This window comes from Micromonospora sp. WMMA1363, assembly GCF_030345795.1.
Taxonomy (GTDB): Bacteria; Actinomycetota; Actinomycetes; order Mycobacteriales; family Micromonosporaceae; genus Micromonospora.
Genome location: NZ_JAUALB010000004.1, coordinates 1 through 115,343 on the forward strand (window position 1 = coordinate 1; position 115,343 = coordinate 115,343).

The 115,343-nt window shown below is 69.3% G+C and carries 104 protein-coding genes and 4 pseudogenes; 53 read left to right on the top strand and 55 right to left on the bottom strand.

Annotation, left to right across the window (positions count from 1 at the left end):
- The 4 genes and pseudogenes from QTQ03_RS28095 to QTQ03_RS28110 all read right to left on the bottom strand — a co-directional run.
- Positions 1-398: pseudogene (locus QTQ03_RS28095) on the bottom strand (hypothetical protein); the annotation flags it as partial.
- Positions 399-493: 95 nt separating this feature from the next.
- Complete coding sequence (locus tag QTQ03_RS28100; RefSeq protein WP_289281143.1) at positions 494-754, bottom strand: hypothetical protein; 261 nt, start codon at positions 752-754, stop codon at positions 494-496.
- 390 nt (positions 755-1,144) lie between these two features.
- Positions 1,145-1,347: pseudogene (locus QTQ03_RS28105) on the bottom strand (methyltransferase domain-containing protein); the annotation flags it as partial.
- A 325-nt stretch (positions 1,348-1,672) separates the two neighbouring features.
- The gene (locus QTQ03_RS28110; RefSeq protein WP_289281046.1) at positions 1,673-2,608 is read right to left on the bottom strand and encodes an MvdC/MvdD family ATP grasp protein; all 936 of its coding nucleotides are present in this window, start codon (positions 2,606-2,608) and stop codon (positions 1,673-1,675) included.
- A gap of 538 nt (positions 2,609-3,146) precedes the next feature.
- On the opposite strand from QTQ03_RS28110, the gene QTQ03_RS28115 reads away from it, so the two are divergent.
- Positions 3,147-3,809 (top strand): GNAT family N-acetyltransferase, encoded by a 663-nt coding sequence (locus QTQ03_RS28115; RefSeq protein ID WP_289281047.1) that lies wholly within the window; start codon positions 3,147-3,149, stop codon positions 3,807-3,809.
- Between the two features lie 517 nt (positions 3,810-4,326).
- Here QTQ03_RS28115 and QTQ03_RS28120 read toward each other — a convergent pair.
- Together QTQ03_RS28120 and QTQ03_RS28125 are read right to left on the bottom strand one after the other, a co-directional pair.
- Positions 4,327-5,280, bottom strand: a complete 954-nt coding sequence (locus QTQ03_RS28120) for a protein kinase family protein (protein ID WP_289281048.1) — start codon at positions 5,278-5,280, stop codon at positions 4,327-4,329.
- The gene (locus tag QTQ03_RS28125) at positions 5,277-5,858 is read right to left on the bottom strand and encodes an HD domain-containing protein (RefSeq protein WP_289281049.1); all 582 of its coding nucleotides are present in this window, start codon (positions 5,856-5,858) and stop codon (positions 5,277-5,279) included. The genes QTQ03_RS28120 and QTQ03_RS28125 overlap by 4 nt, the downstream gene beginning before the upstream one ends.
- 30 nt (positions 5,859-5,888) lie before the next feature.
- On the opposite strand from QTQ03_RS28125, the gene QTQ03_RS28130 reads away from it, so the two are divergent.
- Complete coding sequence (locus QTQ03_RS28130) at positions 5,889-6,347, top strand: hypothetical protein (RefSeq protein ID WP_289281050.1); 459 nt, start codon at positions 5,889-5,891, stop codon at positions 6,345-6,347.
- Here the strand turns inward: QTQ03_RS28130 and QTQ03_RS28135 are convergent.
- On the bottom strand, positions 6,344-6,946 hold the full coding sequence (locus QTQ03_RS28135; protein WP_289281051.1) for a hypothetical protein: 603 nt from the start codon (positions 6,944-6,946) through the stop codon (positions 6,344-6,346). The two genes, QTQ03_RS28130 and QTQ03_RS28135, sit on opposite strands and share 4 nt — an antisense overlap.
- Before the next feature lie 133 nt (positions 6,947-7,079).
- Positions 7,080-7,271: a hypothetical protein gene (locus QTQ03_RS28140; protein ID WP_289281052.1), complete on the bottom strand. Its 192-nt coding sequence runs from the start codon at positions 7,269-7,271 to the stop codon at positions 7,080-7,082.
- A 187-nt stretch (positions 7,272-7,458) separates the two neighbouring features.
- On the opposite strand from QTQ03_RS28140, the gene QTQ03_RS28145 reads away from it, so the two are divergent.
- Positions 7,459-8,661 carry a helix-turn-helix domain-containing protein gene (locus QTQ03_RS28145; RefSeq protein ID WP_289281053.1) on the top strand — a complete coding sequence of 401 codons (1,203 nt, stop codon included), beginning with the start codon at positions 7,459-7,461 and terminating at the stop codon, positions 8,659-8,661.
- 32 nt (positions 8,662-8,693) lie between these two features.
- Positions 8,694-9,668, top strand: a complete 975-nt coding sequence (locus QTQ03_RS28150) for a hypothetical protein (RefSeq protein ID WP_289281054.1) — start codon at positions 8,694-8,696, stop codon at positions 9,666-9,668.
- 211 nt (positions 9,669-9,879) lie between these two features.
- Here QTQ03_RS28150 and QTQ03_RS28155 read toward each other — a convergent pair whose 3' ends face one another.
- The 3 genes and pseudogenes from QTQ03_RS28155 to QTQ03_RS28165 all read right to left on the bottom strand — a co-directional run.
- Positions 9,880-10,101 carry a DUF397 domain-containing protein gene (locus tag QTQ03_RS28155; RefSeq protein WP_289281055.1) on the bottom strand — a complete coding sequence of 74 codons (222 nt, stop codon included), beginning with the start codon at positions 10,099-10,101 and terminating at the stop codon, positions 9,880-9,882.
- A gap of 105 nt (positions 10,102-10,206) precedes the next feature.
- Positions 10,207-11,154, bottom strand: a complete 948-nt coding sequence (locus QTQ03_RS28160) for a helix-turn-helix domain-containing protein (protein ID WP_289281056.1) — start codon at positions 11,152-11,154, stop codon at positions 10,207-10,209.
- A gap of 448 nt (positions 11,155-11,602) precedes the next feature.
- Positions 11,603-11,929: pseudogene (locus QTQ03_RS28165) on the bottom strand (ISKra4 family transposase); the annotation flags it as partial.
- A gap of 120 nt (positions 11,930-12,049) precedes the next feature.
- On the opposite strand from QTQ03_RS28165, the gene QTQ03_RS28170 reads away from it, so the two are divergent.
- Entirely contained in the window at positions 12,050-12,628 is a 579-nt protein-coding gene (locus QTQ03_RS28170) for a transposase (protein ID WP_289281138.1), read from the top strand.
- 100 nt (positions 12,629-12,728) lie between these two features.
- The gene (locus QTQ03_RS28175) at positions 12,729-13,772 is read left to right on the top strand and encodes a transposase (RefSeq protein WP_289277557.1); all 1,044 of its coding nucleotides are present in this window, start codon (positions 12,729-12,731) and stop codon (positions 13,770-13,772) included.
- Here the strand turns inward: QTQ03_RS28175 and QTQ03_RS28180 are convergent.
- The 3 genes from QTQ03_RS28180 to QTQ03_RS28190 all read right to left on the bottom strand — a co-directional run bounded on the left by QTQ03_RS28180 (position 13,716) and on the right by QTQ03_RS28190 (position 16,575).
- A complete protein-coding gene (locus QTQ03_RS28180) occupies positions 13,716-14,267 on the bottom strand; it encodes a hypothetical protein (protein WP_289281057.1) in 552 nt (183 codons plus the stop codon). The two genes, QTQ03_RS28175 and QTQ03_RS28180, sit on opposite strands and share 57 nt — an antisense overlap.
- A 121-nt stretch (positions 14,268-14,388) precedes the next feature.
- Positions 14,389-15,666 (bottom strand): IS256 family transposase, encoded by a 1,278-nt coding sequence (locus tag QTQ03_RS28185; RefSeq protein WP_502889892.1) that lies wholly within the window; start codon positions 15,664-15,666, stop codon positions 14,389-14,391.
- 246 nt (positions 15,667-15,912) lie between these two features.
- Positions 15,913-16,575: a hypothetical protein gene (locus QTQ03_RS28190; protein WP_289281058.1), complete on the bottom strand. Its 663-nt coding sequence runs from the start codon at positions 16,573-16,575 to the stop codon at positions 15,913-15,915.
- A gap of 132 nt (positions 16,576-16,707) precedes the next feature.
- Here QTQ03_RS28190 and QTQ03_RS28195 point away from each other — a divergent pair.
- Positions 16,708-17,001 (top strand): annotated as a pseudogene (locus tag QTQ03_RS28195) (IS1634 family transposase); the annotation flags it as partial.
- Positions 17,002-17,266: 265 nt separating this feature from the next.
- Complete coding sequence (locus tag QTQ03_RS28200; protein WP_289281060.1) at positions 17,267-18,967, top strand: IS1634 family transposase; 1,701 nt, start codon at positions 17,267-17,269, stop codon at positions 18,965-18,967.
- A gap of 180 nt (positions 18,968-19,147) precedes the next feature.
- Here QTQ03_RS28200 and QTQ03_RS28205 read toward each other — a convergent pair whose 3' ends face one another.
- Positions 19,148-19,480 (bottom strand): hypothetical protein, encoded by a 333-nt coding sequence (locus tag QTQ03_RS28205; RefSeq protein WP_289281061.1) that lies wholly within the window; start codon positions 19,478-19,480, stop codon positions 19,148-19,150.
- 438 nt (positions 19,481-19,918) lie between these two features.
- On the opposite strand from QTQ03_RS28205, the gene QTQ03_RS28210 reads away from it, so the two are divergent.
- Together QTQ03_RS28210 and QTQ03_RS28215 are read left to right on the top strand one after the other, a co-directional pair.
- Entirely contained in the window at positions 19,919-20,293 is a 375-nt protein-coding gene (locus QTQ03_RS28210; RefSeq protein WP_289281062.1) for a hypothetical protein, read from the top strand.
- Between the two features lie 65 nt (positions 20,294-20,358).
- Positions 20,359-20,691, top strand: a complete 333-nt coding sequence (locus QTQ03_RS28215; protein WP_289281063.1) for a hypothetical protein — start codon at positions 20,359-20,361, stop codon at positions 20,689-20,691.
- A 621-nt stretch (positions 20,692-21,312) separates the two neighbouring features.
- Here QTQ03_RS28215 and QTQ03_RS28220 read toward each other — a convergent pair.
- Positions 21,313-22,026 carry a hypothetical protein gene (locus QTQ03_RS28220; protein ID WP_289281064.1) on the bottom strand — a complete coding sequence of 238 codons (714 nt, stop codon included), beginning with the start codon at positions 22,024-22,026 and terminating at the stop codon, positions 21,313-21,315.
- Positions 22,027-22,858: 832 nt separating this feature from the next.
- Between QTQ03_RS28220 and QTQ03_RS28225 the strand changes: the two genes are divergently transcribed.
- The 10 genes from QTQ03_RS28225 (at position 22,859) to QTQ03_RS28270 (ending at position 35,651) form a co-directional block, all read left to right on the top strand.
- A complete protein-coding gene (locus QTQ03_RS28225; protein WP_289281065.1) occupies positions 22,859-23,263 on the top strand; it encodes a phage terminase small subunit in 405 nt (134 codons plus the stop codon).
- 108 nt (positions 23,264-23,371) lie between these two features.
- Positions 23,372-24,577, top strand: a complete 1,206-nt coding sequence (locus QTQ03_RS28230) for an IS256 family transposase (RefSeq protein ID WP_289280776.1) — start codon at positions 23,372-23,374, stop codon at positions 24,575-24,577.
- 102 nt (positions 24,578-24,679) lie between these two features.
- On the top strand, positions 24,680-25,387 hold the full coding sequence (locus QTQ03_RS28235) for a GOLPH3/VPS74 family protein (RefSeq protein WP_289281066.1): 708 nt from the start codon (positions 24,680-24,682) through the stop codon (positions 25,385-25,387).
- Between the two features lie 562 nt (positions 25,388-25,949).
- Positions 25,950-27,185 (top strand): helix-turn-helix domain-containing protein, encoded by a 1,236-nt coding sequence (locus QTQ03_RS28240; RefSeq protein WP_289281067.1) that lies wholly within the window; start codon positions 25,950-25,952, stop codon positions 27,183-27,185.
- Positions 27,186-27,655: 470 nt separating this feature from the next.
- Entirely contained in the window at positions 27,656-28,864 is a 1,209-nt protein-coding gene (fxlM, locus tag QTQ03_RS28245) for a methyltransferase, FxLD system (RefSeq protein ID WP_289281068.1), read from the top strand.
- 62 nt (positions 28,865-28,926) lie between these two features.
- Positions 28,927-29,127, top strand: coding sequence for an FxLD family lanthipeptide (locus QTQ03_RS28250; RefSeq protein WP_289281069.1), 201 nt, complete (start codon positions 28,927-28,929; stop codon positions 29,125-29,127).
- An 84-nt stretch (positions 29,128-29,211) separates the two neighbouring features.
- A complete protein-coding gene (locus tag QTQ03_RS28255; protein ID WP_289281070.1) occupies positions 29,212-32,286 on the top strand; it encodes a lantibiotic dehydratase in 3,075 nt (1,024 codons plus the stop codon).
- Positions 32,283-33,530 carry a lanthionine synthetase C family protein gene (locus QTQ03_RS28260; RefSeq protein WP_289281071.1) on the top strand — a complete coding sequence of 416 codons (1,248 nt, stop codon included), beginning with the start codon at positions 32,283-32,285 and terminating at the stop codon, positions 33,528-33,530. The genes QTQ03_RS28255 and QTQ03_RS28260 overlap by 4 nt, the downstream gene beginning before the upstream one ends.
- Positions 33,531-33,543: 13 nt before the next feature.
- On the top strand, positions 33,544-34,416 hold the full coding sequence (locus tag QTQ03_RS28265; protein WP_289281072.1) for a thiopeptide-type bacteriocin biosynthesis protein: 873 nt from the start codon (positions 33,544-33,546) through the stop codon (positions 34,414-34,416).
- Positions 34,413-35,651, top strand: coding sequence for a hypothetical protein (locus QTQ03_RS28270; protein WP_289281073.1), 1,239 nt, complete (start codon positions 34,413-34,415; stop codon positions 35,649-35,651). Before QTQ03_RS28265 ends, QTQ03_RS28270 begins: the two co-directional genes overlap by 4 nt.
- A 277-nt stretch (positions 35,652-35,928) precedes the next feature.
- Here the strand turns inward: QTQ03_RS28270 and QTQ03_RS28275 are convergent, their stop codons facing one another.
- From QTQ03_RS28275 to QTQ03_RS28315, 9 genes are all read right to left on the bottom strand, one after another.
- Positions 35,929-36,396 carry a helix-turn-helix domain-containing protein gene (locus QTQ03_RS28275; protein ID WP_289281140.1) on the bottom strand — a complete coding sequence of 156 codons (468 nt, stop codon included), beginning with the start codon at positions 36,394-36,396 and terminating at the stop codon, positions 35,929-35,931.
- A gap of 724 nt (positions 36,397-37,120) precedes the next feature.
- Positions 37,121-38,311: a cytochrome P450 family protein gene (locus QTQ03_RS28280; protein ID WP_289281074.1), complete on the bottom strand. Its 1,191-nt coding sequence runs from the start codon at positions 38,309-38,311 to the stop codon at positions 37,121-37,123.
- Positions 38,308-39,567, bottom strand: coding sequence for an MAB_1171c family putative transporter (locus QTQ03_RS28285; RefSeq protein ID WP_289281075.1), 1,260 nt, complete (start codon positions 39,565-39,567; stop codon positions 38,308-38,310). The genes QTQ03_RS28280 and QTQ03_RS28285 overlap by 4 nt, the downstream gene beginning before the upstream one ends.
- Complete coding sequence (locus QTQ03_RS28290) at positions 39,564-40,088, bottom strand: hypothetical protein (RefSeq protein ID WP_289281076.1); 525 nt, start codon at positions 40,086-40,088, stop codon at positions 39,564-39,566. The genes QTQ03_RS28285 and QTQ03_RS28290 overlap by 4 nt, the downstream gene beginning before the upstream one ends.
- Positions 40,089-40,488: 400 nt before the next feature.
- Entirely contained in the window at positions 40,489-41,817 is a 1,329-nt protein-coding gene (locus tag QTQ03_RS28295; protein WP_289281077.1) for an MFS transporter, read from the bottom strand.
- Positions 41,814-43,046 (bottom strand): tryptophan 2,3-dioxygenase family protein, encoded by a 1,233-nt coding sequence (locus QTQ03_RS28300; RefSeq protein ID WP_289281078.1) that lies wholly within the window; start codon positions 43,044-43,046, stop codon positions 41,814-41,816. Before QTQ03_RS28300 ends, QTQ03_RS28295 begins: the two co-directional genes overlap by 4 nt.
- Positions 43,043-44,203 carry an aminotransferase class V-fold PLP-dependent enzyme gene (locus QTQ03_RS28305; protein ID WP_289281079.1) on the bottom strand — a complete coding sequence of 387 codons (1,161 nt, stop codon included), beginning with the start codon at positions 44,201-44,203 and terminating at the stop codon, positions 43,043-43,045. Before QTQ03_RS28305 ends, QTQ03_RS28300 begins: the two co-directional genes overlap by 4 nt.
- Positions 44,200-44,838 carry a tryptophan 2,3-dioxygenase family protein gene (locus tag QTQ03_RS28310; RefSeq protein ID WP_289281080.1) on the bottom strand — a complete coding sequence of 213 codons (639 nt, stop codon included), beginning with the start codon at positions 44,836-44,838 and terminating at the stop codon, positions 44,200-44,202. Before QTQ03_RS28310 ends, QTQ03_RS28305 begins: the two co-directional genes overlap by 4 nt.
- A 47-nt stretch (positions 44,839-44,885) precedes the next feature.
- Positions 44,886-45,380 carry a hypothetical protein gene (locus tag QTQ03_RS28315; protein WP_289281081.1) on the bottom strand — a complete coding sequence of 165 codons (495 nt, stop codon included), beginning with the start codon at positions 45,378-45,380 and terminating at the stop codon, positions 44,886-44,888.
- A 616-nt stretch (positions 45,381-45,996) separates the two neighbouring features.
- Between QTQ03_RS28315 and QTQ03_RS28320 the strand changes: the two genes are divergently transcribed.
- Entirely contained in the window at positions 45,997-46,440 is a 444-nt protein-coding gene (locus QTQ03_RS28320; protein WP_289281082.1) for a hypothetical protein, read from the top strand.
- A 131-nt stretch (positions 46,441-46,571) separates the two neighbouring features.
- Here QTQ03_RS28320 and QTQ03_RS28325 read toward each other — a convergent pair whose 3' ends face one another.
- The 10 genes from QTQ03_RS28325 to QTQ03_RS28370 all read right to left on the bottom strand — a co-directional run bounded on the left by QTQ03_RS28325 (position 46,572) and on the right by QTQ03_RS28370 (position 57,100).
- On the bottom strand, positions 46,572-47,216 hold the full coding sequence (locus tag QTQ03_RS28325) for a hypothetical protein (RefSeq protein WP_289281083.1): 645 nt from the start codon (positions 47,214-47,216) through the stop codon (positions 46,572-46,574).
- Complete coding sequence (locus tag QTQ03_RS28330; RefSeq protein ID WP_289281084.1) at positions 47,213-47,815, bottom strand: hypothetical protein; 603 nt, start codon at positions 47,813-47,815, stop codon at positions 47,213-47,215. The genes QTQ03_RS28325 and QTQ03_RS28330 overlap by 4 nt, the downstream gene beginning before the upstream one ends.
- Positions 47,812-49,143, bottom strand: coding sequence for a type IV secretory system conjugative DNA transfer family protein (locus tag QTQ03_RS28335; protein ID WP_289281085.1), 1,332 nt, complete (start codon positions 49,141-49,143; stop codon positions 47,812-47,814). Before QTQ03_RS28335 ends, QTQ03_RS28330 begins: the two co-directional genes overlap by 4 nt.
- A gap of 425 nt (positions 49,144-49,568) precedes the next feature.
- Positions 49,569-50,849: a putative type IV secretion/conjugal transfer ATPase gene (locus tag QTQ03_RS28340; RefSeq protein ID WP_289281086.1), complete on the bottom strand. Its 1,281-nt coding sequence runs from the start codon at positions 50,847-50,849 to the stop codon at positions 49,569-49,571.
- A gap of 305 nt (positions 50,850-51,154) precedes the next feature.
- On the bottom strand, positions 51,155-52,696 hold the full coding sequence (locus QTQ03_RS28345; protein WP_289281087.1) for an SCO6880 family protein: 1,542 nt from the start codon (positions 52,694-52,696) through the stop codon (positions 51,155-51,157).
- On the bottom strand, positions 52,697-54,409 hold the full coding sequence (locus QTQ03_RS28350) for a hypothetical protein (RefSeq protein ID WP_289281088.1): 1,713 nt from the start codon (positions 54,407-54,409) through the stop codon (positions 52,697-52,699). It lies immediately after the preceding gene.
- Positions 54,399-55,139: a hypothetical protein gene (locus QTQ03_RS28355; protein WP_289281089.1), complete on the bottom strand. Its 741-nt coding sequence runs from the start codon at positions 55,137-55,139 to the stop codon at positions 54,399-54,401. Before QTQ03_RS28355 ends, QTQ03_RS28350 begins: the two co-directional genes overlap by 11 nt.
- 14 nt (positions 55,140-55,153) lie before the next feature.
- Positions 55,154-55,933 carry a hypothetical protein gene (locus QTQ03_RS28360; protein ID WP_289281090.1) on the bottom strand — a complete coding sequence of 260 codons (780 nt, stop codon included), beginning with the start codon at positions 55,931-55,933 and terminating at the stop codon, positions 55,154-55,156.
- Positions 55,930-56,271 carry a hypothetical protein gene (locus QTQ03_RS28365; RefSeq protein ID WP_289281091.1) on the bottom strand — a complete coding sequence of 114 codons (342 nt, stop codon included), beginning with the start codon at positions 56,269-56,271 and terminating at the stop codon, positions 55,930-55,932. Before QTQ03_RS28365 ends, QTQ03_RS28360 begins: the two co-directional genes overlap by 4 nt.
- On the bottom strand, positions 56,255-57,100 hold the full coding sequence (locus QTQ03_RS28370; protein WP_289281092.1) for a MinD/ParA family ATP-binding protein: 846 nt from the start codon (positions 57,098-57,100) through the stop codon (positions 56,255-56,257). The genes QTQ03_RS28365 and QTQ03_RS28370 overlap by 17 nt, the downstream gene beginning before the upstream one ends.
- 587 nt (positions 57,101-57,687) lie before the next feature.
- On the opposite strand from QTQ03_RS28370, the gene QTQ03_RS28375 reads away from it, so the two are divergent.
- The 4 genes from QTQ03_RS28375 to QTQ03_RS28390 all read left to right on the top strand — a co-directional run bounded on the left by QTQ03_RS28375 (position 57,688) and on the right by QTQ03_RS28390 (position 63,072).
- Positions 57,688-58,653 (top strand): VldE C-terminal domain-containing protein, encoded by a 966-nt coding sequence (locus tag QTQ03_RS28375; protein WP_289281093.1) that lies wholly within the window; start codon positions 57,688-57,690, stop codon positions 58,651-58,653.
- A 99-nt stretch (positions 58,654-58,752) separates the two neighbouring features.
- Positions 58,753-59,031: a hypothetical protein gene (locus QTQ03_RS28380; RefSeq protein WP_289281094.1), complete on the top strand. Its 279-nt coding sequence runs from the start codon at positions 58,753-58,755 to the stop codon at positions 59,029-59,031.
- A gap of 448 nt (positions 59,032-59,479) precedes the next feature.
- Entirely contained in the window at positions 59,480-61,444 is a 1,965-nt protein-coding gene (locus QTQ03_RS28385) for a hypothetical protein (RefSeq protein WP_289281095.1), read from the top strand.
- 71 nt (positions 61,445-61,515) lie between these two features.
- Positions 61,516-63,072: a coiled-coil domain-containing protein gene (locus QTQ03_RS28390; protein ID WP_289281096.1), complete on the top strand. Its 1,557-nt coding sequence runs from the start codon at positions 61,516-61,518 to the stop codon at positions 63,070-63,072.
- A 62-nt stretch (positions 63,073-63,134) separates the two neighbouring features.
- On the opposite strand, the gene QTQ03_RS28395 is transcribed toward QTQ03_RS28390, so the two are convergent.
- A complete protein-coding gene (locus QTQ03_RS28395) occupies positions 63,135-63,752 on the bottom strand; it encodes a recombinase family protein (RefSeq protein ID WP_289281097.1) in 618 nt (205 codons plus the stop codon).
- A gap of 219 nt (positions 63,753-63,971) precedes the next feature.
- Here QTQ03_RS28395 and QTQ03_RS28400 point away from each other — a divergent pair, with 219 nt between their 5' ends.
- Both QTQ03_RS28400 and QTQ03_RS28405 read left to right on the top strand, forming a co-directional pair.
- A complete protein-coding gene (locus QTQ03_RS28400) occupies positions 63,972-64,595 on the top strand; it encodes a superoxide dismutase (RefSeq protein WP_289281098.1) in 624 nt (207 codons plus the stop codon).
- Positions 64,595-64,873: a superoxide dismutase gene (locus tag QTQ03_RS28405; RefSeq protein ID WP_289281099.1), complete on the top strand. Its 279-nt coding sequence runs from the start codon at positions 64,595-64,597 to the stop codon at positions 64,871-64,873. The genes QTQ03_RS28400 and QTQ03_RS28405 overlap by 1 nt, the downstream gene beginning before the upstream one ends.
- A gap of 53 nt (positions 64,874-64,926) precedes the next feature.
- Here QTQ03_RS28405 and QTQ03_RS28410 read toward each other — a convergent pair whose 3' ends face one another.
- The 3 genes from QTQ03_RS28410 to QTQ03_RS28420 all read right to left on the bottom strand — a co-directional run bounded on the left by QTQ03_RS28410 (position 64,927) and on the right by QTQ03_RS28420 (position 70,065).
- Positions 64,927-67,959, bottom strand: coding sequence for a Tn3 family transposase (locus QTQ03_RS28410; RefSeq protein WP_289281100.1), 3,033 nt, complete (start codon positions 67,957-67,959; stop codon positions 64,927-64,929).
- Between the two features lie 351 nt (positions 67,960-68,310).
- Positions 68,311-69,540 (bottom strand): MAB_1171c family putative transporter, encoded by a 1,230-nt coding sequence (locus QTQ03_RS28415; protein WP_289281101.1) that lies wholly within the window; start codon positions 69,538-69,540, stop codon positions 68,311-68,313.
- A 15-nt stretch (positions 69,541-69,555) separates the two neighbouring features.
- A complete protein-coding gene (locus tag QTQ03_RS28420) occupies positions 69,556-70,065 on the bottom strand; it encodes a M78 family metallopeptidase domain-containing protein (RefSeq protein WP_289281102.1) in 510 nt (169 codons plus the stop codon).
- A gap of 233 nt (positions 70,066-70,298) precedes the next feature.
- On the opposite strand from QTQ03_RS28420, the gene QTQ03_RS28425 reads away from it, so the two are divergent.
- From QTQ03_RS28425 to QTQ03_RS28435, 3 genes are all read left to right on the top strand, one after another.
- The gene (locus tag QTQ03_RS28425; protein WP_502889683.1) at positions 70,299-70,619 is read left to right on the top strand and encodes a transposase; all 321 of its coding nucleotides are present in this window, start codon (positions 70,299-70,301) and stop codon (positions 70,617-70,619) included.
- Entirely contained in the window at positions 70,616-71,512 is an 897-nt protein-coding gene (locus QTQ03_RS28430) for an IS3 family transposase (protein ID WP_169600148.1), read from the top strand. The genes QTQ03_RS28425 and QTQ03_RS28430 overlap by 4 nt, the downstream gene beginning before the upstream one ends.
- A 255-nt stretch (positions 71,513-71,767) precedes the next feature.
- On the top strand, positions 71,768-72,379 hold the full coding sequence (locus QTQ03_RS28435) for a phosphatase PAP2 family protein (RefSeq protein WP_289281103.1): 612 nt from the start codon (positions 71,768-71,770) through the stop codon (positions 72,377-72,379).
- An 8-nt stretch (positions 72,380-72,387) separates the two neighbouring features.
- Here the strand turns inward: QTQ03_RS28435 and QTQ03_RS28440 are convergent, their stop codons facing one another.
- A complete protein-coding gene (locus QTQ03_RS28440; protein ID WP_289281104.1) occupies positions 72,388-72,807 on the bottom strand; it encodes a helix-turn-helix domain-containing protein in 420 nt (139 codons plus the stop codon).
- A 438-nt stretch (positions 72,808-73,245) separates the two neighbouring features.
- Here QTQ03_RS28440 and QTQ03_RS28445 point away from each other — a divergent pair, with 438 nt between their 5' ends.
- The 14 genes from QTQ03_RS28445 to QTQ03_RS28510 all read left to right on the top strand — a co-directional run bounded on the left by QTQ03_RS28445 (position 73,246) and on the right by QTQ03_RS28510 (position 86,856).
- Positions 73,246-73,734 carry a hypothetical protein gene (locus QTQ03_RS28445; RefSeq protein ID WP_289281105.1) on the top strand — a complete coding sequence of 163 codons (489 nt, stop codon included), beginning with the start codon at positions 73,246-73,248 and terminating at the stop codon, positions 73,732-73,734.
- Between the two features lie 626 nt (positions 73,735-74,360).
- A complete protein-coding gene (locus QTQ03_RS28450; protein WP_289281106.1) occupies positions 74,361-75,053 on the top strand; it encodes a GGDEF domain-containing protein in 693 nt (230 codons plus the stop codon).
- Between the two features lie 101 nt (positions 75,054-75,154).
- Positions 75,155-75,607, top strand: a complete 453-nt coding sequence (locus QTQ03_RS28455; RefSeq protein WP_289281107.1) for a hypothetical protein — start codon at positions 75,155-75,157, stop codon at positions 75,605-75,607.
- 122 nt (positions 75,608-75,729) lie between these two features.
- The gene (locus QTQ03_RS28460) at positions 75,730-76,233 is read left to right on the top strand and encodes a hypothetical protein (protein WP_289281108.1); all 504 of its coding nucleotides are present in this window, start codon (positions 75,730-75,732) and stop codon (positions 76,231-76,233) included.
- 72 nt (positions 76,234-76,305) lie between these two features.
- Entirely contained in the window at positions 76,306-77,205 is a 900-nt protein-coding gene (locus tag QTQ03_RS28465) for an ArdC family protein (RefSeq protein WP_289281109.1), read from the top strand.
- Between the two features lie 64 nt (positions 77,206-77,269).
- Positions 77,270-77,998: a DUF2786 domain-containing protein gene (locus QTQ03_RS28470; RefSeq protein ID WP_289281110.1), complete on the top strand. Its 729-nt coding sequence runs from the start codon at positions 77,270-77,272 to the stop codon at positions 77,996-77,998.
- 138 nt (positions 77,999-78,136) lie between these two features.
- Complete coding sequence (locus tag QTQ03_RS28475; protein WP_289281111.1) at positions 78,137-78,664, top strand: hypothetical protein; 528 nt, start codon at positions 78,137-78,139, stop codon at positions 78,662-78,664.
- A gap of 143 nt (positions 78,665-78,807) precedes the next feature.
- Positions 78,808-79,401, top strand: coding sequence for a hypothetical protein (locus QTQ03_RS28480; protein WP_289281112.1), 594 nt, complete (start codon positions 78,808-78,810; stop codon positions 79,399-79,401).
- A 49-nt stretch (positions 79,402-79,450) separates the two neighbouring features.
- Entirely contained in the window at positions 79,451-80,284 is an 834-nt protein-coding gene (locus QTQ03_RS28485) for a hypothetical protein (RefSeq protein ID WP_289281113.1), read from the top strand.
- Positions 80,281-80,829 carry a hypothetical protein gene (locus QTQ03_RS28490; RefSeq protein WP_289281114.1) on the top strand — a complete coding sequence of 183 codons (549 nt, stop codon included), beginning with the start codon at positions 80,281-80,283 and terminating at the stop codon, positions 80,827-80,829. Before QTQ03_RS28485 ends, QTQ03_RS28490 begins: the two co-directional genes overlap by 4 nt.
- Before the next feature lie 773 nt (positions 80,830-81,602).
- Positions 81,603-83,105, top strand: coding sequence for an AcrVA2 family anti-CRISPR protein (locus QTQ03_RS28495; RefSeq protein ID WP_289281115.1), 1,503 nt, complete (start codon positions 81,603-81,605; stop codon positions 83,103-83,105).
- 714 nt (positions 83,106-83,819) lie between these two features.
- On the top strand, positions 83,820-85,538 hold the full coding sequence (locus tag QTQ03_RS28500; RefSeq protein ID WP_289281116.1) for a ParB/RepB/Spo0J family partition protein: 1,719 nt from the start codon (positions 83,820-83,822) through the stop codon (positions 85,536-85,538).
- Between the two features lie 90 nt (positions 85,539-85,628).
- Positions 85,629-86,552 (top strand): ParA family protein, encoded by a 924-nt coding sequence (locus tag QTQ03_RS28505; protein ID WP_289281117.1) that lies wholly within the window; start codon positions 85,629-85,631, stop codon positions 86,550-86,552.
- Positions 86,545-86,856, top strand: a complete 312-nt coding sequence (locus tag QTQ03_RS28510) for a hypothetical protein (RefSeq protein ID WP_289281118.1) — start codon at positions 86,545-86,547, stop codon at positions 86,854-86,856. The genes QTQ03_RS28505 and QTQ03_RS28510 overlap by 8 nt, the downstream gene beginning before the upstream one ends.
- 338 nt (positions 86,857-87,194) lie before the next feature.
- Here the strand turns inward: QTQ03_RS28510 and QTQ03_RS28515 are convergent, their stop codons facing one another.
- Together QTQ03_RS28515 and QTQ03_RS28520 are read right to left on the bottom strand one after the other, a co-directional pair.
- Positions 87,195-87,779, bottom strand: a complete 585-nt coding sequence (locus tag QTQ03_RS28515; RefSeq protein ID WP_289281119.1) for a hypothetical protein — start codon at positions 87,777-87,779, stop codon at positions 87,195-87,197.
- A 7-nt stretch (positions 87,780-87,786) separates the two neighbouring features.
- The gene (locus tag QTQ03_RS28520; protein WP_502889893.1) at positions 87,787-88,122 is read right to left on the bottom strand and encodes a hypothetical protein; all 336 of its coding nucleotides are present in this window, start codon (positions 88,120-88,122) and stop codon (positions 87,787-87,789) included.
- 336 nt (positions 88,123-88,458) lie between these two features.
- On the opposite strand from QTQ03_RS28520, the gene mobF reads away from it, so the two are divergent.
- The 5 genes from mobF (at position 88,459) to QTQ03_RS28545 (ending at position 99,034) form a co-directional block, all read left to right on the top strand.
- A complete protein-coding gene (gene mobF, locus QTQ03_RS28525) occupies positions 88,459-93,024 on the top strand; it encodes a MobF family relaxase (protein WP_289281121.1) in 4,566 nt (1,521 codons plus the stop codon).
- Positions 93,025-93,436: 412 nt separating this feature from the next.
- Positions 93,437-94,183 carry an Abi family protein gene (locus QTQ03_RS28530; protein WP_289281122.1) on the top strand — a complete coding sequence of 249 codons (747 nt, stop codon included), beginning with the start codon at positions 93,437-93,439 and terminating at the stop codon, positions 94,181-94,183.
- A 528-nt stretch (positions 94,184-94,711) separates the two neighbouring features.
- A complete protein-coding gene (locus QTQ03_RS28535; RefSeq protein ID WP_289281123.1) occupies positions 94,712-95,971 on the top strand; it encodes an IS110 family RNA-guided transposase in 1,260 nt (419 codons plus the stop codon).
- 815 nt (positions 95,972-96,786) lie between these two features.
- On the top strand, positions 96,787-97,194 hold the full coding sequence (locus QTQ03_RS28540) for a LexA family protein (protein WP_289281124.1): 408 nt from the start codon (positions 96,787-96,789) through the stop codon (positions 97,192-97,194).
- A gap of 442 nt (positions 97,195-97,636) precedes the next feature.
- Positions 97,637-99,034 (top strand): hypothetical protein, encoded by a 1,398-nt coding sequence (locus QTQ03_RS28545; RefSeq protein WP_289281125.1) that lies wholly within the window; start codon positions 97,637-97,639, stop codon positions 99,032-99,034.
- A 262-nt stretch (positions 99,035-99,296) separates the two neighbouring features.
- On the opposite strand, the gene QTQ03_RS28550 is transcribed toward QTQ03_RS28545, so the two are convergent.
- From QTQ03_RS28550 to tgmB, 9 genes are all read right to left on the bottom strand, one after another.
- On the bottom strand, positions 99,297-100,439 hold the full coding sequence (locus tag QTQ03_RS28550; protein ID WP_289279559.1) for an IS701 family transposase: 1,143 nt from the start codon (positions 100,437-100,439) through the stop codon (positions 99,297-99,299).
- 565 nt (positions 100,440-101,004) lie between these two features.
- On the bottom strand, positions 101,005-101,400 hold the full coding sequence (locus QTQ03_RS28555) for a DUF805 domain-containing protein (protein ID WP_289281126.1): 396 nt from the start codon (positions 101,398-101,400) through the stop codon (positions 101,005-101,007).
- A gap of 31 nt (positions 101,401-101,431) precedes the next feature.
- Positions 101,432-102,709, bottom strand: coding sequence for a site-specific integrase (locus QTQ03_RS28560; protein WP_289281127.1), 1,278 nt, complete (start codon positions 102,707-102,709; stop codon positions 101,432-101,434).
- Complete coding sequence (locus QTQ03_RS28565) at positions 102,706-103,626, bottom strand: hypothetical protein (protein WP_289281128.1); 921 nt, start codon at positions 103,624-103,626, stop codon at positions 102,706-102,708. Before QTQ03_RS28565 ends, QTQ03_RS28560 begins: the two co-directional genes overlap by 4 nt.
- 635 nt (positions 103,627-104,261) lie before the next feature.
- On the bottom strand, positions 104,262-104,471 hold the full coding sequence (locus QTQ03_RS28570; RefSeq protein WP_289281129.1) for a hypothetical protein: 210 nt from the start codon (positions 104,469-104,471) through the stop codon (positions 104,262-104,264).
- Positions 104,472-104,483: 12 nt separating this feature from the next.
- Complete coding sequence (locus QTQ03_RS28575; protein ID WP_289281130.1) at positions 104,484-105,080, bottom strand: hypothetical protein; 597 nt, start codon at positions 105,078-105,080, stop codon at positions 104,484-104,486.
- Between the two features lie 160 nt (positions 105,081-105,240).
- On the bottom strand, positions 105,241-105,981 hold the full coding sequence (locus tag QTQ03_RS28580; protein WP_289281131.1) for a hypothetical protein: 741 nt from the start codon (positions 105,979-105,981) through the stop codon (positions 105,241-105,243).
- Positions 105,935-107,197, bottom strand: a complete 1,263-nt coding sequence (locus QTQ03_RS28585; protein ID WP_289281132.1) for a methyltransferase domain-containing protein — start codon at positions 107,195-107,197, stop codon at positions 105,935-105,937. Before QTQ03_RS28585 ends, QTQ03_RS28580 begins: the two co-directional genes overlap by 47 nt.
- Positions 107,194-108,171 (bottom strand): ATP-grasp ribosomal peptide maturase, encoded by a 978-nt coding sequence (gene tgmB, locus QTQ03_RS28590; protein ID WP_289281133.1) that lies wholly within the window; start codon positions 108,169-108,171, stop codon positions 107,194-107,196. Before tgmB ends, QTQ03_RS28585 begins: the two co-directional genes overlap by 4 nt.
- Positions 108,172-108,709: 538 nt before the next feature.
- Here tgmB and QTQ03_RS28595 point away from each other — a divergent pair.
- A complete protein-coding gene (locus QTQ03_RS28595) occupies positions 108,710-109,372 on the top strand; it encodes a GNAT family N-acetyltransferase (protein WP_289281047.1) in 663 nt (220 codons plus the stop codon).
- A gap of 517 nt (positions 109,373-109,889) precedes the next feature.
- Here QTQ03_RS28595 and QTQ03_RS28600 read toward each other — a convergent pair.
- Together QTQ03_RS28600 and QTQ03_RS28605 are read right to left on the bottom strand one after the other, a co-directional pair.
- Positions 109,890-110,843 carry a protein kinase family protein gene (locus tag QTQ03_RS28600; protein WP_289281048.1) on the bottom strand — a complete coding sequence of 318 codons (954 nt, stop codon included), beginning with the start codon at positions 110,841-110,843 and terminating at the stop codon, positions 109,890-109,892.
- Positions 110,840-111,421: an HD domain-containing protein gene (locus QTQ03_RS28605; protein ID WP_289281049.1), complete on the bottom strand. Its 582-nt coding sequence runs from the start codon at positions 111,419-111,421 to the stop codon at positions 110,840-110,842. Before QTQ03_RS28605 ends, QTQ03_RS28600 begins: the two co-directional genes overlap by 4 nt.
- A 30-nt stretch (positions 111,422-111,451) precedes the next feature.
- Between QTQ03_RS28605 and QTQ03_RS28610 the strand changes: the two genes are divergently transcribed.
- Positions 111,452-111,910 carry a hypothetical protein gene (locus QTQ03_RS28610; RefSeq protein ID WP_289281050.1) on the top strand — a complete coding sequence of 153 codons (459 nt, stop codon included), beginning with the start codon at positions 111,452-111,454 and terminating at the stop codon, positions 111,908-111,910.
- Here QTQ03_RS28610 and QTQ03_RS28615 read toward each other — a convergent pair.
- Complete coding sequence (locus tag QTQ03_RS28615; RefSeq protein WP_289281051.1) at positions 111,907-112,509, bottom strand: hypothetical protein; 603 nt, start codon at positions 112,507-112,509, stop codon at positions 111,907-111,909. The genes QTQ03_RS28610 and QTQ03_RS28615 overlap by 4 nt on opposite strands.
- Before the next feature lie 133 nt (positions 112,510-112,642).
- On the bottom strand, positions 112,643-112,834 hold the full coding sequence (locus tag QTQ03_RS28620; RefSeq protein ID WP_289281052.1) for a hypothetical protein: 192 nt from the start codon (positions 112,832-112,834) through the stop codon (positions 112,643-112,645).
- 187 nt (positions 112,835-113,021) lie between these two features.
- Here QTQ03_RS28620 and QTQ03_RS28625 point away from each other — a divergent pair, with 187 nt between their 5' ends.
- Both QTQ03_RS28625 and QTQ03_RS28630 read left to right on the top strand, forming a co-directional pair.
- Positions 113,022-114,224, top strand: coding sequence for a helix-turn-helix domain-containing protein (locus QTQ03_RS28625; protein ID WP_289281053.1), 1,203 nt, complete (start codon positions 113,022-113,024; stop codon positions 114,222-114,224).
- 32 nt (positions 114,225-114,256) lie between these two features.
- A complete protein-coding gene (locus tag QTQ03_RS28630; RefSeq protein WP_289281054.1) occupies positions 114,257-115,231 on the top strand; it encodes a hypothetical protein in 975 nt (324 codons plus the stop codon).
- Positions 115,232-115,343 lie beyond the last annotated feature (112 nt).

Consider the following 115,343-nt stretch of genomic DNA (forward strand, 5'->3'; position numbering starts at 1 on the left):
GACCATGTGGGCTTCGCGGTCGATGATGAGCGTGGTCAGGCGTTCGCCGTCGGGCAGCGCAAGTGGGCGTAGGTGTGGTACTTCCAGTGCTCGTGCTTGCCGGTGACAGTTCGTAGTGTGTACGGCGACGGGCAGCCAGGTGCCGGGGGCGGAACGTCTGCCAGCACACGCATCCGTCCGCGATCGCAGACGGTGAATCGGGGTCGTCGTAACGCAGGGATGCCACAGTTTTGGCGCGTCGTCTGGGGTGACGAGGGAACGTGCAGGCGTCGGGGCGCATAGGGTGAGCCTGTCGCGCCATTCGGCCGCGTAGCGGCTGCGAGGCGTCGAGCTGCTGGGCGCGTTGCGCTGCCGGTGTGTCCCGGTGGCTCGATGTAGAGCATGAAGTGCCAGTAGCCCGCTCAGCTGTAGGTGAGATGCAGTCCTGGTTGGTTGGTAGGTCATTGGTGGTCTCCTGTCCTGACCTGGCGGCGATTAGGTGATGCCGCCGGCATCACGTGCGCTGGCGCCGGCTGGTCCGGTGGCCGGGTGGTGACGATGGTCGTGCTGGTGTGGTCGTGGTCGAGCCAGATGTGGTGACGGCCGTCGTCGGGGCGGTGATGCCGTACCGGTCGATGCTGGGCGGTGCCAGCGGTGCCAGCGGTGCCAGTGTCGTGACGGTCCACAGCGGTCGGGGGCCGCCGTAGGTGACGGTGGCGGTGTCCCGGCCGGGCCGGTACTGGATCCAGGAGCAGTCCTCGGCGTGGAGGAACACGCCGTCGCCGCCGTCTGGTAGGTGCCACTGATGGGGCCGAGGTTGGGCAGGGCGGTCTGGAGCAGGAACCCGAAGCTGCGGTCGGTGAACGCGTCGACGGGATGTCGGTGTGGCGTGTTCCGGGTCGGTGAAGTCGAACACGGTGGTCGGGTCGGTGCCGTTGCGGAGGGGTGCTCGGCGCGGGCGCGCAGCCACATGAAGTGCCCGGTGTGTCGTGGAACCGGCCGCGTACCTGGTGGGGCCGTTTTGTCGGCGATGATCACGCGGAGGCCAGTTCGCCGCGGATGTCGGCCACGATCCTGCCGCGGTCGGTGAGTTGGGTGATCCACGTCGGGGGATGGCGGTGACCGCCGCGGTGGCGATGATCCTGTCGAACGGGGCGTGGGCGGGCACGCCGCCTGCGCCGTCTCCTGCTGTTAGGTGCGGGTGGTAGCCGAGGCTGGCCAGCCGTGTGCGTGCGGTCTCGACGAGCAGGGGTCGATGTCGATGCTGGCTACCTGCCGGTCGCCGAGGCGGTGGCATAGCAGGGCGGTGTTGTAGCCGGTGCCGGTGCCGATCTCCAGGACCGTCGTGTTGTCGGTGACGTCGAGCATGTCGCATCCGCGCCATCAGCTCGGCCGAGTCGACGAGCTGGTGGGGACCGTGAAGCCGCCCCCGGGGTGCGGGGCGACCTGCGTGACCAGCGACTCGTCGGCGTAGACCGCGGCGAGCCCGGCCGGGGTGTCCGCGTCGACGCGGCTGTTGCTGTCGTCTTCGAGGTAGAAGTGGGGGACGAAGATGTGTCGGGGATTGGGTGAACGCCGCTCGCCAGCCAGGGGTCAGGGCCCCGGCGCGGGTCAGGGCCGCGGCCAGTTCGTCCGCGTGCCGCTGCCACGTGCTCATCCCCGTGTTCCTTGCAGCAGCAGCTCCGCGATGGCGTCAGCGATGGGGGCGCCGGTCTCGTGTTCCAGCCACAACCAGTGGCCGACCGGGTTGCACTCCAGGAAGATCCACTGCTCGGATGGGGTGACGGCGAAGTCGAACGCGCCGTAGGCCAGGCCCATCTGGGTCAGGAATCGGTCGATGCCCGACGCCACCGCCTCGGGCACGGAGACCCGCCGTAGTGAGCGAGTCGTAGTCGGCGCGCCAGTCCACCCGGCCGGCCGGCGAGGACGAGCGGATCGACACGGCGAGCAGCGTCTTCCCGGCCGCCGTGACCCGGACCTCGTAGGCCTTGTTGATGTACTCCTGCACCAGGTGCGCGGTCATCGCGAACGCGTCCGGGTCGACCGACGCGGGGTCGATGATCGTGGTGTAGGTCTTGGTCGGCTCCTCGCCGTTCTCGGCGAACACCAGTGAGGACAACGGTTTACACACCACCGGGCCCCCGATCTGGCGGGCGAAGTCGACTACATCGGTGTGCACGTTGCTCACCAGCGTGCGCGGCACCGCGAGCCCGCACCGCGCGGCCACCGACAGCTGCAACGGCTTGTACTCGGCGGCGGCACTGCGGACCGGATCGTTGACCCACCGCGCATCCAGGCTCGCCAGGAGACCGCCCCAGCCGTGGCGGGCCTCGACAGCCGCCCACACCTCATCGGCCGGTGACATCCCCGACGGCAGCCGGAAACTGGTCGGACGCCAGTAGAACACCGATCGAACCCGCTCCAGGTCCAGCACGCCCCAGGCGCCGGTCACCGACCCGGCCCAGCCGCCCGCCGCCGCGGTTGTCGCCGACAACCCCAACCCGAGTGGGAAGTCACCCGTGTCGAACCGGGCGATGGTGGCCCCGGCCCGCGCCAACGCGCAGACCACCGCCTCCGCTGTCGGATCCCCCGCGCTGGTCAAGACCAGGACCGTGTCCCTGGACGTCACGTCCCGACGGCCCACCCGCTAGCTGTCCGAGCCCGTGTCGGCCTGACTGTCACGGCGCACCGTGCCGTCAGACGACGTCTCCGTCGCCATGTTCGTGCGCGGAGAGGTGGCGGTGGTGTGGTGCTTACCCTGCACCGGCATCGGCACCGCCAGACTCGCCCCATACGGGCGACGCCGACCCGGCGCATGCGCCATCGGATAGCTCACCCCGCCAGGCTCCCCCATCGGCAGCAGCGCCGCGGGCGAGAACAACGGGGCAACCACCCTGGGCAACGATCGCGTCATACCGCACAGTCCCTTCCCGCATCAGATCGCAGGCGTACCCGGCCTGCACCATGTGGCGCCGATGGGTGCGCTGCCTCAGCACCGTAGGACGAAACGGGTAACCGCGCCACCACCCCGCCCGGCCACCCACGACCGGCTCGCGCGGCGAGGGGCGCCGGTACCCCGATTGAGGTTGTGGATGATGAGTCCATCGGCCGGGTAGCGTCCTCGGCTGCACAACTTCCAGGCAGCCGAGGACGAACGGTAGGCGACAGTGGAGCACGATGACGGGTGGCGTTTCCACACCGGCATTCCCCGCGCCGACCAAGCGCGGCTACTGCACTTCATGATCCGTCGATGGCGCTGGGGAACCCTGCGGCACGGATGGCGCGGCCCCTTGGGCATCGCCGCCGTGGTCGGTGCTGCCGGCGCCGGCATCGCCGGGATCATCGCCACGATGCTGATGCCATGGGCCCCGGAACTGCTGGTGCTGCCGCTGGCCGTGATACCAGCCGTGATCATCGCAGTCGCGACGGGACAGGTGGCGATCCGACGAGTCTGGCAGCGACGGCTCCAACACCCCGAACGTGGGTGGGTGCCGCACTGGTGCGAAGGCCCCCACGGTGAACTCGCCATCCGGTGGACCCAGCCGCTGTCGGCCGATCACCGCCCGGAACGCTGGTACGGCATGGACCTCTACGGCAGCGGCGGAGCCGGTCGACGCCTCCTGCACTGGCTGCAACGGCGCGCTGACGCCCGCGGCGCTGTCCTCGTCATCCGGACCACCCGGCCACCGCTGGTCACCTACTACCAGAGCTGCGGCTTCATGATCAGCAAGGAAACACCGGTACGCCTGGGCCGATGGACGCAGATCGGCGCCACCGTGCTGTACTACCCCGCCACCAGCACGTGGCGCCCCGGACGCAAGGCCAGGTAACCACCGCGCTACACCTCCTTGACCACACCCCCACCCGACAACCGCAGTAGCTCGATGCCGCCGGCATCACCGGTACGGCCACGCCGGCAACGATCGCGCCCGATGGGCAAATCGGCTGATGGATGAGCCCCCGAAGCTCGCGCCGAGCTGGCCCGCCCGCCACGGGGGGTGCACGCGTACCGCACCAAGCGCGAGAGTCGCGGCGGGCGTCCCGACGAATTTGTCGTCGCCGGGTAGGCACCCCGGTGCCTCAGGTATCTGGTGCCTGATGCCGGCGGCATCACCCGGACCGGCCTATCACCCCAACCACCACGGTGATGCCGGCGGCATCACTCTCCTCGACATCACCTCTGCCACCAGACGATCTGCATGCAATCCCTCAACGTCGGCCACCGTATACACGATCCCCTGTCCGCACTTCGAGTCCAACCGCTGCGCCTTGCCCGACACTGGAGTAGGGAGTACGCCCGGAAAACCGGCAGTGAAAGCCACCGAGCTGGCCGAATACCGCCGGGTATCAAGGCCACCAAGTCCGGTGGCAACGGCGACAGCTACGTAGCAGCCCGGCCGCGCTGGTGACCTGTCGGCGGATGATCTGTTCCACGCGAACGTCGTCGGCGTCATCGGCGGCGGATGCGGCCTGGCGTAGGAACCAGGCGGCGCTCCAGAGGCGATGCCAGCCCAGTGCCCACACGTCGGCGGGTTGGCCGCCGCGAGGGTCGAGCACGCGTGGGTCGCCGCCTGCGTGGATGTACGCGTGAAGTTGGGTGTCGATGCGGGCGGTGTCGGGTGGCTGCCGGGTGCCTTGCCAGGTCGCGAGGTCGAAGATGCCTGGTCCGACATAGGCCATGGCGAAGTCGATCATGTGTACGCCGTGGCGCCCGATGTGTAGCGCGGTCGGGTGGAACTCGCCGTGCACGACGCCGAACGGCGGGGTTTCGGCACCGGAAACCAGGCGCCGGGCATCCCGGGCGAGCAGGTCAAGGGGCCGCAGGAGGTCCGCAGCGCCGGGGAGCCGGCCATCGGCCCGTAACCCGGTCAGCAGCGCGATCGCGCTGGACGGGATGTCTGCGAGCTGGGCTTCGCCCCACACGTGCAGGCCACCAGGCTCGATCGTGGCCTGGTGCAAGGCCGCAGCAGCCGCCGCACCGTCGATGTCATCGGGCTCGCGTACGGGATCCCCGAGATCATCCATGACCATGACCAGCCTGTTGTCGTGGATTGTGGCGGCGAGGACGGCGGGCACGGGTACCCCGGCGTCGGCGGCGGCCCGCAGTACCCGGGCCTCTCCGGTGAACGGCGCCATGGCGTATTTGACGATCACGGTGTGGCCGTCGGCCAGGGTGAGCCGTTGCACTCCGGACAGTTCCCACACCCGGATGGCCTCACGCCTGGTTGGGGCGGCGAGGCCCGCGCGCTGGCACAGCTCCTCGCAGACCGCGTTGAGCTGGGGCACATCGAGTGGGCTCATGATCTGGAGACCGCCGCTGTGGCCTCGGCGAGGTCGACCAAAACGGTGTCGAGAGCCGCGCTGAGGCTTGCGGGTACGGCGTCGACGCTCGTGCGCTGGAAGGTGCGGAAGAAGGCGAGCAGGTCAAGCAGCGGACGGCGGCGGGCGAAGAACGCAGTGACGTCGCCGGACAGGCCCGCCCGGCGCAGCAGCGACCGCAGGGCGACGACCTTGTCCGCCGTTGACAGCAGCATGAGGTGGCCGTCGGCGGGGTCGGGGATGACCGGCTCCTGGCGGTCGATGGCATCGTGCTCGGACTGCATGCCCCGGATCAGCCGGCGGACCTCCGCGCCGAACCGATCGTCGAGGAACCCGTCGAGGTCCAGGGTGGCGGGCGCGAACTCGGGCGCGTCGTGCAGCAGCGCGGCGGCCACGACGTCGGCGTCCACGTCAGGCTGGTGTTCGCCGACGGTGACGGCGACGCGGGCGGCGTGGGTGAGCGCGGGCCGGTCGTCGATCGTGCGCCCCGCGCACCATTGCTTAGCCACCGCCAGGGCGTCCTCGACGACCGGCGCCCGGGGCGGCGCGAAAATCGTCATCGCCAATACCTCCTGTTCAGCCCCTACGATGTGAGGGTGGAAGGTCCGCTGGAGCGCTGGTGCGAAGAGACGTGCGGGATCTGCCCCGCGCAGCTGCTCGCGCCCGGCCGGTTCGACGTCGTCGCCCGGCCCGCCCGTGAACTGGCGTTCAACCAGCGGCTCGGCTGGCGGGCGACCCCTTCGGGGACCCCGGTGTGCGTGCACCCGTACCGGGTGGGGATGCCGCCCGGGGCGTACGCATCGGCTCGTGAGCCGTTGCCGGACCTGGCGCATCTCCAAGTCCTTGAGCCACCGCAGGAAGCGCTCGTGCTGCCCGACTCGCTGGATGATCTGAGCGCGTGGATGGTGGCGCATCTGCGGACCACCGGCCCGGACCGGATCTTCACCGTGGTGGCTCGGCTGGAACGGATCGCCGGGGAGAGGTTCGCACCCGGCGAGGTCGTGAAGATCCTGCGCCGGGTGCTGTCGGTCGAGATGGCCAGGGTTTAGACGGCCACCCGCTCGGCGTCGTCGCCGAACATGGCGTCGAAGTCGATGTCATGCGACCGGCCGCCCGCCGTGATGCCGACGGTGCCGTACAGCTCGTTGAGGTGGGCGATGCGCCGGTTGACCTCGCGGGAGTCGAGCCAGTAGCGCACCGGCTGCTCGCCCCAGCCGGCCGCGGCGTAGTACACGTCGGTGACGCACCCGCGGGTGTAGGTGAAGTCCTCCAAGTCGGTGTCGTGCGGGAACAGCACCCCGAGGTCACGCTCGATCCACGACATGACGGTGTGCTGGGCCAGGACGGCGTGAACCATGTCGTCGACGGGCAACGACAGCAGCAGCTCGGCGACCTTCTCGTCGCCGCCCGACAGTTCGAACACGGCAGCCTTGAGCGCGAGCGCCCGCATCGCCTCGACCAACAGCGGCTGCCCATCCGAGTCCAGGTTGAACCGGCTGATGGAGGGCATGCCGGTGTAGGTCGCCCAACACGGGCTGTACTTCATGCTGCTGGTCGTGAACCGCTCCCAGAGCTTGTGAGCCTGCATCTGGCTCAGGATCTCGGCGGCGCGGGCGCCAACGGCCGCGGGATCGAGTGTGGTTTCCATGATCGCTCCTTCGCTATCGCCAGCAGGGACGGGACACCCCTGCTTCTGGGCCCCGGTGCAGGTCCGTTGAGGCGGGGGCACGCCGGGCCCGGTCCGGGGTGCGGTCGGCGCCGTACCCGGGCGTGCCCCCGGCTCAGGACCGCATGGCGAGCAGGCGTCGCCAGGCAGACGACAGCAGCGGCGCGACGCCGGCGCGGTCGCCGATCAGCGAATGCAGCTGCTGGGTCGGGGCGGCCAGGGCAGCGGCCGGGCACGGCAGGTCACCGCCGCAGGAGCACACCTCACGCCCCCGCTCGTACGACCACGTGACGCGGTGCTGGCCCATAGTCCACCTCCGACTCCGGCAGGGTCCGGGTGCAGCGGCCCGGAGGCTCGTGTCACGGACCACCACGTCCCGTGGGCCGACCGTAGTCCCATCGACGGACATGACTGGTGCCAAGTGGCACCGCAACGTCTACCCTGGTGGCAGGCGATGACCAGACAAGTCGATCGTCCACAAGGGAAGGAAAGTGATGCGGCCACCGCGCCTGATCTCCGACGAACCGATCGGCGATCGCATCAAACTGCTGCGCCAGCAGCGCGGCTGGTCGATCCGCTACGCCGCCAGCGTCGCCCGGATAAGCCACACCACGTGGTCGCGCATCGAGAACGGCCTGCGGTCGGCCGACAACCGGTTCGTCCTCGCCGAGATCGCCACCGCGCTGCGGGTGCCGCTGTCCGACCTGACCACGACCGGGGTACTGCCCGGTGACAAGGGCCAGTCCCGCGAGGCGATCCACGGCATCACCAAGGCGATCATCGAAGCCGACCTCGACTACCCGGCCACCGTCGCGGCCGGACCGCTCCCGCCGCTGCTGCAACAGCTCGACACCGTGGCCGCGCTGCGGTTCGGCTGCGACTACCTCGGTGCCGCCCGCCTCCTACCCGAACTCCTGGCGGGTCTGCACGCCGCAGCCGCCGGCAGCCAACGCGCCGAAGCGCTCAAGGCCCTGGTGATCACCGCCGACGCGGCCTCGTTCGTCATCCGATACCTCGGCGAACCCGCCTCCGCCGTACTCGTGGCCGACCGCGCCCGGCAAGCCGCGACCGCCCTTGACGACCCGATCATGCTGGGCATGGCCGCCTGGTCGCAGGCCCACGCCGCCAGCGGCATCGGCCTCTACACCCGCGCGCAGATCATCGCCGAGCAGGGCGCCACCGCGCTGCAAGGGCACCTGGCCAAGCCCGGCGGCCTCGAACTGCTCGGACAGCTGGTCACCCTGTCCGGGTTCGCCAAGTACGCCCAAGGCGACATCGACGGCGCCGCCGCCGCGGTCACCGAGGCCGCCGACATCGCCGCGCGCACCGGCCAATCCGACGCGCTCGGCCTCAACTTCGGCCCCACCAACATCGACTTCTGGCGCATCAGCATGGAAGCCGACGGCAACGATCCCGGCCACGCCGTGCACATCGCCCGCGGCGTGACCCCGCACCTCGTCCCGGCCGTGTCCCGGCAGGTCGCGTTCTACATCGACCTCGCCCGCGCCCTGTCGAATACCGGCAAGGACACCGAGGCAGTGCGGATGCTCCTGGTCGGCGAACGCCTCGCGCCGCAGCGCGTGCGCAGCTCCCCGATCGTGGCCGAAACCCTGCGCGGCGCCCTGGACCGGGCCCGGCGTGGCTCGGGCTGGGCCGAGCTGCGCGGCCTGTGCGAACGTGTCGGCATCCAGCTCTGATGACCAGCCACCCAGCAGCAAGGAGAACCCCCATGGGAAAGACGGTCGTCGTGTACGCCGGCGAGCAACCGCCCGGCGCCTGGCAGGCGTCAATGTTCGTCGCCGGGCCGATGCCCCGCGATCCCGACGCGCCGTCGTGGCGACCCGAAGCGCTACACCTGATCGTCGACGGCTGGACCGGGCCGGGAACCCTCGTCGTGTTCGTCCCCGAGGCCCGCGACCGCCACCGGCCGCAGGCCGGCTACATCTCCCAGGACTGGGAGGAACGCTGGATGGCCGTCGCCGACGTCATCATGTTCTGGGTACCACGCCGGATGCCCGACCTGCCGGGGCTGAACACCAACATCGAGTACGGGCGGACGGAAACCTCCGGCCGTGTCGTGCTCGGCCTGCCGCCCGATGCGGTCAGCGTCCACTACCTGCGCCGCGGCGCCGAGGCCCACGGCGTACCCGTCCGCGACACCCTCGACGCCACCATCGGCGCCGTCCTCGCGATCATCGGCGACGGCGCGCAGCGCGACGGCGCGGACCGCGACGTGCCGCTACTGATCTGGCGCACTGACACCTTCCAAGCATGGCGTCGCCGCAAGCCAGCCGAACTGACCTCGGCACGAGTGCTGTGGGCGTGGACACCACCGCCGACGTTCGAACTAGCCGCGTGGGCGATGAAGGTCGAAGTGACGCCGCTGGACTACGACGACGCGCACACGATGCTAGTCACTGCGATCGGCGACGGCACGACGACCCATATTGCCATCGCCGACCATGACCGATACACCACAGAGCCACAGGCAGCGCGTTCAGCCAAGAGCCGCCGAACGCCAGCAAGAGCAACGTCGGTCGCGGGCGACCCGGCGGGATGGTCACCCCCGCTGATGATGCCGCCGGCATCACGGGCAGACACTCCCATGGCCCTCAACGAGCGGCCGGGTGAGGATGCCGGAGCGGCAGGTAGACGCGGCGCACGCCGGTCACCACTGCCAGCGTCACGGACGGACTCGTGTTGAGCAACGCGGAGACGTCGGTAGCCGACACCGCTGATGCCGGCTACCGTCTGCGATACTGTGCTGGTTATCGATGTCCTGATCCAGGGTCGGCGTCCGACCGCAGCGTCGGGTCGCAGGAACAAGGCGGGCCGCCAGCATCGGTGATGCTGCCGGCATCACCGCACGAACGGGGCAGTGTGGTCCTGGGTGGCATCGTTCGATGCCACCAGGGTCACTTGCCGAAGTTGTTCTTCTTGACAGCGCCTACGAACGCATCCCATCCGGCGTCTGTGAAGTGCAGGATCGGACCCTCGCCGTTGTCCTTTGTGTCCCTCATATACACGGCGCCGGCGAGGTTGAGGGCGACCTCAACGCATCCCTGACCGTTGTTGCTTCTGCTGCTTTTGAACCATCGGGCTCCGACCAGTTCTCCGGGCCTGACCAGCTTTACCATCGTTGTGTCCTTACATCGTCGAATGAGAGTACGAAACCGTTATCCGAGGGAGCAATGCGAGCGCACCCACGGGGAAAAATCCTGGGCAACGCCGGCCCAGCTCGTTTAGCGGGACCTTTCCTGTGCTTTCGATCGCATCATCTCCTTCAAGCGTTCCTCGATCAGCGCTCTGGAGTCGTCCGCCGTGAGCGCCCGTTCCTTCAGGTCCTTCCACACGGCGTCATAGGCCTCTACGTCGCTGACGGTTTGGGTGTACATGGCGCCGGTGAAGGTTTCGACGTAGGCGAGCGCGGGTTCGGCGATGGAGTCATTCATTGCCGAACCGTTTCCGTTGGCGGCTGTTGCTGTTTCAGGGAAGTCGAGCAGTGTGAAATCGGAGGCGGCCATGCCGGCGTGCACGCCGGTCCCGAAGGGAATGATCCGCACGCTGGCGTTGTCGCGTTCGGTCAGACGCAGGATTCGTTCCAGTTGCCGCCTCATGGTGTCGGCTCCCCCGACCATTCGGTGTAGCGCTCCTTCAGAGCCGATGGCCTCGAAAACGACTGAGCTGCGTTCCAGTAGTCGCTGACGGTGTAGCCGAGACTCGACGCGGCGTTCCACTTCCTCGCGCGGTTCCCTGCCCGGCGGGACGCTGATGACGGCACGAGCGTACGCCGGCTCCTGGACCAGGCCGGGAAGCAGATCCCCGAAATGCACACGGATGCGCTTCGCGAACTCCTCCAGCGACAGATAGAGACTGAACCAGGCTGGTACCTCGGAGCTGGTGTAGTTCTGCCACCAGGACTGTTGTCGACCGTTACGTGTCTCGGCGGCGAGCGCGAGGAGGAGTTGGCGTTCCTTGTCGTCGGCGCCGAACAAATCAGCCATCGCGTCGACCAGTCGAACAGGCAATTTCACGCCGTCCTCGGCTGTCTCCAGCCGAAGGATCGTGGCGCGGCCAAGTTCCAGTTCCTTCGCGGCTCGATCCTGCGTCACCTGCGCGCGAGTGCGCAGAGTAAAGAACAAACGGGCGAAACTACGTCGAACGGGGTCCAGTCCGACTAGATCGGCCACGGTCGCCTCCTCACAGGGATGTCTCACTCAAATGATACGCGCACCCAGGAGGGGTGTCGCCGTTGGGCTTGTCGCTCGGGAGTCAACTTTGCCTGAACGCAGTTTCGATAGAGACATCCTTAGTTGAAGGTGTTGCTTTTTAGGATGTCTCAAAGTTCAATGAGGACATCCCCGCCGTCGGTCGCTATGAGGGCAGCGGCGGCGGGTGACCCGGGGCGGTGCAGTGGCTTTGGCGCTGCCCCAGACCCCTGTGTGTCGCCTCGTCATGCCTGCCGGAGCGGCCTTGGGGGGGTGTGGTGGTCGGGCGGGTGTGCTCGGAGGTGCCGCCCGGCCGCCACGACCGGCTCGTGCGCCGAATACTCCAGGATGGATGAGGAGACGAGGGTGTCGTATCCAGGCGATGAGTTGCAGCGGTTTGGTTAGGGTGCGGCTCCTCTGAGGTGATCGTCTATTGTGGGATGGCACCGCCGAGGTAGCGGCTGTTGTGGATGCGTTGTTGTTCCTGGGCCAGGTGCCAGGTCCAGTACTGGTCGAAGTCGCCGTTGCTGATCAGGGTGCGGAGTTTGAGGATTGCTTCGGCGCCGTCGAGGCCCCAGCGGGCGCCGGTGACGTCCATACGATCTTTGACCAGGTGGCGGCAGGCGCCTTCGATCACCCCGGTGGCGATCGGCCACCCGTTGGCCAGCGCGGTCGGGTAGTCCAGGTACGGTTTTTTGGCCAGCAGGTAGGCGGCGGCGACATCGGCGGGTTTGCGTTTGCTGGGGTCCAGGACTCTGCTGCCGAATTCGTGACACGCCGTCGGGATCGTTCGTACTGGCCGGTTACGGGGTCATGATCCCTGTTCGCGGTCGTGTTCCTTCCGTCGGTGGCTGCGGGATGGGGTGTACGGGTGTCGATGCAGCCGCGGTCGCGGGTCCAGATTCCTGATCAGACGGTGCTGGTGGCCCGCGCGGCGTTCCCGAACGGCAGCGTGGCGATATCAGCGCGTGACCACCTGGGTGAGGTGTTCACCGACGAACAGTTCGCTGCCGCGTTCGGTGTCCGGGGCGCTCCGGCCGAATCGCCGGGCGCCTTAGCGCTGGTGACCGCGTTGCAGTTCGCGGAGAACCTGACCGATCGGCAGGCCGCGCGGATGGTCGCCCGGGCGATCGACTGGAAGTACGCGCTCGGCCTGGAGCTGACCGATCCCGGCTTCGACGCCAGCGTGCTGTCCAAGTTCCGTACCCGGCTGGTCGAGCACGGCCTGGAAGAACAGGTCTTCACCGCGATGCTGACCGTGTCGACCGGCAAGGGCCTGATCGCGGCTGGTGGTAAGCAGCGCACCGATTCCACTCACGTGATCAGCGCGGTGCGAGACCTCAACCGTCTGGAGGTGGCCGGCGAGTCGGTACGGGCCTGCCTGGAAACGTTGTCGGTGGCCGCACCGGACTGGCTGGCCACCGCTATCGACGTCGGCGAGTGGGCGCACCGGTAGCGGGCCACGCATCGATTCCTGGCGGCTACCCGCCTCGCAGGCCAAGCGGGACCGCCTCGCCCAGGTCTACGGCACCGACGCCGTCGCCCTGCTGCGCGCGGTGTTCGCCCCTGCCGCCCCGGTCTGGCTGGCCGAACTGCCCGCGGTGCGGACGCTGCGCACCGTGCTGGTGCAGAACTATCTGATCACCACCGACAGCAGGGGGCGGGAGGTGATCCGGCGGCGGGAGGCGGACACGGACGGTCTCCCGCCCGCCAGATCCCGGATCACCTCCCCGTACGACACCGACACCCGGTGGGCCGCAAAAGGCGACGACCTGTTCTGGAACGGCTACAAGGTCCACCTGACCGAGACCTGCGACCCCGACACCGAGCACGGCACCACCAGCGACCACGACGGCCAGACCGGTCCCCGGCCGACACCGAACCTGATCGTCAACGTGGCCACCACGGCGGCCACCGTCCCCGACGTGAAAGCCACCACCGGCATCCACCAGCACCTGCACGACCGCCGGCTGCTGCCCGCCGAGCACTACCTCGACTCCGGCTACCCCTCAGCCGACACCATCGCCACCGCGCAGACTTTCGGCGTCACCATGGTCACCCCGGCCCTGCTCGACCAGTCCGCCCAGGCCCGTGCCCGCACCGGCTACGACAAGACCTGCTTCACCATCGACTTCGACACCCGGCAGGTCACCTGCCCCCAAGGACACACCAACACCTCCTGGAGCCCCACGGTCCAACGCGGCACCGAGGTCATCGTGGTCAAGTTCCCCACCACCACCTGCGGCCCGTGCCCCGCCCGCGCCCAGTGCACCACCGCGAAACGCGGCGGCCGGCAACTCACCTTCTACCCCCGCGACCTCCACCACGCCCTCACCGCTGCCCGCACCCGACAGACCAGCGACAGCTGGCACGACAAGTACAAGCTGCGCGCCGGCGTCGAAGGCACCATCAACCAGGCCCTCGACATCACCGGCATCCGCCACACCCGCTACCGCGGCCTCGCGAAAACCCGCCTCCAACACGTGTTCTCCGCGATCGCCCTCAACCTCGTCCGACTCCACACCTGGTGGACCGACCACCCCCTACCAACAGCCCGGACCAGCAACCTCCAACGCCTCGATCACGCCCTCGCCGCCTGAACCGAATTGGGCAGCAGAGTCGTCCAGGCCGTGGTAGGTGGCCTTGCGTCGGATGGCTGCGGCGACTATGCCGGCCCGTCCGGCCAACACCTGCCGGGCCTGGGCGCGGACCCACCGTTCGGCGTTCGGGTCGCCCTCCGGGTGGAAACACCAGGTGGCCTTCCAGAGGTACTCGATGACGTGGATGAAGTCCACAACAACCGGCAAGGTGATCTTGCGGGTTTTGGCCTCGGCGTGGATCCGGTCGATCTGGTGGGTGTTGCCGTCGACCAGGGCGATCCAGGTCCGAGCGTGGTCGGGGTCGCGGCGGTCGGCCTCGGCGAACCCGGCGGCGATCACCGCCGCGGCGTCGTCGGTCACGCTGGCGTGCAGCCACTTGCCGGAGGTGACCGGCGCCGGGGTAGCAGTTTGGGCCGCTTCGGGGTCCTCGGGCAGGATGTCGGCGATGGTGCGCGGCTTGCCGGTCACGTCGAAGACCGCGGCGACCTCGCACATCCGCTTGCGGTTGCGTTTCTCGCCCTTGGACCGGCGGCCGGCCAGTTTCTGGCTGACCGCGGCCTTGGCGGTGCCCGCGCGAGCCTGTCCGATTGTCTGTGTAACGCCCTACTCTGTCTAACTATCGGACATCGATGGGGATACGGCCTGGGAAGAAGATGTCGAGGGAGTTGAGGGCCTGCTTCCAGCCGTGGACGCCGGCGCCCTCGACGAGACGGGGCGGTGCCTGTCGGGCCTGGGTGCGGGGCTTGCCGGCCTCGGCGGCGCGTTGGCGGGCGCGTTTGTCCTCGATATCGGCGATGGCCAGCCAGATCAGTTTGACCACGGCGTCGTCGGTGGGGAAGTGTCCACGGTTCTTGATCACTTTGCGGATCTGGTAGTTGAACGACTCGATCGCGTTGGTGGTGTAGATGATCCGCCTCACCTCGGGTGGGAAGGCCAGGAACGGGCAGAAGCGGTCCCAGGCGCGTTCCCGGACGGCGACCGCGGCGGGGTACCGCTTGCCGAGAGGGCTGTCGGCGAAGGCGAGCAGGGCGGTCTCGGCGGCCTCGACCGTGGGCGCGGTGTAGATGTCCTTGAGGGCGGTGACCATCGCCCGCCGGTCCTTGTGGGACACGAACCGCATCGCCGCTCTGATCAGGTGCACCACGCAGGTTTGCACGGTGGTGTGCGGCCAGACGGCCTCGATCGCCTCGGGTAGGCCGGTGAGCCCGTCGCAGCAGGCGATGAGGACATCTCGTACGCCCCGGTTACGCAGTTCGGTGCAGACCTGCATCCAGAACTTCGCGCCCTCGGTCTGCTGGACCCAGATCCCGAGGACGTGCTTGACCCCGTCGACGCCGACACCGACGACCAGGTAGCAGGCCTTGTTGCGCACCGTGCCGCCGTCACGGACCTTCACCATCAGCGCGTCGACGTAGGCGATCGGATACACCTCATCGAGGGGCCGGGTCTGCCACGCCTTCACCTCGTCGAGGACCTCGTCGGTGATGGTGGAGATGGTGTCCGGGCCGACCTCGGTGCCGTACACCCGATGCAGATGGTGGGAGATGTCGCGTACCGTCATCCCACCCGCGTACAACGAGATGACCACATCCGACAGGCCCCCGAGACGGCGGGCGTTCTTCGGCAGCAGCACCGGGGTGAACGTGCCCGCCCGATCCCGCGGCACCTTCACCTCGACAGGTCCGACCTCGGTCTGCACCGTCTTCGGCGTGTGCCCGTTCCGCGAGTTCCCCGACCCCTTACCGGACGGATCATGCTTGCCGTAGCCGAGATGCTCGGTCAACTCCGCCCGCAACCCACGCTCCAACACGGCCTTGACCAGTTCGGACAGGAACCCACCCGGCCCGGTCAACCGCAGCCCGTCGCCCTTGATCTGCGCCAACACCGCGTCCATCGCCTGATCGTCGACCAGGTCCGCGACCGCCTTCCGGGCGGCCCGCTTCGCGGCTTCCTCGTCGAGTACCGGCTCGGCCAGGGGCAGCCTCGGCCCGTCAGCGGAGAGCCGTTCCCGCAACCCACGCAGCTCGTCGGTGTCCACCAGGTCCTGGTCCTGCGGGTTGATCATCGACATAGTCATCACACTTGTCCTATCTGCGCCGACCGGCTCCTACCGGCCATAACGGATATTCACCTCAATCCGTTACACAGATCTCTCTACAAGCCCGCCCGCGCGGAGCCCGTCGGGGCGCATCACCACCCCTTTGGCGTCGAAGGACAACGCCAGCACATCATCATCGGCCGACCAGTCCGGGGCGTGGGCGGTGTAGAAGGCATCCACATCTATCGCCGCTGCGGCGGCCAACGCCTCGACCTGCCGTTTCCCGATACGCACCGTGGTGGCCCGCTCAATCGCGGCCGCCGCGTCGGTGAACGAGCCGCGGGCCGCCTCGGCCGCGGCCAACCGGCGCAGTCCATGCGAGTGCTTCTCCACGGGCAGGTTCAACACCGCGTCCGCCGGGTTCAGATCGGCCCGCGCCCGCGCCCGGTAGGCGATACGCGTCACCACCACCTCACCGAACCGGGTGGCCAGCGTCCGCTGCCGCCCCCGCTCGGCCCACCCCCGCAGATGGCTATCGGCGTCGGTCACCTCGTCGAGCCGTTCCTCCCGACTGGCACGAAGATCCAGACTGTCCTGCAACAACTGACACAGCAACCGCATGCCATCGGTATGCAGCCGCTCCTCCAGTTCGGCGTGAGTCATCCCCGCCGCATGCTCACCGGACAGGAAGTCCACCATCGCGCCGAACCGCACGGATGAGCCGGCGAAAGCATCGTCCGCCGTCTCGGATGCGTACTCTTGCACCGGGCTCCCTCTTTGCTGATGTTCGTGTCTCGCAACCGACGAACATAGCGGGAGGATCCCTTTCACCATCACAACCAGTAACACATCCCCAGGCCACACAGCGTGTCGCCGCACCTCACCAGAGCCGCACCCAAATCGATCATCGACCTGCGGCCGGTCTACCACCGAGCCGAGGACCGCATCCGCGCCCACGTCCTGCTCTGCTGGCTCGCCCTGCTGCTCATCCGCATCACCGAGACCCGCACCGGACAGACCTGGCCCGCCGTCCGTGACGAACTCCAACGCCTTCACCTGGGCACCTTCACCGGCCCCGCCGGCTCCTTCCGCCAGCGAACCGAACTCACCACCGGCCAGAAGAAGATCCTCACCGCCCTCGGCCTGCCCGAGCCCCGCCGTGTCTTCGAGGCCACCCCCGCAACCTCCTGACCAGCACGAACACCCCGGCCTAGTGACACGCCCCGCCACCGGGCCAACCCACGTTTCCCCAGCTCAACCCGCGATTTCGCGGACTAGCCAGCCACCTGATCTGTGGAACCCGGGATATAGTCGGCGTCGCGGTGTGAAGGTGCAGGTCAGGACGTTTCGACCTGGTGGGAACGGCGAAAACGCCTAGTGACACGCCTGCCTGTGGATAACTTGTCTGAGCTGCTGATCTATGCGTTGACGCATAGTCGGTGTACGGTCGTGCCTCGTGTACGTGAAAGCGTCGACGCGTAAGACCCGCGACGGGCAGACGATCCGCTACCTGCAACTGGCCCACAATGAGTGGGACCCGGCCGCGAAGGCGTCCAAGACCCGGGTGCTGTACTCGTTCGGCCGTGAGGACCAGCTCGACGTCGCCGGGATCCGCCGCCTCGTCGAGGCGTTGTCGCGACTGCTTGCCCCCGCCGACGCCCTCGCCGCGGCCTCACCGGCCGGGTTGTCGTTCGTCGAGTCCCGTCCGCTGGGCGGGGCGTGGCTGCTCGATGGGCTGTGGCGCCGGCTGCGCATCGACACCGTCCTGCGGCCGCTGGTCGGCTCGTCCCGGCGGGAGATCGACGTCGAACGGGTGCTGTTCGCGCTGGTCGCCAACCGGGCACTGGCCCCGTCGAGCAAGCTGGCCGCCGCCGACTGGGTCTGCCAGGACGTGCACCTGCCCGGCCTGCCCCACGTCACCGACGACGCCTGCTATCGGGCGATGGACCAGCTCATCGAGGTCGAGCCCGCGTTGACCCGCGGCGTCTACGACCAGATCGCCGACCTGCTCAACCTTGAGGTCGACCTGCTGTTCTTCGACACCACCAGCACCTACTTCGAACTCGACGAGGCCGACGAACCGCTGTGGCGCGACGCCTTGGGCAAACCGGTCGACGCCGACGACCCCGCGGCAGTGAAGCAGGCCGGGTTCCGCACCCATGGCAAGAGCAAGGACTCCCGCGACGACCTTCCCCAGGTCGTGGTCGGGATGGCCGTCACCCGTACCGGCATCCCCGTCCGCGTGTGGTGCTGGCCCGGCAACACCAGCGACTCGGCCCTGATCCGGCAGGTCAAGACCGACATGCGCGAGTGGAGCCTGGCCCGCATCGTCTGGGTCGCCGACCGCGGCTTCGCCTCCGCCGAGAACCGCCGCTTCCTGCAACAGGGCGGCGGGCACTACATCCTCGGCGAGAAGCTACGCGCCGGCACCACCGAAGCCGACGCCGCGCTGTCCAGGCAGGGCCGCTACGCCACCGTCGCGGACAACCTGCAGGTCAAGGAAGTCAACATCGACACCGACGACCGGTTCGTCATCTGCTACAACCCGGAAGCCGCCGACCGCGACGCCGCCGTCCGGACCCGGCTACTGGCCCAGCTCACCGACCTGATCGACGACACCGACCGGCTGCCGGCCACCAAACGCGCCGAACTACGCGGCGTGATCTCCACCAAGCCGGGCCTGAACCGGTTCCTGCGCGTCACCCCGAAAGGCCTGCTCCGCCTCGACCAGGCCAAGGTCAAAGCCGAGCAGCGCCTGGACGGCAAGTACCTGCTGCGCTGCTCCGACCCGACACTGTCGGCCGAGGACATCGCCCTGGGCTACAAACAGCTCCTCGAAGTCGAACGCGGCTGGCGCGACATGAAGACCACCCTCGACCTGCGCCCGGTGTTCCACCGCCGCGAGGACCGCATCCGCGCCCACATCCTGCTCTGCTGGCTGGCCCTGCTGCTGATCCGCGTCGCCGAGACCGAGACCGGCCGCACCTGGACCGCGATCCGCACCGACATCGACCGTCTGCACCTGGGCGTGTTCACCGGCCCCGCCGGCACGTTCGCCCAGCGCACCAAGCTGTCCCAGCCCCAGAAGACCCTGCTCACCAAGCTGAAGATCGCCGAGCCACCCCGGATCTTCGACGCGACACCCACAACCGCCTGACCAGCGACAACACCGCCGCCTAGTGACACGCCATGTCACCGGGCCCACCGGCGTTTGCCCAGCTCACAGCCCAGATTTGCGGACTATATCGACGCCGAGCTGCGGAACGCAGGCGTCAGATGGCCCCGGGACGTTCCAGACCAGCCGGGGCCGGCGCGCGTCTTGGCGTGGCCGACCGGGTCAGGCGTCCTGGTGGAAGATTTCTCCACCGAGGGATTCGGCTACTGCCTGGCAGGTGGGCTTGTCCGGGCAGGTTATCGTCCAGTTTTTCCCGAGGACGAGATTCATCTCGGCGACGCCGTCAAGAAGTATGGCCAGGTCTTTGGGGTGTTGGCGGGCCTGGGCTGCGGACTCGTAGATGCCGATCATGTACTCCTTGTCGGCGACATGGCAGCTACCTGAAGCGACCGCGCCGATCGGATCGGTGACCGCCGCGTAGTCCAGGCAGGCGATGCCGCGTGTGACGAGCGCGTTGACGAGCCGGAGTGGGCTGTCGTAGCTGCCACCGTCCACCGGGGGCGGTGGCAGGGATGGGACGGGGGCGGTGCACTCGCCGTGGGAGACGGCGCTGTTGGCGGCGAGGTGGTGGGGGATTGGTCCGCGGTGGCCTGTGTGTTGCCGCTACAGGCGGCGAGCGCGGCGATGAGGGCGACGGCGGCGAGGTGGCGGGGTCGGACCATGCCCAGCAATGTAATAGCCGCATCGATGTCTGAGACGGTGTGGGTAGCGGTCGGCGTGCGGATCGCGTGATGGAGCTTCATCCGGTCGGTGAGTTTCGGGGGCATCGTCGGTGGTGGCCCACCGGTTCGGGGCGAAACGTGACGCGAGCAACTTCGCGGCGAAGCTGATTGACAGCAGCCCTTAGGCCGCTCATTATTTCCACGTTGGCGGTTTCTACCCAGGATGGGCAGGGGCCGCTTTTTTCGTGCCCGATCGGGGGTGAGCGGTGTGGTGAGTCGTGTTCGGGGCCCCTTCGAGGAGGGTGGCCGGGCCGGGTCGGACCGGCAGCCGTTCGGCCGTTCCAATCTGGCGCCGCGCGGTGGGCGGCTGCCGGACGACTGGGATGAGCGGCGGGAGGAAGCGCTCCGGCTGAACCCGCAGCAGATCTGCCACGCGTGTGGACTGCCGGGCGGCACCGACCTGGACCACAAGAACGGTGACTGGCGGGACGATCGGCAGCAGAACCTGGACTGGATCCATTCCTGGCGGGATGTTCGGGCCGGGCGGAGCAAGCGGAACTGCCACATGGCCAAGACCGGCGCCGAGGGTGCCGCGGCGCGCCCGCGGCTGTACCGGCCGGAGGAGGTTCACCCGGCGTTCCGGTGAGAGACGCGCGGTGGTGTGTGCGGCGAACCTACCGGGGCCTGCCCGGGGGAGGGACAGGGACGGTCGTGAGTCAGTCGGAGGAGCGGACACGCGGCCGGTCGTGGCCGCCGGCGTCGTTTGGGCGGGCATCCCAGCCTGAGCGGGAGTCGATCGAGGGTGACTTCCAGATCAAGGGCGGTGAGGCGTTCCACCTGGTGCTGCACGTCCAGGCGACGCCGACCACGCAGTCGCTGGAGCGGTTGTATCTGCTGGTGCGGGAGGCGACGGCGGACGGCGTGCGTGACGGGTACGCGCAGGCGATCGCGGAGCTGCACGCCGACCAGGCCGATGACCTGGGCGAGCAGGGTGGTGAGCACACGCCGGACGGCGGTGACGCGGGAGCCGTGTCGTCTGGTTGACCGCCGCAGGAGAAGTGCCGGGGTTCCCGACGGTAGAGGTCACCGGCCGCGCTGTCACCGATCGCGAAGGCCTCCAGCGGTCGCTGGTGGCCGGACCATCACCGACACGGTGAGGACGCTGGCGGTGGAGTTCAGCGGGTTCAGCGTCCGGACCGCATCGACCGTGCTGGAACTTGTTGGGTCTCAGGACCTGCGTGACAAGTCAGTCCCATGGACGTGTGAGTTGGCCGTGTAGCGGATGGCCCGCTGTCCGGCCGTTCGATTAGGAATGGGATACCGAAAACCATTCGAGCTGAGTCCGAGCAGAAAGGTGATCTGCGAACACCAACGCACTGAAGGCTGACAGCAGGGCGAAGACTATGATCAAGCTCCACCTCAGCCACTTCGGTGCTCGACGCCGATACGCGACCAGCAAAAAGGCTAGGGAGGCGAGTGCGCCGCCGGGTGCCCCGAAAGCAACTACGGAAAGGAGGATACCGGCTGCTGCGGCGCTGACGAGGAGATGAGCACGGAAGAATGTCCGCTGCGAGCCAGTGGAACTTGATTTAGCTGCCGTATCGCCCATGTTAAACAGTCTAGCACTGGGCCTCGGACCGAAGCCCAGTGCTAGCTTCTTGCAAGCTACACGATCCCGCCCTTATCGGCACGCACCGATCCATCACGGTAGCTGTAGAGTCTAATCCAAGGATTACTCTCTGCGATGCAGCTCAACCGGAGCGTGCAGAGCTCAAACGACGCTTGAACGTAGCTCGTGTAATAGGAGATGCCGAAAGAATCCCTGTGGGCAATATTGTTGGGAACGCCCCGGACGCCTCGATACTTCCAGCCCTCAACCTGACCCGGTCCGTAGACGTAGCCAGTGGTTTCCGGGGTCGCGATGCTGGTAACGGTGCGCTTGCCGTAGTCGTAGCAGTAGTACACAGTCTCGGTGAAGCGCCACAGCTTGACGTCAGTGAAGCCTCCCCAATAGTAGATGGTGGCCCCATTCGTCTTGCAGGTTGCGGCGCTGGCAGCCGAAACCCGATCAACGTCAACCGGCTTCTCTACCGCTTTTTCGGAGGTGACCTCCACGCTGACGCTGGTCGGCACTGCGTCCGGGATCGCCTTGAGTTCCTCCGTGGTAAGCGTGGACAGCAGGTCCCACTTAACCTTTAGCCCTGTCTTTTCGGCCGAGGACCTCAATGCGACTTCGGCCGCCGCAAGTGCAGCGGCGTGGTCAGATTCCTTAGCATGAGCGGGTGCTGCTGCATTAACAGCGAATACAACACCTGCAACCAATGCTGCTATCGACCTACCTGCTACCCGGAGGCGCGAATGCGGCTTTCGATTGGTCAAGAAGACCACCTTTCATGGTGTGTTTGTGTGTTTGAGATCCGACATCAATAGAAGTCGCATCAAGCTCATCCCGGACGGATACTTCACCACGGGAAGACACTGATCAAGACCTTACAACTTTTGTAACAATTACTCATCGTGGTAGGCCACGGCCGGCCGCGAGGTGATGAGTCAGGGTGGTCGGTGTCGGCAACAACTAGAGGAATGAGAATACTACGAGCCTACGCCCAGTTGCCCCCGAGAGGTTTAGTCGTCACCACCAATATCACCCATGCCGTCATCCCTACAGAACGTTACGGCATTTCCAGCCAATTGTGAACTATGCCACGACGGCCAGTTAACATCGCGGCAAACTTTGCTGGCGGCGGTCGGCCAGAGCGGTCAACAGCGTCGGCAGGCGCCATGGTCGCGAAGTCGGTCCCGCAGGCTGTCGGTCCCGCAGGCTGCGGACGAAGCCGCACCTTGGCCTCACCGCCGGTGTTGGCCGGTCACTCGGAACGCCAGCGATGAACGGCCTGACGAGACTCCGAACCAGTCGGCGACGTCCCTGCCCGTCGGCCCGGCAAGCACGTCCTGGACGGCGGCCCGATACCGCTGTTCCGTCACGCTCATCTCCACCAACACTCGGCGGAGTCACCCAGGCCCTGATACCGATCTATCTCCCAAGTCCCGGGACCGGACAGACCGCGCTGGGACTGCCCGGAAAGAGTTGTTCGCCGCTTTCTAGGACCGCTTCTGGGCCCGCAACGGGCGTGCGGTTCGTCTCCGTGGTCGTGACCCGCAATGGGCAGCGGCCAGTGCCATACGAGGTCCCGGAATGGGAGTGATGATCATGCCTGGGCCTGCGCCGCAGCAGCGTAAACACGGCAGGACCCCGAACGCCGCCGATGACTGGCGGGAGGTTCCGGAGGTCCCGTTCGACGGGGCGCCGCTGATGCCGAAGCCTCCCGGTCGCGGGAAGTGGCATCCGCTTGTGCAGGCGTGGTGGACGACGACGTCGACGATGCCGCACTGCGTGTTGTGGCGGCCGGAGGATTGGCAGAAGGTCTTCGAGTTGCTGCACGAGAAGCAGCGGTACTACCGGACGGCTGACGAGGACAAGAAGACCGCGCAGCTGACCGAGATCCGCCGGCAGGAGGACGCGCTCGGTATCGGTGACGCGGCTCGGCAGCGGCTGCGGATTCGGTACGTCCAGAAGACGGAGCCGGGGCTGCCGGGGACGGGACTGTACAAATAACGGCTGATCGACCGATCAAGGGAGAGACGCCAGATGACGACCGAGACCACCGTGGGACAGCCGGCCGTGGAGCCGGTGGGTGCGGTCACGGATGAGCAGTTGATCGCGATGCTGGTCGATCGGGCTCGTGGTGACGGGTTGAAGCTGACCGGCGAGGGTGGGCTGCTGCAGCAGCTGACGAAGCGGGTCCTCGAGTCGGCGTTGGATGGGGAGATCACCGACCACGTCGGCTACGACAAGCACGACCCGGCGGGTCGGGGTAGCGGGAACACCCGTAACGGCAGCCGGACCAAGACGGTGCTCACCGACGTCGGGCCGGTCGAGGTGCGGGTCCCACGCGACGCCGCCGGGACGTTCGAGCCGCAGATCGTGCGTAAGCGGCAGCGGCGTCTGACCGGCGTCGACGACATGGTCCTGTCGCTGTCGGCCAAGGGCCTGACCCACGGCGAGATCGCCGCGCACCTGGCTGAGGTCTACGGCGCTGAGGTGTCGAAGCAGACCATCTCCACGATCACCGACAAGGTCATGGACGGCATGGCCGAGTGGCAGAACCGGCCCCTGGACCGGGTCTACCCGGTCGTGTTCATCGACGCCATCAACGTCAAGATCAGGGACGGTCAGGTCGCGAACCGGCCGATCTACCTCGCGATGGCGGTCACCGTCGACGGCCACCGCGACATCCTCGGTATCTGGGCCGGTGACGGCGGCGAGGGCGCCAAGTACTGGCTGCACGTGCTCACCGAGTTGAAGAACCGCGGCGTGGCCGACGTGCTGATGCTGGTCTGTGACGGGCTCAAGGGACTGCCGGAGACGGTGGAGACGGTGTGGCCGCGCACGATCGTGCAGACGTGTGTGGTGCACCTGCTGCGCAACTCGTTCCGCTACGCCGCCCGGCAGGACTGGGACAAGATCGCCAAAGCGCTGCGGCCGGTCTACACCGCGGCGACCGAGGACGCCGCCACCGAGCGGTTCCTCGAGTTCGCCGAGGCGTGGGGCCGTAAGTATCCGGCGATCGTGAAGCTGTGGGAGAACGCGTGGGCGGAGTTCGTGCCGTTCCTCGCCTTCGACGTGGAGATCCGCAAGGTCATCTGCTCCACGAACGCGATCGAGTCCGTCAACGCCCGTATCCGCAGGGCCGTGCGAGCTCGTGGCCACTTCCCGAACGAGCAGGCCGCACTCAAGTGCGTCTACATGGCCTTGATGAGCCTCGACCCGACCGGAGCCGGCCGCCGACGCTGGACCATACGCTGGAAAGCACCACTGAACGCCTTCCAGATCGCCTTCGAAGGCCGGCTCACCCCGGCCAACAACTGACCACCTCAACAACCAAGATCAGCCGTTAACTTGACACTCCCGGGCCGGGCCGTCGTGACACCGCACGCCTGGGCGCCAACAACACGGCACACCCCTGACCGGATGGCACGCCTGCCGCTCTGCGCCGAGGTGTTCCTGCTCGCCCACAACGACGACACCGGCCAACCCCACATCCACCGCCAGGCCCTCACGATGGGACTCGCCGGAGCGATCCTGCTGGACCTGTGGCTGACCCGGCACGTCGTGATCGGCTGGGCACCAGACCCGCAGACCCGGGTATGGGCGCACCGCCCAGGAGTGATCACCCCCACCACCGGCCAGCCCACAGGCGACCGCCTCCGCGACGCCGCCCTGGCCACAGTCAACCGCACCCGCCGCCGCGCCGGCCCACACAGCCACCTCCAAACCTGGCTGCGGGCACTGGCACACGATCACCTGCACCTGTACGAGTGGGTCCGCGACGACATGATCGCCGCCGGTGTGCTCCGCCCCGCCACCAGACGCCGCCTGGGCATACTCTCCACCAGCACCCACCTCGCGGCACACCACGCCTGGGCGATCCGCGCCCGAGCCCGCATCCGCGAGGCAGCCACCGGCCGGCCCGGCCACGAACCACCCGACGAGCAGTGCACAGCGCTGTGCGGACTCGTCTACGCGCTGGACCTAGCGCCGTTCCTCTACAGCGGCATCGACGACCTGCGGCGGCACCTCCGCCGCATCGTCGACCAGCACCCCGACCCGGCCCTGCGCGACACCACCGACGCCGTCGACGCCGGCCGCGGTGACCTCGCCCTCACCGCCATGCGGTAACCCGCCACACCGATTCGGTGATGTCGCCGGCATCACCACCTACCCAGACCCGACGCCGCACGCCCCGGGCTCCCCCGTGCCCAATGGCGTGCCGGCTCACCGGGCGGGGTCGCCCGCGATGTTGCCTGTGGCGGGCGGCTCCGCAGGCGCCTCGCACACGCTTGGAGACCACGTGACGTACCTATCCGGGCCCATGATCGATGATGCCGCCGGCATCACCTCCCCGTCAGGCGTCGGACACGGCCAGCCCGACCAGCCGATGCACGCAGCCCTACATGCCGGCCACCCTGAGTCGCCGGTCCGGTATCTGCTGAGGTGGAGCACTTGCGCGACACCGTCGGGCGGCTTCGCTGGGGTGATCCCCGTCGATCTCGGTGCCCGTGCGGTGTCCGTCGGGGCGAGGCGATCGGGCGGCCGAGATCAGCCGAGGTCGGCCGGGGGGTCGGCCCATCGTGGGCTCGGCGTCCTTCGCCGTACCAGGCCGGTCCAGCGTCCGCCCCGGTCCGGGCACTACTACCGTACGAGTGTCGAGCCCGATCGGACGACCGTCAGGGGTGCGCGGATGTTGGAGGACGCCGAGGAGTTCGGTCAGCGCGTGAAGCGGGCACGGCTGCGACTTGGTATGACCCAGGCCGATCTTGCCGCTGCGCTACAGCGCACGCAGGGCTGGATTTCCAAGATGGAGCGCGGCCACCTGGAGATCGACCGGGTTGGTCTGATCAACAAACTTGCGTCTGAGCTGCACGTTCATCCGAATGACTTGATCGGGCGGCCGTACTCCGTGTCGCCGGTGGAGAATCAGTGGCAGGTCGCCGCAGCCGCGATCGTGCGGGAACTGCGCCGCTACGACCTTACCCCGGTGTTTGACGGCAGTCCGCGTTCCTCGCGCCTGCTGTGGGGCGCGGCTGCGCGGCTGCACGGGCTACGCGACGCCGCGGCGAACGTGGCTATCCTGAACGCGCTCCCGGACCTGCTTCGCGAGGCCCGTGCGTTGGCGGAGGTGTCCACCGGGCGCGAGCGCGAGCGCGAGGAAGCATTCGCGGTCTACGCGGTGCTGTGCAAGTTCGGCCATACCGCGGCTCACGCGCTGGGGCATCCGGAACTGGTGGCGATGACGTGCGAACGCGCCGCGTGGGCGGCCCGATTCTCCGGTGATCCGGTTCTGCCCGCAGTGGCGGATTGGATGCGGGTGTGGGACATGTGGGCGAGCGCGGACTGGTCCGACTGCCTCACCTTGACTGGCAAGGCGCTGGCCGGGCTTGACCGTCCCTACGAGCGCGGTGATGCACTGGCGGTCCGGGCGTGGGGCACGCTGCATCTGCGCGCGGCGATCTCGGCGGCACGTGCCGGCGATGCGGCACGGGCCGGCGAGCACATCGCGATGGCCCGTACGGCGAGTGAGCGCATCGACGCCGAGACGGGACCGCCGGTCCTCGATCGGCATTCGCTGACGTTCTCCGCCGGCAACGTCACCGTGCATGCGGTGTCGGTCGCCGTGGAGATGCACGATCAAGCGCGGGCGCTGACGTTGAGTGCCCGCACTCCAGCCGGAACGATCGCGGCCCTGCCGAAGTCGCGGCAGAGCGCCCATCACATGGACCTGGCGCGGGCTTGGCTGTGGCACGGCAACCGAGACAAGGCGTTGGCCGAGCTGGAGGCGGCGGAACGGATCGCGCCGCAGCTGGTGCGCCATCATCCGGTCGCGCGGGCTACCTTACGGTCGATGGTCTACGCCGAACGCGCCACAACCCGCGAGCGGCTGCGGCGCATGTCGAACCGCTTCCATCTGGACGGATAGCCGGCGCGCCGCCGGCGATATTCCGCGGATTCATATTCACTACCGTCTCAGCGCCTACGGTTCTCGGCATGCCGCACGTCACCGAGCGTCGAATTCATGATCACCCACAGCCTGTGTTCGGGTATGTGAGCCTCGGCTGTCGGAACGAGCGAACGGGTGATAGCTGGAGTCCCGGCGGTTGGTGCATCGGCGTGTTCCGCCGCTGGGACCGCGCCGTCCCGGCGCACGTTGCGCCCACCGTTGCGGTCATGTCGTCGCTGGCTGGGCGGCACGGCGGCGGCGGCGGCCGTGGCTGCCAGTGTGTGTTGCCGCGGCCCTGCCGGCGGCGGCACGGCGAGCGGGCGGTGACCCGGTGCCGGGCGGGGCGATCCACCCGATCGTATGACCTACCCCCGTCGGCGGCGGCGGGGTTGACATGGGCAGACAGGACGTCGACCGGCGCCTGCCGTAGAGGAAAGCGAGGTATGTGGATGACTTCGGTACAAGACCCGGTGCAGGATCCGGCCGTGCTGCGGGCGGCCATGGTGGATGCGCTGCGCACCGATCCGGCTGTTTCGGATCGGGTGGCGGCGGCGTTCGCGACGGTGCCGCGGCACCTGTTCGCCGGGGGTGAGCCGTTAGCGCGGGTGTACGACCCGAACACCACTCTGGCACCGAAGGTCGACGACGCCGGCCGGGAGACGAGTGTGGTGTCGGCGGCGCACATCCAGGCGGTGATGCTGGAGCAGGCGCAGATCGAGCCGGCGATGACCGTGCTGGAAATCGGCAGCTCGGGGTACAACGCGGCGTTGATCGCCGAGTTGGTCGGTGATCGGGGGGCGGTGACCACGGTCGACATCGACCCGGAGATCGTTACCCGGGCCACCAGGAACCTGCGGGCCGCCGGCTACGAGCAGGTGCGGGTGGTGCAGGCCGACGCCGAACACGGCGTGCCGCAGCACGGACCGTATGACGTGATCATGGTGACGGTGGGGGCATACGACTGCCCACCGGCGTGGAGGAATCAGCTGTCCGAGCACGGCCGGATCGTGGTCCCGCTGCGCTTCGCCGGGATCACCCGGCTGATCGCGTTCGACCGTGACGGCGATCGGCTGGTCGGTGACAGGTACCGGCTCGGCGCGTTCGTGCCGATGCAGGGCAATGGCGCCGCCACCGATCAGATGGTGCCGATCACCGGTGAGGTGACGCTGCGCCTGGACACCTGCGAGCTGGCCGACTTCGACGTGCCGGCGCTGCGCAAGGCGGTGCATTCTTCGGGCATCGAGCGGTGGTCCGGGGCACCGTTCGACCTGCCGGACGAACTGGAGCTGTTCCTGCTCACCCACGGCCGGAAACCGGTGCCGATGCTGCACGTCAGCGAGAACATGGTGCAGCAGGGCGTCTTCGCCGCCTCCGCGCGCCGCGGCGTGCCGGCACTCATCGAGGGCGGCAGTTTCGCGTACCGCACCAAACGCGAGAGCCCCGAGACGGGCGGGTTCGAGACGGGCGTCATTGCGCACGGCCCGGACGCCGAGACGGTCGCGGCCCGCTACATCGAGCTGCTACGCCGCTGGGCCCGCGACTACCGCCGCCGCGACGCCGCCCGCATCGAGTACCTGCCGGCCGGTGCCGACACCAAGCACCTGACCGGCTGGTCGACCACCAAGCGCCACGGGACTGTCACAGTCACCTGGCCCTGATACCCCCGCCCGCGCGGGCGGGCGGAGGACCCCTCAACCCCCGAACCGAGGAGGAGATTCCTGTGCCGATCCGAGCCGCTGACACGCCTGCACCCCCCGTGTCCGTCACCGCGGACGCAGCCCCGGCAGGGACCGCACCGCAGGACTGGGACCTCGACGTCACCTTCGTCGAAGCCGGTGACTCCGTCGACAACCTGATCTACATGACCAACGACGGCTGTGGCAGTACGTGCCAGTCCGCCTGCTCCACCACCTGCCCGTAAACCGCCGGAAAGCGTGCCGGGCCGGGCGGTGTTGCTGCACCGACCTCGGCCCGGCACCTCCACGTTGGGAAAGGGAGCTACGACGTGTACCGGTACCTGGACGCGCTTCTGGTCCGCGCTGCTGTGTGCCGGCCGGATCAGCCGGCACACTGGCCGGACCTGACCCGTGATGATCCGGCGGCGTGGCGCACGTGGCTCGCGCGCACCATGACGCTGCCGCCGTTCGCGGCGGCACTGGAGCAGGCCAGCCCGGTGCTCGCCGACCGGGTATGTACGATCTGCGCCGGCAGCCCGGTCAACGACCGCGACGTCCGTCGGGCGGTGCTGGCGGTCCTGCGGTACCTGCTGCGCGCCACCGGCCGGGCGACACCGTACGGGCTGTTCGCCGCCATCGCGCCCGCTCGCCTCGGCGCGGTCGGCGCGGCGCGTATCGGGGCTGGCCACCAGCCGGGCGCCCGGATCCGCGCTACCTGGCTGACCGCGGTCATCGACCGGCTCGAAGCCGACCCGCACGTGCGCCCGCACCTGATGGTGCGGGCGAACAACCTGCTGATCGAACGTGACGGGCACCTGGTGCTGGAGCACCGGTCCAGCCGCACCCGTGCCGGTACGCCCGTGAACGTGACCGTTCGCGCGAGCGGTCCGGTCCGGTCCGCGTTGGCGCTGGCCGGCGACCCGATCCGCGTGGACGACCTGGCACACAAATTGTCCTGCGACTTCACCGCCGGTCCCGACCTGGTGGAGTCGCTGCTCGCGAAGCTGATCACGCAGCGCCTGCTGCTGACGAACCTGCGCCCAGCGATGACCGTCACCGGCCCGCTGGCCCACCTCATCGCCCAGCTCGACGCCGTGCTTCGGGACGCCGACGGCATCAGCGACGACCACACCGGCCTGGCCCAGACGCGGGCGGTTCTGACGCGGCTGCACCGCCGCACCGGCTACGCCGCCTGGCACCACACCGCCGCCCCGGCCGACACCGCAGCCCCGGCCGACACCGCAGCCGCACACCGCGAACTCGGTGAGGCGCTGACCGGCGTGGCCGCGAACACCAACCCGGTGATGGTGGATCTGCGGCTGGACGCCACGGTGGTCGTGCCGCACGCGGTGGCCGACGAGGCGGCCCGCGTCGCCGGGCTGCTCGCCCGTCTTGCACCGCCCGTCGCCGGGGGCTGGCAGGCGTGGCACACCCGGTTCCTGGAACGCTACGGCCCGCACGCCATCGTCCCGGTCAGCGAGGCCGTGGATTCGGATGTCGGGCTCGGCTACCCGGCCGGGTTCGGCGGCGTGTCGCCCGCCCCGCCGACCGCGCTAACCGGACGCGACCGGAGGCTGCTGACCCTGGCGCAGCACGCGGCGCTCACCGGCCAACATGAACTCGAGTTGGACGACGCCACGATCGCCGACCTCGCCGGCGCCGACCCCGTGGGCGTGGTGCAGCCCAGCACCGAGCTGACCGTGCGCGTACATGCCCGCAGTCCCGAAGCGGTCACACGCGGCGACTTCGCCCTATCGATCGTCGGAGTGTCGAGACACGCCGGCACCACCACCGGCCGATTCCTTGACCTGCTCGACCCGGCCAACCGAGCCCGCTTCGCCGCCCAGTACACAGCCATCCCCACCCTGACCCGCGGCGCGCTGGTCACCCAGGTATCGGCCGCCTGCCCGTACACGATCACCGAGGACGTCGCCCGCGCCCCGCAGGTCCTTCCGTATCTGATGCCGCTCGGCGAGTACCACGACAACCAGCCGCACCACATCGACGTCCGCGACGTCGCCGTCACCGCCGACGCGCAGCGCCTCTACCTGGTGTCGGTGTCACGGCGGCGGGTGGTGCAGCCGATGCTGCTCAACGCGGTCGAGCCCACCCGGCACATGCAGCCGATCGTGCGGTTCCTCACCGAGGCATCCACCGCCCTGGCCCGGCCCTGCACCGTGTTCGACTGGGGCGCCGCCGCCGACCTACCGTTCCTGCCGGCCGTACGCAACGGCCGCACGGTCCTCGCCCCGGCCCGCTGGCACCTCCCCGCAGAACACCTTCCTGGACGCGACGCCGACTGGACCACCTGGCGCGACGGCCTGGCGGCCTGGCGCGAGACGGTCCGCTGCCCCCACACGGTGTACCTCGGCACCGGCGACCAGCGCATCAGCCTGGACCTGACCGAACCCGCGCACCAGGCGCTGCTACGCGATCACCTCACCCGCACCGACACCGCGCTGCTACGCGCCGCGCCCGCCAGCGGCAGCGCCGGATGGATCGGCGGCCACGCCCACGAGATCGTGATCCCCCTGGCGGCCACCACCACACCAATCCCACCGCCGCGCTGGGCCGACACGGTCGTCGACGTCCGCGCACACGGCCACCTACCCGGCGACCCCGGGCGGCTCTACCTCAAGCTGTACGGCCACCCGGACCGGCAGGCCGCTGTCCTCACCCGACACCTCCCCACCCTGCTCGCCACCCTCGACGCGGACGTGCGGTGGTGGTTCCTGCGCTACGGCGACCCCGACCCGCACCTGCGGCTGCGCCTGACCGGCCCCGTCGATGCGCCCCGGATCGCCGGATGGGCGCGAGAGCTGCGCCACGCCGGCCTGATCGCCCACATGCAGGCCGACACCGACTATCCCGAAACCGCCCGATTCGGTGGACCCGCCGCACTCGCCGCGGCCGAGGCGTACTTCGCCGCCGACTCAGCCGCCGCGCTCACCCAGCTCACCACTACGGAAGCACGCGGTGGCCCCGACCTACGGGCGATGACCGCCGCAAGCCTGCTCGACCTCACCCTCGCCGCGATCGGCGACACCCGCGCTGGACTGCGGTGGCTGACCGAACACACCCGAACCCACCGGCCGGCGCCAGCCCGCGAAATGTACGAACAGGCCGTCCGGCTCGCCGACCCGCACGACCACACCAGCCTGGCCGCGCTGCCCGACGGCGCCCAGATCCTCACGGCATGGCAGCACCGCCGCGACGCCCTGGCCGCCTACCGCGACAAGCTGCACACCGCCAGCACCACCACCATCGCCGTCCTGTTGCCTGACCTGCTGCACCTGCACCACACCCGCATGGCCGGCCCCCACCCCGACAGCGAACGCGTCTGCCTGCACCTCGCCCGCGCGGCCGCGTTGAGCTGGAGCACCCGATCACGGAGCCACCAATGACCTGCCGCACCGACCCGGCCGCCCTAGCCACCGCCACCGCGGTCGCCGACGCCCTAACCGACCCCCACACCGTCATAGACCCCGGGCCGGCACGGAAACGGCCGCAGTCGCTGGCCGGCGGCGCCCTCGGGATCGCGCTGCTACACATCGAACGTGCCCGCACCGGGCACGGCGACCCGGCCACCGCGCATACCTGGCTCACGCTCGCGGCCTCCGAACCGGTCAGCACGGGCCCCAACGCGAACCTCTACCACGGCGCCCCCGCCCTCGGCCTCGTGCTGCACCTCGCCGCCGCCGGCACCAGCCACTACCGAAACGTGCGCGCCGCGATCGACGACAAGACCACCGCCGTCACCGAGCAACGCCTCGCCGCCGCCCACACCCGCATCGACCGCGGCGAACCCCTGACGATGCGCGAGTTCGACCTGATCCACGGCCTCACCGGGATCGGGGTCTACCACCTGCACCGCCACCCCGGGGATCCGCTCACCCGCGACGTGCTCACCTACCTGGCCCGGCTCACCCAACCCCTAACCAGCGCTGGCCCCCACAGGCATGCCGCAGTGCCGCCGTGGTGGCTCGCCGCAGGCCTCACCGGCGAAGCCGATCCCATCCACTACCCGGCCGGACACGGCAACCTCGGCGTCGCCCACGGCATCAGCGCCATAATCGCCCTGTTCTCGCTCGCTGTCCTCCGCGACGCCGCCACACCCGACGTGCCCGAGGCGCTCGCCCGGCTGTGCGCCTGGACCGACCAGTGGCGTCAGCCGACGGACAACGGCTGGTGGTGGCCCGGCTACCTCACCGCCGACCCGACCAGCCGTCGCATCGAGACACCGCAGCGGCCTCGCCCATCGTGGTGCTACGGCATCGCCGGGACCGCCCGTGCCCAGCAACTCGCCGGCCTCGCCCTCGGCGAGACAACCCGCCACCACGCAGCCGAAGCCGCCATCCTCGACGCGCTGCGCGACCCGGCCCAGCGCGCACTGCTGCCCGACGTCGGCCTGTGCCACGGCAAAGCCGGCCTGCTCCAGGCCGCCTGGCGCATGACCGCCCACGCCAGCACCCACCACCTCGCCGACGAACTCCCCGGACTCACCGACGAAATCACCAGGCAACTGTCCGCCGGATCCGTCGCCGACCCGGAACTACTCGACGGTGCCGCCGGCGCGGCCCTCGCCCTGCACACCGTAGGCACCGGCACCGTCGCCACCGACTGGGACACCGTCCTCCTACTGGCCTGACCCGGAGACGACCATGGCCCCCGCGCACTGGCAGCAGATCACCATCACCTTCCCCGACCCCGAACACGCCGAAGACACCACCGTCACCCGCCTCTGCCCGGTCCTCACCACCGCCGAGGACCGCGGGCTGCTCACCGGCTGGTTCTTCATCCGCAAAGCGGCTCACTGGCGGCTGCGCTACCTACCCACCAGCAGCGACGCCCACACCTACCTGCGGAACCATCTCGACGCGATGTGCCACGCCCAGCTCCTCACCGGGGCCATCGACGTCGTCTACGAACCCGAAACCCATGCCTTCGGCGGCACCCACGCCATGGACATCGCCCACCGATTCTGGCACCACGACAGCCGCCACCTGCTCGCACATCTCTCCGCCACCTGCGACCAGCCCACCACCCGGCGACGACGCGAGCTGACGCTGCTGCTGTGCAGCACGATGCTGCGCGCCGCCGGCCTCGACTGGTACGAACAAGGCGACGTCTGGGCCCGCGTCGCCGCCCACCGCGACCCGCCCACACCTACCGACGACGCGCACCTCCAAGCCGCTGTGCGGCGCCTGATGACCGTCGACACCACCACCCTCACCGTCCCGGACGCGGCCCTGGCTGCGGCAGCCCAGTGGTTCGCCGGGTACACGAGCGCCGGCCGTGACCTCGCCCGGCTCAACGCCAGCGGGCAACTGCGCCGAGGCCTGCGTGACATCCTCGCCCACCACGTCATCTTCGCGTGGAACCGGCTCGGGCTTCCCGCCACCACACAAGCCGTCCTAGCCACCACCGCCACCACCGTCGTGTTCGACGGGACACCCGCCCACGATCGGCACAGCGGGTCAAGCGCGGCCTCAACGGACGGTGCCGTGGATGCGGACCCTGGCCGTCGGCCATGATGGACCCCACCGGGCCGGTCGCCCGCCGCTTCCCACTCATCGCCCGGTCGCGACCACCATGCACCGCCCTCACCGCGAGAATCAGGGTCCTCACCGCACTCGCCGAGCAAGCCGCCACCGAGCATGATCTCACCGCGGCCGCCCGCGTCTGCAACCAAGCGGCGCTCATCGCCTCCGACTGCGCCCAACCCGACCTGGCCCGTACCTGGTGTCACCGGCACGCCCGCGTCTGGCTGAAACATCCACCAGCTGACAGTCGACGTGCCCGACTCGCCCTCGAACCGCTGATCAACCTGGCCCGGCTCCACATCCGCGACGGTGACGGCGACACCGCCGTCCTCCTACTCGACCAGCTCTTCCAGGCCACTCGGACCCGCACAGACACCGTCATCGACGGCATCACCGTGCCCACCGCAGCCCTCACCCGCGCACCCGACACCCACCGCGAGCTGACCCAATGGCTCTGGAGCCTCCAACTCGCCGACGGCACCCGCGCCCTCACCACCGCAGGCCGCTGGAACGACGCCGAAACCCAACTCCGCCGCCACCGCGGCATCGGCCGACGCATGCTCGACGGCCGCCAAGTCGCCGTGATCGCCCACGCCATCCGCGGGGAACAAGCCCAAACCCAAGCCCTACTCGACGAAACCGAACCCGGCGAACCGTGGGAAGCAGCAGTCACCGCCTGCCTCGTCGCACTCACCCGGCCCACCGGCCCCCCACCGACAATCACAGGGCAGCTAGCGCTGATCAGCAGCTACCAGAACGTCCGACCCGACGCCACACTGGTGGTCTTCCGTACCCGCCTAGCACTATCGATCATCGATGCCATCGGCGGCCTAGATCATCCGGCCGCAACAAGCACCGCCCTACACCTGATCCGAACGGTCCTCCACGCCGGCGACGGCTACGCCGCCCGCGACCTACTCACGCACGCCTGCATCTCCGCAGGCACCACCGAACAGGCCGACGCCCTGACCACCGTGGTTAACCGGGCCGGACTCGACCGCCCAATGCCCACCTCGTCGGCGAGCGCCCTGGAAGCTGCCCTGACCACCAGTGAAGCCCTCATCACGCGGGCCACGGCCGGCTCGGCTCGATACCCTACGGCGGTAACTTCGGCATACCTGTCACCACCCAAGCCACCCTCGCCCAAGCGGCCGAGGACGCCATCTTCGACAAGCCCTATCCCGTCCACAAGAGCATCAGGGGCAGGCATGACAAACGGCCGATAGCCCCATCGGGGTGATGCCGCCGGCATCACCCCGATGGGGCTACATGCCCATTCCCGGTCTGAACTCTAATGAGGCCTTGTTGCCGATGAGGAGTCAGAGCCACCTTGTTCCGGCCGGCACCTGCACCTGGCCCGATGCCAAGGAATACTCCCGCTATCAGAGGAAGCCTGATGCCGCCGGCATCACGCGGGTGCAGACCCCGATCGGGCGTGGGCAACTCAGTCGGTCGACCTCAGCGTCGTTAGGCCCGGCTTGGTCTGGCGCAAATGTCACGGGTTCACGTCGGCCGCTGGTGCTGGGCTTCAAGATCGCGTAGCTGCTCCAACATCTGCAAGGCTGTGGTGGCACCCTTGTCGGACAGCTCGAAGTGGTTACGGAAAGCGACCTTCAGCTGTGGAGTGTGGCCTTTCTTGATCTCGGCCAACGTTTGCAAAAGTCGAAGCTGGCGGTATATCTCGGTACCGAGCGCACCGTCGGTGAAGTAAGCGGGATCTACTTTGTAGAGGTCGGCCAGCTTCTGCATCGTCGCCTTGGTGGGGTTGTCGCGTTGTCCGAGGCGCAGTGCGTTGAGAAGCGACTCGGAGATCCCAGCAGCCGTGGCGATAGCCCTGACGCGCTCACCGACACTGTCGGGGGATCGCAGAGAGTCCGATGTGAACTCAGGCGGTAGGGGCAGCTCGACGAGTACGTTGATCTTGTCCTGAAGGGTGGGCGGTGTGGCATTCGGCTCATTCGCGGTGGCCATGCGATCCTCCCAGCCGGCGTCATCCGTGGCTACTGTAGTGCTCACGGAGCCATGAGAAAACTACTTACGTGTTGAACGTCGGGTTGGCCAGAGCTTATGCTGCAAGTCGTTGACGATCAACTACCACGGTAGCCGGAACCGGGGGGTGGGCCTACCACAGTATGTTGCGGCCAGCCTGGGTGTGCTTCCACGCGCGACACGGGGCGCACGCGAGGGAGCGACGCTGTCGCCCGACGACGGCTGCACCGGGGTCCGCAACGGCGCCGACGCGGAGAGGCGTTTCTACCATGATCGAGGTAAGCCAACACGGGGTGGCCCAGAATGCATGACGCAGATCGAACCACGGTTCGCGTGGATCGCTCCAACGATGGCGTTACAGCCGTCGATGCCTACCAACCCGACCAGATGATCTCAGTGCCGGCGTGGGCTGCGGTCATCGCTCAAGGTCTGGCTGCGGCTGTCGCCAACCGGGCCGATGCAGGCGGGATCATCAATTTCGGCCGCCCGGGTGACGCGGCGCGGATAGCGGAGGCATCGCGTGCCTTCGCGCCGATTCCGGGCCAACGCGGTTCGGCCTCGGCCGTCGCCGACCTCCTCCACTTGACGGCAGATGCACTTACCACCTCCCTAGGCGCAGGGCCTGGTCGCCGCTGACCCCGCGTCGGCCGAGTATCTGGGTGGTCAAGGACGAAGACCGCAGCGGGACCGCGCTCCCATCGTCGCCCTACAGGAGAACCGGCAAGGCGACCAGTCCGCGTAGTCGGAACGATTCCCGCCACCGTATGTCGTGGGCGGGTACGGCCAACCGTATCCCAGGAAAGCGGGCTACCAGGCTGGTGACGGCCACGGTCGTCTGGAGGCGGGCGAGTGGTGCGCCCAGGCAGTAGTGGATGCCGTGCCCGAATGACAGGTGCGGGCGCCGCTCGCCGGGCATGCCGAGTTCGTCGGGCTCGGAGAACTGTGCGGGGTCTCGATTCGCGCTGGCCAGACACAGCCAGATGCGATCACCGGCGGGGATCGCCTGACCGGCGATGGTGATGGGCTCTCGGGCGAATCGTCGGACCGCCAGCGGAAAAGAGGGATTCCAGCGCAGGACCTCGTCGATGAGTTCGTCAAGGGCAAGCGATCCAGCGCGCGCCGCCTCGTGCACCTCTGCGTTGGTGAGCAGAGCGTGGGTTACGTTGCCGATGAGCGCGGCGGAGTTGTCGTAGCCGGCGAACATCAGCAGGAAGACCATCGCGACCAGCTCATCGTCGGTGAGCCGGTCGTCGTCGTCACGTGCGGCAAGGAGACCGGTCAGCAGGTCGTCGCCGGGGTGCGCTCCCTTGTGCGCCAACTGCTCTATAAGGAAACGCCGCATGTTCGCCATGGCGGATCGTGACTGTGCGGGCTGGTTGGCCTCGGCGGACAGCAGCGTGTTCGTCCAGGTCCGAAAGTCGACGCTGGTCTGGGTGGGTAGGCCAAGTAGCTCATGCATGACCTGTAAAGGCAGCGGTGACGCGAGGGAGCCGATCAGTTCCGCGTGGTCGTGGCCGGCGAGACCGTCCAGCAGTGTGCTGACGATTCTCTCGACGGCGGGGCGCAGGTCGGCGACGCGGCGAGGCGTGAAGGCGGCAGCTGCCAGACGCCGGAGCCGAGTGTGATCGGGCGGGTCGCGGTTGAGCAGATGTGCGCCCAGCTCGGGCGGCAGCGACGACCCGTGCTCACCGTCGGTGCCGCTGAAGCGCTTGTCGACCGATAGCCTGGGGTCACCGAGCGCTGCTCGCACGTCGTCGTAGCGGGTGACGAGCCACGCCGGGGCTCCGTCTGGCGTGAGGACGTGGTGCACCGGGGCCTGGTCCCGCAGGGCGTTGTACCGCCGGTGCGGGTCATGAAGCAGGCGGTGGTCGAAGATCGCGGCCGGTCGTGACGTCATGCCATCTCTCTCATGGACGACTGGAGCCTGGCGGCGGCGACGATCGGCGAGTCCTTGTACGCCCGAGCCACCTGTGTCAGCCAGTCGACCTCGCTGGCAAGGTCCCCACCGACCTCGGTGTGGCCTGTGATCGGCTGCCCGCCGGTCGGATGGCCGCGTTCCTTCACGGCGATTGCGGCGGCGAGGGTCGCCGCCTCGACGGCGGCTTCCAGCTCGACCCCGGACAGGCCGGCGTGTTCGCCGCTGCGACGGGCCCGATCGGCCTCGGCGGCGTCGAGATACGGCCGCAGGGCCAGCTGCGCATCGTGGATCTCGACAATCAGGCGGTAGGTCCGCATCTTGACGTCACGCGCCGCGTGCCACGTGTCGGCTAGCCGGGACGTGGGTTTGTCCAGCGCGAACTCGTTGTCAGTGCTGCGGCACAAGTCGACCCAGAGCGGGTACAGCCGCCGGTAGGTGCCGATCAGCCGCAGCCAGCCCGACAGCGCGTCGAGCTGCCGATCCCACGCCGGCATGATCCATCCACCGGTGATCAGCAAGGCCGCGATGCTGGCGGCGATAGGCGCGGCCTGGATGTTCCACCGTTCCAGCACCTCATTGGGGCCGGCCCACAGACCGATCAGCGTGCCGGCCTTGATGATGGCGTATCCCTGGGACACGAGCCCTCCGGCGGCAACGGTGAGCAGCCCCCGGCGTAACCACGTCTGGTCCTCCACGGCCCTGGCGCACCTGCGTGAGGTGATGGCCAGGTCGAACTGCATGGCGCTGAAGGCCGCAAGGTAGATCAGCAGGAACGCCGCTGCGAGAGGGGTGTCAGCGTAGTGCGCGTCGAAGTCGACCGGATGCTCGGCGTCATCGACCGGCGCGAGGGCGAACAGCACCGCCATAGCCGCCAGCGTCGCGGCGAAGAAGGCGACCCGACGCCTGATCGCGGGCACCGCCCGGCTCCGCGGATGGAGCCACCACGCCTGGACGGCGGTCTGCGCGAGTGCGGTCCCGATGACGGAGACATACACCACCAGCGTCGCCAGGTTCGTCACACCGGTCAGCTCGCCGACCTTGCTGTAGACGGCGGGGGTAGCGAAGGTGAACGCTGACACGAAACACGCCAAATACCCCGCCAGCCCGGCAAGAGCGACGTTGCGCGGGTCTTGACGCAGGCGCCAGACCCGATAGGTCGCAGTGGCGAACGCCGCCGCCGCGCATACCGGGTAGAGGACGTTGAACTGGTCGGTTGCCTGCTCGATGGCGGTCATTGATTCGCCTGGCCTCCATGACCGAGCGAACGCATGAGGCGATGGGTAATCGATTTCACGTCCGGTGGACGGTTCGCTCGCCGGGGAGTCCACGAACTGGTGCGCTCGAGCAGCAGGGACGCGAGCACCTCAGCCTCCCGCTCCTCACGACCGGTGTAGTCGGTGCGTTCCATCATGTGCCGCACCAGGGCGGGGTCGAGACCTGGCAGCAGCAGGGCAGCTCCCGCGCCGTCGACGGGGATGGCGCTGTGATCGCAAATCATGTGCCCAATCTCGTGGGCCTGGATGTGCGCCTGGTGTAGCGGGCTGGTGTTCGCCTGGTAGAAGATCGCGTCAAAGTGCGCTGTGCTTGCCCACATACCGCAAGCCCCGCCCGGCGGAAGCTCAATCGGGACGAGGTGAATGGGCCGCCCCCGCTGCTCGCCAAGACGCTGGCACAGCTCGTCGATGTCAAACGGCTCCGGCAGATCAAGACCGGACAAAATTCGCTCACACCGCCGTCGAAGGGCTGTCTTGCCCATGTCCCACTCCCCAGGCGCTTGATGCTGTCCCCCGCGACACCAAAACGTGACGACGACCATCCTTCGCAGTCTCGGGTCGCTCGCACAACCCGATCGGATCATGGGTTGCCGAGTATAGAAGCCTCCAGCACGGCAATCGAGGGCCTGCTTAGCCCCTCGCGAGCAACATGACGTGACCGCCGGCCAGTGTGGCGCCGATCGGCACGCCGACAGCCGACCCACGGATCGGGTGATGCCGCCGGCATCACCCACCAACGCTCATGCGTCACCGAGCCGATCCCACTCATGCCTGGCTAGGGACCGGGGGCGGCCAGCCGGCCGGGACAGGCGGCGCGGAAGCGGCGGCCCGCAGCCCGGACGTCAAGAAGCCGTGGGCAGTAGGACGGTGATGCCGCCGGCATCAGTGATGGCGCTGCCAGCGTTGACCGCCGACGGCGTTGACGGCGCCGATCAGTGAGACCAGGGCCATACTCCCGAGGGCCTGAGCCTCGTCGCGTGACGCGGCCACCACGGCGGTCCCGGCGGCACCGCCCGCGAACGCCGCGAAATAGACCAGTCCCGCTGTGCCTCCGCGCGCGTCCGGACTGACAGCGTTGACCAGAGATGCGATCACCAGGTGCCCCACCGAGACCGCGATGAACGCCCCACCAGCGGCAGCGACCAGCACCGGCGGGACCGGCCCCAGCACCAGCGCCGAGATCTGCACCATGGCCAAGACGACGAGCACCACAGTCAGCTGGATCTCCCGGTCGAGGTTCCACCGTCGCTGCCGGGCGAGTACCGCGCCGGCTATCGCGCCCGGCACCAGCACCGCCCCGGCCGCCATCGGTGCCCATCCCCGCCCGGCGAGCGCCTGCGCGACGACCGTGCTCATCCCAAACAGGACCGCGTATACGCAGGCTGCCACCACACACACGCGGAGGACGAGAGCGTCAACCAGGCCCGTCGGGATCACGGCATCGTCCCGCCGGCGGATCCACCACCACAGCCACACGCCAGAACAGGCCGCGATGGCGGCCAGCGTCAGCACCAGGGTCGTGGTCACCAGCCTGGCATGCAGCACACCCAGAATGGACGCCGCGCACACGGTCAGCAGCAGCGCCCCGAATCCATCGACCCGGCCCTCACGTCGCCGGGCCCGGCCGTGACCGTTCCGGATGACCGCCGGCGCCATCACCACCGACAGCACGGGCAGTACGAGTGCCGCCCGCCACCCGGCCAGCGCCGTCACCACGCCCCCGATCAATGGGGCCATCGCCACCCACAGGGCCATCATCGCCGCCACCATCGCGGTCACCCTGCCCCGGTCGGCGGGATCGACGCCAGCGCTCATGCTCATCACCGCCGGGACCACCGCTGCTGACCCCACGGCCAGCACCATTCGTCCCGCCAGCAGCGTGGACGGGCTACCACCGGCCAGGCACACGGCTGCCCCGATCAGCATGTACGCCGAGCCTAGGGCGAGGCAGGTCCGCACCCCCCACCAGTCGATGACTCGTCCGAATATGACCACACCGACACCCAGGGCGATGGCGTACCCCGACAGCAGCCACGCGCGGGTCACCGCTGTACCGGCGCTGTCGCCGGCATGCGGTAGGGCCACCGCGGCGGCGAGCACACCCGTGGTCACCGGACCATAGAGCAGCCCCCAACGCAGCCCCACCCAGGTGGGATTCGCGCCAGTCAGACGGTCGGTGATGCCGCCGGCATCACCGGTGCGGGTGATCACTCGGCCCCACCCCGTCTGCCGTTGTCGTCGTGACGGGCGGGGTAGGTGCTGTTGAACACCGGTGCTCGCCGCACCTGGTCAAGGTAGGGCGTGCCCGCCGTGTACCCGGTCCCCTGCTCGCCGGCGAGCATCCGGACCGCGAGTGAGTAGTGCGTTCGCCGCCACGAGGTCAGGGCGTCGGCGAACCGGGCCATCGCCGGCGCCATCACCTCATCGGCAGTCTCCGGCCGCAGCGCCCGCACCTGCGAATCGATGGTCGGCTCGCCTGCCAGCACCCGCGCCCGCACACGGGGTGCGGCGTCGTAGGCGATCGACTGCAACCGGGCCAGCTCAGGCCTGCGGCACAGCGACTCCACCAACTTGTAGTTGTGGCTCTGAATGGCGCTGGCGCCCTCGGTGAACCGGCGGAACTCGTGGAATGCCTCCACCTGCATGGTCGCGGCCAACGCGAACAGCGGTGCCGACTCCTGCAACAAGCGGGCCGCCGCGTCCAGCCTGCCCGCCGCGTCGTGCGGCCGATCCGCCTCCAACAGGCCAACCACTGCGGACAGGTCGACCGTGACCGCGGCGAACGTCGCCTCCCACGCCTGGAGAAGCCGAATGAACAGCCGCTCGTCATGCACCGTCGACACGGGCATCATCGACCACGCCAACGCCCGCCGCTCGCCCTCGTCCAACTCCCCGGCGACCCGACGCCACCCGTCATCCGGGTCGTAGCCTCCCGCGACGGTCTCCTGACTCAGACCGAGCCGGCGCACGATCGGCTCCAGCACCCGCCATCCCAGCCGAATCCTCTTGGCGGTGAGCGCCGGTGACGGACGCATCGTCAGCGATGAGGCCGCGCCCTCGAAGCGCATCGCGTCAGCGACGAGCCCCACCACGACCCGGTCCCGGTACCGCAGCGATGAGGCCGCATCCTGGATCAACGTGTCATCGTCAGCAGTCGGCAACGGCAGCAACGCCAAAGCCAGATACGTGCGATAGCAGTGCCTGCCGTCGGCCTTGTCCAGCACGGCGTCCAGCCACCATCGCAGCCGCCGGCCGGCGGCGTACGACCCCTGGACGGCTGGCAGTTCCCGCCACGTGCGCTGCAACGCCCCCACCACATCCGGTGACAGGAAGTGCTTGCCCGTACGCTGGATCTCGCCCATCACGGCCATATGCGGGTAGTCGTCGGCACGCCGCGGCCCCCGCAGCCACTCGTCCACCATCTCGGCGACGCCGCTCATGCGACCCCCGCCGATCGACGAGCCTCACGAGCGTGGAGCTCCGCGATCAGATGGCACGCCCGGTCGACCTCGGCCACCGTGACGAACGCGTGCATCGCGAGCCGCACCACCCCGCCACGTGGAGCGACCGCCACCTGACGATCCGCCAGCCACCGTGCCACCATCTCCGGCCGCGACTCACGGACGGCCAGGTGCGCGCCATGTTCCTCAGCCGGCACGGGCGTGCTCACCGTCACCCCGGCATCCCGCAGCCGCTGCCGCGCATGCCCCACCAGCATCGTCACGTGCCGCCGCACTGCCCGCAGATCCAGCTCGGACAGCAGCGACAGGCCTGCGTTGGCCGCGTACACCGCCGGCACCGCCGGCGTGCCTGCCTGCAACCGCCGCGCGGTGTGCGGCCAGTCCAGCCGCCACGGATCCCACCGATGCTGCGGACACCGCCCCTGCCAGCCGGTCAGCACGGGCTGCCGTGCCCCAACCTCGCGCTCGTACACGGCGGCCACACCCGGCAGACCCAAGGTGTACTTGCCGAACCCCGTCACGAGCCAGTCGCACCACAACTGGCGCACGCTCAGCGGCTCCACCCCGAACGCCTGATAGGCGTCGACGAACACGCGGGCGCCGACACGGTGCGCCGCAGCAGCGATCTCACGCACCGGCAGCCGCACACCATCGCGGTACGACACCACAGGCACCGACACCAGCGCCGTCCGCGTATCAATCGCGCGCAGGTAGTCCTCGGCGCTCACGCGGCCGTCACGGTCACCGACGATGACGAGTTCGGCACCCCGCTGGGCCATCCACACGTGCATCACCCCGGCGAACTCGGCGCTGGCCGCGACGATCTTCGGGCGGCGGGACGTCAACTCCACCGTCGACGCCGCCTGGAACGCACCTGTCGTCACGTCCGCGATCAACGCGATCTGGTCACGGCCGGCGTCGATCGACGCAGCGACCCTGTCGCGCAGCTGCTCCACCTGGTACTCCCACACCTCCCAGGCCGCTGCACCCATCGCCGCGAGCATCGCGCGCATCGAGGCCTCCAGCCCCGCCCAGGGCGGGGCGTAGCTGCAACTGGCTAGATGCACCCGATCCTCGGCAAGACCCAACGCCGACCGCATCACGTTGGCAGGCGCGGTGGGGGAACTCGAGATCATCCGACCCTCTCCCCCACCGCGCCCCGGGCCGCCCACAGACCGGGGAAGTACCTGTGGTCGGCCAGCATCATCAGCGTCCGCACCGGCATGCCCTGCGTCCCCACCGACCCGCGCCCCACCAGCCGCTCCGCCAGCAGGTAATGCTGCATCCGCCATCCGCGTACCGCTGCATCCACGTCCATCATTCGCTCGGCTAGCCGAGCCAGCTCGTGTTCCGCCCGCCCCTGGCACAGCTCCAGCAGCGAGACCCCCGCAGCCGCGCACCGCGCACGAAACGCCTCGTCCAGTCGACGCCCCGCCCGTCCCAGCTGCGCCCATCCCGGCGAGTCGGTCCCCGACCCCGACCCGAGCCGGGGCCGCACTGCGGCGAACCCCTGCGGCGTCAAGTGTCTGCTTAGCATCAGCAACGCCCCCGGCAATCGACCGACCGCGTCGCCCGCGCGGTGCGTCGCCATCTCAGCCGCCCCGATCTCACCAACCCGCACATGCCGCGCGGCGGCATCCATCGCTGTCGCGGCCACGACCAGCCACAGCTCTGACACCTGATGCACCACCACGAACAGCTGCTCATCAGGATCGTCCGGTTGCAGCGCCCGCAGCACGTCCGTTTGCATGTAGCTGGCGTACTCACTCACCGTCTCGCCGCACTGACTACCCGCGCCAGATCCCATTTGTCTTCCAATCACGTCCACTCCGTGTAGGACAGATCCGCGTCCGGGCGGTCCTGGACCTGCTGCTCGCGGTGCTCGCGCCTGAGCGCCAGCCAGACGCGGACATCTTGGTGCCGCGCCGCCCACACCAACGCGAGCCCATAAGCCACGGCCCCACCGGTGCTCGCGAGCCGCCCATCCAGCCCTAGCCGATCACCCAACACCGCGGGCAGCAGCACGGCCGATGCTCCCGATCCGGCCACCACCGCCCAGACACCCGCCAGCCGTCCCGTCTCCACCACCGACAAGCCCGCCACCACCGCGCCCACTGCGGAGACCACCATGACCAGGACCGTGAGTACGTCGACCAACACCGATCCGACCGAGCTACTGCCTTCCCAACTGGCCGTGACGCCGACCGCCACGGCCCCCGCCGCTACCGCCCCCATGTAGCAGCCTTGCGACACCAGCCGCACCAGTCGCGGCACGGGCTCGCTGGCAATGCCGGGCGACCTGATCCCACTCATCCCACCCCCGAAAGTCCAGCCCGATAATAGGTACCAAACTCAGGGTTGAACAACACTATTGAGCCCAGAGTCACGATCGAGCATGCTTGTGATGCTGGCGGCATCACCAAGGGAACGGCACGCCGACACCAGCAATAGACCGCGCGGCCCCCGCAGTCCGCTCGGGGCCAGGCCCACTCAGCCGCGCTCCCCACTCCTCGCCGAGCCCAACCGGTCGATGTCGTCGATCGCCAAACTGCTCGGCATCTCCCCGCAGCACCCTTACAAGACCCTGCCCGAACCCGTCCCGCCACAGCTCACCCGGGACCGCCTGGCGGCGCAGATTGCCGCCAGGCCGCCGACCGGCGGTCGTTGCCGTCCGTGGAGCCGGACGACCCGGCCGGTGACACCCCCGCCGTTGACGTGCGCTGCTGACCCTGCGGTAGCAGGGGTGCACTATCGTGAGACACCACGGCCAGATGCGTACCGCCGTCCGCCGCAACCTCGGGCGCCCACGCCGCCCGAGGCACAGTCGGCCAAGGTCCTCCGGGGCCCGCGCAGCAGCACAGAAGACCTTTCATCCGGCCCTGTCCTCGTCGGCGGGAAGCGTGGGAGTACCGCCAGGCTGGAATCGACCGTGCCGAAGAAGCAGTCCACCGCCGCGCAACGCGCCCGTGAGGCCGCGCGCCAGGGCGGCAAGTACACCCAGGCCCTCCGCAGCAGCACCGAGAGCCCAGTAGCCAACGAGCCGGACACGTTCGGCGGCCACGAGTTCGAGTACGAGCAGGAGACCGACCTGTTCCGCTGCTCGGAGTGCCGGGTCTACGAGGTGTTGGTCCGGGAGTCGGACGGACCGATCAAGCCGTGCACCGGCCTGGTCGGCTACGGCGGTGACTCCGAACGGGTCTACCTGCTGCTGACCGAGGACCGGCGCTTCCGTACAGCCACGCGGGCTTCCTGGCGAGGAAGGTGCGCAGCGCCGGTATTGGCCGGGCGCCACGGTTCTCGTACCGCGACGGGAAGCTGCTGGTCGAGTCGGCACCCAGCGTCGTCGCCGACCTGGCCCGCCGGATCGCATTGATCACGTCAGCCGTCGACGGCCGAGAGGTGTGCGTCGTGGCCTCGGTTGACCACCTCACCGCCGAGGCCGGCGGGGCCGTCCTTGCGCAGAACTACGCGGCGTACGTTGCCAAGTACGGCGAGCCCGCGTAGTCACTCACCGTCGGGGCCCTCGTGTTGGTCCTGCTCAAACCATCTGATGCTGTCCACGCCGATCAGCTCGACCACCGGCCGAGAGGCCATACCGCCGCGGTGATCCGGGCGTGGGGCTGGCCGGTAGGTCACAAGCACAGCATGCATGCCGTCCACATCGGATACCGCCAGCCGGACCCCCTGGCCCGCATGCGACGCCTGATAGGGGGCGCGGTCCAGGGTCACCTCCGCGATCACTCGTAAGGCAGCGGATGCCGCCGCCGGATTCTCGGCGATGGCCCGCACGTCCGACACGGCAGGAGTCCACACCGAAAGATCTGTGCTGCCACGCGGCATACCCCGGTTCCGGAGCACCGGAATGGGCAGCTCCGACACCCCGGCCAGCCGCGCCAGCTCCACGAGGGTGGTCGGCGCGGGGCCCGCTCCATGCGCCAGCCGCTGCTGGACCTGCCCCACGCTGCGCCGGTCAATCTCCACCGCAAGGCGCCGTATCACCGCATCCCAGATCGGCAGCGGCGCGAGGATGGCCTCAGGCGTGCCGTAGAGACCCACGTACACCACGCCGAGATCGCCGCCAGGACGCCGCCAACCTTCGAGGTACCGGTTCAGGCTGTCCCTGACCGCCCGCACCGTGGCGGTGATCATGCTGCTCCCTCAAGTAGTCGCGCGATGGCCGCATCGAACCCGCTATCGGTAACGATGGCCTTCCGCCGCCGCGCTACATGCCCACCGTTGGCCACGCACTCGCGCAACCCCAGTTCCTCTCGCAGTCGCCGCAGACACGGCCACAGCACCCGATCATGCCAAACGTTGGGGGCATCGGTCGCTGCCATCCCCCGCCTCGGGCTGTACGCGGTCTGGTAGGACGCCATCAACGCCGCCAGCTCCCGCACCGCCCCCGGATGCTCATACCAACACGGCGGCACCGCGTGCGTTGACAGCTGCAACTCGTATGTCGCGTTCAGAGCGTCGACGAACCGGCGGATCTCGTGCAGCATCTCCACCCGCATCGTCACATGAGTACCCTCCACGCTGGTCGTGGCCTGACGCTGTCGGCGTTGTGCTACACGCACCGCCGAGTTCGCCGGCAGCCGGTAGCGCGTCCGTCGCCGGCGGATTCCCCGAGGCTTCGCACCCCCAAGCGGTGTAGACGCCAGGAACCCCTCGATGTTGGCCAGCCGTCCGTCCATCGCCACGACGGCATCGCCAAGGTCAGCCAGCAGGTCACCGTGGTCCGGTGTCACGGGGATTCCTGCACCCTACCGGCCACGATGTCGGCTACCCTCGCTGCGCTCTTCTCGGCCTCGTCCGCCCAGTCGGTATCCCAGTACGGCACGAACTTGCTGATCACCGGCGGTGCCTGTCGATACAACACCAGCGCGTTGCCCGGCGCCAGCTCCCGAATCTCATGTGGACGTACCCGTGGCCGCTCCCGTGAAACCGTGGTCGATGACACGCCACCACGCTCACTGACGGTCGTCGAGCTACTGGCCACGTCCACCTCCCCAGCTAGCTGACTCTGCTCGGCGAGAAACTCGGGCTCACTGGTGCCACCCATGATCAGTCTAGTCGTTGCGGAGGCAAACACCTCAGCGGCGCCATCTCGTCCCCACCGGGCCCGGGTCTGCCCGAGCCCCTGCGAACCGATCACCATCGTCACGCCCCGTCCACCCGAATCCGACATCAGTGCCGGCAGGTTCGGCAATGGGCACTGCGCGACCTCATCGATCACGACCCGCAGCGGTGGATCCATCCGTGGGGGTGCCATCCGCTGGGACACCCGCCGCGCCAACCGCATGATCTCGTTGACCAGCGTCGTCACGAGCGGCGCCACCGTCGTGCCGTCGCCGACCACGACATACAGGGTGTCCGTTGATTCCAAGAACGCCTGCACGTCGAAACCCGTGCCGGCCGGCGGACAACACATCCGCAACAGCCGCGCAGACGCGAACGGGGCTAACAGCCTCTGCAAGGTCTTCCGCGTCGAGTCCAACGGGCCCTCACGTGCATCCCCCGATGTCAGGGCCTCCAACTCCTCGGCCCACATCGGCGCCGCCCGCGGATGGGTCCGCAGGATCTCCCGCGCGGGCAACGTCGGACTGTCGATGCGATAGCCCCACTTGATGACGTCCTCCATTGTCGCCCTGTCCAACGCTGCGGCGTGCAGGAAGCAGCGCAACACATCTCGCGCCTGACTCTCGAAGAAGTCACCATTGCGGGTTTCGGCGCTGCGCGGGACCGCAGCAGCGAACCCCTCGGCGCGGGCCATCGCGACATCAGGGTCCTCACACCCGGCCACGGGCGACCACTGAAGCCCGGTCGGCCATCCCACCACGTCGCCGGGATCGAACACCCACACCCGCCCCCGACGGCGCCGCGCCAGGTACGTCGCCCGCAGCACATCAGCCTTGGTGGACACCGCGACCGTCGGCCCCGGCGATGTCCGCACCATATCGATGATCACGGCCGCCGTCTTCATCGAGCGGGGGCCACCCACCACTGCGATTGAGTCCTCCAGCTGCCCGTACAGCCGCTGCTCTGAGCCCTCCGCAGTACCCAGCACCACCGCCACCTCCTCGATCGCAGCCTTATGCTTGTCCGCCATTCTCGGTCGTGTCTGCCCTGCTGACCTCCGCGCTGCCTTCTCACCGAGGAACGGTGCGAGCGCCCGCCTGGTCCCCATGCCCTCGCGGCGACGATGTCGATACCGTCGCGCCGACCACCACCAGCACGCCGCTGCCGTCACCGCCACCCCAACGCCGAAACCCGGCCACACGAGCCACGGAGATGGCACCGGCCGGTCATATCCCGCCAATGGATTCGCCGGCGCCCGCAGCACAGCATCCATCGAGTCCTGCACGGTCGGCACCGCGACCCCGCTAACGGCCGCCGCGACCAGCACCGCCACATGCCACAACACCATGACCCCACCGACCAACCCGAGCAACAGCCACAGCGGCCCCCCACCGCCAGCGCCGCTGCGTGATGCCGCCGGCATCACGCGGTGCCGTCCCGAGACATCCCGCTCATCGCCGCATCTGTGTCGGTGATGCCCACCTCCCACGCCGACCGGAGGTGCTGCATCATGATCGGCGCCCCAGTGTCGATCTTGAGGAAGCACACGCCCTGCGGAAGCGCCATGAGTTCGTCGAGCAACTCGGGTGGCAGCGAGTAGAGGTCAAGGCATCGTTGCGCGTCCGCGGTCCGGGCCTGCGAGTACAGGTAGACAGTGGCGGCCTCCTGCAACATCGCGACAGCCGGCGAATCCTCCGGGATGTCGGACACGTGATGCAGCGCCACCACATTCGCCAGCCCGAGTCCCCGGGACAATTTCGCGTTCCGTTGGAAGATCTTCGCGCCGACCCCCTCAGAAAGATGCCACCCTTCCTCCGCTACAAACGTGGTGAGCCAGCCGCGCTCCCGCCGCAGCATGTTGGTCAGCCATGTGTTGATCACCGTCATCACCAGCGGGATCGCCGGGCCCTCCGTCGATAGCTGAGACAGGTCGAATGTGGTCAGCCGCGCGGCCATCGTCACGTCCGACGTCGTCGGCCCGTCAAACAGCCCAGCCAGGTCATCACCGATCAACCGTTCAAGATCGAACTTCATCCCCAGTGCGGCCTCGGCCCACCGCTCCCGCACCGCCGGCGACGCGCTCTCCCCGAAGACCTGGCCAGGCGGCGGGTGCGTCAGCGCCGCCACCACATCGTCGAGTACCGGCACTCGCTGCTCAACCTCCGCCGCCCGCAACGCCTTGAGATGCGCGGCGCGCAGCGCCGCACCCTGCCACGAGTCCGGCTCTCGTCCACTGGCCGCGTGCACCACAGCCCGCAACAGTTGCAGCTGCCCTGCCACCTGGGTCGCCTCCTGCGCCGACACCCCGATCACCGGGTCGAGGAGGTTGATTCGACTACCTCCGCTGCCCACCTCAAAGCGCACCGGGGTGCCACCGAGTTGGCGGCACAGCTCGCTGTACTCGCCCTCGCCGCCCTGGCTTTTCCGGTCGGCCACGACCGCACGCCGGCGGCGGAACGTCAACGGGCGCACCACGTACACCGTCTTGAGCAAGCTCGACTTGCCCTCGCCGAGGTCGCCAAGCACCACCACGTTCGGCGACGATACGATCTTGTTCTCGTACGCCGAGAACGGATCATGGTAGACGGGCTGCCCCGTGGTCAGATCAATCCCGTTGGCCAAGCCCTCGACATTGGTCGGCGGCGCGGAGATCGCTGTACATAGCACCTCCGCCTGCCGGGTGGTACTCGGAATGCCCGCCACGCGCGGCGAGTACAAGCCCAGCCGACCGAGCATCCTCCACCGCCGCCACCGCCATGGCTGCGGCGGCATCACTGCGGGGTCTGCGTGGTGGTCGGTTGGGGGTGATGCCGGCGGCATCACTGCGGGGTCTGCGTGGTGGTCGGTTGGGGGTGATGCCGGCGGCATCACTGCGGGGTCTGCGTGGTGGTCGGTTGGGGGTGATGCCGGCGGCATCACTGCGGGGTCTGCGTGGTGGCCGGTTGGGGGTGATGCCGGCGGCATCACTGCGGGGTCTGCCTGCTGTTGGTGTCGGTGTTCCCCCGTGATCACTCTGGTACCTCCATTCCCCGCCAGACTGGCCAGGTCGCCGGCAAGGCCTCGTCATGGCGTCGATCGAGCCAGTCGAGGTGCCCGATTCCGCACTCGCCGGCCGCGTCCGCAGCCGACGTCGACGCGCGCAGGACGTCGTCCATGCTCGGTGCTGACACGCAGATCCACCCGGTCCACATCGCACCGTGCACGCCAGACCCGGGCTGGAGATCTGCCAGCCGCTGTGCCGACGCCGACATCTGCACCGCCCGTGTGCCGTCGTCGACCGCGCCACGCCGCACGGCCTCGTTTGTGAGACCGAGATCCACAGTCAGGTCCTCCCGTGCTTGGCGACGGGCCCGCGCGGCGGGCTGTACCGCCACACACACGCTGATGGTCCGGTGCACCGGCCTATCAAGGCCGTGGAGCAACGGCGCGATCCACCGTGTGTGTACCGGTTCGGGAGTGACACCGGACCGCGGTAGAGCCGCCACCCGATGCCACCACCTGCCGTCGGTCAACACGGCGCGGCGGTGCGCGACCGCTGGCCGCAGCCAGGTGTCGGGGCCGACGTCAACGGTCTGGTCCAGTGGCCAACTCGGGTCGTGCAGATGCCGCAGCAGCGCCGCCATACGGTGGACCGTCATCAGCCGGGGATGCCGCAGGTCTGCCGTTACCGCCAGGCTCGCCACCCACTCAGCCTGCGCTACCGCCAGCCCCACCCACCCCTGCTCACCCTCGCCGTAGCCGCGCGCCTCGGCCGCGAACGCCACCGACAGCGGCAGCCGGATCACCAGGTAGTGCCGCACCATCTCCGACACTCCTGCCGTCATCCGCACCAACTCGGCATAGGACTCTGTCAACACCGTCGGTGCGTCCGGGTCGATATGATCGGCGGCCCACCGCTCGTGCGCGGCCGAGTCCAACGGCACGATCCGCGTCACTGACTGCACCCCGCAGATCAGGCCGCCCTGGCGAGCGAGCCGTGCCAGTAGCCGTCCGTAGGCTGCCGCCGCTCGGTCATAGTCGTGCTGCGCGCGCAATCCGGGCGGCTGCCCGTCGACCTCGACCGCTACCGACAGATACGGCCGCTCCCCCGCCGGCTCGTGCAGCAGCACGGCGGCATCGACGCCGGCAGCCGACAACCACCGCAAGCCCTCGAGTCCTGGTGCCTCGTCGCGTACCGTGCGCGCCCACCGCGCGGTCGCCCGCCGCTGCGCTCTCGACCGGGGTACCGGCACCGGCTGGGCCAGGTGCACCGGTAGCAGCGTGGTCTCGCCCCGGCGCTGCCGCTGCCACCACCGCCACCGCACCGCGAATTCACGGCCTGGCGAACGCCCGGTCACACCGCTCTGCCGGGTCGCCACGAACGCGCCACCGGTAGCCAGCAGCGCCGCACCGATCCCGACCAGCCCGTTGAGTCCCAACGCCAGCAGCATCCCGACGCCGAGCGCACCACCGAGCACGACGTTGCCCACCCGGCTACGGCTGCCACCCAACAGCCCACGGCGGCGGATCTCCCCGCCGAGCCGCGCCGTCCGCCCCACCGTTGCCGACACCTACTCCCCCTTCACCACATCACTTGCGCGTTCGGCCTTGTCCTGCGCCGCCCGCTTGGCCGCGTCCCCGGCCTGCACGATCAGCGCGGCTGCGGCGGCGGTACCACCGGTTCCCGCCGTGGTAGCCCCTGCGCCGGCTCCCGCCGTGGTAGCCCCTGCGCCGGTACCGGCTCGGCCCCCATCAGCTGCTGCCCGGGGCATCCCCGCAGCGGCCGCCGGTGTGTCTGTAGTCGACGTCGACCCCGTCTGCGGCGTCTGCCCCCGCTCGCCGCTCGCCGCCGCTCGTGATGCCTGCGCCGGTGAGGATGCCCGCGCCGCCGCACCAGACGAGGTCTCAGGTCCTCCCGTCGACAATGGCGGTGAGGCACTCGCGGCTGGGCCTGGTCTCGCACCGGGAGGCGAACCCATCCCGCCAGACGACGGGTCCTGATAGCGGCGATGCGACAGGTGCAGCATCGTCGACTGCGCCACCGAGCCCAACGCGCCCCCAGACGACGACCGTGACGCCCGCCCCACCTGCTCGCTCGCGCCGGCTGGCAACACCGGCGCGTACTTGAGTAGCGTCCACGGTGCGAGACCAACGATCAACAGCGCGAGCGCCGCCGTCAGCGCCGTGACCAAGGCTCGAAGCCCGTCATCATGGATGGCGTCTACGGTCAACGCCGAGTCCGCCAGCCGGCTCACAGCTCCCACGAGGAAGAACAGCAGCGCCCGCGCGAACACCAACGCCATCCAGGTCATCGGCAGCCGCAGCGCCCGTTTCCGGGTGCCCGGGTCCACCAGCATCACGAACGCCACCGCCATGACCGCCCCGGTCAAGTACAGCGCGAGAACCTGCACCAGGAGGCCGCCGATCAACCCAATCACACCGAAGAACGCGATCACCAGGACGAACAGCGCCACCAACGGCCCACCAGGAAACGCCCCCACCTGCGACAGGTGCAGCATCACCCCCAGCTTGGCCGCCAGCGAGGCGATGTCACTGGCGAAGTAGTCGAGGATGCTGTCTGACGCCGCGTCGCTGAGGCCTACCAGGAGATGGCCCACCGCGGGCCCGAAGATCACCAACAGCACCGCCGTGGGCGCCCACCGCCACAGCGACTCCGCCAACTCCTCTCCCGTGACATCACCGGCGGACGCCCGGTACAACACGCGCATGATCATGACGACCAGCACGAACATCCCGATCCCCGCACCCGCCGCGTACGTCGTCAGGAAGCTCTCCGACGCGATATTCGGCGAACTCAGATGCACCAACTCGCCGAACACCATCGACAGCAACGACTCCAACGAGTCGGCGAACGCCTGCGCCAGGTGCAGCAACGCCGAATTGACCGGATCGGTGATGGCCTCCGCCACGCCCCGCAGGTCCGCCACCCGCGCCTGGTACTGCTCGTACACCCCGGCCATCAACGAGGCCAGCGCCTTGCAGGGATTCCCGACGACCGGGAGATCCGGCACCCACCCACAGACGCTGTCCGCCCACTGCGGTGACCCAGCGCGGCCACTGAGCAGATCCTCTGTCAGCTTCCGTTCGCACTCCTCCTGGTATTGACGAGGCACCTCGTCCATCCCCAGCATCTGCGCGCAGCGCTCCGCCGCGACCTCCGCCGCCGCGCGGTCCTCGGCGTCATCCGCACGCGCCGGTGACGCCGGCATCACCGCAAACACCAACCCCACCACCACGAGCAGCGCACGGGCCCTAGCAGTCACCGGTGTACCTCTGAAAACCACCGGCGGTCAGGGCAGCGGCCAGCCGATCCAGGTCCCCGTCACGCACATCCGTCCCACGCAGCGGCTCCAAGCCAGCAGGCACCGCCACCGCGGTGTCCGCCGACACCACCGCCCAGCGCTCCCCCTGCCGCATCAACCGCACGTCGATCACGCGCCAGTCGTGATGCTGAGCCTCCTGGGTGGACCACCGCACCGGCGTCAGCACCGTCACCGTCGGTGTGAGCGGCTCCGGAGACACCATCCACGCGCCCCGGCCCGGATGCGCCGCAGACGCCGTCATCTGCGCCAGATACGGTGCCTGCCCCTCATACAGCGCCGTCAGCTTCGGCGATCCCAGCGGATCGCCGATCATCCCGATCGTCTCCTCGGCCGTCGCCGCACCGAACGCCATCGACTCCGTCCACCGCACGACCGCCGCAGCCGTCCCCGCAGCCCCCTCGGGCCCACTCGGCGCGGTCACCGCCTCCCGCACCGCCCGCGCCGGATCCGCACCCCCCAGACACGCCGACACCGCCGCACCCGACGGAGACGCCTCCACCGACACCGCCGCACCACCAGGCGACGACGGCCCGTGCCCCCCGGCCCGCCACACCAGGACCACCGCCGCCCCCAGCGCCGCCGCCACCACCACGCCCAGCACCGGCAACACCGAAGACCGCCGCCCGTTCGGTGATGCCGGCGGCATCACCCCATCTCCACCTCGCGCCATCGTCTCTCCCTGTCCTACTCACCGGTGTTGGCATACAGTCGCCAACCCTCACCCAGCCGCGACAACAGCGCCGTCCGCTCCAACCGCGACGGCGCCGCCACACGCGGATCCGGCCCGTCAGCGAACGCGAAATCCGCGGTCAACCGCCAGTCACGCACCGAGTCGTCCCACCGCAGCGACACCGCCGCCCGCCGCCACCGACCCGGCCCCGGCCGACCCCCGGGCGGCACCACACCCAGCTGGTACAGGTGCCAGACATCCACCCGCGCCGACCCGCCGTCATAGGAGGCAACCCGGTATGCGCCCCGGTCCGCCCACACCGTCGCCGACAGATACCCCGCAGATGGCCGCCCCGACGCGGGCAGACCCAACGCCGCCGCCCGGTCGGCCAGCCGCGTGCCCGCCGCCGCCGAGAACCGCGGATCCCCCACCGCGGCCAGGATCAGCCCCCGCCGCCGGGCATCCAACGTCGCGGACCCCTCCACGGTGGCCAACCACGCCGTCGCGGCGGCGACCGCACCATCAGGCGACCGCGCGAAACCAGCAGGAACACCCGCCTCACCCACCCGCGTCGCCCCGTACCCGGAAGACACACCGCCCACCTCCAGCGACCGAGGAACGGGATGCGCCACCGACCGGCCCCCCGGCGACGCACTGCCCGACGTCGACGGTGATGCCGCCGGCATCACCCCCGGCCCGCCACGCGGCAGCACAGACACCACCACACCCGCGATCAGCGCCCCCACCACCACGGCGACCGGCAGCGCCACCCACCCCCGCAGCACCGTCCTCACCCGACCACCGTGATGATCGCTCCGACAATCACCGGCAGGCCCACCAGCCCCGCGAGCGCAGCCGCCCGCAGCTTCACATCCCCCGCTGCCTCCGACATCATGTGCGCGTTCCCGACCCTGCGGGCCTGCGCCATGTTCAGCATCGCCGCCCCGAGATAGACCGCCGCCGCCGCGATCATCAACGCCCACAGACCACCCACCACACGCACCCAGGTCGACTGGAACGCCCCCCCGAGCACACCCAGGTCTGGCGTCACCCCGTCCAGCGGGTTCTGCACCCCACCACCCGGATCCGGCGCGGCCAGGACACGACCCCACAACTCATACGCCAGCCGCACGACGCTCCTCTCCCCGTTGCTCATCACCCACCGACAGCGAGTCGACGACCGCCGCCGCCACGCGCAGCAGCGCCTGCCGCGTCCTCACCGACAGCGCCCGATACGACATCCGCGTTCCTGGCTGGATCGCCCGATCGAACGGCAGCACCACCACCTCACGGACCATCTCCCCGTACAGCTGCCTGATCTGAGCGAGGATCGCCCGATCAACCGCCGGGTCCGCGCACGTCGCCACCACCACCGCCCGACGCACCAGGTCATCCCGGCCCATCCGCTGCAAGTGCTCCAGCATCCACAGTCCGGTGTCAGCCACATCGGCCTGCACCGTGGTCGGCACCACCAGACAGTCCGCAGCCCACACCGCCGACGACCAGTTCGCCGCCCGCACGTTGTTGCCCGTGTCGATCACCATCAACCGGTAGAACCGCGACAACGCCGCATGCAGCCGTCCGAACGCCACCCCGTCGACTATCTCCATCCGGCCCGGAGCGTCATCCGAGGCGAGCACATCAAAATACGCGCTCTGCGGTCGCACATACCGGCCGAGACGACCAACACTCGCCCGCGCCGACAGGAAATCATCAACGTCGCCGAGTAATCCGAGAACGGTGCCCGCACCATTACTCGCCCCGGCCTCCGCACGCAATCCGAGGGTTCCCCGCGTCTCATTGTTGTCCCAGGCGAGAACATAGCCACCGCGATAGGCGCCATACGTCGCCGCCAACAACATTGCAACCGGAGTCTTCCCCGCCCCGCCTTTCGGATTCGCCACCACCACGGTTTGCGTACTCGCGAAACCCCGCAGCACACGCGCCTCGTCGGCCCGCACCCGGGCCTCCCTCCGCGCCGGCCTCAACCGCAGCAGCCCCCCACTGACCCGGTTCGCCGCCCCCCGCCAGCCCCACACAGCCGGCGGCCCGGCCACAACCCCATCGAAACGTCCCGCCTGGCCCACCTCCGCCGCACCTCGCCGACGCTCACCAGCCTCGGTGATGCCGCCGGCATCACCCCCGGGCTCCTGCGCATCACCCACCAGCGCAGCCGGATCCGATCGCTCCGGCCCCGCGCCCCCCGCGGCCGCCGGCTCCGCCAAGGCAGCCGGCGGCGCTCCGTAGGACCGCGCCCGATCGGCATTCGGAAAGAGCCCCGCAGGCTCAATGAGACCCTGTTCATCAGTTGACACCGTAGTATGGTACCCAACTATGGACCGAACGTGTGAAGGATGCTGCGAGTGTTACCACCGCGACAACCCACAGTCACCCATGCCCCGCCCGCCCACCTCGCGCCTGACGTCGCCGACGGCCCCGCCTGATCGCCTGCCAGACGCGAAGATCGGCAGACGATCAGAGAAAAAGGAGTTGCAGATCCCCTCAGATGTGGTACAATGCGCACCCTTTGGGCGGTGGGTAGCAGGCCATGAAACACGCCGCACTCGCCACCACCGCCGCCCTGGTCCTGCTCGTCGGCGCAGTCCTGCTGGTAGTCCAGCCCGCGTCAACGGCCGCCGACGCCACCACCTGCCTCACCCCCGAGGGTCGGACGTGGACGCTCGACGCCGAGCAACAGGCTCACGCCCAGCTGATCGTCGACATCGGGCGGCAGCGCGCCGTCCCCGCACGCGGATGGGCCGTGGCCATCGCGACCGCCGCGCAGGAATCGAGCCTGCGCAACGTCACCGAGCCCGACCCACACGGATCCAGCGGCCTATTCCAGCAGACGCCGCCCTGGTGGGGCACACGCTTGCAGGTCAACGATCCGACCTACGCCACGAGCCGCTTCTACGAGGCCCTCACCCACGTCACCGGCTGGCAGACCATGCCACTGACCGTCGCCGCCCAGGCCGTCCAGAACAGCGCCTACCCCGACCACTACCGCCAGCACACCGCCACCGCCATCACCGTCATCCGCGACCTCACCGGCGTCGAACTCGACTGCGCCCGCATCACCACCACCGGCGCCGACCCCGCACCCCGCAACCCAGACGGCTCCTGGCCCACCGAGGCCTGCACCATCGCACCGGACCCCACCACCGGCAGCGGCTGCATCACCCCACGCCTTGCCCACCTCGTCACCCAAACCACCGCCGCCGGCTACCCCGACCCCGGCTGCTACCGCCCCGGCCACCGAGGCGAGCACCCCAAGGGCCGTGCCTGCGACTGGATGATGACCGCCGGCGGCGACGCCACCGGCAGCCAAAGACAGACCGGCGACGCATTCGCGACCTGGGCCGTCGCCAACGCCGATCGCCTCGGCATCATGTACGTCATCTGGTACCGCCGCATCTGGACCCGCGCCGACGGATGGCACCCCTACAACAACCCATGGGGAGGCAACAACCCAAGCGGATGGCACACCAACCACATACACATATCCGTCTATTAACCGCCCCGGAGGAACGCCCAAATAATGCCGACCACATTGACCACAACACGCCGGCCGAAATTGTGGTACGTACCGACCCGGCCATGGTTAGATGATCACATGGCGCGCAGAGGAGCCCGGCTCGGATCCGCACAGCGAGGCAACCCGCCCTCGTACGACATCACGTCAGGAGCCACCTGGCGACCCAACCCGACCCTGGAGCCCGCCCAGGCGGTCAAACTCCTCCGCGCCATGGACGCCATGGGCACCAGCGCATCGGCCGTCATCAACGGGCTGCTCGCCCGCATGCCCGTGGATGACACCGGTCTGCCCCTCTGGGCCACCCGCCCCGAGCAGGCACCCCAGCTCGACCTACCCGACAAGTCCTACGCCGCCTGACCCCCCGGGAGGCCCACCAGCAGACATGACAACGCCCCGGCACCAAGACCGGGGCGTCCCAGCGAGGTAAGCCGAAGTCCCACCTCCGGCCCACCTCTGACAAATTCACATCGCACTCAGTCCGAGATCCCCTGGTTGCCCGCCGCGGTGGTCCCGAACCGAGTAGCGCTATGCCTGTGGAGGCGTCGCTGCCATGACGGTAGCACCCACTCCGCCGGTCCGCATCAGCACGCCCCAAAACACCCAGGCGTGTCGATCCGTGCCTGCGACCCAGACCCCTCTCCCCGGCCTGACGCCAGCGAGAGCCCACCCACCGGCGATGCCCACCGCATCGCCGCCCGACCCCCAACCGCCTAGCAGCCTAGGAAGCACCACCGAGGGTGAACCACACGCCATAGCCGAGCGCACATGGCAAGCGCTCACCCCACACCTCACCCGTAGCCCCCACATGCGGCTACGCCGCTACAGCCGACCCCTGCGCCGGCACATCTACCCGACCGACCAGGCACTCACCACCAACCTGCCAAGCAGGCCAGCCGCGCTGCGCCTGTTCGGCAGCGGGGGAGTGGCATGGGCGATCGGCCTCGACTTCGACCCCAAGGGCCACAGCGCCGCCACGGTGGCCGAGCACGCCGCCGACGCCGCCCGCCTCTTTGCGCGTCTCGGCGGACGGGCCATCGTGGACACCGCCACCAGCGGCGGCCGCCACGTGTGGGTGCCACTGTCCGTGCCGATGACCCTGCGCCAAGCCCACCAGCTTGCCCACGCCTGCCGCCGGCTCTGGCCCACCCTGGACATCAGCCCGACCGTCAACCTCGCCGAAGGATGCCTCACCGGCCCCGGATCACGATGCAAAGACGGCCGCTACCGCACCCTCGTCACCCCCTTCGACCAAGCCGTCCAGGCCGTCACCCGCCGGTCCGCCCACGATCTCGTCGACCGCGCCCTGACACTGCTCGCCGAACTGGTCGGCCCCATCGACCCCGCCGACGTCGCCGCCCGCCCCACCACCACGACGCCCACCGGGGGAGCGAGGCGCCCCCTCAGCCCCTCCCACACCCACATCGCCGAACACGGCATCTGGCCCACCGACCGCACCACCGCACACGGCCAACCCTGGACCCGCTCCGAGGCGTGCTACGCCGTCCTCTGCGCCGCCGCCCGACGTGGCTACACCATCGGTGACGTGCTCGACCGCATCGAGACGGGGCAGTGGCCCGGCCTGCTCACCCTCTACACCGGCCGCTACCGCCACCACTGGCGCCGCCGCCTACAGGCCGAGTGGACCAAGGCCCGCACCGCCGCCGCCACGGCACCGTCCACACACCCCACACAAGCACCCCAAAACACAGGGGGGGACTCCCGAGAGAGCACAGAACGTGATTTCGCCCGCCGCTGGCTCGCGACCATTACCCCCGTGGCCGACCAACTCGTTCCCGGCCGCGCCCGCCACAACACCCACGCCCTGCTCTGGTCACTAGCCTGGCTGGCCTGGCGCACCGGCCGTCGCCACATCGAGGCCGGCACCCGCAGCTACGCCCGCGGCTGCGCCGGCCTGCTCGACCACAGCACCGCCGCCGCCCTGCTCGCCCACCTGCGCGAACTGCCCGACGACCAGCGCCCCATACGCCGCATCAGCAGCGGCCGAGGCACCCACGGCGACCTGTACGAGCTGGTCATCCCACCCGCCTACGCCCTGGACGCCACCGACCCCGCCACCCACCCCGACCCGCGCCCCATCCCCGCCGTGTTCGGCGTACGCGACCCCGACCGGCCCCACACCAAGCTCCTCGGCGCAACCGGATGGCGCGTCTACCAGGCCCTAACCAGCGGCGCGACCGGCACCGCCGCCCAGATCGCCCGAGCCGCCGGAGTCAGCCGAGCCGAGACCTACACCGTCCTGCCGATCCTCACCCGCCTCAAACTCGCCCGCAAGATCGACACCTCGACGCTGGCAACCGCTAGCGGTTGCGGTGCGACCTGGCAGGTAGGGGAGCAGACCACCGAGCAGGCCGGGGGAGACGTCGACGCTCCAGGCCACCTATCCCAGCTCGACAAGCGCCACCAGGCCGAGCGCGCCCACTGGCGCCAGGTCCTCGCCGCCTACGCCGAACGCCGTAACCAGGCCATCGACCGCAGCCCCGAACCCGACGAACCGCTGTGGTGGCCACCCGGCTGGACCACCGAGCCACCCGAGCCCGGCGCTGACACACCGGGCCAACCCCACGGCGTAGACGCCCACCAGCAGGAGCCGCCCGCCGTCGAGCCAGGGGACGCACACGACGACGAAACCGCCGCGATCACCCTGCTGACTGCCGTCTTCGGCGCCCGACTCATCCCGCAGCAGCGCGTAGCGGCGCCGAAACCGTCGCTCCGCTGGCTCGTCCATACCGGGCGGAAGCAGGCCAGATAGGAAAGCGATAACGCTTAAGCGTTTTGACGTTCGAACGCACAAACGCTTAAGCGTTGTGCTAGGATTAGAGAATGACCGATGAACTCGCGCCGCCACTCCCAGACGATGCGCGGCAGTTTCGCCCCGAAGCCGCCGCCGCGACCTGTCGTTACCCTGACTGTGGCCGCCTCGCAGTCGAGGCCAAGGGTCTGCTGTGGTGCGAGAAACCCGACCACGCCGGCTGCCTGTACCCCGGTTGCCAGAACCCCGTGAAGCCGCGCGACGCGGGCCAGAGCAAGCCATACAAATACTGCTTCCAACCGCTACCCAGCAGCCAGGACGTACTTGAGGAGCACAACAAGGACACCGCGTTTGCCGAACGCAACCGACTCGCCCGACGAGGCATGGTGATGCCGGCGGCATCAACTCCTGACCCAACCCAAGGCGGATTCTCGTTCGCCAACCACACGCTCGCCACCGTGCTCGACGACCAGCGCAAGATCCTGACGGAATTCAAGCGGATCATCGAACGTCAAACCCGCGCGCTTGCCGACATCAACGACCCCGAGGTCAAGGAAGCCGAGATCGCTCGCATCCAACTCGACCGCGACGCGAAGGTCACCGCCGCCGACACCGCCCGGTTCGACGCCGTACGCAGGGCACAGGAGGCCGAAGCCCTCCTCATAGAAGCCACCGAGCACGCCAACGAGGTGCAGGAGAAGCGCGAGGACGCTGACCAGCGCGCCGAGCAGGCCGCCACCGCAGCGGCCGCCGCCGAAGAACGCGCCGCACAGGCCGAACAGGACGCCCGGCAGGCCCGAGCCGAAACCGACGCCGCCCACCGGGACCGCGACGAAGCAACGTCCGCGCTCGCCCAAGCCCAAGCCAACCGGGACGCAGCGATCGAGGCCCGCGACGAAGCGCTGACCACCGCCGAGCAGGCCCGCCAAACCACCGAACAGGCCCGCACCGCCGCCGCCGAGGCCGAGCACCGCGCGGCCACCGTCGCACAGGACGCCCAACGGCGGATCACCGAGGCCAACAACGCCAAGGCCCGAGCCGACGCTGACCGCGACGCCGCCAACGAGGCCCGCCGAACCGCCGACGCCACCGCCGCCCGCGCCGAGGAACGCGCCACCACCGCGCAGCAAACAGCAGCCACCGCCGAAGCCGCCCGAGAGCAAGCCGCCACCACAGCCGACGAGCTGCGCACCCGGGTCGCCGAACTCGCACGAGATCTCGCCACCGCAACCGCCGGCCGTGACGCCGCCAACCAGGCCCGAGACGACGCCCGCGCCCAGCTCGAAACCCTCACCCAGCGCCTAACCGACACCGAACGGCGCCTCACCGACACCAACGCCGAACGCCGCGCCGCCGACACCGCCCGAGCCACCGCCGAGGAAGCCACCAACCGTCTCCGCGAGCAACACGAAACGCTCCTGCGCGACCACACCCAGACCGAACGCCGCGTCGCCACCCTCGAAGCCGAACTCGACGCCGCCCGCCGCGAACAGGCAACGGCCGACACCAACGCCGAACGCCGCATCACCGACCTACGCCAAATGTACGAGGCCCGCATCGCCGACCTGCACCGCGACCAAACCACCGACGCCACCGACGGTGAAACCCCACGGGCCACCGAGCGATGAGCCGCGCACCTCGACGGGCCCGCCCGTAGTTTCCAGCGAAAAAACAACGCTAAGAAGTTGATCTAGCTACTCGCCTGGGTGTCGGATTCGGCGCTGAGGTAGCGGTGCAGCGAGGTCTTCGGGATGCCGGTTTTGGTCGCGATGGCGCCGAGGCTGGCACCTTGGGCCTTGAGGAGCCGGGCGTACTCGATCCGGTCAGCGGGATGGGCGACGGGCCGGCCGATGTGGCGGCCTTTGGCCTCGGCGATGGCGCGGGCGTTGGCGGCGCGTTCGGCGGTGAAGGTGCGTTCCATCTCGGCGAACAATGCGAGCAGCAGGAACGCGACGCGGCCCATGCCCTCGTCGGCGGTGTTGATCGGCAGCGGGTCGGCGAGGGACCGCACGCCGATGCGGCGTTCGGCGAGGTCGTGGACGAGGTTGAGGACCTCGCGCAGGTTGCGGCCGAGCCGATCGAGGGTGTGCACGACGATCGTGTCGCCTGGCCGGGCGTACTTCAGCAGGGCGGTCAGGCCGTCGCGGTCGACGGTGGCGCCGGTGCGCTTGTCGGTGAAGATCCGCTCGTCGGGGATGCCGGCGGCGGCGAGGGCGTCGAGTTGGCGTTCGAGGCTCTGCCTGGTGGTGGAGACGCGGGCGTAGCCGAGGTCGAGCCCGGCCGGCGGGTGCGGGGCGGCGGCGGTCACTCCCGGATCGTACCGGTAGTCGTCGCCGTACCAGCGTTTCGGAACGGTGATTGTGGAACGAGTTGCGGAATGCTTGAAGGGCGGTTCTGGGTGGCTGGGCGGGCCGCTGTGCGGGTGTTCCACTTCCATGGATCTGGAACAGGCCGAGTCAGGCTCGGTAGGGTGCTTGTTACACACTCTTGGCAATAGCCATGCCGTTGCATCAACTGGAGGATCGTGATGGGCGCCTACACCCTGCCGGACATGCCGTACGACTACGGCGCACTGGAGCCGGCGATGTCCGGGCAGATTCTGGAGCTGCACCACAGCAAGCACCACGCCGCCTATGTCAAGGGCAGCAACGACGCCCTCGACCAGCTCGCCGAGGCCCGCGACAAGGGCGACTACACCGCGCTGGTCGGATTGGAGAAGACCCTCGCCTTCAACCTGTCCGGGCACGTGCTGCACTCGATCTTCTGGAACAACCTGTCTCCGGACGGCGGCGACCGGCCCGACGGCGAGCTGGCCGCGGCGATCGCCGAGCACTTTGGCTCGTTCGACGCGTTCGCCGCGCAGCTGTCGACGGCGACCAAGACCGTGCAGGGCTCCGGCTGGGGCGTGCTGGCGTGGGAGCCGCTCGGTCAGCGGTTGATCGTGGAGCAGGTCTACGACCACCACGGCAACGTCGGGCAGGGCTCGACGCCGATCCTGGTGTTCGACGCCTGGGAGCACGCCTACTACCTGCAGTACAAGAACGTGCGCCCGGACTACGTCGACCGGCTGTGGAACCTGGTCAACTGGGCCGACGTGACCGCGCGGTTCGACGCGGCCCGGGCGGCCGGCCCGGCGATCCCCGGCCTGTGATGACGGCGCACCCGGACGCGGCCCGACTGTTCGGCCACGCTCAGCAGGCCGCCGGCGTCATCGCCGCCAAGCACCGCGGTGACCTCGCCGGCGCCGAGGCGCTGCTCGCGGCGTTCCCGGACGACCCGGCCCGGGTTCGCGGGTTCAGCCTGCTCGCCGAGCTGGCCCTGTCGCTGGTGCGGGCGCAGACCGGACAGAGCATGGACGACCTGGTGCAGGAGCTGAGTCTGCACATGGCCGCCGCCGCCCTGCAGCCGCCACCGGGCGCCGCGGCCTGACCCGCGCGGATGCCCTCCGGTTCCGGTGCTCGGACGTCCGGGCCGGAGGGCGTCTACCCAGCGGCGTGCTCCGAGTCGCCGTCGGCCAGGCGCAGCGGCCGGTAGCCGTCGGCGTCGAGCTGGGCGAGTTCACCGTCGATGTCGACGGCGTGGGTGCCGTAGAAGTGCACGTTCTCGTGGTGGGTCGGCCAGATGTGCGCCAGCACCTCGTCGTCGACGACCCGGCCTTCTCTGCGCACGGCACCGACGGCCAGGCCGTGGTACTCCGTCGACCAGCACACGATCGCGTTAGTGGCCAGGGTCAGGCACCACATCTGCTCGGTCTGCTGCTCGTGGTGCCGTCGCCGCAGCGCCCCCTCACCGGCGTAGGCCAGGGAGCGGCGCAAGGCGTGCAGGTTCTCACCTTTGTTGAGCTGCCGGGCGATGCGCCGCCGGTAGGTCTCGTCGGCTAGGTAGCGGGCGGCGTAGACGGTGCGCCGCAGCGCCCCGTACTCCTTGATCGCGGAGGTGAGCGCGTTCTGCTGACGCTTCGACGAGCACAGCTTGCCCACTACCAGGGCGGCGGTGGCGTGCCCGCCCTGTACCGAGGCCGCGACCCGCAGCAGGTCGTCCCACATGCCGGTGATCAGGTCGGTGTTGAGCCGGCGGGTCAGCAACGCCCCCGCCCGCGGGTACCGGGCCAAGACGTCGGCGCGGGGTCCGGTCCGGTACAAGGTGATCTTCCCCAGGTCGCGGATACGCGGCGAGAGCTGTTTACCGACCAGGTCGAACAGGGCGAAGTTCGCCAGGGTCGCGCCGTGGGTGTCGGTGGCGTGCTCAAAGGTGGGCAGGTCGGTCTCGTTGCCCAGCAGCCCGTCGAGCACGTAGTGCGACTCCGGCGCCGTGGCCACGATGACCTTCGTGTCAAACGTGGAGTGCTGGTCCGAGACGTGGGTGTAGGTGGACACGCCCTGCCCGCGGGCGAAGTAGCGCGACAGGTGCCGCGCGGTCAGGCTCTTGCCCTTGACCGGGAACCGCTGCCCGTCCGAGCTGGACAGGGTGCCCGAGCCGAACGCCTGCGTCAGCGGCAGCCGGTGGTGGTAGTTGACCACCGCGGCGTTCGCCGCCTCCAGGGTCTCGGGACGGAAGTACCACTCGGCGGTCCAGGCGAGCACGTCGTAGGGCACCCCGCACGACTCGGCCATCGCCGACAGGCCCATGTTGGTCGCCTCGGCGATGATCACGTACAGCAGGTTGCGCTTGAGCTCGGCCGGCCGGTTCACCTTCCCGCCGGCGTGGACGAGGTGATCGGTGAACCCGGTCCGGGCGTCGACCTCGACCAGCACCGACGCGATCGGCACCCGGGGCAGCATCGCCGCGAGCTCAGCACGCAGCGCGTCCGCCTCTCCCGGCACGTCCTCGGCGGTCAGCGGCGGGATGATCAGCTCCCCGTCGTCGGTGAGCCGTACCTCACCGGGATCACCCTTGGCCAGCTGCGTCTCCAGGTCGGACAGCGCGGTGTGCAGCTCGTCGTCGGCCTGGGCCAGGGCGTCGGCCGCCTGCGCCGGCTTGCCGACCAGGTGGCAGAACTCCAGCTTCTGCGGCGCCCACGCCTCGGCCGTGAGCAGGAACGACGCCGGGTCGGCGTACCGGCGGGAGCCGGACACGAACACGTCGCCGGAGCGCAGCCCGTCGCGCAACCCGACCAACACCGCGATCTCCCAGTACCGGCGGTACGCGGTGGTGTCGCCGGCCTCGGCCGCCGCGGCGAGGTAGCCCGCCCACTTCGTCGGCACGAACCCGACCGGGGCGCCGGCCGGCACCTTCCGTGCGCCGGTGGCGTACAGCTCGGCGAGGATGGACACCGCGCGTAGCAGCTCGTCGGTGCCGGGCCCGCCGGCGAACCGCACTGCGCGCAGCACCTGCGGGGCGAACTGGCGCAGGTAGGTCATCGAGGCGTCCATCATCGCCAGATGCCCGTGGTCACGCGGTAGCCGCTCGCGTTTCTCGGCCCACGCCGCGCGCATCCGGTCCATGCCGATCCGCCCGCGCAGCAGCGGGCCGATCTGCTCGTCGCCGATCGCCGGGTCCAGCACGATGGTCAGGATCTCGTCGAGCAGCGCCTGCCGGTTCTCCCCGCCCTTGGCGCGTTCAGCCAGGGCCTCGGTCACCTTCTGCTTCGCCGCGCTCTCCCGGCCGCTGACGGCCTGGTCGAACAGCAGCAGCACCTCATCCAGCACGTCGACCGCGGACTGCGCGAGCAGCGTGAGCAGGATCGGGTAGCGCCGCTCGGGCTCGCGTCGTTGCAGCGCCTGGGCGGTCAGGCGGCGGCCGACGCCGGCGAGGAACCGGCGTCGCTGTTCCGGCAGCGTCGACAGGTCCAGGGTGTGCGCGTCGAGCCGGCGTAGGTAGTCCAGCTTCTCCAGCTCCGCCTTCACCGCCGCCGGGCTCGACGAGGTCGGCCCGATGCCCAACCAGGCCAGCGGGGTGCGGCCGAGGTAGGCATCGGGCACCAGCAGCAGATCCAGCTCGTCGCGGCGCCGGTCGGTGAGCAGGTGCGCCACCCGCGTCCAGGTCTCCTCCCGAGCCCGCGCCCGGGCGGTGGCCACGTGCTCCAGCAGGTGCACCACGCCGGGCCGCACCACCCGTGACGAGATCAGGTACTCGCACGCCAGCCGGAACAGCAGCTTCGGCGAGTCGTGCTCCATCGCCCGGGCGAACAGGAACTCGTCCAAGTCCTTCCACTCGCCGGTGTCCACCGTGCGCCACCCGGCGTACGCGACGACCTCGCGCAGGTGATCGGTGCGGGTCTGCTCCCGCTCGCCGTACCCGCGCAGCTCACCCATCGCGATCCCGAGCCGCTGCGACAACCGGCCCACCGCGGCCGCCGGCGCCGCCGACACCTCATCGGGCACGAACCCCAGCCACGGCAGCGTGCACAACTGCACCGCCACACCGAGCACGTTGCGCCCGGTCCGGAACTTCCGCAGGAACGCCTCATCCGCGCCGGTCAGCGTGAAATGCCGGATCAACTCGGCCCGGCCCAACTCCGGGAACCCCCGCAGCCGCGCCAGATCCTCCTCCGAGAACACGTCCCGAGTCGCCACAACCCACCCACCCGAACATCGACCGGCACCGAACGGACCGGACGCTACCGGGTCACCCCACGAAGCTGATCAATGGGCCTTAGCGTTGTTTTTTCGCTGGAAGCTACGGGTGGGCCGACGGCGCTGGCGCTACCCAACACCACACCCGCCGACCCTGGTCAACGGCGTCCGAATCGAGTCGGCCCGTACTACCGGGACCCCAAGTAGCGCAAGACACAAACAAGCACATAAGCGCGAAGCAGCTTCACATGCGCCCGCTACGTCCGCGCCGCAAGCGGCCGCGTGCTTCGGGAAAGTTGGGGGAGAGAGGGGGTGATGCCGGCGGCATCACCCCTCAGAACGTCACTGCCTCTACCGCCCATCGCCGACGGGCTCACCAGAAACCTCGGCCGCCGTATCGAGCACCATACCGTCCGACAACGCCATCGATATCAACGCGAGCCGTCGCGCATCGGCCTCCACATCGACATGCGCAACCTTCGTCGACTGCGGCTCCAAGCCCGGCTCGACCTCCTGCGTGGCAACATGCCCTTGCCCAAACCGTCGCACGGCAACCAAGATCGCGGCGGCCTCACCAGCGGCGACCGCGCGGACGCTATCCCAGCCGGCCTCAGCCGCACGACGCTGAGCAACGGCCGCCACCTGCGCATCCCGCGGGCCCAACGCCTGCAAGCCATCGCCGATCTCCACACACCGTCGATACAGCCGCTGGCCGACGCCCCACACCCACCACGGGTCCTTCTCCGGTCGCCGCATCGGGTCTAGCGCGATACTCGGAACCGCCCGGTACAGCAGGTACCACAACGCATGCAGATCCCGGTACATTGCGCTCCTGCGGGGCCAGGCACGGACGCCGTCGATCGCCTTCCATACGGTCGCAAGGACGAGACTCGAACAGATCAACACGACCGACATCGTGACCAAGGCCTGCGTCGCGATCGGCTCAGGCCAGGGAGGTGTCACCCCGGCCAGCTTCAGAGCGAGGAACAGGGCCTTGTGCGCCACGAACGCCGCGCCGAACACCGCGCCAGCACTAAGCAACCGCAAAATGATCTTCAGTCGGGTAGCCGCGAACCGGGCGTAACGGAGCGACATCCGCAAAATGTCCACGACAGACACCCCGAGATACACCAGGAACGCGAGCATGTAGATGATGACCTGCGGCATGTCTCCGTAGCGCTCGGCGAAATGCAGCGGCTCTGACTCCGGGAAGTCGGCAGCCCAGAACATGGCGATCATCACCGCGAGTACGAGAGCGAAGAACACCAGCCGCCACCGCATCAACCGACGCGCCCGCTGCGGGCCTCCCAGGTGCAGGAAGAGGAACTGGATCGCGGTGGCCGCGACCAGCGCCGAACCATGCTCGATTGGCTTGGCCAAGTTCGGCACCCCCGACACCCTGTCGATCAGGCTGTGAACCGGAGCCCAGCCCATCGTGACCGCAATCCCGCACCCCAGGCAGATCCCCACGCTCGCCAGGGTCTTCGGGTTCGACGGCTCGCGGCGCAACGCCCCCAGCTTCACAACCAGCGCCACCACGGCGACCAGCAGCGCGACGACATGACCAGCTGCCACCAACATGCGTATCCCCCGCCTTTAGTCCGCCAGCGCGGCAGCGATCCGATACATCACCGCCGCCGTGTCGTCACCCAGGTCGTCGAAGACCCCGATGTGGTTGCCGCCGTCCAGCCGTGCGCCCAGGTAGGTCGCCAGCAGCTCGGCGTCACGTTCCTGTCGCTCGTCAACGAACGCCGACGTCGACCGTGCCAGCAGCACCTGCGCCTCCGTCGGGTTGAGCGAGCCCGAGAGCCGATCCACCCCCGAGAGCAGCGTTCTCCCAGTGTGCTTCAACGCGATGTGCATCAGCTCATGCAAGATCGTCTGGACCTGAAGCACGGGCGATGCCTCGCGGCTGTAGAGAACGTAGTCTGTCTCAGGCGTCGCCACCCACAGCCCACACGGCCCCGTAGGCTCATCGATCGTCATGGCAACGACCTGGATACGACGATCGCGCGCCGTCTCCAGGGCCGACACCACCCCCTGCACCGTCAATGGCGTCGGCAGGTCGACGTCGAGCTGGCGTATCAGCCGCTGTATCTTGCGCATCGCCTGCTTTCACTCCCCTTGCTGGCCTTTCGACCCCGAGACGCCCCGATCCTGGGTGTCACCTGTCCCAGCATTGACCTGATCGGGCATTCAGTTGTCCGGCCCTGCGCCGAACCACAATAGTGGCAGCAGGCGCAAAGGGGCAGCATAGCTAGGCAGACCTACTTCTGGGATGGGCCTGACCCGGTTTGACGGACATCCCAGCTCAGAGGGGCTGTGTGCTCCTCGGGAGGATGTTCATCATGGAAGGCATGGGCAAGAAACCACGCCGGCCGCGCAGAGCGTTCACGCCGGAGTTCAAGGCGGAGATCGTCGAGGTGTGCCGGCGGGGTGACCGATCGGTGGCGCAGGTCGTGAGGGACTTCGACCTGACCGAGACCGCGGTCCGTGAGTGGGTCAGGCAGGCCGACATCGACGCCGGCACCCGCAGCGACGGGTTGACCAGCGACGAGCGCGACGAGCTGGCGCGGCTGCGGCGGGAGAACCGCCGGCTCCGCGAGGACGTCGACATCCTGAAACGGGCCACGGCTTTCTTCGTGAGGGAGACCCGGTGAACGTGTACCCGTTCATCGAGGCGGAGAAGGCGCGGCCCGACGGGAACGTGAAGCGTTCCTGTGAGCTGCTGGAGGTCTCCCGGTCCGCCTACTACCAGCACCGTGCCGGGCCGTCGCGGCGGGAACGCGACGACGCAGACCTCGCCGCCCGCATCGCGCAGATCCACGCCGACTCGGCCGGCACCTACGGCGCACCCCGGGTCCGCGCCGAACTCGCCGCCCAGGGGCGGCGGCACTCCGGCAAGCGGGTCGCCCGGCTGATGCGGGGCGCCGGGTTGTGCGGCCGCACGCCGAAGCGGTGGCGCACCACGACCGTGCCCGACCCGGGGGCGGCGTTGTCGGCGGACCTGATCCGCCGGGACTTCGACGTCGCCGCCGGCCGGGTCGACACCCGCTGGTGCGGCGACATCACCTACATCCACACGTGGGAGGGCTGGCTGTACCTCGCCACCGTCATCGACATCGCCTCACGCCGGGTTGTGGGCTGGGCGACCGCCGACCACCTACGGACCGATCTGCCCGCTCAGGCGTTGTCCAACGCGATCGCCGTCCGACGCCCGACCGGGCCGGTGATCTTCCACAGCGACCGGGGTTGCCAGTACACGAGTGCGCAGTACGCCCGGCTGGCCGACCGCAACGGGGTGCGGTTGTCGGTTGGTGGGCGGGGTCAGTGCTGGGACAACGCCGTCGCGGAGTCGTTCTTCGCCACGATCAAGACCGAACTGCTCGACCGGAGGGCGTGGCCGACCCGGGCCGCCGCCCGTGCGGCGATCTTCGAGTGGATCGAGGGGTGGTACAACACCCGCCGCCGCCATTCCACCCTGGACTACATGAGCCCGGCCGAGTATGAGGCGACGGCCTATTCCCGCAGGCCAACGAGCAAGGTAGCGTGAGATCAACTTACCGACCCTGTCCGTCAAACCGGGTCAACCCCAGGAGTCCCGCGAGACTGTGTTCGTGGAAGTTTCAGCGTAGGACGTACCCCACATACGATGAAACCTATTCATATCGCCCCGGATGGATGGAGTGTCGTCCGTCATCGCCCTTGCGAGGAGGATCACACGACCCACCGCGTCTCCCCCGATGTGGGCTCCGCGCGGCACCGCCCGCACAGTGAGCCACTGCACGGTGACGGCAGAATGCGAGGCGTGCACGACATCATCAACAGTCCGGGCCATCGACCAACCCTCCGGGTAGCTCGCATCGTGACCGAAGTGTTCGCGCCAGCGCTGCTGGCCGCAGCCATGCCCATCGTCATCGGAGTGACCAGCGACCTGCCCATCAGCACAGGCTTCGGATGGGCATTGGTCGGCGCACTGTTCTGCTCCGTCATCCCCAACACGTTGATCTGGTGGGGCGTGCACCGAGGCCGGCTGACCGACCACCACATCCGGGTACGCCAGCAGCGAAGGACGCCACTGATCTATGGTCTACTGTCCGTCCTCGTCGGACTGGCTCTGATGATCGGCCTCGGCGCCCCGCGGCCAGTCACCGCAATGATCGTCGTGATGTTCGCTCTTGGCCTGGCGGTCACCGCGGCGAACCTCGTCTGGAAGCTCAGCATCCACGCCGCGGTGACCGCGGGCTCAGCGGCAGTGCTCGTGATCGAATTCGGCCCCGCACTTCTTGTCTCAGCACTCGTGGTGGCACTCGTCGGCTGGTCACGGGTTCGACTGCGCGACCACACCGTAGCCCAAGTGATCGCTGGAACCGTGGTAGGCCTACTCGTCGCGGTCCCCACGTTCCTTCTCCTGAAATGATCCTCGACCTACGTGCCCGAGCGGCCCCGCCGTGCTTTGCTCTGCTCCTCCAACGCGGCGACGTGCTCGACAATCGTGCGCAGGCTCGCCCGCGACGCCCCCGCAGGCATCCGGCGCGCAAGCACGGTGATCGTCTCCAGATCCGGGTCCACATCCGCACGGACAGGGTCCGTATCAGTAACCGGATCGAAGAAGAAGTTCGGCTCAACCCGGAAGAAGTTGGCCAACTGCTGGATGGCCGAACGCGTAGGGTTGTCCCTCTCCCCGCTGAGCAGGTAGTTGACGTAGCTGGTTGACAGGCCCGTCGCCCTAGCGACCTCGTCCGGCGAGTACGGCTTGTCCGCGCCGGGTTTGAGATGCGTCTCGAACAGGTGCCTCAGCCGGACGGCGAAGGCGCCTGACCCATCGGCCCTGCCAGAGTCGGCCATGACCACCTTTCCCGATCAACTTTGCCACCATTGTGGTTACTCAACCCCGCGCCGCCACAATAGTTGCAGGGACCTAGCGGATCGTGCTTGACTGACCACTACACCAGACCACTGTTGTGGCAGTGACACCGTAGCGGACAACCATAGTCACGCAACAGGCGGTCAAGAAAGCCAACAGCTGCCGGACCCGTATCGGTTCGTCGGGCACCACAATCGCCAGCCGCGAGAGGAGACAGAACGGGGGATACGCAAGCCCGCCCACAGCGCGCATCACCACACGCTCGGGCAGTCGGCAATAAGGGGGGCAAGCTACACGCCGGTACGGCCCCGCGCATCGGGGGTCCTGTCACCCAACACGGCCTGGCGCCGGTGGCCCCGGGCATGAACGCCCGGGGCCACCAAAACCGCCACACCGACAACCACGGGGAGAGAACGGAGATGCCGACCAGCACAGCCACACAGACCTCGGCCGCAACAAACCGATACACCTACACGTGCCTCGACTGCGCCTTCAACGCAGGGGAACGCCGGTGGGACACCCTCGCCGACGCCGCCCGCGCCGCGACCCGCGCCCGCACCGCCCACGCGGACCAATGCCGCGCGCGACTCGTCGTCGTCAGCCTGCCCACCACGGCCACGTCATACGGGCCCGACGACCTGATCCCGATCCCGGCCTGGGCAGCCACCATCGCCCGCAGCCTCACCGCCGCTATCGCCCACCGCGCCGCCCACGGATACGTCCTCGACTTCGCAGACCCCAACCACGCCACCCTCATCGCCGAGGCCGCCCTCGCCTTCAACCCGATCCCCGGCCAACCCACTCCCGCAGACGCAGACCAACTCGCCACACTGCTCCGCCGGACCTCCGACGCCATCACCGCCTCGGCCGAGCTGCGGCTCCCCCCCACCACCGACGACATGACCTGACACCACCGGAGCCCACACCCACAGGTCCGCGACCACCCCGAGCACCCGCGCGGACTCCACAAAACCCTGATGTCGTACCTGCGTCGTGGTTCGGGCCGTTGCTCCCGCCGTCACCGGGCGGGGGCCCACCAGTGGGCCCCCTCGCCCTGCCATCTCCGCGTCCAGGACCACACCGCGGCCCGCGGTTCGCCGGCGCCGGCCGGTCGCGGGTGATGCCGGCGGCATCACCAGAGGGCCGGGTCGTAGGGCCTCTCCCCCACCACGGTGACCGAGCTATCGACCCTGCGGGCCGATGGCCTTCAGCCGGACCAGCGTGCCGCCGCTGGACCGCGGCCCCTCCGGGGAGGAACACCACCAGGATGGGGGCCGATCCATCCCGGCGGCGCTGCCACAAGGGCAACCACGGCCAGCGCCGGGCCGCAACCAAACCCCGGTTGCAGCCCGACACCGACCGTGGTCGGTCACGACCAGCGCCGCCGGGATGGATCTCACACCGAACCCCGGGCACGAAAAAACCCCAGGTCAACACCCCTCCAACCCAGCAAGTGTGCTAGAATTTTAGATATCGGCGGGACGGCGAACCCCACCGATCGCCACACCAGACCAACCTCTCTGAGGAGCGCTCAGTGCCCGGACTCACTGAAATCCTGCTCGGCACCACGACTGCATCCTGTCTCGCGCTGCTCTGGCGATGCGCCCGCCTCCAGACCGCCCTGACCACGGCCGAACACGACGCCCGTCACGACGCCCTGACCGGTCTGCCCAACCGTCGCGCCCTGCTGGCTCACCTCCAGGCCCAGCTAGCCGACCGCACCCGCCCGGTCTCCGCCGCTCTGCTCGACCTCAACCGATTCAAGGACATCAACGACGAGCACGGCCACGCCGCTGGCGACGCTGTCCTACGGCACGTCGCCCACACCCTCACGGCGCTGAATCTCCCCGGTGCCTACGTCGGCCGCCTCAGCGGCGATGAGTTCCTGATCATCACCAATGGCGGGTTTGACCACGGCGACGCCAACGCCCGCGCCGCCGCCCGCGCGCTGGCCGCAGCAACGGTGCCCTTCTTCGGAACAACCTTTCGATGCGCCGCCAGCATCGGCACCGCCACCGCCACCGCCACCGCCACCGCCGACGACAACGACACCAGCGCCGAGCAGTTGCTATCCCGCGCAGACGTCGCCATGTACCACGCGAAGCGCCTAGGCGAAGACGTCATGTCGCACTTCCCGTACATGGAGGAAGAAGCCGTGTCGCACCTCCCGTACCCCGAGGAAACGACCGTGCTCGCCCGACGAGTCCACCGCCGCCGCTTCCGGTAGCACCCGGTCGGGGCGGTCCGATGCGACCGCCCCGACCACCCGCACAGCGAGAGGACCGGCGAACCCCTCTCGACAACCACCGAACCCAACCAGGAGAACCCGTGTCAGCCTCCACCGCACCCACGATGACCCTCCCGATCCTGACCACCCCGCCCGCAGAACGCCGTATCCACCAGGTGTGCGAGCTGCTCGACCAGGCCCGCCAGCACATGGAGCAGGTGACGAGCCATCTGCATCTGTGCGAGCACGCCCCCATGTGGCCCACGGCGACCATCAACGACGCCAGGACCGCTCACGACTTCCGCGCCACCACCGTGGAACTGATCAAGTACGCCCGCCGCCACCAGTGCGCCGACACGAACCCCGGCCGCATGCGCGCCCTGCTCCGACTCGCCGTGATGTGTCTGGACCTGTCGCAGATGGGCAAGCGCTACGTCTGCAATCCCAGCATCTACCCGCTCACCCTCACCCGCCGCACCGCACGGATGCTGCACGACACGGCGCGATGGGCCACCACCGGACAGGCTCGATACCTCCTCGGCCAGCCGACCTGACCGCACGTGCCCGGCCGCCGACAGCGGCCGGGCACGACCGGACCGCCCAACGGCATCGACGCGCATCGAGCGCGCCGACGCCGGCTACCGCTCCCGTCACTCGCGATCGCAGGAGACCGACCATGACCAGCACCACCGACCGTCCCCGCCCCACTCGCATGGATACTCTCACCATCGCCCCGTACCCCACCGGCCCCGAGTACGGCTGCGAACCGGCCGCCCGAGAAATCGCCGAAGCGGTCTGCCGCCTGTACGGCGGCGACGCATGGCGAGCCGAGCACCGATCGCCAGCATGGCCCCACCCCGAGAACGAAATTCACGGCGAGTTGACCATCACGGTCAACAACCTGCGGACCGTCGTGCACCGGCACACCGTCCCCGCCCACACGCACCGGGACCTGTTCACCCTCACCGTGGACGGCCGCCCCGTGCCCGCCCACCTGCCTCGCCACCGCCTGTCCCACGCAACGGAAACCATCGTCGCCAACCTCTGGCGAGACCTGCACAAGATGTCGCCGGCCGGATGCGACCACTTGGGATGCCCCGACGTGCCCACGGTCCTCACGTTCGGCGCCGCCCTCTGCCCCGTCCATGCCCAGCGGTACGCGGAAACCGGACTGACCTGACTAACACTCAGGCTGGCAAGTGTGCTAGAATTTTAAGTACAGGGCCGAGTGGCCCAGGACAGGAGTTCACCCATGCCCCGCAAGTCGACCGCCCGAACCGCCACCCCCCGCCAGCGCGCCAGCCGGTACAGCGCCGAGCAGATCCAGGAGTTCCGCCAGCGTGACCGGCAGGTTATGAACAGCTCCACCGAGCACCTCGAAGACGCCGAAGGGATCCGCCGCTTCGCGCAACACGCCGCGATGGGCGGCGTGTCCCTGCGGATCCTCTCCTACAGCCTGCGAAACCAGGCCCTGCTAGCGCAGCAGGCGGACGAACGCGGTTTCGTCCTGTCCGACGTGGACAGCTTCAAGGGATGGCGGCAGCGCGGCCGGTTCGTCAAGAAGGGTGAAACCGGACTGCGGCTGATCAAGCCTGTCGGCAAGGACAAGAAGGACACCGACGCCGACGAGCCGGAGACCTCCGACGAGCACGACGACGACAACACCGAGGACGCCGACGAGACGGGCGAGGACACCGGCAAGCCCAAATTCCGCACCGGCGTTGTCTATGACATCGCCCAGACCGCCGAGATCCCGCCCGAGGAGCGCGGCGAGTGCGCCGCCTGCAACGCCGAGGTTGGCGAGCCGTGCAACCCCGGATGCCTCTGCCCCACCTGCACCAACTATGAGCCGGTGAGCGACGCCGCAGAGATCATGTGGAACAACCTCCTCGACCAGCTCACCGCCGCCGGGTACGCCCTCGACTGGCCCGCCCCGGCAGACGCCCTGCACGGCCACCGCGTGCACGTCGACCACGACGGCCGCACCGTCGCCGCCGCATACGAAGTCACGGCCGAGCACCCCGCCGCCGTGGCCGACCTCGCCGCCGCCGTGGCGCAGATCATCGCGCGCAGCGACCGAGAGCGGGAAACCCGCCGGGAACAGCGCCGCGTCGCTCGCGCCACCCTCGCTGCAACGCCTGCCACCGCATAGCGTGCTAGAATTTTAGGCACGGGGAGGGTGCGCCCTCCCCGTGCCTCCTCACCAGGGAGGCACCATGACCAGCCCCACCGACCCCCGCGCAAAGATCGCCGCGCGCATCGCCGCCTGCCTCGCAGTCGCCGAAAGGGAGACAACACCGCTCGGCGAACGCGAGGCCGCCGCCGCGAAGGCCGCCGAACTCATCGCCCGCCACGGCATCACCGCCGACCAGGCAGCCGCCGCCCGAGGCGACGCCCCCGAAGGCATCACCTGTGCACCCGTCGCCCTGCTCAACACCGACGGGCACGGCGAAGCCCGCGCCGGCCTGGCGGACGACGTCGCCCGAGCGATGGGCTGCCGCGCCATCTTGAAGCCCACTCGCGCCCCACGCCCCTACACCGTGATTGTGGTCGGTGCGACGTCCGACGTTCACCACCTGCGGCAACTCCTTCCGCTGATTCTCGCCCAAGCCCAGGCCGCCGCCGCGAACACCGATCCCGAGCAGCGCCGCGCCCGAGACTTCCTCTCCTCGTTCCTGTCCGGCTACGGCGACACCGTCGCCGAGCGGATCACCGCGCGCCGCCGCCCGCTGACCGACCCAACCACCAACCCCGGCGCAGCGCTCATCCTCGCCGACCGCGCCAAGCGGATTGACGCCTTCATCGCCGAGCGATTCGGCGACCTCAACGAGCGCACCCACCAGGCCAGCCGGGACGGAAAGAACGCCGGCCGCACCGCCGCCCGCCGCGCCGACATCGGAGACCCCGGCGTCAAGGCCACCAGCCGCCGCGCCCTGCCGACGTAACCGCCGGCCACGGGGTCGGGCGCTCGATGCGCCCGACCCCGCGCGGGGCGCTCACGCGCCGCCCCCGCACCCCGGCTACCCCGCCCCACTCACCCACCGACCGATGCCGCCGGCATCACCCGAAAGGCAGACCCGAAGATGATCACGCCCACCCCCAACCCCATCGACCACATCGCCGCACACCTCACCGTCGCCACCGACCCGACCGCCCCCGCCGCCGTGCGCGAGAACGCCCGTCGCACCGCGGCAGAGCTCATTGCCCGCCACGACATCACCCCCGCCGAAGCCCGAGCGGCCTGCGGCACCCGACACTCACGACTCACCATCACCACGCACCCCGTTTCCGTTGCCGACGGCCACGGCGAGGCCCGCGCAAGCCTCCTCATCGGCATCGCCGAAGCGCTCCGCTGCGAAGGCGTCCACCAACCCGCCACCACACCCGACGACTACGGAGTCGTGCTACTCGGCACCGCCGCAGAGGTCCGCGCCGCCCGCCGGCTCACCGACGGGATCTTCGCCGACATCGACAACGCCTTCCCCACCGGCGACCCCCAGCTACCCGACATCCTCGCCACCATGCGCCAGCGCCTGCGCGCCGCCGCCGAAGACCTCCGCGCCGTCCACCAGTGCGCCGAAGACCTCACCGAGCACCAGCCCCGAACCTGACCGCCGCCACCAGGGCCGGGCGCATCGAGCGCCCGGCCCCGGGCGGGGCGCTCACGCGCCGCCCCCGCACCCCCGGCTACGCCGTCCCACTCACCCACCGACCGATGCCGCCGGCATCACCGGACACGAACGGACCAACCCCCATGGCCACCGCGCCCCGATGGAACCAGCACCACACCGCCGAAGACGTCCCATGTCTCTGGTCGCTCATCCCCACCACCGACCCGGCCACCACCTCGCGATGCCCCGCCGGATGCGCGACCAGCATCATCGAACAGCCCGGCCACGCCCGCCTGGACGCCCTCAACGTGATGGCCCTCGCGGTGCTCCACCACGCCGCCGAGACCCACCACACCATCCGCGGCGCCGACATCCCCACCGAAGTCCACGACAGGCTCCTGCGCACCAGACACCTCACCCCCGACCCCGCCCGCCCCGGCACCTACCGCGCCGCCCTGCCGTGCAAGTGCCCGCCCGGCGAGCCCATCGCCGGCCAGCACCGGCGCGACTGCCCCGTCACCAGGACCTACGACCACCTCGCCGACGCCCTCGACGAGCTGACCCACAAGGCCGCCCAGGCCAGCGAGGCGTACGACGACCTCGCCACCCTGCTCACCCCTGCCGACGCCGCCGACCTGGCCGACCACCTCGCCCTTCTCGACCAAGCCACCACCGCCCTGGCCCAGCTGCGCGACCACGCCGACCGCATGACCAACCCCGCCGCCGCACCCCACTGACAACCCCGGGGCGCGGCCGGCACCGGCCGCGCCCGACCCGGAGCACACCATGACCGACCGCCGCACCCTCCCCCTACCCAGCCCCTACACCGACCTCAACACCGCCGAAACCATCAACCCCGACACCGGCCGCGTCACCTACCGATTCCGCGCACCCCGCGCCGCCGGAACGACCGTCATCGGACCCGAGTTCCGAGGCGAAGACTCCCCCATCCCCACCCTCATCTACGCCCAGTTCGGCGACGACGCCTACAACGACAACGACCGCGCCGACCGACCCGTCATCAACGGCGTCACCATCACCGGCGGCATCATCCTCAACCCCACCGAATACCTCGCCCGCCCCGACGGCGGCTACATCGGACTCCGCCGCAGCATCGACCGCTGGACGAACACCAGCGCACCGGTCGCGACCAGCCGCTACGGATCCGCCATCATCCGAACCCTGCTCACCGCCTGGCACGAACGCCCCGACCGCGACGACCTCATCCACGCCGCCGCCCGACACGCCGCGCCCCGACGCCTCGCAGAACTGCGCCGACACACGATCGACCCGATCAAGGCGCAGATCGACAAGCTTTCCGACCAGCTCGTCGACCACTACGCCCTCGCCGGCCAACTGACCCGCCTCGCCGCCGAGTACGAAGCCACCCGCACCGACCCCCAGCACCCCGACCCGGAGCGCACACCCTCATGGCACCGACCGACGCCACCACCGCGCCCACCCGATACCCTGACCGGCGTACGGCAACCGCCCGCCGCCCGCCCACCAGCGGCCGTAGGGCGGCTCGCCGTACGGCCGCCGCACCACCGCCGTATCCCCTCACCGGCCCAGGTCCGGCGACCACCGTCGCCCGCACCCGAGCCCGCGAGGACCCCGTGACCACACCCGGCCAGCACGACCGCACCGACGACCCCGCCGTGCCCACCCGCCTGGTCGACGGCCACCTCTGCACCAACCGCGCCGGCATCGCCCACCTAGCCGGCTGGACCCCCGGCAACTCCGTCAACGTCCGCGCCCGCACCGACCCCGACTTCCCCACCCACCTACGAAAGATCGGCCGCGACTACTGGTACCCAATGGACCGAGTCGACACCTACCTCGCAGCCCTCGCCGAACGCGCCGCCGCGAAAAAACCACCCGCCGTCAAACCCGGCGACCCAGACGACGACCTCCACGGCGACGAGGCCGCAGACGCCCTCCACATCGCTGCGGCAACCCTGCGCAGCTACGTCCGGTACTCCATCCCCTACTGGACCGGCGAGAGGGAAGGCCGCCCCCTCCTCCCCCCGCCAGACATCGAGGAAGAACGCGAAAACAAATTCGGCCCCTACACCCACCGAGCCTGGTACCGACGCACCCTCGCAGCCCACCAAGCCCAGCGCCCCGGCCCCGGCACCGGAGCCGGCCGCCCCCGCGAACAGTAGCCAGCACCCCGAAACACACAACGGCCGGAGGGCAAGTTTGGCGAACCCCCTCCGGCCGTCTAGCGACGACGCCACACCGGCCCCAACCAGGCCAAACGCCGAACACCTACCCCCCATCCTACCGAAACAACCACCAGCCGCTGCGTCGGGACCGCGGCCCACACAACCTGGCCCCAACCGACCACAGCCCGCTCCGAACCCACAAAACCCTGATGTCGTACCTGCGTCGTGGTTCGGGCCGTTGCTCCCGCCGTCACCGGGCGGGGGCCCACCAGTGGGCCCCCTCGCCCTGCCATCTCCGCGTCCAGGACCACACCGCGGCCCGCGGTTCGCCGGCGCCGGCCGGTCGCGGGTGATGCCGGCGGCATCACCAGAGGGCCGGGTCGTAGGGCCTCTCCCCCACCACGGTGACCGAGCTATCGACCCTGCGGGCCGATGGCCTTCAGCCGGACCAGCGTGCCGCCGCTGGACCGCGGCCCCTCCGGGGAGGAACACCACCAGGATGGGGGCCGATCCATCCCGGCGGCGCTGCCACAAGGGCAACCACGGCCAGCGCCGGGCCGCAACCAAACCCCGGTTGCAGCCCGACACCGACCGTGGTCGGTCACGACCAGCGCCGCCGGGATGGATCTCACACCGAACCCCGGGCACGAAAAAACCCCAGGTCAACACCCCTCCAACCCAGCAAGTGTGCTAGAATTTTAAGTGTGAGGGAGGGGGACGGCGAACCCCCCAACCGCACACCACACCAGACCAACCACTGAGGGAAACCTATGACCACCCACGGCGATGGCCCCACGCCAGACGTCCAGCGATACGGCTGCGCAACCTGCCGTACCCCCCTGAACACGTTCGAGAGCCCCGGCAACCCGGTTGTCTTTCTCCACCCCGGTAACACCACCGCGAACCACGACCCCGACCCGGTGCCACTGAGCCAGCTGCCCACGGTTGAGGCCGTCTGCGACTTCTGCTCCGCGCCCAACCCGGTCGCCTCCTTCGCCTTCAGCAGCCTCGAAATCGTCACGGTCGACGAAGACGACAGCCCCACGATGACGCACGACCTAGGCGGTAACTGGGCCGCGTGCGAAGGATGCGCCCGCCTTGTCGCGACACGCGACGTTGCAGGCCTGACGGCCCGCGCCGCCAGACGAGCCCGCCGACGCGGCATCCCCGCCACCGCAGCGACATTCGGGCCACTGCATCAAGCGCTGTTCGCCGCGACGCCCCTCACCCCACCCCGCCTGCCGTTGCGCGGCACCGCCGCCCAGCCGTCCACCACCCCCGACGTTCGATCGATCCGACCCCAAGCGTTGCCCAAGGTGCGCGATCGACTCGTCAGGTTCTGGCGCAACGCCGGCGAAGCCTTCGTCCTAGAGTCGCTTAACATCGGAGCCGGCTACAGCGTCCCCGGCCACATGATCCCCGGAGCACCGCTGCACGCCTCCGTCATCCGCGACCTCACCGGCGAACTCATCAACCAGTACACCGCCCTTATGAGCAACCACGTCGAGAACGGCAGGCTGTTTTGGGTGGACAGCGAGTTTACGGCTCTCGCCGCCCATGCCGCTCGGGACCTCCCCGATATCCGCGTCCAGCCGGCCGAACTGCCCACGTCTGACGGCCTGCTCGTCTGGCAGGACCCGATCGCATGGCTCAACGATCACGAAGCGGGCACCACCATGCCGGTAACGGCCGTCTCCTGGGGACCGATCCCCGGAGGCGTCTGGGTCGTGTTCTACACGCCAGCCGAAACCGTCCTCACCGAATCCGGCCAGATCACCGAACAGCGGTTCCAACGCCTTCGCGATCGCATCGGATGGTTCGCGCCCGTGCACACCGGTACCGCACTGGTCTACGGCGAGAACCACGACGCCGAGTCCGACGACAGTCGCAAGCTCCTTACCGCCCTCATTGCGACATGGATCCTCACCACCCAGCCCGACGCCGAAATCACCGAAAAACCGGCCGACAAGGCCACCCGCAAGGCGTACAAACGAACCAAGCGCCCCGCGCCCGTCGTGCGTCTGGTCAGCCTGCGCCGCAAACAGCAGACCCGCACCGAGGAGACCACCACCGGCAAGACCCGCACCTACACCCGCCGATGGTGGGTAGCGGGATTCTTCCGCGAACAGCCCTACGGCCCCGGCCGCGCCCTACGCCGCCGTACCTATGTGCGCCCACACATCAAAGGCCCAGCCGACGCCCCGCTCATCCTCACCGACCAGGTAAACATCCTCGGCCGCAACACCGACCAGCATCCGAGGGAGAACCGATGAGCCACCACGACCAGCGCCCCGCAGTTCTAGCGGTATCCGAGGCCCGCGAATTGTTCCGGCTCTGCTGACCACCGGCATGTCCGGGGCTCGACAAGACCGGACCACCGCCGGCCACGGGTTCGGGCGCATCGAGCGCCCGAACCCGTGCGGGGCGCTCACGCGCCGCCCCCGCACCCCCGGCTACCCCGCCTCACCCTCCGCGCCAAACCTGGCCACCCACAGGAACACCACCGGAGCGACGACATGCCGAACACCGACCAACATCGATGGAACTATCACCGCAACGGCTACGACGACTGGTGCCCGTGGTCGATGTGCTTCACCACTGCCGACCCCGCAGGCGACGACACCCGCTGCCCGGCCGACTGCCCCGCCAGCACCATCGAACCCGCCACCGCCGGCCACCCTCCCGTCCCGCACCACGCCACGGCCCGCACCACCCCGAGAACCACGCCTCCAAGCCGCTACCCTGACGGCGATACGAAGCCGGCGAGCCCTCCGCCGCCCGGTCGGGCCGAGGCGAGGCGCAACGCAAAGTAGTCAAACAACCCATCTAAAACAGTTTTGATATCTAAGAAAGTTTAGATACTATAGACGTGTGAGTCGGAAGTCGTAAGGCGGAAGACGAACAACGATTGTGGGGGCGGCCGACCGCCCAGGACAAGCCACCCCCACAACAGATCACCCACCCACAGTGTACCCAAGGAGCCCGACATGGCCCGCAGAGGTAGTGGCCTCGCAAGCAACCCGCTCGCCCAGCTCAAGCAGGAAGAAGAGCGGATGGAGAAGGCAGCCGTCGAGGCTGCCCAGGCCACCGGTGCCACCATCCAGGAACTGACCATCGGGGAGGTCGCCCCGGACCCTGAAAACCCCGAGAGCCGCCTCTCCCCCGACGACAAGCTCGTTGCGTCGATCAAGGCCGAAGGCCAACTGTCGGCCGGAGTGGTCGTCCCGGTCGACGTCTGGGTGAGCTACGGCAACGACGTGACCCTGCTCTACACCGCCACGGCTTCCCTGATCTTCGGCGTGCCGGTCGACTCTGTGACCGACGAGCAGCGCGACAAGGCCAAGGAGCAGATCAAGTACGTCATCAACTTTGGTCACCGCCGGTGGGCCGCAGCCCGCGCCGCCGGACTGAACGCCTACCGCGCGGTCGTGTCCGACACGCTCAAGGACAACACCACCAAGCGCATCCACCGGCTGACGGAGAACGTCCTTCGCGAGAGCTACACACCGCTGGAAGAGGCCCGCGAGTTCAAGCGCCTCATCGAGGAGGACAAGCTGGGCCAACGGGAGATCAGCCGCCGCACCGGCATCCCGCAGCCGTACATCTCCAAGCGGATCGGTCTGCTCAACCTCCCCGACGACGCCCAAGCCGCACTCCGCGAGGGAATCATCCCTGTCGAGGCCGCCGTCGAGCTGGCAAAGATCGCGAAGGACGCCGCCCGCATCAAGAAGGTCATCGACGCTGTCGTTGCCATGCCCGCCAAGACCGACGCCGACCTCACCGCCCGTTCCCGCCTCGCCGTCGACCAGGCCCGCAAGGAGTACAACGCCCACAAGGCCATCAAGGACAAAGCCGACAAGCGCAAGAAGCTCACCGCAGAGGGCATCGTCCCCATCGACAACCCCACCACCTACTTCTCCGACAAGCCCGGAACCCGGTTCGACTACCAGATCCACGACGACGACCAGATCACCGCCGCCCGCGAGGCAGGAACCCTCGCCGCCTACGTCGTCACCGGCGATCACATCGAGTACTACCTGACCGAGCTGCCGCAGCCGCCCGAGCCCGAGGAGCCGGAGGGAACCGACGACGAGTCGCAACCCACCGACCCGGACGCCGAGGCCGCCGACGCCGAGACGACCGCCGACGCGGACAGCGAGACCACGCCCACCGCCACGGGCACCGTCGTGAAGGTCGAGCGCACCAGCACCACGATCCCCGCGCCCCGCGCCACCCAACCGCAGGAGACGGAGGAACAGCGGGCACGCCGGGAGGAACGCGAAAACGAGGAGCGCGAACACGCGGCAGCCGCCAACGCCCGCGCGGCAGCCTGCGCCCGGATCGCCGCCAAAGCACCCAGCCGCGAAGCCCTCACCGCCCGACTCGCCCGCCGAATCCTGCTGGTCGAGGAAGACCACAACTTCGAGGCGCAACAACTCGCCGTGAAGTGGCTCAAGGCCGCCACCGTCGTCGACGAGTCCACCACCGTCTACACCCTGTTCGGCTACGACACCAACATCGACGCCAAACTCGCCGCCCGCGCCGCCTACGTCTACGACCTGGCCCTGTCCGAGATCCGGGCGCAGGACAGCATCGAATACGACACCGAGGACGCCCAGCACATCAAGCGGCTCATGGACGACGCCGCCTACGAGCCGGCCGAGTGGGAGCAGCAGGCCCTCCTCGAAGCAGCCGACGAGAAGTAGAGCCAGCCCCAGGGTGGACGCGTCGCAGCACCCGGCGGCGCGCCCACCCTTCACCCCTCCCGACCGCCCAGACCGCACCAGGAGCCCGTCATGCCCAACGCTGCCGCAACCGATGCCGCCGGCATCACCCCGCCCAACCAGCGAACCCCCGGAAACCGGGAAACACGACGCGCCGCCGCCCGCATCACCCGGAGACTGATCCGCGCGGTCGTCATCGCAGTGGCGAACCAGAAGGGAGGCAGTGGCAAGACCACCACCATCCTCGCCCTCGCCGGTGAACTCGCCCGACGCGGCTACCGAGTCCTCGTCATCGACTGCGACGAACAGGGCAACGCCACCACCGGCCTCGGTGTCCCCGTCGCCCAGGGGGACACCGAAGGCACCTACTACCTGCTCATGGACGACGAGGCCAAACCGGCCGACGTCATCGTGCCCACCCCGCACGAGAACGTCTCCCTCATCGCCGGAGGCGAGAAGCTGTCCGAGGTCGCGGCAGCACTCGCCAGCGAGATGGGCAACCACACCTTCCTCTCAGCACACGTCGGGACCCTGCGCGACGAGTTCGACGTCATCCTGCTCGACACCCCGCCCGCGCTGTCCCTGCTGACCATCAACGCCCTCTACGCCGCTGACGAGATCGCCACCCCGATCAACCCAGGAGAGTTCGACCTGCGCGGCATCGCGCAGCTGACGAAGACCGTCAAGCGGATCAACACGCGACTGAACAAGACCATCGAGATCGCCCACGTCTTCCTCATCAACTTCCGGCCCCGCCGCCGCAACGACCAGGACGCCTACCGCTTCGTCAAAGAGGCATTCCCCAACGCCCTGATCGACACGGCCGACCCGCAGCCCGACGAGGAATGGCACGGCAGCGGAGTTCCCCAATCCGCGACGGTAAACAGCTCACAGAGCGCCGGTGTACCCCTCACCCTCTTCGAGCCCCGCACAGCGGTCAGCCGTGCCTACTGCCGCATCGCCGATGTCATCGAGCGCAGGAGCCTCCGTGGCTAGGCGAAAACCAGAACCCCCCGCCGGGCGTCGCGACAGCGACGCCCCGGCGGCGTCCGGTGACACCCCCAAAGAACGATCCATCAGCGCCAAGATCGGCCACGACACCGCCGAACGCGCGATGAACGCGTTCTACAGCGCGCCCCACGGCCTGCCACGCTGGCGCGACTACCTAGAGCAAGCACTCGCGGAGTACACCGAACGACTGGAACGCGAACACAACAACGGCGACCCCTTCCCCCAACGACCCACCGACACCCTCACACCGGGGCGCAAGGTCGGCATCTCCCCACGCCGCGCCGGCTGACCGTCAACCAGCAACCACCGCGACCGCGAAAGCGAACGCGTCGTGCAACTCCCGCACCGACACCGCGTGCTTCAACCGCGGATACGCGGTCCGCTCGATCGACGCCACGAAGCCACCACCCGATCACCAACCGGACAAAGGCCCCCGCGCCGCCGCAGACTCTAACCAACATCAATCCCCGCAGGGAAATCCCCAGCTCAACGTGATCCTCAACCGCCTATTGCCGGTCTCCGGCGTACTCCGGTCGGCCCCCAACGAACGGCATCGCCGAAGCACCTATCCGCACATGGCGCCTGCTCCCTCACCACAGGGCAGGCACCATGTGCGAACCCAGGCAGTCAGAACAGCCGCGCCTGCTCCGCAGGCTGCAACGCCGCCACTGCGGCCTCCATCCGGGCAACATCCCAGCCATAGTCTCTGACCACATCGCGCAGCGCTCGCGACCGAGCAGCCCGCGCCCGCCGGTCAAGCCCTCTCGCATGCCACGGCCGCGGCGTCCCCCCGCCCCGGCCCAGACGCCCCATCTGCGACAGGTTCTCCGCCTGACTGCTCACCACCACGTGCGCAAGGCCGCCTTCGACAAGGCCCTCATGCGCCCGCACGCAGATCGGCTCGTCGCACACCTCGTGAGCAGCGACGATTGATGCCGTCAGCATCACCCTGTGCGTCGCCGCGAGGGCGTACCGGGGCGCGCTGACAACGTGCTCACGCATCAACACCCGACCCGACCTCGACGACGGCCGCGCCCGCCCCTGCTCATCGAGCGCCGGCCGACGGATCGAGAAACTGCCGTACCCGTCATCACCCACCGCCCCGGCCCAGATCCAGCACGCCGAGCCCGGCCCGCGAACCACCTTGGCCCAAAACCGGGCAACCTCATCACGGCACGCCACCGCATCGACCGCCAGGACGAAGCCGCTCACCGTGGCATCACACCCCCTCGTCCGCTCCACTCATCCCCCGGACGCCCGCCTCGCCCGTTTCCTCGTCCGAGACGCCGACGGTCGGCCCGGCCCCATCCGCCGCCGCCCGAGCGCGTCGACGCGCGGCGCGGACGTCCGCCAGCGACAGGCCGAGCAGCGCCGCCACCGCGTCCGTCCGTTCCCCCAGCTCCACCAGCTCGCCCACGGCACGATCCGCCGCCGCCCTGTGCTCCGTGATCTGCCTATCGGCGCGATCCCGAACCTCCTGCACCATGGCCAGGGCCACCGCATGCGTGTCGGCGAGATCACGGATACGCCGCTCGCGCTCCCGCCGCGCCTCCATCGCCACCGACACACGCGACCTCGCCGCAGCCCTCGCCTGAGCCGCCACCGTCGAAGACCGTCGTACCGCCATCGACCCCCCCCGAAAACTAGCGGTTGCCGGGCCGAGGCCATGGGAATCGGCGCCGGCCGATGATCGACCACCCTACCCGCGCCGCACAAGAGCCGCCAACGATCATCCACAGGTGACCAGCGGGCTGGTCACCTGTGGATGATCGACGCGCCGAAGGCGCGTGCTGACCGACGAAGCGGAGCCGCAAGCGGCCCAGCACTTTCTGACCAGTCGATCAGCTACACACCTACTGCACTATTAGTGATCTTGTAAGGTAGAAGCGTGATGACCCTTCACCCACTGCACGGTGGCGACGGCTACACCTACCTCACTCGCGAGGTAGCCACGGCCGACTTCCGCCGTACCCGAGGTGAGGCGATCACCGACTACTACCACGCCGACGGCAACCCACCTGGCCAATGGGTCGGCCGCGCCCGCGAAGAACTCGACATCTCCGGCACGGTCAAGGAACACCAGATGCGGGCCCTTTTCGGGGAAGGACTGCACCCCAACGCCGACGCCATCATCGAGAAACTGATCGACGGCGGCGTCGACCCCAAGAAGGCCGAAGCCCAAGCTCGCCTCGGCCGCAAGCCGCTCACCTACGAGCCCACCGACACCTACCAGGAACGCGTCAACGAGCGGTACGCGGCCCACCGCCGTATCACCGGAACCGACCCCACCGACCACGAGAAGACCCGCCTCGCCCGAGCGGTCGGCGCCAGAATGTTCGCCGAACAGCACGGCCGCCGACCCCGCGACATCACCGAACTCAACCAGTACATCGCCCAGGTCGCCAAACCACAGCCGCAGGCCGTCACCGGCTACGACCTCGTCTTCACCCCGCCCAAGTCGGCGTCCGTGCTGTGGGCACTCGGCGACGACGCCACCCGCCGCGCCATCGAGGACGCGCACGAACAGGCATGGCGGTCGGTCCTTGCCGATGCCGAGAACACCGTCATCAAAACCCGCGCCGGGAGGGCCGGAGTCGCCCAACTCGACGCCACCAGCGGCGTCATCGCCGCCGCGTTCCGACACCACGACAGCCGGGCCGGCGACCCCCTCCTCCACACCCACCTGGCCATCGCCAACCGGGTCAAGGCCCCTGACGGCCGCTGGCGCACCATCGACGGCCGCGCTCTCTTCGCCGCCAAGGTCCAGATGTCCGAGAGCTACAACGCCCGCGTCATGCACGGCATCGCGCAGCGCCTGGACGTCGCCGTCGTGCCCGTCGACGCCGGCCGCGGACGCCGCCCCGTCTACGAGATCGCGGGCATCCCCGCTGGCCTACGCACCCTGTTCAGCGACCGCCGCGCGAGCATCAACGCCCGCACCACGGAACTCGTCGACGCCTACGTGCGCGACCATGGCCACGCCCCCACCGAAGAGGTGCGCCACCAACTCGCCCAGCAGGCCACACTGGATGCCCGAGCGCAGAAACAGCACGCCCGCAGCCTCGCGACCATGCGCGGTGAATGGCGACAACGGGCCGTCGCCGAAGTCGGCGAACGCCGGGTGACCAGCCTCCTCAACGACGCCCGCAAAGAGGCCCGCCGCCTCGCCCGGGACGCGGCCAAACGCGGTGATGCCGCCGACATCACCGCCGAGGTCTCCGACGAGCGGGTCACGCAACTGGCTCGCTCCGCCGTGACCACCGTGGAGCAGCAACGCGCCACCTGGACCCGCCATCACATCGAGGCGGAGGTACACCGACAGCTATCCGCCGCCGGCCTCGGCACCCGCGCAGACGTCGCCGAACGAGTCAGCGCCGCAGCGCTCCAGCGCGAGTCGGTCCGCATCACCGCACCAACGACCGAGCCCGTCATGCCGGACCTGATGCGCCGCGACGGCGAGTCCGTATTCACCCACACGCAAACCGTCCGCTACAGCTCCGAGCGCATCCTCAACGCCGAACAGCGGGTCATCGAGGCCGCCCGGACCACGGTCATCGCACCCATCTCCGGCCAGACCTTCGACCGCACACTCGCCGCATTCGAGGCGACGCCGGGCAACCGCCGGCTCGACCCCGGACAGGCCGCAGTCGCCCGCGCGTTCACCACCGACGCGCGGCTTGTGGTGGCCGGCATCGGACCCGCAGGCGCCGGCAAGACGACCACCATGCGCGTGGTCGCACGGGCCGTCGAAGCCGGCGGAAGCCGCGTCATCGCCCTCGCCCCATCAGCCCGGTCCGCCGCCGTTCTCGCCGAGGAGCTATCGGTCCCAGCGCACACCATCCACCGGTGGCTGTGGCACCGCAACGCCGGCACACGCGCCGACACCTGGCAGCTTCGCGCCGGTGACGTGATCCTCGTCGACGAGGCTGGCATGGCCGGCACCCTCAACCTCGATGCCGTCATCGCCGCAGCTCGCCAGGCCGGCGCTGTCGTCCGGGTCCTCGGCGACCCGCAGCAGCTCGGCGCCGTCGAGAGCGGCGGGATGCTTCGCCTGATCCAGCGCGAGGCCGGCGCCGTCGAACTACACCACCTGCACCGCTTCGCCAACACCGACGAAGCACTCGCGTCGCTGAAGCTGCGCGACGGAGCCGACGACTCATGGCGCTGGTACTGGAGCAAGGACCGCATCCGCCACGGCGACCGGGACGCCATGCTCGACGCGGTCTACCAGGCATGGCGGACCGAGAACACCGCCGGTGACGTGTCCCTGATGATCGCCCCCACCAACGACGACACCCGCCGCCTCAACGACCGCGCCCGCACCGACCTGATCGCCGCCGGGCACGTCGAAGCAACCGGTGTAGAGCTACACGACGGCACCACCGCCGGCCGCGGCGACCTCATCGTCACCCGCCGCAACGAGAGCCGACTCCGCCTGTTCCGAGGCCGGGACATGGTGCTCAACGGCGACGTGTGGCGCGTCGAGGATCGGCACCGCGACGGTAGCCTCACCGTCCAGCACACCCAGCACGGTGCCCGCATCAGCCTTCCCCGCGCCTACGTCGCCGCAGACGTCGAGCTGGCCTACGCCACCACCATCCACCGCACCCAGGGCATGACCGTCGACAAGGTACACGCCATCGTCGATGGCCCGGTCAACCGCGTCCAGGCGTACGTCGCACTCACTCGGGGCCGCCTCGCCAACCGGCTCTACGTCACCACCGACGCCGGCGCCCGCCGCGTCCACGCTGTGCTCGACTCGATCCGGCGCAACGTCGGCGCCGCCGTGTCGGCAACCGAGGAGATGCGCGAATCCCTCGCCGCAGCCGAGTACCTGCCCAACCTCGCCGACAACTACTTGCACGCGGCCGACGTCGCCGCCGCCCAACGGCACCAGAACGCCGTAGCCAGCGCGCTCGGGGCCACCGCCAAGGACGTGCTCCGGTCCCCCTCATGGGCGCGCGTCAGCGCAGCCATCACCCGCGCCGAACGCGCCGGCTGGTCCGCCCCCGACATCCTCGATGCCGCCGGCATCACCGGACTCGACAAGGCCGACGACCCCGGCGCCGTGCTCACCCACCGCATCCGCGCTACCCAGGACCGCGCCGCCCAGCAGCTCGCCAACGCACCCGAGCGGCCGCTCGCCGGAGTGACCGATACGACGCTGCACCGTCTGCGCGACCGGGCCGCCGAACGCCTCGCCGACGCCGAAAAGGCGCTCGCGTGGGCGCGCCACGACACCGCCCACCTCCCCGCCCCAGTCCGCGCCCGAGGCCGCGAACACCCGGCCTGGCCCGACCGTCCACACGGCGCGCTGACCGACGGCGCGCTGGCCGACGCCCGCCGCGACAGCCGCGAACGCCTGGACCACATCGAGCGCCGGCTGACCGCCGCGCGGCGCCGCGTCCACGAGGCCCGCACCCCCGAGCAGTCCGCCGCCACCGGGCACCGCGCCCACGTCGAGGCCGACGCCCGCACCGAACGCGCCCAGGCCGAGCAGCTGGACTACGAACAGCGGGTGCGCCGCACCATGCGCGCCGGCGACCGCGCCCGCGAGGCCGCGCAACGCGCCGACACCAGCACCCCGGCAACCGCCGACACACTCGCCCAGGCCAGCACCACCACCGCCGACATGACCGATCTGGCCGTCGAGCGTGTCGAGCGAGCCCGCCTCATCGTGCAGCGCATGGACGACGAGGCCGCGCTTCGCCGCCGCCTGCCCACCGCCGTCCGCGCCGCCGAACAGGCGTACCGCGACGGCCGCCAGCCCGCGCCGCAGCCGGCCGTCCCCGACTGGATCGCCGACACCCGACACCGCCTCACCAACGACACCTCGAAGTGGGGGCAGCACCTGGACGAACGCCGCGAGCACCTCGCGCAGCGGCTCAACGACATGGCCCGCGACATCGCCGCGCAGCAACCACAGTGGGCGATTGACACCCTCGGCCAGCGCCCCGACGACACCCGGGCCGCGCTCGCCTGGGACCGCGCCGCCAGCCTCGCCGCGGCCTATCGGCAGATGTACGCCGTGCCCGACGAGGAGCCGCGCGTCCTCGGCCGCGAACCCCGACCCCAGGACCCACGCCGCCAGGCATACGAGGAAACCCGCCAGGCCATCGAGCCCGTCCGCGCCGACCGTGCCCGCGCGAACCGGGCCGCGTCCGCCGAACAAGCCCGCGACGAACTGCGCCGCAAACTCCGGCAAGTCGCGCAACGGCCGCCGATCGACCCCACCACCGGCCGCGATTCGAGCACCGAACGAACCGCCCGTCAAGACCGCCAAGCGCAGGCAGCCCGCACCCAGCAAGACCAGCAGCGCCAAGCCGAACAGCGTACGGCCGAGCAACAACACCGCGCCGAGCAGCAGCGGCGCCAAGCCCAGCAGCGCCAGCTAGACGAGCAGCGCCGTCAGGCCGAACAGCAACGGCGTGGCCCTCAACGAGGCCCACACCTGTAGGACAAAGGCCGGACATCCACGGGGGGAGATGTCCGGCCTTCAAAGGAAAATGAAACCACACGACATCGGCTAACCGCTAGCCCAGAACGGAAGAAAGATCCACACTGCAACAAACCCCGATCCCTCCAAGCCCCCGGTGCCCATCGACGGGCACCGCAAAACCCTGGTCACGCCCCCGGCATCACCAGCGACGAGTCAAACAACCCGGGAAAGGACAGGCAGAACGCTCGAAGATGTGATAAAAGCAAGCGCGCGGCCTCACCGGTCACCCCGACACCCCTACCCGCAGCGCGCACGCCTGCGGCAAAACCGCCCACCGCGCCCGTAGGCTGACACGACAAAACCCCGGCGGCGTACCCAAAGGGCAGGGGCGACCGGGGTCTACGCAGACAACGGTACAGGGAGCGGCCTCGTGACGCCAGCGGAACTCGCCGTTCTGGAGACCCGGCTCTCAGTCGAACGGCTGGCCCCGTACCGCACAGCCAGCGGCGATGACCTGCGGGCCGCAGTGCGGCTCTACGAGTTCAACCGCGAGGTAGCCGCCGCATTCGGCGCCACCCTCGGGGACCTCGAAGTGCTGCTGCGCAACGCGATGCACGACCAACTCACCGTCTGGTCCTCAACGCAGCACAACGAGCCCCGCTGGTATCTCGACCCGGGCAGGCTGCTGACTACCGATGCGTTGGACGACATCGCCCGGGCGCGGCGCCGAGCCACCCGCACCGGCCGCCCAGAGACACCGGGCCGGGTGGTGGCCGAGCTGACCCTGGGATTCTGGCGCTACCTGCTGGCCAGCCGCTACGAACGAACCCTGTGGCTACCATGTCTGCGCGGCGCGTTCCCCCACCTGCGCGGCATCCGCCGCGACGTCGGCGACGCCGTTCGCGACCTACACCTGCTGCGCAACCGGATCGCGCACCACGAGCGCATCCATGACCGGCCGCTGCTGGCTCTGCACGCCACGACGATGAACGTTGCCGCGTGGATGTGCCCGGTCAGCCACCGGTGGATCGAAAGCCGATGTCGGGTGGAATCCCTGCTGGCCACCCAGCCCCCGACAGCCGCCGTGATGCCGCCGACATCACCGGACACAGGCCGCCCCGCGTCGCCACCGCCAGCTCCCCGCTCGCCCAACCCTGTCCCCCGCACCTCGGGATGACTGTTCCGCCCCGGGTTTGATGGAGACATCATCGAGCACCCACACCGACTGGAACCAGGGCGGTAAGAGGCCGACAACCGCCATGATGCTGCCGGCATCACTGGCGCTGAATCCAGCCCAGCTCGACCACACCGACTACCTGCAAGGCCGCGCGCCAGATATGTAGCCAACAAACTCAGCAGTGCGAGAGGTGTGGTCTTTTCCCATTCACGCACGCCTCGTAGTGTGTCAGTCGAGGTAGGTCTTGGAAATCGGAAAGCGCCGACTGGTGAGCTGCGCCCCGCGTTGAAGTATGCCGCTTCCGCATGCCTCGAATAATTGAATTACCTACAATGGTCGAACGCCTTTCGCTTTACGTTCCAATTTATGAGACAAGCGTTTTAGGGTAGATCCGATTGTGTATCATCTTTTCTGGGCTGCTAACGGCAGCCCCGGGCCGGCGGTGTACGTCTTTTGCGATCCCGGCGCCTACGAGTCCTGATTTGAGAGAGCACGATACCGCCGGCCACTGAAAAGACGGGAAGAGGCGTGTCGAGAGGCAACTACTACTGTGGAATTGACTGGGCTGAAAAGCATCTCGATTATGCGGTGATCAACGGCCAGGGGCACACCCTCGCCGAAGGACGCATCGGACACGACCCCGCCGGCGTGAACGAACTCTTCCAGGCGTTTCGGGTGGCCGCGCGACGACGGAAAGCCGTCCAGGTTGCTATCGAGACTGACCGGGGAGCCTTCGTCGCGGCACTAAGAGCCGCCGGTCAGCAGGTAACCGTCCTCGATCCGAGCAAAGTCGCCCGGTACCGGGGCAGACGCACCGCACACGGCGGCAAGAGCGACAGGGCAGACGCCCGGATGCTCGCCCAGGTACTGCGGTGGGGCGGCGACGAACTGCGTCCGCTACCAGCCTCGTCGCCCGCCGCACTGGCCATCCGGGAGCTAGCACGCGCCCAGGTCGAGGCAGGCCGACAACGCTGGATCGTGGCCTGCCAAATCCGAAGCCTTCTACGAGAATTCCATGGGCACGCATTCGGCGCGTGGTCGGGACGCCAAGGAGGGCCGAACGGACTCCTCCGGCCCGAGGTCCGTGCTGTGCTCGCGGTGGCGCCGACCCCCGCCCACGCCCGCCGGTTGAGCCGGCAACAGCTGCGAGCGGCACTGGAGGCGAGTGGCCGTAAACGGCTCCTCGACCGCGAGGCCGACCGCCTTCACGCCCTGTTCCGGAGCCCGGCGTTGCGCCACCCCGCCCCGGTCGAGGACGCGATGGGCGAGCGGATACTGGCGCTACTGCATGTGCTCAACCGAGCGTGCGAATGCACAGACGATCTGACAGCCCGTCTCGCGGAACGGTTCCACACGCACCCACACGCGCCGATCTATGCGAGTTTTCCAGGGCTCGGGCCAGTCCTCGGCGCCAGACTCCTGGGCGAGTTCGGCGACGACCCCACCAGGTTCGCCGATGCTCGCGCCCGAGCGGCGTGGGCCGGTGCGAGTCCCATCACGATTGCCAGCGGCGCCTCGCACGCGGTACGTCGCCGCCGGCACGCCAACTCGATCCTCATGGGCGCCGCCTTCCACTGGCCGTTCGCGGCGTTGTCGAGGTCCCCAGGCGCTCGCATGCACTATGACCGGCGACGCGAAGCCGGCGACCGGCACGCAACGGCATTGCGCAACCTGTACCGGCGTCTCGTCTCACAATTGCACCACTGCCTCATGACAGGAGAGGCATACGACGAGGCTCGGGCGTACCCCGCACACGAAATCGAGGCGGGTGGAGATGGCGACCGGTGATGTCTCAAGGAGCACCCAGGGCCCTACCAGCCCCAGCGCGGGAGTGACACCCGGTCGCCTTCCCTACCCGTCTCGCAGCCTCGCCCTCAACTCGCCGAACGCCGCCGGTGATGCCGCCGGCATCACCGCGGATCCTTCAAGGGCCCTGCGCGGTGGGGCGCGCAGTCGGAGCCCGGTGCCGGATCAAACAGGACGTCCCCACACTGGCCGGTGGCATCATGCCATCGGCAGCGATAGATTTCATGGCCAGGGCAGGCGGCGCACGACGCCCAGCCCATGAGTGGACGGGTCGCGGAACCGCCCCCGTACCGGTGGCCGTGACGACAGCGCTCAGGCGCCTCGCCCTGCATCGTGTCAATGGACCGATAGCGGTAGCCGGTCACGAGCCGGTCCGTCCGGGCGGCCTGGACGAGCAGCCTGAGCTGCGCGGGGGTGGCTACGTGGGTGACCCACGTCGTCGTGGCGTACGGGCTGTGCTCGGCCCGCGCCCAGCGGACCGTCACCTCCCATCGTCGCTCCCACCGCATCAACCCACCCTATCGAACGTCTGTGCTAACAGAGTTCGGGTGGTCAGTGGTTCCGAGGTCTGGGTGATGCCGACGGCATCACCCAGACCTCGGAACCCCCACATGGTCAGCGGGACGTCGCGTCGTTCCTGTCGCGGAGACCCCGCAGTCGACGGTCCTCGATAGCTCGGGCGCGACATGCGATGTCACGAGCCCGCCGGCCCTCGCCCGCTCGGACGCGGCCGCCATCTCCCCCACTGAGCGCGCTCGCGCTGATCGCTTCAATTCCCCCGTGCACAATAACTCCCCGTGTCGCCGTTGTCGGAGCCCACCACCATAGGCGTCGGGTACGACAAATCCCGCCAGCCGGCGGGACTTCGGATAGCCGAGCGCACCGCCAGAGTGACGGTGGTGCCCATATTTCTATGTTTATTCTTTGAACTCATCGGATATGATGTGGTGATGACGAATGCGGGGGTGTCATTGGAAATGCTGACGGATCGGCAGCGTCAGGTGCTTGACGCGGTCAGCGACGAGGTGGAGCGGAACGGCTATCCGCCGACCGTGCGTCAGATCGCTGAACGAGTCGGGCTCAGGTCGCCGTCGTCGGTGACCCATCACCTGACCAGGCTCCAGGAACTGGGGCTGCTTGAGCGTGCATACGGCAAACCACGAGCCGTGGACATTTGCCCGGCGCAGCGCCAACGTCGGGTATGAGAGACGGGGTTCCTTGCACCGTGGTGACCATCTCCATCCCGTCCCCCACATCAGCCTGCGTGCGCGCATCCCTGATCGCCTCCCCCACGGGCCATTCCCGAACGCGCCACGGCCACGCCCGCCCCGACCCCCCACCGAACGAAGGCCATAACGGAGGAACCCGGAACGTCCGGACGCTGCAAAGGGTTACGGGGTGCTGGCCTACCGGTCGGACAGCCGAACAAGCCACCGGATATGACACGGGCTGGCCGGGGTGGAGTTGGTCTACCCTGTAGGTGGCCGACTACGCCGGCCGGACTCCGAGCCCTGCACCGCGCGCCCACGCCGCGCACCCGGGGCGCCGAGGACAAGGGTCACCGACTCGCGTGTCCAAGATCCTCTGCCCGCTCTTGGTCGACGCCACGGCGGGATCGCGTGGGGATCCTGCTGAAGGGGACCGACCATGACGCAGGACAAGGCCCGCAAGAAGGCCATCCGCGAGCGCGCCAGCACGACCGGGGAGAGCTACACCGCCGCCGCTCGGGCCCTCGCCCAGCCGCAGACCCACATGTTCCGGCCCAACCGGCACACCTACCTCGGCGACCCCGCCTACCGGGGGTGGAAGGGCAGTCAGCCGACGTGCACGGTCCGGGGCTGTCGGCAGGAAGCGCAGCACCCGGCGCACTGGATCGGCGGGACGGTGCCCCCGATCCAGTGGATGGGTACCGCCGCGCCGGCGATGCTGTCGACCTTCCGCGAGGGCGTCGACGGGCCGCGGGTCGTGCAGGTGCTCGACTCGGCGACGGGGGCGGTGCTGGCGTCGACGAGCGTGTCGTGGCGGCCGGCGGAGGACCTGGTCGCGGAGTACGAGGCGGCTGGGCTGCTCGCCAGGATCGGTGACCGGGTACGGGCGGGGCTGGGCCGCCCTGACCTGGTGGCGCACCGGATCGGCTACGAGGGCCGCCTGGAGTGGCAGGAGTGGCCTGACGGGAGCTGGCGCACCTCGGCCTGGCCGATGACCCGCCGGCATCTGGTCACCGCTGCGCCGTTGGGCCCGCACACCAGAGACCTGGCCGCCATCACCGTCCGGGAGTACCCCGGCGGGCAGGTGGTTGTCAACGACATCGTGGACCCGGTCGCCCCGGAGGACACGCGCGCGCTGAATACGGCGCTTGACCGCCTCGGGTACACCGTGGCGACCACTGGGTGGGTCGACCTGCCCGGCGGGATCCGATACGCGGCAGCACGGCCCGGTCACCTCGCCGAGCGGGACTGGTGGACCCTCGCCCGGGTGCGGATCGTGCGGGAGACCACCGTGGGCGCGGTCGACCCGATGGTGGACCGCACCTTCCGCGTCGGCGAGGAGCTGACGATGAACCAGCGCGGCCGGGCCGGTGACGAGGTGCTGCGGGACTGCTGGTGGTCGTCGACCGACATCGACGGCGCGCACATCATCGACGCCGACTGCTCCGAGGTCATCGAGATCCTGGAGGACATCCCCCCCGACCTGGGCCGCCGCCGAGCTGACCGCCGAGCAGATCACCCACCTCCTCGCCCCGCACCACCCCGGCGCGGCCGAGGCCGCCGCGGCGTGGATCGCCGCCGGCCTGCACGTCTCCCACACCCACGACGCCCTGGCCATCCGCACCCCCAGCCCCGAGTACCGGAAGATTGGGCAGGTGCCCCGCGACTACTGGAACGGCAACCGGTTCACCAAGCCATACGAGGTGGTGGTCGACCCGGAGCGCAGCTGGCTCAACCGCAAGCTCGACGCCCTGCCCCTGGATCCGACCTGACCTTGCTGTCATCTCAGGGCCGCCGCCGGATGAGTAAGTCGTCCTCGGTGCGAACGGAGGGGTAGCGGGCGAAGCCCCGGTAGCGTGCCGTCCGATCAATCGGCGGGAGGGGCGAGGCGCCGTGGATGGCGCATCGTTGCCGGCCCCGCGGCCTAATACTGCAACGGCGGGTCGTGACTTATGGCGGTTTGAGTCGTTTGCGGTAGTGGGCGGCTCGGGCTTGTTCCTGGCGGCGACGGCGGAAGTCGGACCAGCGCAGGATGTGGTCGGCTCGACGGCGGGTGGTCAGGACGAGGTGGGCGAACAGGCGGCGGATTTCGTTGCTGCTCAGCGGGATCTGGCTGCGCTCGTTTGCGGTGGTGCCCCCTTTGCGGCTTCGAGGGCGCGGGTGACGACGAGGAACGCGGCGGCGGCCATCGCGAGGGTGATGTGGGCGTACCAGGCGTCGTAGCGGCGGACCTGGTACTGGTCCAGGCCGACCTCGTTCTTCGCGGTCTGGAACGATTCCTCCACCGACCAACGGCTACCGGCGACCCGCACCAGGTCGCGTAGTCGGGTGCCGCGGGGGCCGAAGCAGACGTAGTAGGCGATGTCGCCGGGATCCGTGATCGAGCGTCGGGCCAGGACCCAGCCGCGGCGGCCGTGGGCAAAGGTGCGGCGGATCGGCAGCCGAGCCCAGTCGTAGCGGCGCGGCCCGTGCGCGCCGTCACCACACGACAGTCGTTGCCACGCGCCCGCACGCACCCTGCCGATCAGCTCGTCGACACCGGTGGTGGTGTGCAGCCCGGAGGGCACCCGATCGTCGCGTCGGGTGGCCATCACGTACGCGATGTCCCGATCCTCCAACCAGCCCCGCAGGCCAGGGTTCTGCCCGTAGGCCTCATCGGCCGTGAACCACGAAAACGGCACCCCCGCGGTGACCGCCCGCTCCAGCATGGCCTGCGCCTGCTGCGGCTTGGTCGCGAACCCGACGGCGTCCGGGATCGCCGAGCGCCGGCACCGGTCCCGATCACCGGTCCACGACTTCGGCAGGTACAACTCCCGATCGATCAACGCCCGACCCCGCGGCGTGGCGTAGCACAGGAACGTGCCGATCTGGCAGTTCTCGGTCTTGCCCGCCGTACCCGAATACTGCCGTTGGACCCCCGCCGACGCACGGCCCTTCTTGACGAACCCCGTCTCGTCAGCGATGAGCACCCCGGCCGCATCGCCGATCTGGTCCACCACGTAATCGCGCACGTCATCGCGGACCGCGTCCCGGTCCCACGCCGCGCTGCACAGCATGCCCTGCAACCCGTCCGGCGACACATGCCCAGCCTGCTCCGCGAGGGTCCAGCCGTTACGCCGCTCCAACGGTGCCAGTAGCCCCCGCACATACGCCCATGCCCGCCGCCGCGGCTCCACCCGCTCAAACCGATGCGCGAACCGGAAGAACAACTCCTCCAACCCGGCATCCCACGACCCGACCACCCGCGCATCCACCACAACCAACCAACGAATGATCAGCACCCGAAGCTACGACCCGCCGTTGCAGTACTAAGTGGTCACAGGCAAGGGTTAGAGGAAAGTCGGAGCCCTGGCCCCAAATGGGGCCAGGGAAAGAACGTCCGAAAATCGGTGCAGGTTGCACGACCCGCATCGCCGCAACAGAGCACAGTGCCAGAACACACCGGAAAATCAGCGGCGAGAGCGCCACCGTAGCGTAGAGGGCGTTGATGGTCAGCAGGGACAGCGATCCTGATGGCAGGAAAACCAGCGATAGCGGTGATGCCGGCGGCATCAGTCGAGTTGCGCCGTGAGCCCATACACCGCCTGTTGTGCGCTGCGGTCGTAGGTGTGGCGGAGGTATCGGCCGCCGGTGCCGGTGGGGTGGCCGAGGACCTGGTCGACGACCGGGCGGGGCGCGCCGGCAGTCTCGGCCGGTAGCCGGTCGTGAGCCGGTCCCCCGCCGGTAGGCAATAGACCAGATCAGCACGCTTGGTCTACTGCCTACGTCAGGTGCGTGGCGTATTCCGGTCGGCCCCCGCTGAGATCGTCAGGTGGCCGCGCCGGGTGCGACGTGGTCCTGCGGGTCGGGACCGAAGCGGTTTGGACCGGTGGTGCCGTCCTGCACGAAGAACACCAGCAGGACAATCGCACCGATAAGCGGGACCAGCCCGATCAGAACCAACCAGCCGGAACGGTCGGTGTCGTGCAGGCGTCGCACGGCGACCGCCAGCGACGGCAGCCAGAGCGCCAGGGTGGCGATCAGGTTGAAGAGGCCAGTGGACGCGCCCAGTTCGTCGGTGCCCAGCGCGATATCGAGGATCAAGGTCACGATGCCGACGAGGACCGAGAAGAGGAAGAACCACCAGTACTCGGCGCGGCGGGCCCGCCCGCTGAACCCGATGTACTGGGAAAGAACCGAACGGACAGCAGCGGTAAAGGACATAACGACTCCAGCGCCTCACTGTGAAGTGGTCTCAATTCGCTGGTGGATCATGGCACGGCGGCGCAACCTCGGCGGTATCGGCCGGGTGTAGCTGTGCGGCGAGCCCATACACCGCCTGTTGTGCGCTGCCGTCGAAGGTGTGGCGGACGTATCGGCCGCCGGTGCCGGTGGAGTGGCCGAGGACCCGGTCGACGACCGGGCGGGGCACGCCGGCGGCCTCGGCGGTGGTGGCGAACCCGGCGCGCAGGCTGTGGCCGGCGAGCTGGTCGACGATCTCGGGTCTCTGGCCGGAGGCGGTGGCGGTGGTTTTCACGACGCGGGCGACGTGCCGGTCGGTGAGCGCGGTGGCGCGGAACCGGGCGCCGGCGGTGATCCCTGACAGCAGCGGCACGGCACCGGTGCGGGCCCGGCCGGGGCGGTGCAGGTGCGGGCGGCGGCCGGTGGCGTCGAGCCAGGCGAGGGTGGCGCGGACCGGGCACAGCCAGGCCACCTGCGGTGGCGCCTCGGGCAGGTCGACGCGCCGCCCGCCACCGGTCTGGTCGGCTTTCGATCGGGCGACGAGCAGCCGTAGGCCCTCGGGGCGTAGCTCCAGGTGGTCGACGGGCAGCCCGGCCAACTCCTCGCGGCGCAGCGCGGCGGCGAACCCGACGGTGAGCAGGCAGCGGTCGCGGATCGCGGCGAGGTGCGCCCGGCGCTGCGGCAGGTGCGTGGTCGGGTCGGGTGTGTCGGTGGGCAGGGTGGCGAGCATCGCGGCGAGCATGGGCAGTCCGATGGCGTCGACGCCTTCGGCCGGCCGCCCGCGTACCCGCCGTACGCCGTCGCGGATGCGTCGTAGTCGCGGGTCGTCGGTGGGTGGCAGCAGCCCGGCGTCGAGGTGCCGGTCGCGGATCGCGGCCAGCCGGCCGTCCATGGTGGAGGTGGCGAGGTGGTCGCGGCCCATCTGCGCGAGGTAGAGCGCAACCACCTCCACCGCGGCCGGCGGCCCGGCCTGGAAGCCGAACTCCGCGCACCAGTCGGCGAACGCCTTCCAGCCGGTGTCGTACTTGCGTCGTGTCGCGGTGGCACGGGACGCCTGCGCGTAGGTGGCGACGTCGGCGGCGAGGTCACGCAGCCGGGCCAGGTCCGCTCCGGGCCGGGGCCGGTGCGCGGCCAGCCACCGGTCGACGTCGAGGCGAGCCGGACCGGTCGCCGGCACGCCGGTGTCGGCCGTGGGTGGGGCGAGCACGTCGCCGTGCAGCACCGGCGGCTGCCCTGCCGGCGGGGTGCGGGGCGCCGGTGCTCCGGTGGCCGCGGTGGTGGGGCCGGTCATACCGGCGTGGGCGTAGGCGTGGCCGGGTCGGCGACGGCCGGGACCAGGTCGCGGTGGTCCACCACCGTGACCGGTACCGCGTCGGGTACCTCACGGCGGGGGCGGCCGAGTAGCGCCGGAACGCCGTGGTGGGCGGCGAGCGCCAGCACCGACCGTTCGGCGAGGGACAGCCCGGGGTTGGCCTGGTCCAGGTCGTACTCCAGCGCGCGCACCGGCCCCCATTCCGTGTGTTCGAGGGCCGCGATCCGCACGCCGAGCGCCGTGAGTGTGTCCATCATCTGTTCGTAGGGGTCACACCAGGCGGACTCGGTGCAACCCGCCACGTCCGAGGTCGTGGTGAGCCCGGCGGCGAGCAGGAGCCGGAACAGGTCGTGCTGGACCGCCTCGGTGATGACGAGCCGGGGCAGCAGCGGGGCCAGGGCCGAGCGGCCCGCCGCCGCGCCGCCGTCGAGGACCGCGACGATCGGCGCGGCGTCGCAGATGATCGGCCCGTCGTCGGGCAGGTGCGCCGGGATGCCGGCCGCCGGTGCGGGCGTGGTCCGCCGGAGTGGGGCGAGTGTGGGCAGCAGCGGCCGGGCGACGGTGCGGGTGTCGGTGGGGATCGTGCCGAGGGTGGCGCGTACCCGGGCGAGGGCGGCGCTGGGCGTGGCCACCACCAGTTCCCCCGGGTGGTCTCCGCGCAGCACCACGACCGGTCCCGGGGTGATGCCGGCGGCATCAGCCAGGGGCGCGGGCAGCGTGACCCGGCGCCGACCATCCATGGTGGATGGCCGGGCGATGGTGCCGATACCGGTCTCCAGGATCATTGACGCGTACCTCTCTGAGTACCGTGCCGGGCGGGGCGGCCCGTCCGGGTCGACCGCCGCGGTCATCGTCGGCTGGCCGCCCGACCGGTCCATGGTGGTCAGCAGTCGCATCCGGGGGTACGGTGAGCGATGGGGGACTTTGGCGAGGATAGCCCACACCAACCAGGACGTGGGTAACCATGACACCGTGCCCCCATACCCACAGCTTTCCCACGTCACTGATCTCCCCCCACACCAGGGCCAGCCACCCAGTGCTACTGGACAGCCCCCGCTCTGGCAGTCTGCCCGCGCTTTGTGGACAGGGGATCGTCGACAGGCAGGGGTAGGTGTCACGATCGCCCCCGGCCCAGACCACTCCCCCGCTCCCCGGAGCCGCCCGCGTGAACCCTGTGTCGGGGCGGGATCCACAGGTGCGGGCGAGGCCCTACCGGCGATTAAGGTCCGGGAATGTTCCCTTCCCGGACCTAACTCCGCCGCCGGCCGGGGCCCTGTGAACGGCCTTCCTGTCTGGCAGACGACACTGGTGTCGGCTGCCAAACGAAGCAAGGCACTGCCAATGGATCTGAGGCATCAGGCTCCCCGCCGGGCGGGTCCGAGCCTGTGACCAGCGGCAGCTCGACGCGAAGCGCGGCGGTTTGCCTCAACTTGACTGGCAGAACACGCACCCGGTGCCTGCCAGTCAAGTTGAGGCACCGCAGGTCAGCGCATTTGGCGTGCCTCAGGTCAACTGGCAGACGACAACTGGCTCAGTGCACCTGATGCGGCGCAGTGAAGTTGATGTTGCCGCCGCATGCGGTGGAGGCGGGTAGTCGTTCGTAGTCGCGGCGGTGCGGCGGCAGCGGTTGATCCAGGAGGATGGTGCGCTCGGCGCACCAGCGGCGGTGCAGTACGACGAATGTGTTGGCGATCTTGTCGGGGACCTTGACGCGCGTCGCTTGCGGCGCGGTGTCGGCCATCCTGTACGGGCGCTACTGACCGCCGGCCATCAGCTCCAGGCTCCTCTGTGCGTAAGCGGTGAGGACGGCCTCCGCCGCGGATTCCTCGGGCACGGACGAAGCATGGATCATGATCGTGACGGACACCATAGCCGGGCCCTTCACCACTGTGAGTTGGTCTTGGCGAGAGGTGATCTCTCCCCCGAGCAGCTCGTTCGGACGACTGATCGGCTTGCCGAACAGGATCCAACCCCGGTCTCCCACGTTATCCAGCAGTCTTGCCGATTTTGGAAGCCCGATGTCCAGAGGCTCCGAGCGGTCGACCCGCGTGTGGACTGTGACCAGGATCACTGTCTGCTGGTCTGTGGTCACGGTGCCGGCGTGGCATCTGCGGTGGTCCTTACCGGCGGGCAGCGGCTCGAAGGCCTTGAATTTCGGAGGTACCCCGGCCAGCCGGATGGACCAGTTGTGGTCCAGTTGCTCGCAGAGGTCGTCTAGGAGGCGGTAGGCGGCCGCCGGAGTGACCGGTGCCGTCGGCGTAGCAGGTGGCGAGGACGAGACGTTCGCACACGCGGACAGAGTCAGCGCAAGGAGCGCAACAGCGACCCGGCGAGTGACAGTCGTGATCACAGGCGCGAGGATCCCACATCTGACCCGGCAGCATTGTCCCTCGCATCGCTCCACACGCGCGACGCGTCCCGGAAGCGTTGCGCGGTGGAGTGCGGCATCAACCGGCTGACCCGAAACCGCGCGGTGGCCACCCCGGTACGACAACTTCGTCGCGATCAAGCTAGGCCACGACGCCGGTGCGGCACAGGAGTGCGAGCTGGTGGAGGGTGAGTTCCTGTGTGTGGGCGGCTGCTTGGCTGCTGGTCCATTTGAGAACGGTGTCGGCTGGCAGCTCGTTCGGTGTGCCCGGGGCGGCGTCGTACCCGTCGGACGCCACAATCTTCTCGATCATCCGGGCGAGTTCGGTGGGTCCGCTGCCGTGATATCCGGTGCCGTATCCGGCGGCCTGCTTTTCGGGCAGGATGTGCAGGGTGCCTCGGTCGGTGCGGGCCCAGACCATGTGGGCTTCGCGGTCGATGATGAGCGTGGTCAGGCGTTCGCCGTCGGGCAGCGCAAGTGGGGCGTAGGTGTGGTACTTCCAGTGCTCGTGCTTGCCGGTGACAGTTCGGTAGTGGTGTACGGCGACGGGCAGCCAGGTGATCGGGTCGCGGAACGTCTGCCAGCACACGCATCCGTCGCCGGCGATCGCAGACGGTGAATCGGGGTCGTCGTAGACGCAGGGATGCCACAGTTTGGGCGCGTCGTCTGGGGTGACGAGGGAGACGTGCAGGGCGTCGGGGGCGCATAGGGTGAGCCTGTCGCGCCATTCGGCCGCGTAGCGGCTGGCGGAGGCGTCGAGCTGCTGGGCGGCGTTGATGGCGCTGCCGGTGTGTCCCGGTGGCTCGATGTAGAGCATGAAGTGCCAGTAGCCCCGCTCAGGGCTGTAGGTGAGATGCAGGTCCTGGTGGTGTTGGTAGGTCATCTGGGTGGTCTCCTGTCCTGACCTGGCGGCGATTAGGTGATGCCGCCGGCATCACGTGCGCTGGCGCCGGCTGGTCCGGTGGCCGGGTGGTGACGATGGTCGTGCTGGTGTGGTCGTGGTCGAGCCAGATGTGGTGACGGCCGTCGTCGTGGGCGGTGATGCCGTACCGGTCGATGCTGGGGCGGTGCCAGCGGTGCCAGCGGTGCCAGGTGTCGTTGACGGTGGGCCACAGCGGTCGGGGGCCGCCGTAGGTGACGGTGGCGGTGTCCCGGCCGGGCCGGTACTGGATCCAGGAGCAGTCCTCGGCGTGGAGGAACACGCCGTCGCCGCCGTCTGGTAGGTGGCCACTGATGGGGCCGAGGTTGGGCAGGGCGGTCTGGAGCAGGAACCGGAAGCTGCGGTCGGTGAACGCGTCGACGGGGATGTCGGTGGTGGCGTGTTCCGGGTCGGTGAAGTCGAACACGGTGGTCGGGTCGGTGCCGTTGCGGAGGGGGTGCTCGGCGCGGGCGCGCAGCCACATGAAGTGCCCGGGTGTGTCGTGGAACCGGCCGCGTACCTGGTGGGGGCCGGTTTTGTCGGCGATGATCAGCGCGGAGGCCAGTTCGCCGCGGATGTCGGCCACGATCCTGCCGCGGTCGGTGAGTTGGGTGATCCACGTCGGGGGGATGGCGGTGACCGCCGCGGTGGCGATGATCCTGTCGAACGGGGCGTGGGCGGGCACGCCGCCTGCGCCGTCTCCTGCTGTTAGGTGCGGGTGGTAGCCGAGGCTGGCCAGCCGTGTGCGTGCGGTCTCGACGAGCAGGGGGTCGATGTCGATGCTGGCTACCTGCCGGTCGCCGAGGCGGTGGCATAGCAGGGCGGTGTTGTAGCCGGTGCCGGTGCCGATCTCCAGGACCGTCGTGTTGTCGGTGACGTCGAGCATGTCCAGCATCCGCGCCATCAGGCTCGGCCGAGTCGACGAGCTGGTGGGGACCGTGAAGCCGCCCCCGGGGTGCGGGGCGACCTGCGTGACCAGCGACTCGTCGGCGTAGACCGCGGCGAGCCCGGCCGGGGTGTCCGCGTCGACGCGGCTGTTGCTGTCGTCTTCGAGGTAGAAGTGGGGGACGAAGATGTGTCGGGGAGTCTGGGTGAACGCCGCTCGCCAGCCAGGGGTCAGGGCCCCGGCGCGGGTCAGGGCCGCGGCCAGTTCGTCCGCGTGCCGCTGCCACGTGCTCATCCCCGTGTTCCTTGCAGCAGCAGCTCCGCGATGGCGTCAGCGATGGGGGCGCCGGTCTCGTGTTCCAGCCACAACCAGTGGCCGACCGGGTTGCACTCCAGGAAGATCCACTGCTCGGATGGGGTGACGGCGAAGTCGAACGCGCCGTAGGCCAGGCCCATCTGGGTCAGGAATCGGTCGATGCCCGACGCCACCGCCTCGGGCACGGAGACCCGGCCGTAGGTGAGCGAGTCGTAGTCGGCGCGCCAGTCCACCCGGCCGGCCGGCGAGGACGAGCGGATCGACACGGCGAGCAGCGTCTTCCCGGCCGCCGTGACCCGGACCTCGTAGGCCTTGTTGATGTACTCCTGCACCAGGTGCGCGGTCATCGCGAACGCGTCCGGGTCGACCGACGCGGGGTCGATGATCGTGGTGTAGGTCTTGGTCGGCTCCTCGCCGTTCTCGGCGAACACCAGTGAGGACAACGGTTTACACACCACCGGGCCCCCGATCTGGCGGGCGAAGTCGACTACATCGGTGTGCACGTTGCTCACCAGCGTGCGCGGCACCGCGAGCCCGCACCGCGCGGCCACCGACAGCTGCAACGGCTTGTACTCGGCGGCGGCACTGCGGACCGGATCGTTGACCCACCGCGCATCCAGGCTCGCCAGGAGACCGCCCCAGCCGTGGCGGGCCTCGACAGCCGCCCACACCTCATCGGCCGGTGACATCCCCGACGGCAGCCGGAAACTGGTCGGACGCCAGTAGAACACCGATCGAACCCGCTCCAGGTCCAGCACGCCCCAGGCGCCGGTCACCGACCCGGCCCAGCCGCCCGCCGCCGCGGTTGTCGCCGACAACCCCAACCCGAGTGGGAAGTCACCCGTGTCGAACCGGGCGATGGTGGCCCCGGCCCGCGCCAACGCGCAGACCACCGCCTCCGCTGTCGGATCCCCCGCGCTGGTCAAGACCAGGACCGTGTCCCTGGACGTCACGTCCCGACGGCCCACCCGCTAGCTGTCCGAGCCCGTGTCGGCCTGACTGTCACGGCGCACCGTGCCGTCAGACGACGTCTCCGTCGCCATGTTCGTGCGCGGAGAGGTGGCGGTGGTGTGGTGCTTACCCTGCACCGGCATCGGCACCGCCAGACTCGCCCCATACGGGCGACGCCGACCCGGCGCATGCGCCATCGGATAGCTCACCCCGCCAGGCTCCCCCATCGGCAGCAGCGCCGCGGGCGAGAACAACGGGGCAACCACCCTGGGCAACGATCGCGTCATACCGCACAGTCCCTTCCCGCATCAGATCGCAGGCGTACCCGGCCTGCACCATGTGGCGCCGATGGGTGCGCTGCCTCAGCACCGTAGGACGAAACGGGTAACCGCGCCACCACCCCGCCCGGCCACCCACGACCGGCTCGCGCGGCGAGGGGCGCCGGTACCCCGATTGAGGTTGTGGATGATGAGTCCATCGGCCGGGTAGCGTCCTCGGCTGCACAACTTCCAGGCAGCCGAGGACGAACGGTAGGCGACAGTGGAGCACGATGACGGGTGGCGTTTCCACACCGGCATTCCCCGCGCCGACCAAGCGCGGCTACTGCACTTCATGATCCGTCGATGGCGCTGGGGAACCCTGCGGCACGGATGGCGCGGCCCCTTGGGCATCGCCGCCGTGGTCGGTGCTGCCGGCGCCGGCATCGCCGGGATCATCGCCACGATGCTGATGCCATGGGCCCCGGAACTGCTGGTGCTGCCGCTGGCCGTGATACCAGCCGTGATCATCGCAGTCGCGACGGGACAGGTGGCGATCCGACGAGTCTGGCAGCGACGGCTCCAACACCCCGAACGTGGGTGGGTGCCGCACTGGTGCGAAGGCCCCCACGGTGAACTCGCCATCCGGTGGACCCAGCCGCTGTCGGCCGATCACCGCCCGGAACGCTGGTACGGCATGGACCTCTACGGCAGCGGCGGAGCCGGTCGACGCCTCCTGCACTGGCTGCAACGGCGCGCTGACGCCCGCGGCGCTGTCCTCGTCATCCGGACCACCCGGCCACCGCTGGTCACCTACTACCAGAGCTGCGGCTTCATGATCAGCAAGGAAACACCGGTACGCCTGGGCCGATGGACGCAGATCGGCGCCACCGTGCTGTACTACCCCGCCACCAGCACGTGGCGCCCCGGACGCAAGGCCAGGTAACCACCGCGCTACACCTCCTTGACCACACCCCCACCCGACAACCGCAGTAGCTCGATGCCGCCGGCATCACCGGTACGGCCACGCCGGCAACGATCGCGCCCGATGGGCAAATCGGCTGATGGATGAGCCCCCGAAGCTCGCGCCGAGCTGGCCCGCCCGCCACGGGGGGTGCACGCGTACCGCACCAAGCGCGAGAGTCGCGGCGGGCGTCCCGACGAATTTGTCGTCGCCGGGTAGGCACCCCGGTGCCTCAGGTATCTGGTGCCTGATGCCGGCGGCATCACCCGGACCGGCCTATCACCCCAACCACCACGGTGATGCCGGCGGCATCACTCTCCTCGACATCACCTCTGCCACCAGACGATCTGCATGCAATCCCTCAACGTCGGCCACCGTATACACGATCCCCTGTCCGCACTTCGAGTCCAACCGCTGCGCCTTGCCCGACACTGGAGTAGGGAGTACGCCCGGAAAACCGGCAGTGAAAGCCACCGAGCTGGCCGAATACCGCCGGGTATCAAGGCCACCAAGTCCGGTGGCAACGGCGACAGCTACGTAGCAGCCCGGCCGCGCTGGTGACCTGTCGGCGGATGATCTGTTCCACGCGAACGTCGTCGGCGTCATCGGCGGCGGATGCGGCCTGGCGTAGGAACCAGGCGGCGCTCCAGAGGCGATGCCAGCCCAGTGCCCACACGTCGGCGGGTTGGCCGCCGCGAGGGTCGAGCACGCGTGGGTCGCCGCCTGCGTGGATGTACGCGTGAAGTTGGGTGTCGATGCGGGCGGTGTCGGGTGGCTGCCGGGTGCCTTGCCAGGTCGCGAGGTCGAAGATGCCTGGTCCGACATAGGCCATGGCGAAGTCGATCATGTGTACGCCGTGGCGCCCGATGTGTAGCGCGGTCGGGTGGAACTCGCCGTGCACGACGCCGAACGGCGGGGTTTCGGCACCGGAAACCAGGCGCCGGGCATCCCGGGCGAGCAGGTCAAGGGGCCGCAGGAGGTCCGCAGCGCCGGGGAGCCGGCCATCGGCCCGTAACCCGGTCAGCAGCGCGATCGCGCTGGACGGGATGTCTGCGAGCTGGGCTTCGCCCCACACGTGCAGGCCACCAGGCTCGATCGTGGCCTGGTGCAAGGCCGCAGCAGCCGCCGCACCGTCGATGTCATCGGGCTCGCGTACGGGATCCCCGAGATCATCCATGACCATGACCAGCCTGTTGTCGTGGATTGTGGCGGCGAGGACGGCGGGCACGGGTACCCCGGCGTCGGCGGCGGCCCGCAGTACCCGGGCCTCTCCGGTGAACGGCGCCATGGCGTATTTGACGATCACGGTGTGGCCGTCGGCCAGGGTGAGCCGTTGCACTCCGGACAGTTCCCACACCCGGATGGCCTCACGCCTGGTTGGGGCGGCGAGGCCCGCGCGCTGGCACAGCTCCTCGCAGACCGCGTTGAGCTGGGGCACATCGAGTGGGCTCATGATCTGGAGACCGCCGCTGTGGCCTCGGCGAGGTCGACCAAAACGGTGTCGAGAGCCGCGCTGAGGCTTGCGGGTACGGCGTCGACGCTCGTGCGCTGGAAGGTGCGGAAGAAGGCGAGCAGGTCAAGCAGCGGACGGCGGCGGGCGAAGAACGCAGTGACGTCGCCGGACAGGCCCGCCCGGCGCAGCAGCGACCGCAGGGCGACGACCTTGTCCGCCGTTGACAGCAGCATGAGGTGGCCGTCGGCGGGGTCGGGGATGACCGGCTCCTGGCGGTCGATGGCATCGTGCTCGGACTGCATGCCCCGGATCAGCCGGCGGACCTCCGCGCCGAACCGATCGTCGAGGAACCCGTCGAGGTCCAGGGTGGCGGGCGCGAACTCGGGCGCGTCGTGCAGCAGCGCGGCGGCCACGACGTCGGCGTCCACGTCAGGCTGGTGTTCGCCGACGGTGACGGCGACGCGGGCGGCGTGGGTGAGCGCGGGCCGGTCGTCGATCGTGCGCCCCGCGCACCATTGCTTAGCCACCGCCAGGGCGTCCTCGACGACCGGCGCCCGGGGCGGCGCGAAAATCGTCATCGCCAATACCTCCTGTTCAGCCCCTACGATGTGAGGGTGGAAGGTCCGCTGGAGCGCTGGTGCGAAGAGACGTGCGGGATCTGCCCCGCGCAGCTGCTCGCGCCCGGCCGGTTCGACGTCGTCGCCCGGCCCGCCCGTGAACTGGCGTTCAACCAGCGGCTCGGCTGGCGGGCGACCCCTTCGGGGACCCCGGTGTGCGTGCACCCGTACCGGGTGGGGATGCCGCCCGGGGCGTACGCATCGGCTCGTGAGCCGTTGCCGGACCTGGCGCATCTCCAAGTCCTTGAGCCACCGCAGGAAGCGCTCGTGCTGCCCGACTCGCTGGATGATCTGAGCGCGTGGATGGTGGCGCATCTGCGGACCACCGGCCCGGACCGGATCTTCACCGTGGTGGCTCGGCTGGAACGGATCGCCGGGGAGAGGTTCGCACCCGGCGAGGTCGTGAAGATCCTGCGCCGGGTGCTGTCGGTCGAGATGGCCAGGGTTTAGACGGCCACCCGCTCGGCGTCGTCGCCGAACATGGCGTCGAAGTCGATGTCATGCGACCGGCCGCCCGCCGTGATGCCGACGGTGCCGTACAGCTCGTTGAGGTGGGCGATGCGCCGGTTGACCTCGCGGGAGTCGAGCCAGTAGCGCACCGGCTGCTCGCCCCAGCCGGCCGCGGCGTAGTACACGTCGGTGACGCACCCGCGGGTGTAGGTGAAGTCCTCCAAGTCGGTGTCGTGCGGGAACAGCACCCCGAGGTCACGCTCGATCCACGACATGACGGTGTGCTGGGCCAGGACGGCGTGAACCATGTCGTCGACGGGCAACGACAGCAGCAGCTCGGCGACCTTCTCGTCGCCGCCCGACAGTTCGAACACGGCAGCCTTGAGCGCGAGCGCCCGCATCGCCTCGACCAACAGCGGCTGCCCATCCGAGTCCAGGTTGAACCGGCTGATGGAGGGCATGCCGGTGTAGGTCGCCCAACACGGGCTGTACTTCATGCTGCTGGTCGTGAACCGCTCCCAGAGCTTGTGAGCCTGCATCTGGCTCAGGATCTCGGCGGCGCGGGCGCCAACGGCCGCGGGATCGAGTGTGGTTTCCATGATCGCTCCTTCGCTATCGCCAGCAGGGACGGGACACCCCTGCTTCTGGGCCCCGGTGCAGGTCCGTTGAGGCGGGGGCACGCCGGGCCCGGTCCGGGGTGCGGTCGGCGCCGTACCCGGGCGTGCCCCCGGCTCAGGACCGCATGGCGAGCAGGCGTCGCCAGGCAGACGACAGCAGCGGCGCGACGCCGGCGCGGTCGCCGATCAGCGAATGCAGCTGCTGGGTCGGGGCGGCCAGGGCAGCGGCCGGGCACGGCAGGTCACCGCCGCAGGAGCACACCTCACGCCCCCGCTCGTACGACCACGTGACGCGGTGCTGGCCCATAGTCCACCTCCGACTCCGGCAGGGTCCGGGTGCAGCGGCCCGGAGGCTCGTGTCACGGACCACCACGTCCCGTGGGCCGACCGTAGTCCCATCGACGGACATGACTGGTGCCAAGTGGCACCGCAACGTCTACCCTGGTGGCAGGCGATGACCAGACAAGTCGATCGTCCACAAGGGAAGGAAAGTGATGCGGCCACCGCGCCTGATCTCCGACGAACCGATCGGCGATCGCATCAAACTGCTGCGCCAGCAGCGCGGCTGGTCGATCCGCTACGCCGCCAGCGTCGCCCGGATAAGCCACACCACGTGGTCGCGCATCGAGAACGGCCTGCGGTCGGCCGACAACCGGTTCGTCCTCGCCGAGATCGCCACCGCGCTGCGGGTGCCGCTGTCCGACCTGACCACGACCGGGGTACTGCCCGGTGACAAGGGCCAGTCCCGCGAGGCGATCCACGGCATCACCAAGGCGATCATCGAAGCCGACCTCGACTACCCGGCCACCGTCGCGGCCGGACCGCTCCCGCCGCTGCTGCAACAGCTCGACACCGTGGCCGCGCTGCGGTTCGGCTGCGACTACCTCGGTGCCGCCCGCCTCCTACCCGAACTCCTGGCGGGTCTGCACGCCGCAGCCGCCGGCAGCCAACGCGCCGAAGCGCTCAAGGCCCTGGTGATCACCGCCGACGCGGCCTCGTTCGTCATCCGATACCTCGGCGAACCCGCCTCCGCCGTACTCGTGGCCGACCGCGCCCGGCAAGCCGCGACCGCCCTTGACGACCCGATCATGCTGGGCATGGCCGCCTGGTCGCAGGCCCACGCCGCCAGCGGCATCGGCCTCTACACCCGCGCGCAGATCATCGCCGAGCAGGGCGCCACCGCGCTGCAAGGGCACCTGGCCAAGCCCGGCGGCCTCGAACTGCTCGGACAGCTGGTCACCCTGTCCGGGTTCGCCAAGTACGCCCAAGGCGACATCGACGGCGCCGCCGCCGCGGTCACCGAGGCCGCCGACATCGCCGCGCGCACCGGCCAATCCGACGCGCTCGGCCTCAACTTCGGCCCCACCAACATCGACTTCTGGCGCATCAGCATGGAAGCCGACGGCAACGATCCCGGCCACGCCGTGCACATCGCCCGCGGCGTGACCCCGCACCTCGTCCCGGCCGTGTCCCGGCAGGTCGCGTTCTACATCGACCTCGCCCGCGCCCTGTCGAATACCGGCAAGGACACCGAGGCAGTGCGGATGCTCCTGGTCGGCGAACGCCTCGCGCCGCAGCGCGTGCGCAGCTCCCCGATCGTGGCCGAAACCCTGCGCGGCGCCCTGGACCGGGCCCGGCGTGGCTCGGGCTGGGCCGAGCTGCGCGGCCTGTGCGAACGTGTCGGCATCCAGCTCTGATGACCAGCCACCCAGCAGCAAGGAGAACCCCCATGGGAAAGACGGTCGTCGTGTACGCCGGCGAGCAACCGCCCGGCGCCTGGCAGGCGTCAATGTTCGTCGCCGGGCCGATGCCCCGCGATCCCGACGCGCCGTCGTGGCGACCCGAAGCGCTACACCTGATCGTCGACGGCTGGACCGGGCCGGGAACCCTCGTCGTGTTCGTCCCCGAGGCCCGCGACCGCCACCGGCCGCAGGCCGGCTACATCTCCCAGGACTGGGAGGAACGCTGGATGGCCGTCGCCGACGTCATCATGTTCTGGGTACCACGCCGGATGCCCGACCTGCCGGGGCTGAACACCAACATCGAGTACGGGCGGACGGAAACCTCCGGCCGTGTCGTGCTCGGCCTGCCGCCCGATGCGGTCAGCGTCCACTACCTGCGCCGCGGCGCCGAGGCCCACGGCGTACCCGTCCGCGACACCCTCGACGCCACCATCGGCGCCGTCCTCGCGATCATCGGCGACGGCGCGCAGCGCGACGGCGCGGACCGCGACGTGCCGCTACTGATCTGGCGCACTGACACCTTCCAAGCATGGCGTCGCCGCAAGCCAGCCGAACTGACCTCGGCACGAGTGCTGTGGGCGTGGACACCACCGCCGACGTTCGAACTAGCCGCGTGGGCGATGAAGGTCGAAGTGACGCCGCTGGACTACGACGACGCGCACACGATGCTAGTCACTGCGATCGGCGACGGCACGACGACCCATATTGCCATCGCCGACCATGACCGATACACCACAGAGCCACAGGCAGCGCGTTCAGCCAAGAGCCGCCGAACGCCAGCAAGAGCAACGTCGGTCGCGGGCGACCCGGCGGGATGGTCACCCCCGCTGATGATGCCGCCGGCATCACGGGCAGACACTCCCATGGCCCTCAACGAGCGGCCGGGTGAGGATGCCGGAGCGGCAGGTAGACGCGGCGCACGCCGGTCACCACTGCCAGCGTCACGGACGGACTCGTGTTGAGCAACGCGGAGACGTCGGTAGCCGACACCGCTGATGCCGGCTACCGTCTGCGATACTGTGCTGGTTATCGATGTCCTGATCCAGGGTCGGCGTCCGACCGCAGCGTCGGGTC

Coding starts and splice junctions, on each gene's coding strand:
- QTQ03_RS28120 (WP_289281048.1), bottom strand. CDS start 5,280: ATGAGCCCACTCGATGTGCCCCAGCTCAACGCGGTCTGCGAGGAGCTG.
- QTQ03_RS28125 (WP_289281049.1), bottom strand. CDS start 5,858: ATGACGATTTTCGCGCCGCCCCGGGCGCCGGTCGTCGAGGACGCCCTG.
- QTQ03_RS28135 (WP_289281051.1), bottom strand. CDS start 6,946: ATGGAAACCACACTCGATCCCGCGGCCGTTGGCGCCCGCGCCGCCGAG.
- QTQ03_RS28140 (WP_289281052.1), bottom strand. CDS start 7,271: ATGGGCCAGCACCGCGTCACGTGGTCGTACGAGCGGGGGCGTGAGGTG.
- QTQ03_RS28145 (WP_289281053.1), top strand. CDS start 7,459: ATGCGGCCACCGCGCCTGATCTCCGACGAACCGATCGGCGATCGCATC.
- QTQ03_RS28150 (WP_289281054.1), top strand. CDS start 8,694: ATGGGAAAGACGGTCGTCGTGTACGCCGGCGAGCAACCGCCCGGCGCC.
- QTQ03_RS28155 (WP_289281055.1), bottom strand. CDS start 10,101: ATGGTAAAGCTGGTCAGGCCCGGAGAACTGGTCGGAGCCCGATGGTTC.
- QTQ03_RS28170 (WP_289281138.1), top strand. CDS start 12,050: ATGCAGCCGCGGTCGCGGGTCCAGATTCCTGATCAGACGGTGCTGGTG.
- QTQ03_RS28180 (WP_289281057.1), bottom strand. CDS start 14,267: ATGTGCGAGGTCGCCGCGGTCTTCGACGTGACCGGCAAGCCGCGCACC.
- QTQ03_RS28185 (WP_502889892.1), bottom strand. CDS start 15,666: ATGGACGCGGTGTTGGCGCAGATCAAGGGCGACGGGCTGCGGTTGACC.
- QTQ03_RS28225 (WP_289281065.1), top strand. CDS start 22,859: ATGCCTGGGCCTGCGCCGCAGCAGCGTAAACACGGCAGGACCCCGAAC.
- QTQ03_RS28230 (WP_289280776.1), top strand. CDS start 23,372: ATGCTGGTCGATCGGGCTCGTGGTGACGGGTTGAAGCTGACCGGCGAG.
- QTQ03_RS28235 (WP_289281066.1), top strand. CDS start 24,680: ATGGCACGCCTGCCGCTCTGCGCCGAGGTGTTCCTGCTCGCCCACAAC.
- QTQ03_RS28240 (WP_289281067.1), top strand. CDS start 25,950: ATGTTGGAGGACGCCGAGGAGTTCGGTCAGCGCGTGAAGCGGGCACGG.
- fxlM (WP_289281068.1), top strand. CDS start 27,656: ATGACTTCGGTACAAGACCCGGTGCAGGATCCGGCCGTGCTGCGGGCG.
- QTQ03_RS28260 (WP_289281071.1), top strand. CDS start 32,283: ATGACCTGCCGCACCGACCCGGCCGCCCTAGCCACCGCCACCGCGGTC.
- QTQ03_RS28265 (WP_289281072.1), top strand. CDS start 33,544: ATGGCCCCCGCGCACTGGCAGCAGATCACCATCACCTTCCCCGACCCC.
- QTQ03_RS28270 (WP_289281073.1), top strand. CDS start 34,413: ATGATGGACCCCACCGGGCCGGTCGCCCGCCGCTTCCCACTCATCGCC.
- QTQ03_RS28275 (WP_289281140.1), bottom strand. CDS start 36,396: ATGGCCACCGCGAATGAGCCGAATGCCACACCGCCCACCCTTCAGGAC.
- QTQ03_RS28280 (WP_289281074.1), bottom strand. CDS start 38,311: ATGACGTCACGACCGGCCGCGATCTTCGACCACCGCCTGCTTCATGAC.
- QTQ03_RS28285 (WP_289281075.1), bottom strand. CDS start 39,567: ATGACCGCCATCGAGCAGGCAACCGACCAGTTCAACGTCCTCTACCCG.
- QTQ03_RS28290 (WP_289281076.1), bottom strand. CDS start 40,088: ATGGGCAAGACAGCCCTTCGACGGCGGTGTGAGCGAATTTTGTCCGGT.
- QTQ03_RS28300 (WP_289281078.1), bottom strand. CDS start 43,046: ATGAGCGGCGTCGCCGAGATGGTGGACGAGTGGCTGCGGGGGCCGCGG.
- QTQ03_RS28305 (WP_289281079.1), bottom strand. CDS start 44,203: ATGATCTCGAGTTCCCCCACCGCGCCTGCCAACGTGATGCGGTCGGCG.
- QTQ03_RS28315 (WP_289281081.1), bottom strand. CDS start 45,380: ATGAGTGGGATCAGGTCGCCCGGCATTGCCAGCGAGCCCGTGCCGCGA.
- QTQ03_RS28325 (WP_289281083.1), bottom strand. CDS start 47,216: ATGATCACCGCCACGGTGCGGGCGGTCAGGGACAGCCTGAACCGGTAC.
- QTQ03_RS28355 (WP_289281089.1), bottom strand. CDS start 55,139: ATGGCGCGAGGTGGAGATGGGGTGATGCCGCCGGCATCACCGAACGGG.
- QTQ03_RS28375 (WP_289281093.1), top strand. CDS start 57,688: ATGAAACACGCCGCACTCGCCACCACCGCCGCCCTGGTCCTGCTCGTC.
- QTQ03_RS28380 (WP_289281094.1), top strand. CDS start 58,753: ATGGCGCGCAGAGGAGCCCGGCTCGGATCCGCACAGCGAGGCAACCCG.
- QTQ03_RS28385 (WP_289281095.1), top strand. CDS start 59,480: ATGCGGCTACGCCGCTACAGCCGACCCCTGCGCCGGCACATCTACCCG.
- QTQ03_RS28390 (WP_289281096.1), top strand. CDS start 61,516: ATGACCGATGAACTCGCGCCGCCACTCCCAGACGATGCGCGGCAGTTT.
- QTQ03_RS28400 (WP_289281098.1), top strand. CDS start 63,972: ATGGGCGCCTACACCCTGCCGGACATGCCGTACGACTACGGCGCACTG.
- QTQ03_RS28405 (WP_289281099.1), top strand. CDS start 64,595: ATGACGGCGCACCCGGACGCGGCCCGACTGTTCGGCCACGCTCAGCAG.
- QTQ03_RS28415 (WP_289281101.1), bottom strand. CDS start 69,540: ATGTTGGTGGCAGCTGGTCATGTCGTCGCGCTGCTGGTCGCCGTGGTG.
- QTQ03_RS28420 (WP_289281102.1), bottom strand. CDS start 70,065: ATGCGCAAGATACAGCGGCTGATACGCCAGCTCGACGTCGACCTGCCG.
- QTQ03_RS28425 (WP_502889683.1), top strand. CDS start 70,299: ATGTTCATCATGGAAGGCATGGGCAAGAAACCACGCCGGCCGCGCAGA.
- QTQ03_RS28440 (WP_289281104.1), bottom strand. CDS start 72,807: ATGGCCGACTCTGGCAGGGCCGATGGGTCAGGCGCCTTCGCCGTCCGG.
- QTQ03_RS28445 (WP_289281105.1), top strand. CDS start 73,246: ATGCCGACCAGCACAGCCACACAGACCTCGGCCGCAACAAACCGATAC.
- QTQ03_RS28460 (WP_289281108.1), top strand. CDS start 75,730: ATGACCAGCACCACCGACCGTCCCCGCCCCACTCGCATGGATACTCTC.
- QTQ03_RS28465 (WP_289281109.1), top strand. CDS start 76,306: ATGCCCCGCAAGTCGACCGCCCGAACCGCCACCCCCCGCCAGCGCGCC.
- QTQ03_RS28470 (WP_289281110.1), top strand. CDS start 77,270: ATGACCAGCCCCACCGACCCCCGCGCAAAGATCGCCGCGCGCATCGCC.
- QTQ03_RS28475 (WP_289281111.1), top strand. CDS start 78,137: ATGATCACGCCCACCCCCAACCCCATCGACCACATCGCCGCACACCTC.
- QTQ03_RS28480 (WP_289281112.1), top strand. CDS start 78,808: ATGGCCACCGCGCCCCGATGGAACCAGCACCACACCGCCGAAGACGTC.
- QTQ03_RS28485 (WP_289281113.1), top strand. CDS start 79,451: ATGACCGACCGCCGCACCCTCCCCCTACCCAGCCCCTACACCGACCTC.
- QTQ03_RS28495 (WP_289281115.1), top strand. CDS start 81,603: ATGACCACCCACGGCGATGGCCCCACGCCAGACGTCCAGCGATACGGC.
- QTQ03_RS28500 (WP_289281116.1), top strand. CDS start 83,820: ATGGCCCGCAGAGGTAGTGGCCTCGCAAGCAACCCGCTCGCCCAGCTC.
- QTQ03_RS28505 (WP_289281117.1), top strand. CDS start 85,629: ATGCCCAACGCTGCCGCAACCGATGCCGCCGGCATCACCCCGCCCAAC.
- QTQ03_RS28520 (WP_502889893.1), bottom strand. CDS start 88,122: ATGGAGGCGCGGCGGGAGCGCGAGCGGCGTATCCGTGATCTCGCCGAC.
- mobF (WP_289281121.1), top strand. CDS start 88,459: ATGACCCTTCACCCACTGCACGGTGGCGACGGCTACACCTACCTCACT.
- QTQ03_RS28545 (WP_289281125.1), top strand. CDS start 97,637: ATGACGCAGGACAAGGCCCGCAAGAAGGCCATCCGCGAGCGCGCCAGC.
- QTQ03_RS28555 (WP_289281126.1), bottom strand. CDS start 101,400: ATGTCCTTTACCGCTGCTGTCCGTTCGGTTCTTTCCCAGTACATCGGG.
- QTQ03_RS28560 (WP_289281127.1), bottom strand. CDS start 102,709: ATGACCGGCCCCACCACCGCGGCCACCGGAGCACCGGCGCCCCGCACC.
- QTQ03_RS28565 (WP_289281128.1), bottom strand. CDS start 103,626: ATGCGACTGCTGACCACCATGGACCGGTCGGGCGGCCAGCCGACGATG.
- QTQ03_RS28570 (WP_289281129.1), bottom strand. CDS start 104,471: ATGGCCGACACCGCGCCGCAAGCGACGCGCGTCAAGGTCCCCGACAAG.
- QTQ03_RS28580 (WP_289281131.1), bottom strand. CDS start 105,981: ATGACCTACCAACACCACCAGGACCTGCATCTCACCTACAGCCCTGAG.
- QTQ03_RS28585 (WP_289281132.1), bottom strand. CDS start 107,197: ATGAGCACGTGGCAGCGGCACGCGGACGAACTGGCCGCGGCCCTGACC.
- QTQ03_RS28600 (WP_289281048.1), bottom strand. CDS start 110,843: ATGAGCCCACTCGATGTGCCCCAGCTCAACGCGGTCTGCGAGGAGCTG.
- QTQ03_RS28605 (WP_289281049.1), bottom strand. CDS start 111,421: ATGACGATTTTCGCGCCGCCCCGGGCGCCGGTCGTCGAGGACGCCCTG.
- QTQ03_RS28615 (WP_289281051.1), bottom strand. CDS start 112,509: ATGGAAACCACACTCGATCCCGCGGCCGTTGGCGCCCGCGCCGCCGAG.
- QTQ03_RS28620 (WP_289281052.1), bottom strand. CDS start 112,834: ATGGGCCAGCACCGCGTCACGTGGTCGTACGAGCGGGGGCGTGAGGTG.
- QTQ03_RS28625 (WP_289281053.1), top strand. CDS start 113,022: ATGCGGCCACCGCGCCTGATCTCCGACGAACCGATCGGCGATCGCATC.
- QTQ03_RS28630 (WP_289281054.1), top strand. CDS start 114,257: ATGGGAAAGACGGTCGTCGTGTACGCCGGCGAGCAACCGCCCGGCGCC.